The organism is Bosea sp. 29B (assembly GCF_902506165.1).
GTDB lineage: Bacteria > Pseudomonadota > Alphaproteobacteria > Rhizobiales > Beijerinckiaceae > Allobosea.
Genome location: NZ_LR733817.1, coordinates 441,011 through 551,490, shown reverse-complemented (window position 1 = coordinate 551,490; position 110,480 = coordinate 441,011). Strand labels below are relative to the sequence as shown.

General features: G+C 67.0%; 113 protein-coding genes (2 of these 113 running past the window's edge). 61 read left to right on the top strand and 52 right to left on the bottom strand.

Annotation, left to right across the window (positions count from 1 at the left end):
* Both lysA and GV161_RS02810 read left to right on the top strand, forming a co-directional pair.
* Window positions 1-994, top strand: the 3' portion of a protein-coding gene (lysA, locus tag GV161_RS02815) for a diaminopimelate decarboxylase (RefSeq protein WP_152011955.1). It extends 296 nt beyond the left edge of the window; the window shows 994 of its 1,290 coding nt (coding positions 297-1,290); its start codon lies off the left edge, out of view; it ends in the stop codon at window positions 992-994.
* Window positions 995-1,127: 133 nt separating this feature from the next.
* Entirely contained in the window at window positions 1,128-3,833 is a 2,706-nt protein-coding gene (locus tag GV161_RS02810) for a TIGR02302 family protein (protein WP_152011956.1), read from the top strand.
* Window positions 3,834-3,946: 113 nt separating this feature from the next.
* Here the strand turns inward: GV161_RS02810 and GV161_RS02805 are convergent, their stop codons facing one another.
* Entirely contained in the window at window positions 3,947-5,251 is a 1,305-nt protein-coding gene (locus GV161_RS02805) for an aminotransferase class V-fold PLP-dependent enzyme (RefSeq protein WP_152011957.1), read from the bottom strand.
* Window positions 5,252-5,385: 134 nt separating this feature from the next.
* Between GV161_RS02805 and GV161_RS02800 the strand changes: the two genes are divergently transcribed.
* Both GV161_RS02800 and GV161_RS02795 read left to right on the top strand, forming a co-directional pair.
* On the top strand, window positions 5,386-5,988 hold the full coding sequence (locus tag GV161_RS02800) for a glycoside hydrolase family 19 protein (RefSeq protein WP_201302980.1): 603 nt from the start codon (window positions 5,386-5,388) through the stop codon (window positions 5,986-5,988).
* Between the two features lie 145 nt (window positions 5,989-6,133).
* Window positions 6,134-7,351, top strand: a complete 1,218-nt coding sequence (locus GV161_RS02795) for a GGDEF domain-containing protein (RefSeq protein WP_152011958.1) — start codon at window positions 6,134-6,136, stop codon at window positions 7,349-7,351.
* A 64-nt stretch (window positions 7,352-7,415) separates the two neighbouring features.
* On the opposite strand, the gene GV161_RS02790 is transcribed toward GV161_RS02795, so the two are convergent.
* On the bottom strand, window positions 7,416-8,570 hold the full coding sequence (locus GV161_RS02790; RefSeq protein WP_152011959.1) for an aminotransferase class I/II-fold pyridoxal phosphate-dependent enzyme: 1,155 nt from the start codon (window positions 8,568-8,570) through the stop codon (window positions 7,416-7,418).
* A 106-nt stretch (window positions 8,571-8,676) separates the two neighbouring features.
* On the opposite strand from GV161_RS02790, the gene GV161_RS02785 reads away from it, so the two are divergent.
* Window positions 8,677-9,186, top strand: coding sequence for a TspO/MBR family protein (locus tag GV161_RS02785; protein WP_152011960.1), 510 nt, complete (start codon window positions 8,677-8,679; stop codon window positions 9,184-9,186).
* A 12-nt stretch (window positions 9,187-9,198) separates the two neighbouring features.
* On the opposite strand, the gene GV161_RS02780 is transcribed toward GV161_RS02785, so the two are convergent.
* From GV161_RS02780 to GV161_RS02770, 3 genes are all read right to left on the bottom strand, one after another.
* On the bottom strand, window positions 9,199-9,573 hold the full coding sequence (locus tag GV161_RS02780; protein WP_091836358.1) for a response regulator: 375 nt from the start codon (window positions 9,571-9,573) through the stop codon (window positions 9,199-9,201).
* Window positions 9,574-9,577: 4 nt separating this feature from the next.
* Window positions 9,578-10,138: a hypoxanthine phosphoribosyltransferase gene (hpt, locus tag GV161_RS02775; protein ID WP_152011961.1), complete on the bottom strand. Its 561-nt coding sequence runs from the start codon at window positions 10,136-10,138 to the stop codon at window positions 9,578-9,580.
* 143 nt (window positions 10,139-10,281) lie between these two features.
* Window positions 10,282-11,109, bottom strand: a complete 828-nt coding sequence (locus tag GV161_RS02770; RefSeq protein WP_159650114.1) for a zinc-ribbon domain-containing protein — start codon at window positions 11,107-11,109, stop codon at window positions 10,282-10,284.
* Window positions 11,110-11,379: 270 nt separating this feature from the next.
* Here GV161_RS02770 and ftsE point away from each other — a divergent pair, with 270 nt between their 5' ends.
* The 5 genes from ftsE (at window position 11,380) to GV161_RS02745 (ending at window position 15,248) form a co-directional block, all read left to right on the top strand.
* Window positions 11,380-12,039 (top strand): cell division ATP-binding protein FtsE, encoded by a 660-nt coding sequence (ftsE, locus tag GV161_RS02765; protein ID WP_091836354.1) that lies wholly within the window; start codon window positions 11,380-11,382, stop codon window positions 12,037-12,039.
* Window positions 12,026-13,003: an ABC transporter permease gene (locus tag GV161_RS02760; RefSeq protein WP_244623860.1), complete on the top strand. Its 978-nt coding sequence runs from the start codon at window positions 12,026-12,028 to the stop codon at window positions 13,001-13,003. The genes ftsE and GV161_RS02760 overlap by 14 nt, the downstream gene beginning before the upstream one ends.
* A gap of 137 nt (window positions 13,004-13,140) precedes the next feature.
* Window positions 13,141-13,875, top strand: coding sequence for a YdcF family protein (locus GV161_RS02755; RefSeq protein ID WP_152011963.1), 735 nt, complete (start codon window positions 13,141-13,143; stop codon window positions 13,873-13,875).
* Between the two features lie 51 nt (window positions 13,876-13,926).
* Window positions 13,927-14,709, top strand: coding sequence for a lysophospholipid acyltransferase family protein (locus GV161_RS02750; protein WP_152011964.1), 783 nt, complete (start codon window positions 13,927-13,929; stop codon window positions 14,707-14,709).
* Between the two features lie 59 nt (window positions 14,710-14,768).
* On the top strand, window positions 14,769-15,248 hold the full coding sequence (locus tag GV161_RS02745) for a hypothetical protein (RefSeq protein WP_152011965.1): 480 nt from the start codon (window positions 14,769-14,771) through the stop codon (window positions 15,246-15,248).
* Window positions 15,249-15,294: 46 nt separating this feature from the next.
* Here the strand turns inward: GV161_RS02745 and GV161_RS02740 are convergent, their stop codons facing one another.
* Entirely contained in the window at window positions 15,295-15,852 is a 558-nt protein-coding gene (locus GV161_RS02740) for a gamma-glutamylcyclotransferase (RefSeq protein WP_152011966.1), read from the bottom strand.
* A gap of 138 nt (window positions 15,853-15,990) precedes the next feature.
* Between GV161_RS02740 and GV161_RS02735 the strand changes: the two genes are divergently transcribed.
* A complete protein-coding gene (locus GV161_RS02735; RefSeq protein ID WP_159650113.1) occupies window positions 15,991-17,049 on the top strand; it encodes a DUF2125 domain-containing protein in 1,059 nt (352 codons plus the stop codon).
* A 110-nt stretch (window positions 17,050-17,159) separates the two neighbouring features.
* Here the strand turns inward: GV161_RS02735 and rpoH are convergent, their stop codons facing one another.
* The 5 genes from rpoH to GV161_RS02710 all read right to left on the bottom strand — a co-directional run bounded on the left by rpoH (window position 17,160) and on the right by GV161_RS02710 (window position 23,311).
* Window positions 17,160-18,056, bottom strand: a complete 897-nt coding sequence (gene rpoH, locus GV161_RS02730; protein ID WP_152011968.1) for an RNA polymerase sigma factor RpoH — start codon at window positions 18,054-18,056, stop codon at window positions 17,160-17,162.
* A gap of 208 nt (window positions 18,057-18,264) precedes the next feature.
* Entirely contained in the window at window positions 18,265-19,293 is a 1,029-nt protein-coding gene (locus tag GV161_RS02725) for an RluA family pseudouridine synthase (RefSeq protein ID WP_152012451.1), read from the bottom strand.
* Between the two features lie 184 nt (window positions 19,294-19,477).
* Entirely contained in the window at window positions 19,478-21,133 is a 1,656-nt protein-coding gene (locus GV161_RS02720; protein WP_152011969.1) for a heme biosynthesis HemY N-terminal domain-containing protein, read from the bottom strand.
* A gap of 14 nt (window positions 21,134-21,147) precedes the next feature.
* Window positions 21,148-23,079 carry a uroporphyrinogen-III synthase gene (locus tag GV161_RS02715; RefSeq protein WP_159650112.1) on the bottom strand — a complete coding sequence of 644 codons (1,932 nt, stop codon included), beginning with the start codon at window positions 23,077-23,079 and terminating at the stop codon, window positions 21,148-21,150.
* Between the two features lie 31 nt (window positions 23,080-23,110).
* Window positions 23,111-23,311: a hypothetical protein gene (locus GV161_RS02710; protein WP_152011971.1), complete on the bottom strand. Its 201-nt coding sequence runs from the start codon at window positions 23,309-23,311 to the stop codon at window positions 23,111-23,113.
* Window positions 23,312-23,405: 94 nt separating this feature from the next.
* Here GV161_RS02710 and tsaD point away from each other — a divergent pair, with 94 nt between their 5' ends.
* From tsaD to acs, 5 genes are all read left to right on the top strand, one after another.
* Window positions 23,406-24,449 (top strand): tRNA (adenosine(37)-N6)-threonylcarbamoyltransferase complex transferase subunit TsaD, encoded by a 1,044-nt coding sequence (gene tsaD / locus GV161_RS02705; RefSeq protein WP_152011972.1) that lies wholly within the window; start codon window positions 23,406-23,408, stop codon window positions 24,447-24,449.
* Complete coding sequence (locus GV161_RS02700; protein ID WP_152011973.1) at window positions 24,446-25,444, top strand: NAD(P)H-dependent glycerol-3-phosphate dehydrogenase; 999 nt, start codon at window positions 24,446-24,448, stop codon at window positions 25,442-25,444. Before tsaD ends, GV161_RS02700 begins: the two co-directional genes overlap by 4 nt.
* 13 nt (window positions 25,445-25,457) lie before the next feature.
* Complete coding sequence (locus GV161_RS02695; protein WP_152011974.1) at window positions 25,458-25,787, top strand: hypothetical protein; 330 nt, start codon at window positions 25,458-25,460, stop codon at window positions 25,785-25,787.
* The gene (locus GV161_RS02690; protein ID WP_152011975.1) at window positions 25,787-26,197 is read left to right on the top strand and encodes an EVE domain-containing protein; all 411 of its coding nucleotides are present in this window, start codon (window positions 25,787-25,789) and stop codon (window positions 26,195-26,197) included. The genes GV161_RS02695 and GV161_RS02690 overlap by 1 nt, the downstream gene beginning before the upstream one ends.
* 180 nt (window positions 26,198-26,377) lie before the next feature.
* A complete protein-coding gene (gene acs, locus GV161_RS02685; protein WP_152011976.1) occupies window positions 26,378-28,330 on the top strand; it encodes an acetate--CoA ligase in 1,953 nt (650 codons plus the stop codon).
* Between the two features lie 14 nt (window positions 28,331-28,344).
* On the opposite strand, the gene GV161_RS02680 is transcribed toward acs, so the two are convergent.
* Together GV161_RS02680 and GV161_RS02675 are read right to left on the bottom strand one after the other, a co-directional pair.
* Complete coding sequence (locus tag GV161_RS02680; RefSeq protein ID WP_159650111.1) at window positions 28,345-30,144, bottom strand: GGDEF domain-containing protein; 1,800 nt, start codon at window positions 30,142-30,144, stop codon at window positions 28,345-28,347.
* A 98-nt stretch (window positions 30,145-30,242) separates the two neighbouring features.
* A complete protein-coding gene (locus GV161_RS02675) occupies window positions 30,243-30,698 on the bottom strand; it encodes a Fur family transcriptional regulator (RefSeq protein ID WP_152011978.1) in 456 nt (151 codons plus the stop codon).
* Between the two features lie 130 nt (window positions 30,699-30,828).
* Here GV161_RS02675 and GV161_RS02670 point away from each other — a divergent pair, with 130 nt between their 5' ends.
* The 5 genes from GV161_RS02670 to GV161_RS30860 all read left to right on the top strand — a co-directional run bounded on the left by GV161_RS02670 (window position 30,829) and on the right by GV161_RS30860 (window position 34,718).
* The gene (locus GV161_RS02670; protein WP_152011979.1) at window positions 30,829-31,749 is read left to right on the top strand and encodes a metal ABC transporter substrate-binding protein; all 921 of its coding nucleotides are present in this window, start codon (window positions 30,829-30,831) and stop codon (window positions 31,747-31,749) included.
* A gap of 17 nt (window positions 31,750-31,766) precedes the next feature.
* Window positions 31,767-32,654, top strand: a complete 888-nt coding sequence (locus tag GV161_RS02665; protein WP_152012452.1) for a manganese/iron ABC transporter ATP-binding protein — start codon at window positions 31,767-31,769, stop codon at window positions 32,652-32,654.
* A complete protein-coding gene (locus GV161_RS02660) occupies window positions 32,654-33,505 on the top strand; it encodes a metal ABC transporter permease (protein WP_193219481.1) in 852 nt (283 codons plus the stop codon). The genes GV161_RS02665 and GV161_RS02660 overlap by 1 nt, the downstream gene beginning before the upstream one ends.
* A complete protein-coding gene (locus tag GV161_RS02655) occupies window positions 33,502-34,350 on the top strand; it encodes a metal ABC transporter permease (protein ID WP_152011981.1) in 849 nt (282 codons plus the stop codon). The genes GV161_RS02660 and GV161_RS02655 overlap by 4 nt, the downstream gene beginning before the upstream one ends.
* A 113-nt stretch (window positions 34,351-34,463) precedes the next feature.
* Complete coding sequence (locus tag GV161_RS30860; protein ID WP_193219469.1) at window positions 34,464-34,718, top strand: hypothetical protein; 255 nt, start codon at window positions 34,464-34,466, stop codon at window positions 34,716-34,718.
* Between the two features lie 21 nt (window positions 34,719-34,739).
* Here the strand turns inward: GV161_RS30860 and GV161_RS31060 are convergent, their stop codons facing one another.
* Window positions 34,740-35,546, bottom strand: a complete 807-nt coding sequence (locus tag GV161_RS31060; RefSeq protein WP_193219470.1) for a transglutaminase family protein — start codon at window positions 35,544-35,546, stop codon at window positions 34,740-34,742.
* Window positions 35,547-35,652: 106 nt separating this feature from the next.
* Complete coding sequence (locus GV161_RS02640) at window positions 35,653-36,405, bottom strand: enoyl-CoA hydratase-related protein (protein ID WP_152011982.1); 753 nt, start codon at window positions 36,403-36,405, stop codon at window positions 35,653-35,655.
* Window positions 36,406-36,578: 173 nt separating this feature from the next.
* On the opposite strand from GV161_RS02640, the gene GV161_RS02635 reads away from it, so the two are divergent.
* Window positions 36,579-38,639 carry a 3-hydroxyacyl-CoA dehydrogenase NAD-binding domain-containing protein gene (locus GV161_RS02635; RefSeq protein ID WP_152011983.1) on the top strand — a complete coding sequence of 687 codons (2,061 nt, stop codon included), beginning with the start codon at window positions 36,579-36,581 and terminating at the stop codon, window positions 38,637-38,639.
* A 9-nt stretch (window positions 38,640-38,648) separates the two neighbouring features.
* Here GV161_RS02635 and GV161_RS02630 read toward each other — a convergent pair whose 3' ends face one another.
* A complete protein-coding gene (locus GV161_RS02630) occupies window positions 38,649-39,125 on the bottom strand; it encodes an Lrp/AsnC family transcriptional regulator (protein ID WP_152011984.1) in 477 nt (158 codons plus the stop codon).
* A gap of 186 nt (window positions 39,126-39,311) precedes the next feature.
* Between GV161_RS02630 and GV161_RS02625 the strand changes: the two genes are divergently transcribed.
* Both GV161_RS02625 and GV161_RS02620 read left to right on the top strand, forming a co-directional pair.
* A complete protein-coding gene (locus GV161_RS02625; protein WP_159650110.1) occupies window positions 39,312-39,833 on the top strand; it encodes a cysteine dioxygenase family protein in 522 nt (173 codons plus the stop codon).
* Window positions 39,834-39,988: 155 nt separating this feature from the next.
* A complete protein-coding gene (locus tag GV161_RS02620) occupies window positions 39,989-40,849 on the top strand; it encodes a calcium-binding protein (RefSeq protein WP_152011986.1) in 861 nt (286 codons plus the stop codon).
* Between the two features lie 16 nt (window positions 40,850-40,865).
* On the opposite strand, the gene GV161_RS02615 is transcribed toward GV161_RS02620, so the two are convergent.
* Window positions 40,866-41,555, bottom strand: coding sequence for a nitroreductase (locus GV161_RS02615; RefSeq protein ID WP_152011987.1), 690 nt, complete (start codon window positions 41,553-41,555; stop codon window positions 40,866-40,868).
* Complete coding sequence (locus tag GV161_RS02610) at window positions 41,552-43,267, bottom strand: lysine--tRNA ligase (RefSeq protein ID WP_152011988.1); 1,716 nt, start codon at window positions 43,265-43,267, stop codon at window positions 41,552-41,554. Before GV161_RS02610 ends, GV161_RS02615 begins: the two co-directional genes overlap by 4 nt.
* Before the next feature lie 202 nt (window positions 43,268-43,469).
* On the opposite strand from GV161_RS02610, the gene GV161_RS02605 reads away from it, so the two are divergent.
* From GV161_RS02605 to GV161_RS02585, 5 genes are all read left to right on the top strand, one after another.
* On the top strand, window positions 43,470-44,549 hold the full coding sequence (locus GV161_RS02605; RefSeq protein WP_152011989.1) for an ABC transporter substrate-binding protein: 1,080 nt from the start codon (window positions 43,470-43,472) through the stop codon (window positions 44,547-44,549).
* Between the two features lie 217 nt (window positions 44,550-44,766).
* The gene (locus GV161_RS02600; RefSeq protein ID WP_152012454.1) at window positions 44,767-45,492 is read left to right on the top strand and encodes an ABC transporter ATP-binding protein; all 726 of its coding nucleotides are present in this window, start codon (window positions 44,767-44,769) and stop codon (window positions 45,490-45,492) included.
* Between the two features lie 243 nt (window positions 45,493-45,735).
* The gene (locus GV161_RS02595) at window positions 45,736-46,512 is read left to right on the top strand and encodes an ABC transporter permease (RefSeq protein ID WP_152011990.1); all 777 of its coding nucleotides are present in this window, start codon (window positions 45,736-45,738) and stop codon (window positions 46,510-46,512) included.
* An 88-nt stretch (window positions 46,513-46,600) separates the two neighbouring features.
* Window positions 46,601-47,980, top strand: a complete 1,380-nt coding sequence (locus GV161_RS02590; RefSeq protein ID WP_152011991.1) for a PLP-dependent aminotransferase family protein — start codon at window positions 46,601-46,603, stop codon at window positions 47,978-47,980.
* Window positions 47,981-48,123: 143 nt separating this feature from the next.
* Entirely contained in the window at window positions 48,124-48,564 is a 441-nt protein-coding gene (locus GV161_RS02585; protein WP_152011992.1) for a DUF983 domain-containing protein, read from the top strand.
* Here GV161_RS02585 and GV161_RS02580 read toward each other — a convergent pair.
* From GV161_RS02580 to uxaC, 9 genes are all read right to left on the bottom strand, one after another.
* On the bottom strand, window positions 48,519-49,379 hold the full coding sequence (locus tag GV161_RS02580) for a transporter substrate-binding domain-containing protein (protein ID WP_152011993.1): 861 nt from the start codon (window positions 49,377-49,379) through the stop codon (window positions 48,519-48,521). The two genes, GV161_RS02585 and GV161_RS02580, sit on opposite strands and share 46 nt — an antisense overlap.
* Window positions 49,380-49,544: 165 nt before the next feature.
* Entirely contained in the window at window positions 49,545-51,014 is a 1,470-nt protein-coding gene (locus GV161_RS02575) for a mannitol dehydrogenase family protein (protein ID WP_152011994.1), read from the bottom strand.
* Window positions 51,011-52,291: a TRAP transporter large permease gene (locus GV161_RS02570; protein WP_152011995.1), complete on the bottom strand. Its 1,281-nt coding sequence runs from the start codon at window positions 52,289-52,291 to the stop codon at window positions 51,011-51,013. The genes GV161_RS02575 and GV161_RS02570 overlap by 4 nt, the downstream gene beginning before the upstream one ends.
* Window positions 52,292-52,294: 3 nt before the next feature.
* Window positions 52,295-52,828, bottom strand: a complete 534-nt coding sequence (locus GV161_RS02565) for a TRAP transporter small permease (RefSeq protein WP_152011996.1) — start codon at window positions 52,826-52,828, stop codon at window positions 52,295-52,297.
* Window positions 52,829-53,019: 191 nt separating this feature from the next.
* Window positions 53,020-54,003, bottom strand: a complete 984-nt coding sequence (locus GV161_RS02560) for a TRAP transporter substrate-binding protein (RefSeq protein ID WP_152011997.1) — start codon at window positions 54,001-54,003, stop codon at window positions 53,020-53,022.
* A gap of 94 nt (window positions 54,004-54,097) precedes the next feature.
* Window positions 54,098-54,439, bottom strand: a complete 342-nt coding sequence (locus tag GV161_RS02555) for a cupin domain-containing protein (protein WP_152011998.1) — start codon at window positions 54,437-54,439, stop codon at window positions 54,098-54,100.
* Window positions 54,440-54,632: 193 nt separating this feature from the next.
* Complete coding sequence (gene kduD, locus GV161_RS02550; protein ID WP_152012455.1) at window positions 54,633-55,400, bottom strand: 2-dehydro-3-deoxy-D-gluconate 5-dehydrogenase KduD; 768 nt, start codon at window positions 55,398-55,400, stop codon at window positions 54,633-54,635.
* On the bottom strand, window positions 55,397-56,248 hold the full coding sequence (gene kduI / locus GV161_RS02545; RefSeq protein ID WP_244623861.1) for a 5-dehydro-4-deoxy-D-glucuronate isomerase: 852 nt from the start codon (window positions 56,246-56,248) through the stop codon (window positions 55,397-55,399). The genes kduD and kduI overlap by 4 nt, the downstream gene beginning before the upstream one ends.
* A complete protein-coding gene (gene uxaC / locus GV161_RS02540) occupies window positions 56,245-57,648 on the bottom strand; it encodes a glucuronate isomerase (RefSeq protein ID WP_152011999.1) in 1,404 nt (467 codons plus the stop codon). The genes kduI and uxaC overlap by 4 nt, the downstream gene beginning before the upstream one ends.
* A gap of 161 nt (window positions 57,649-57,809) precedes the next feature.
* Here uxaC and GV161_RS02535 point away from each other — a divergent pair, with 161 nt between their 5' ends.
* The 5 genes from GV161_RS02535 (at window position 57,810) to GV161_RS02515 (ending at window position 63,364) form a co-directional block, all read left to right on the top strand.
* Window positions 57,810-58,547 carry a GntR family transcriptional regulator gene (locus GV161_RS02535; protein ID WP_152012000.1) on the top strand — a complete coding sequence of 246 codons (738 nt, stop codon included), beginning with the start codon at window positions 57,810-57,812 and terminating at the stop codon, window positions 58,545-58,547.
* 182 nt (window positions 58,548-58,729) lie between these two features.
* Window positions 58,730-60,115, top strand: coding sequence for an ABC transporter substrate-binding protein (locus GV161_RS02530; RefSeq protein WP_244623906.1), 1,386 nt, complete (start codon window positions 58,730-58,732; stop codon window positions 60,113-60,115).
* Between the two features lie 10 nt (window positions 60,116-60,125).
* A complete protein-coding gene (locus GV161_RS02525; RefSeq protein WP_152012002.1) occupies window positions 60,126-61,073 on the top strand; it encodes an ABC transporter permease in 948 nt (315 codons plus the stop codon).
* Window positions 61,070-61,927, top strand: a complete 858-nt coding sequence (locus GV161_RS02520) for an ABC transporter permease (RefSeq protein ID WP_152012003.1) — start codon at window positions 61,070-61,072, stop codon at window positions 61,925-61,927. The genes GV161_RS02525 and GV161_RS02520 overlap by 4 nt, the downstream gene beginning before the upstream one ends.
* Before the next feature lie 27 nt (window positions 61,928-61,954).
* On the top strand, window positions 61,955-63,364 hold the full coding sequence (locus GV161_RS02515) for an amidase (RefSeq protein WP_152012004.1): 1,410 nt from the start codon (window positions 61,955-61,957) through the stop codon (window positions 63,362-63,364).
* A gap of 79 nt (window positions 63,365-63,443) precedes the next feature.
* On the opposite strand, the gene GV161_RS02510 is transcribed toward GV161_RS02515, so the two are convergent.
* From GV161_RS02510 to GV161_RS02490, 5 genes are read right to left on the bottom strand one after another with little or no spacing between them, the layout of a single operon-like run.
* Complete coding sequence (locus GV161_RS02510) at window positions 63,444-63,848, bottom strand: DUF1801 domain-containing protein (RefSeq protein WP_152012005.1); 405 nt, start codon at window positions 63,846-63,848, stop codon at window positions 63,444-63,446.
* A gap of 19 nt (window positions 63,849-63,867) precedes the next feature.
* Complete coding sequence (locus tag GV161_RS02505; RefSeq protein WP_152012006.1) at window positions 63,868-64,320, bottom strand: DUF1801 domain-containing protein; 453 nt, start codon at window positions 64,318-64,320, stop codon at window positions 63,868-63,870.
* Window positions 64,321-64,330: 10 nt separating this feature from the next.
* Window positions 64,331-64,552, bottom strand: coding sequence for a hypothetical protein (locus tag GV161_RS02500; protein ID WP_152012007.1), 222 nt, complete (start codon window positions 64,550-64,552; stop codon window positions 64,331-64,333).
* 38 nt (window positions 64,553-64,590) lie between these two features.
* A complete protein-coding gene (locus GV161_RS02495) occupies window positions 64,591-65,019 on the bottom strand; it encodes an SRPBCC domain-containing protein (RefSeq protein WP_152012008.1) in 429 nt (142 codons plus the stop codon).
* Window positions 65,016-65,339: a metalloregulator ArsR/SmtB family transcription factor gene (locus GV161_RS02490; RefSeq protein ID WP_110488509.1), complete on the bottom strand. Its 324-nt coding sequence runs from the start codon at window positions 65,337-65,339 to the stop codon at window positions 65,016-65,018. Before GV161_RS02490 ends, GV161_RS02495 begins: the two co-directional genes overlap by 4 nt.
* Window positions 65,340-65,539: 200 nt before the next feature.
* On the opposite strand from GV161_RS02490, the gene GV161_RS02485 reads away from it, so the two are divergent.
* Window positions 65,540-66,340: an SDR family oxidoreductase gene (locus GV161_RS02485; RefSeq protein ID WP_152012009.1), complete on the top strand. Its 801-nt coding sequence runs from the start codon at window positions 65,540-65,542 to the stop codon at window positions 66,338-66,340.
* Between the two features lie 19 nt (window positions 66,341-66,359).
* On the opposite strand, the gene GV161_RS02480 is transcribed toward GV161_RS02485, so the two are convergent.
* Both GV161_RS02480 and GV161_RS02475 read right to left on the bottom strand, forming a co-directional pair.
* On the bottom strand, window positions 66,360-66,941 hold the full coding sequence (locus tag GV161_RS02480) for a DUF4337 domain-containing protein (RefSeq protein ID WP_244623862.1): 582 nt from the start codon (window positions 66,939-66,941) through the stop codon (window positions 66,360-66,362).
* An 81-nt stretch (window positions 66,942-67,022) separates the two neighbouring features.
* Window positions 67,023-67,949, bottom strand: coding sequence for a tyrosine recombinase XerC (locus tag GV161_RS02475; protein WP_152012010.1), 927 nt, complete (start codon window positions 67,947-67,949; stop codon window positions 67,023-67,025).
* A gap of 93 nt (window positions 67,950-68,042) precedes the next feature.
* Between GV161_RS02475 and GV161_RS02470 the strand changes: the two genes are divergently transcribed.
* A complete protein-coding gene (locus GV161_RS02470) occupies window positions 68,043-69,089 on the top strand; it encodes an MBL fold metallo-hydrolase (protein WP_244623864.1) in 1,047 nt (348 codons plus the stop codon).
* 48 nt (window positions 69,090-69,137) lie between these two features.
* On the opposite strand, the gene rnk is transcribed toward GV161_RS02470, so the two are convergent.
* Together rnk and GV161_RS02460 are read right to left on the bottom strand one after the other, a co-directional pair.
* Window positions 69,138-69,548: a nucleoside diphosphate kinase regulator gene (rnk, locus tag GV161_RS02465; RefSeq protein WP_152012458.1), complete on the bottom strand. Its 411-nt coding sequence runs from the start codon at window positions 69,546-69,548 to the stop codon at window positions 69,138-69,140.
* A gap of 503 nt (window positions 69,549-70,051) precedes the next feature.
* Window positions 70,052-70,198 (bottom strand): hypothetical protein, encoded by a 147-nt coding sequence (locus GV161_RS02460; protein WP_159650109.1) that lies wholly within the window; start codon window positions 70,196-70,198, stop codon window positions 70,052-70,054.
* Window positions 70,199-70,441: 243 nt separating this feature from the next.
* Between GV161_RS02460 and GV161_RS02455 the strand changes: the two genes are divergently transcribed.
* Window positions 70,442-71,383 (top strand): pentapeptide repeat-containing protein, encoded by a 942-nt coding sequence (locus GV161_RS02455; protein WP_152012012.1) that lies wholly within the window; start codon window positions 70,442-70,444, stop codon window positions 71,381-71,383.
* 98 nt (window positions 71,384-71,481) lie between these two features.
* A complete protein-coding gene (gene cynS, locus GV161_RS02450; protein WP_152012013.1) occupies window positions 71,482-71,970 on the top strand; it encodes a cyanase in 489 nt (162 codons plus the stop codon).
* 21 nt (window positions 71,971-71,991) lie between these two features.
* On the opposite strand, the gene GV161_RS02445 is transcribed toward cynS, so the two are convergent.
* Window positions 71,992-72,609, bottom strand: coding sequence for a glutathione S-transferase (locus GV161_RS02445; protein WP_152012014.1), 618 nt, complete (start codon window positions 72,607-72,609; stop codon window positions 71,992-71,994).
* 145 nt (window positions 72,610-72,754) lie between these two features.
* Window positions 72,755-73,390, bottom strand: coding sequence for a class I SAM-dependent methyltransferase (locus GV161_RS02440; protein WP_152012015.1), 636 nt, complete (start codon window positions 73,388-73,390; stop codon window positions 72,755-72,757).
* Window positions 73,391-73,600: 210 nt separating this feature from the next.
* Here GV161_RS02440 and GV161_RS02435 point away from each other — a divergent pair, with 210 nt between their 5' ends.
* From GV161_RS02435 to GV161_RS02415, 5 genes are all read left to right on the top strand, one after another.
* On the top strand, window positions 73,601-75,340 hold the full coding sequence (locus GV161_RS02435) for an alkaline phosphatase (protein ID WP_152012016.1): 1,740 nt from the start codon (window positions 73,601-73,603) through the stop codon (window positions 75,338-75,340).
* 130 nt (window positions 75,341-75,470) lie between these two features.
* On the top strand, window positions 75,471-75,833 hold the full coding sequence (locus GV161_RS02430) for a hypothetical protein (protein WP_348521668.1): 363 nt from the start codon (window positions 75,471-75,473) through the stop codon (window positions 75,831-75,833).
* Between the two features lie 149 nt (window positions 75,834-75,982).
* Window positions 75,983-76,702: an ATP-binding cassette domain-containing protein gene (locus GV161_RS02425; RefSeq protein ID WP_201302977.1), complete on the top strand. Its 720-nt coding sequence runs from the start codon at window positions 75,983-75,985 to the stop codon at window positions 76,700-76,702.
* Window positions 76,699-77,934 carry an FtsX-like permease family protein gene (locus tag GV161_RS02420; protein ID WP_201302976.1) on the top strand — a complete coding sequence of 412 codons (1,236 nt, stop codon included), beginning with the start codon at window positions 76,699-76,701 and terminating at the stop codon, window positions 77,932-77,934. The genes GV161_RS02425 and GV161_RS02420 overlap by 4 nt, the downstream gene beginning before the upstream one ends.
* 54 nt (window positions 77,935-77,988) lie before the next feature.
* Complete coding sequence (locus tag GV161_RS02415; RefSeq protein WP_152012018.1) at window positions 77,989-78,546, top strand: L,D-transpeptidase; 558 nt, start codon at window positions 77,989-77,991, stop codon at window positions 78,544-78,546.
* 2 nt (window positions 78,547-78,548) lie between these two features.
* Here GV161_RS02415 and GV161_RS02410 read toward each other — a convergent pair whose 3' ends face one another.
* Window positions 78,549-79,844: a DUF3422 domain-containing protein gene (locus GV161_RS02410; protein WP_152012019.1), complete on the bottom strand. Its 1,296-nt coding sequence runs from the start codon at window positions 79,842-79,844 to the stop codon at window positions 78,549-78,551.
* Between the two features lie 147 nt (window positions 79,845-79,991).
* Between GV161_RS02410 and GV161_RS02405 the strand changes: the two genes are divergently transcribed.
* The 5 genes from GV161_RS02405 (at window position 79,992) to GV161_RS02385 (ending at window position 83,217) form a co-directional block, all read left to right on the top strand.
* Complete coding sequence (locus GV161_RS02405; protein WP_152012020.1) at window positions 79,992-80,618, top strand: hypothetical protein; 627 nt, start codon at window positions 79,992-79,994, stop codon at window positions 80,616-80,618.
* 111 nt (window positions 80,619-80,729) lie between these two features.
* Window positions 80,730-81,230 (top strand): hypothetical protein, encoded by a 501-nt coding sequence (locus GV161_RS02400; protein ID WP_152012021.1) that lies wholly within the window; start codon window positions 80,730-80,732, stop codon window positions 81,228-81,230.
* Window positions 81,227-81,391, top strand: coding sequence for a hypothetical protein (locus GV161_RS02395; RefSeq protein WP_159650108.1), 165 nt, complete (start codon window positions 81,227-81,229; stop codon window positions 81,389-81,391). The genes GV161_RS02400 and GV161_RS02395 overlap by 4 nt, the downstream gene beginning before the upstream one ends.
* 135 nt (window positions 81,392-81,526) lie before the next feature.
* A complete protein-coding gene (locus GV161_RS02390; protein WP_152012022.1) occupies window positions 81,527-82,453 on the top strand; it encodes an ABC transporter ATP-binding protein in 927 nt (308 codons plus the stop codon).
* Window positions 82,450-83,217 (top strand): ABC transporter permease, encoded by a 768-nt coding sequence (locus GV161_RS02385; protein WP_152012023.1) that lies wholly within the window; start codon window positions 82,450-82,452, stop codon window positions 83,215-83,217. The genes GV161_RS02390 and GV161_RS02385 overlap by 4 nt, the downstream gene beginning before the upstream one ends.
* Window positions 83,218-83,233: 16 nt before the next feature.
* Here GV161_RS02385 and GV161_RS02380 read toward each other — a convergent pair whose 3' ends face one another.
* Entirely contained in the window at window positions 83,234-84,916 is a 1,683-nt protein-coding gene (locus tag GV161_RS02380) for a HAMP domain-containing methyl-accepting chemotaxis protein (RefSeq protein WP_159650107.1), read from the bottom strand.
* Between the two features lie 182 nt (window positions 84,917-85,098).
* Between GV161_RS02380 and GV161_RS02375 the strand changes: the two genes are divergently transcribed.
* Together GV161_RS02375 and GV161_RS02370 are read left to right on the top strand one after the other, a co-directional pair.
* Complete coding sequence (locus GV161_RS02375) at window positions 85,099-86,721, top strand: peptide chain release factor 3 (RefSeq protein WP_152012025.1); 1,623 nt, start codon at window positions 85,099-85,101, stop codon at window positions 86,719-86,721.
* A 150-nt stretch (window positions 86,722-86,871) separates the two neighbouring features.
* On the top strand, window positions 86,872-88,242 hold the full coding sequence (locus GV161_RS02370; RefSeq protein ID WP_159741820.1) for a hypothetical protein: 1,371 nt from the start codon (window positions 86,872-86,874) through the stop codon (window positions 88,240-88,242).
* Window positions 88,243-88,263: 21 nt separating this feature from the next.
* Here GV161_RS02370 and GV161_RS02365 read toward each other — a convergent pair whose 3' ends face one another.
* A complete protein-coding gene (locus tag GV161_RS02365; protein ID WP_152012028.1) occupies window positions 88,264-89,487 on the bottom strand; it encodes a histidine kinase in 1,224 nt (407 codons plus the stop codon).
* 31 nt (window positions 89,488-89,518) lie between these two features.
* Window positions 89,519-90,811, bottom strand: coding sequence for an adenylosuccinate synthase (locus tag GV161_RS02360; protein WP_152012029.1), 1,293 nt, complete (start codon window positions 90,809-90,811; stop codon window positions 89,519-89,521).
* Window positions 90,812-91,057: 246 nt separating this feature from the next.
* Between GV161_RS02360 and GV161_RS02355 the strand changes: the two genes are divergently transcribed.
* The 3 genes from GV161_RS02355 to GV161_RS02345 all read left to right on the top strand — a co-directional run bounded on the left by GV161_RS02355 (window position 91,058) and on the right by GV161_RS02345 (window position 93,685).
* A complete protein-coding gene (locus GV161_RS02355) occupies window positions 91,058-91,624 on the top strand; it encodes a dihydrofolate reductase family protein (protein ID WP_152012030.1) in 567 nt (188 codons plus the stop codon).
* Window positions 91,625-91,711: 87 nt separating this feature from the next.
* Window positions 91,712-92,290 (top strand): dual specificity protein phosphatase family protein, encoded by a 579-nt coding sequence (locus GV161_RS02350; RefSeq protein ID WP_152012031.1) that lies wholly within the window; start codon window positions 91,712-91,714, stop codon window positions 92,288-92,290.
* Between the two features lie 174 nt (window positions 92,291-92,464).
* A complete protein-coding gene (locus GV161_RS02345; protein WP_201302975.1) occupies window positions 92,465-93,685 on the top strand; it encodes a M20 aminoacylase family protein in 1,221 nt (406 codons plus the stop codon).
* A gap of 23 nt (window positions 93,686-93,708) precedes the next feature.
* Here the strand turns inward: GV161_RS02345 and GV161_RS02340 are convergent, their stop codons facing one another.
* The 4 genes from GV161_RS02340 to GV161_RS02325 all read right to left on the bottom strand — a co-directional run bounded on the left by GV161_RS02340 (window position 93,709) and on the right by GV161_RS02325 (window position 99,009).
* Window positions 93,709-95,388 carry a mucoidy inhibitor MuiA family protein gene (locus GV161_RS02340; protein ID WP_159650106.1) on the bottom strand — a complete coding sequence of 560 codons (1,680 nt, stop codon included), beginning with the start codon at window positions 95,386-95,388 and terminating at the stop codon, window positions 93,709-93,711.
* 162 nt (window positions 95,389-95,550) lie between these two features.
* On the bottom strand, window positions 95,551-96,465 hold the full coding sequence (locus tag GV161_RS02335; protein WP_152012034.1) for a hypothetical protein: 915 nt from the start codon (window positions 96,463-96,465) through the stop codon (window positions 95,551-95,553).
* A 234-nt stretch (window positions 96,466-96,699) separates the two neighbouring features.
* A complete protein-coding gene (locus GV161_RS02330; RefSeq protein ID WP_152012035.1) occupies window positions 96,700-98,322 on the bottom strand; it encodes an ABC-F family ATP-binding cassette domain-containing protein in 1,623 nt (540 codons plus the stop codon).
* 78 nt (window positions 98,323-98,400) lie between these two features.
* Complete coding sequence (locus GV161_RS02325; protein ID WP_152012036.1) at window positions 98,401-99,009, bottom strand: TetR/AcrR family transcriptional regulator; 609 nt, start codon at window positions 99,007-99,009, stop codon at window positions 98,401-98,403.
* Between the two features lie 77 nt (window positions 99,010-99,086).
* On the opposite strand from GV161_RS02325, the gene GV161_RS02320 reads away from it, so the two are divergent.
* Window positions 99,087-99,689, top strand: a complete 603-nt coding sequence (locus GV161_RS02320) for an NAD(P)H-dependent oxidoreductase (protein ID WP_152012037.1) — start codon at window positions 99,087-99,089, stop codon at window positions 99,687-99,689.
* A gap of 1 nt (window position 99,690) precedes the next feature.
* On the opposite strand, the gene GV161_RS02315 is transcribed toward GV161_RS02320, so the two are convergent.
* Entirely contained in the window at window positions 99,691-100,572 is an 882-nt protein-coding gene (locus tag GV161_RS02315; RefSeq protein ID WP_152012038.1) for a type 1 glutamine amidotransferase, read from the bottom strand.
* Window positions 100,573-100,791: 219 nt separating this feature from the next.
* Here GV161_RS02315 and GV161_RS02310 point away from each other — a divergent pair, with 219 nt between their 5' ends.
* From GV161_RS02310 to GV161_RS02285, 6 genes are all read left to right on the top strand, one after another.
* Complete coding sequence (locus tag GV161_RS02310; protein WP_280179014.1) at window positions 100,792-101,700, top strand: DMT family transporter; 909 nt, start codon at window positions 100,792-100,794, stop codon at window positions 101,698-101,700.
* A gap of 180 nt (window positions 101,701-101,880) precedes the next feature.
* The gene (napE, locus tag GV161_RS02305; RefSeq protein WP_152012040.1) at window positions 101,881-102,075 is read left to right on the top strand and encodes a periplasmic nitrate reductase, NapE protein; all 195 of its coding nucleotides are present in this window, start codon (window positions 101,881-101,883) and stop codon (window positions 102,073-102,075) included.
* Window positions 102,076-102,084: 9 nt separating this feature from the next.
* Window positions 102,085-102,432, top strand: coding sequence for a chaperone NapD (locus GV161_RS02300; RefSeq protein WP_152012041.1), 348 nt, complete (start codon window positions 102,085-102,087; stop codon window positions 102,430-102,432).
* Complete coding sequence (napA, locus tag GV161_RS02295; protein ID WP_152012042.1) at window positions 102,429-104,930, top strand: periplasmic nitrate reductase subunit alpha; 2,502 nt, start codon at window positions 102,429-102,431, stop codon at window positions 104,928-104,930. Before GV161_RS02300 ends, napA begins: the two co-directional genes overlap by 4 nt.
* Window positions 104,897-105,400, top strand: coding sequence for a nitrate reductase cytochrome c-type subunit (locus GV161_RS02290; protein WP_152012043.1), 504 nt, complete (start codon window positions 104,897-104,899; stop codon window positions 105,398-105,400). The genes napA and GV161_RS02290 overlap by 34 nt, the downstream gene beginning before the upstream one ends.
* A 12-nt stretch (window positions 105,401-105,412) precedes the next feature.
* Window positions 105,413-106,129: a cytochrome c3 family protein gene (locus tag GV161_RS02285; RefSeq protein ID WP_152012044.1), complete on the top strand. Its 717-nt coding sequence runs from the start codon at window positions 105,413-105,415 to the stop codon at window positions 106,127-106,129.
* 57 nt (window positions 106,130-106,186) lie between these two features.
* Here GV161_RS02285 and GV161_RS02280 read toward each other — a convergent pair whose 3' ends face one another.
* The 3 genes from GV161_RS02280 to GV161_RS02270 all read right to left on the bottom strand — a co-directional run bounded on the left by GV161_RS02280 (window position 106,187) and on the right by GV161_RS02270 (window position 107,156).
* Window positions 106,187-106,465, bottom strand: coding sequence for a hypothetical protein (locus tag GV161_RS02280; protein WP_152012045.1), 279 nt, complete (start codon window positions 106,463-106,465; stop codon window positions 106,187-106,189).
* Between the two features lie 23 nt (window positions 106,466-106,488).
* Window positions 106,489-106,755 carry a 30S ribosomal protein S21 gene (gene rpsU, locus GV161_RS02275; protein WP_152012046.1) on the bottom strand — a complete coding sequence of 89 codons (267 nt, stop codon included), beginning with the start codon at window positions 106,753-106,755 and terminating at the stop codon, window positions 106,489-106,491.
* Between the two features lie 191 nt (window positions 106,756-106,946).
* Window positions 106,947-107,156, bottom strand: a complete 210-nt coding sequence (locus GV161_RS02270) for a cold-shock protein (RefSeq protein ID WP_091836184.1) — start codon at window positions 107,154-107,156, stop codon at window positions 106,947-106,949.
* Between the two features lie 329 nt (window positions 107,157-107,485).
* Between GV161_RS02270 and GV161_RS02265 the strand changes: the two genes are divergently transcribed.
* Window positions 107,486-108,325, top strand: coding sequence for an alpha/beta hydrolase (locus GV161_RS02265; RefSeq protein WP_201302974.1), 840 nt, complete (start codon window positions 107,486-107,488; stop codon window positions 108,323-108,325).
* Window positions 108,326-108,504: 179 nt separating this feature from the next.
* Here GV161_RS02265 and bla read toward each other — a convergent pair whose 3' ends face one another.
* Both bla and serA read right to left on the bottom strand, forming a co-directional pair.
* A complete protein-coding gene (bla, locus tag GV161_RS02260) occupies window positions 108,505-109,509 on the bottom strand; it encodes a class A beta-lactamase (protein ID WP_152012047.1) in 1,005 nt (334 codons plus the stop codon).
* Window positions 109,510-109,580: 71 nt separating this feature from the next.
* A protein-coding gene (gene serA / locus GV161_RS02255) for a phosphoglycerate dehydrogenase (RefSeq protein ID WP_152012048.1) crosses the window boundary here: on the bottom strand, window positions 109,581-110,480 show its 3' portion. The gene runs 690 nt beyond the window's last position; only the last 900 of its 1,590 coding nucleotides appear in the window; its start codon lies beyond the right edge, outside the window — the gene reads right to left on this strand; it ends in the stop codon at window positions 109,581-109,583.

The following is a 110,480-nucleotide window of genomic DNA, read 5'->3' as shown; positions in this document are numbered from 1 at the left end:
GGCCAGCAAGATCGTGTTCTCCGGCGTCGGCAAAGCTGAGAGCGAGCTTGCCTTCGCCGTCGAAGCCGGCATCTACCAGGTCAATATCGAGACCGAGGGCGAGCTCGACCTCTTGTCGAAGGTGGCGCAACGGTTCGGCAAGCGCCAGGAGGCGGTGTTCCGGGTCAATCCCGATATCGGCGCCGGCGGCCACGCCAAGATCACCACGGGGTCCTCGGCCAACAAGTTCGGCGTTTCCTTCGAGGAGGTGCACCGGCTCTATGCCCGCGCCGCCAACATGGCAGGCGTTCGCATCATGGGCCTCGCCGTGCATATCGGCAGCCAGATCCGCGAGACGGAAGCGTTCGAGGCTGCCTATGCCAAGATGCGCGATCTCGTGCTGGCGCTTCGGGCCGAAGGGCACCGCGTCGACCGGCTCGACCTCGGCGGCGGGCTCGGCATCCCCTACGAGGTCCCCAGGAATTTCGACCATGGCCCGGGGCTGATCGAAGCCTATGCCGGAATGGTCGCCAAGCTGATGCAAGGGCTCGATGCCGAGCTCGGCTTCGAGCCGGGGCGCCTGATCGTCGGCAATGCCGGCATCCTCCTGACGAAAGTGCTCCACCTCAATCCGCGCCCGACCAAGGAGTTCCTCGTCGTCGATGCGGCGATGAACGATCTGATGCGGCCGGCGATGTACGAGGCCTATCACGAGATCTGGCCGGTGGCCGAGCCGGCGGAGGGGGCGAAGACGATCGCCTATGATGTGGTCGGGCCGATCTGCGAATCAGGCGACACCTTCACCACCGGGCGCGAACTCGCGGCGTTGAAGCCCGGCGACCTCATCGCCTTCATGACGGCGGGTGCCTATGGCGCCAGCATGTCCTCAACCTACAATCAGCGCCCGCTGGTCGCCGAAGTGATGGTGAAGGGCGATAAATTCGCCGTGACGCGGCCGCGCCAGACCTATGAAGAGCTGATCGGCACGGATCGCGCGCCGCCCTGGCTGCCCTGAGTCTGCTTCACATTTCCCGGAGCACCTGTGGGGCGTAGCGCTTCGACGCTGGTCACGCCACATTCCCGTGTTAGCCTCTCCCTTCGATCGATGAAGCTAGGAGAGGCGCCGCGGGGGCGGCCCGGAGCAGCGGATGAGCGAAGCACCGCGCCGCACGGCGCTAGATCCGGTCGGTATGATCCGCAAGAGGCTGGAGCGCCTCACTGCGGCATCGCGGCTGTCTCTTGCCTGGGAGCGCCTCTGGCCGAAGCTGTGGGCGCCGCTCTGCGTCGTCCTCGCCTTCCTTGCCGTCTCCTGGTTCGGGCTGTGGCTGCACCTGCCTTGGTGGGGGCGAGCCGCCGGCTGCGCCTTCTTCGCTCTCCTCCTGCTCGGAAGTTTCTGGCCGGCCGTCACCGGCCGCTGGCCCAGCCGCCGCGAGGCGCTGGCTCGGCTCGACCAGTCGATGGACGGGGCGCATCGCCCGGCGACCGCGCTGGAGGATACGCTCGCGGTCGGCGGCAAGGACCCGGTCTCGCAGGCATTGTGGACGCTGCACCTGCAGCGCCAGAGCGCCCATGTCGCGGCGCTGAAGGTTGCACCGCCGCAGCCGCACATGGCCGGGCGCGACAGGCGGGCCCTGCGGGCCGCGCCGCTGGTCGCGGCCGTCGCCGGCTTCTTCGTCGCCGGGCATGAGGCCCTGCCGCGGCTGACCGCCGCCTTCGACTGGCGCGGGCCGGCGCTCGCTGCCGCCGCGGTCCGGATCGATGCCTGGATCGATCCGCCGTCCTATACGCGCATGCCGCCGATCCTGATCGATTTCGGCAAGCTCGCCGGCCCGAACTTCAACGTGCCCGAGAAGTCGACGGTAGTGGTCCGCATCGCCGGCAAGAGCGGCATGGATGTCGCGACCACCGGCCGCCTCGATGCCGTACCGGTCGAGGGCAAGCCCGGCGAAGCCAAATCCGGAGACGCCAAGCCGGTCGAGGCCAAGGCGGCGCCGCCGAATACGGTCGCGGTGACCGAGAAGCGCTATCTCGTCGCCGGCGACGGCACCTTGCGCATCACCGGCTCGGGCGCGCCGGCGCAGACGCTGAGCCTGCACGCGATCATCGACCAGAAGCCGGAGATCGCCTTTGTCGATGCGCCCAAGCCCGTCAGCGGCGTCCAGGGCGGGCTCGGCATCAGCTACCGCGCCAAGGACGACTACGGCATCGCTTCGGCGGAGGTGCTGGTCTCGCGCGTCGGGCCGATTACGGGTGGCCGCTCGCTGGTCGAGGCGCCCAAGCAAATCCTGCCGGTGCCGCCCTCCGGTTCCGGCGACGACGAGATGAAGAGCACGGTCGATTTCTCGGCCCATCCCTGGGCCGGCGCCAAGGTCAATATGAGCCTCCTGGCGCGCGACGAGACCGGGCAGGAAGGGCGCAGCGAGACCATCGAGGTCGTGCTGCCGCAGCGGACCTTCACCAAGCCGCTGGCCAAGGCACTGGTCGAGCAGCGGCGCAAGCTCGTCATGGACGTCGACAATCGCAAGAACGTCCAGCTCGCGCTCGATGCGCTGATGATCGAGCCCGACCGCTTCATGAAGGAGACTGGCGTCTACCTCGGCATGCGCATGATCGGCGAGCGACTGCGCCGCGCCGCCAGCGACGACCAGCTGCGCGACGCCGCCGAGATGATGTGGGCGCTCGCGCTGCAGCTCGAGGATGGCGACCTCTCGGATGCCGAAAAGGCACTGCGGGCCGCGCAGGAGAACCTGGCGCAGGCGCTGGAGCGCGGTGCCTCCGAAGAGGAGATGAAGAAGCTCACCGAGGACCTGCGCCGCGCCATGGACCAGTACATGCGCGAGCTTGCCCAGCAATGGCAGCGCCAGCAGCAGAACGGCGAGCAGAACCAGGCGCGTCTGCCGGAGAATTTCCGCACGGTGACGCCGCGCGACCTGCAGAACATGCTCAACCGCATCGAGGAGTTGACCAAGCGCGGCGACATGGCCGAGGCGCAGCGCCTGATGGAGGAGCTCAACAACCTCCTGAACAATCTCAAGACGGCGCGTCCCGGCCAGCAGGACCCGCGCCAGCGCGAGATGAACCAGGCGCTGGGCGATCTCGACCGGATGACGCGCGAGCAACAGCAATTGCGCGACGAGACCTATCAGCAGGACCAGCAGAACCAGAACCGCACCCAGCAGGGTCGCCGCCCGGGCCAGCAGCAGGCGCGTCCCGGTCAGCAGGGCCAGCGCCAGCAAGGGCAGCAGGGCCAGCGCGGGCAGCGTGGCCAGCAACCCGGGCAGCAGCCCGGCGAGGACGGCGAGGGCGAGGACGGCCAGAACGCCGAAGGCGGGCAGGGCCAGGGTCAGGGCTTGTCGCAGCGCCAGCAGGCCTTGCGGGAACGGCTGCAGGATCTGCAGCGGCGCATGCGCGGCATGGGCGCCGATCCCGGCGAACTCGGCGAGGCCGAGGATGCGATGCGCGAGGCCGAGGGCCAGCTCGGCCAGGGCCAGGAAGGGTCGGCAGTCGACTCGCAGGGTCGCGCGCTCGAGGCGCTGCGCAAAGGCGGCCAGAACCTCGCCCAGCAGATGCAGGGCGAGCCCGGCGAGGGCGAAGGCAACGACAATGCCTATGGCGATCCGGATGGGCGTCCGGCCGGCCGACCCTCGGCGCAGCAGCGCGACAACAACGATCCGCTCGGGCGGCCGCAGCGCCAGCGCGATTGGGCCGATGGCCGCGTGCGCGTTCCGGGTGCCGACGAGAGCGCGACCCAACGGGCGCGGCGCATCCTCGAAGAGCTGCGGCGGCGCCTCGGCGATCCGCTGCGGCCGACCGAGGAGCTCGATTATCTCGAGCGCCTGCTGCGGCGGAATTGAACGCGATGGTTTCGCGTCATGCTCGGGCTTGACCCGAGCATCTCGGAAACCAGTGCCTTCTTGCCGTCATTCTCGGGTCGGCGCTTTGCGCCGCCCGAGAATGACGGCAAGAGTTACCCCGCCCGGTTGCCCGAAACCACCGCGAGTGCCGCAATGAAGCGGTCGAGGTCGGCTTCCGTCAGATAGGGCGCTGGCGAGATGCGGATGGTGTTGCCCTTGGCGACGCCGCCACGGCGCACCGTCATCACCTTGTGCTGGTCGCGCAGCGCCGCGACGACGGCGTTGCAGTCGGCGGCCGAGCGCTTGCCGGTGAGTGCGAAGGACGTGATGCCGGCGACCATCTCGGGATCGTCCGGGGTCTGGATCTCGACGCCCTTGAGCTCGCGCGCCCTGGCGACCCAGTAATTGCGCAGATGGCGGTAGCGCGCCTCCTTGGCCTGCGGCCCGACTTCCTGGTGGAGGGCAAGGGCAGCGGGAACAGTGAGCTGCGCGGCGAAGTTCGGCGTGCCGGTGTGGATGCGCGAGCGGACATCGTCCGGCTTGAAATCCTCGTCGCCGTAATGGGTGTCGATATCGGCAAGGCGCTCACGGGCGATGTAGATGATGCCGACGCCGAGCGGCGCGCCGATCCATTTGTGCAGGTTGAAGCCGATGAAGTCGACGCCGAGATCCCTCGCCTTGAAGTCGACCTGGCCCCAGCTATGGGCGGCGTCGAGGATGACGTCGATGCCGCGCGCCCTGGCCATGGCAGCGAGCTCCCTGACCGGCAGCATCAGCCCGGTGCGGTGGCTGATATGGGTGAGCAGCAGCAGTTTGGTCTTCGGGTTGGCGTTAAGGGCAGCCTCATAGGCCACCAGCACATTGGCCTTGGTCGCCGGTTCGGGGATGTCGAATTTCGCGACCTCGACACCGCGCCGGCCTTTCAGCCAGTTCATCGCGTACTGCATCGAATCATAGTCGAGATCGGCATAGAGCACGCCGTCGCCGGGTTTCAGCTTGTTGTAGCCGGCGATCAGCGTCTGCAGCGCTTCGGTGGCGCCGCGGGTCAGCGCGATCTCCTCGCGGGCGACGCCGAGGAAATCGGCCAGCGGCGTGCGGACATTGTCGAGATCCTGGCCGATCTTGCTGCGGGCGTAGACGGTGTTCTCGAAATTCACGAAGTCGGTCAGGCGCTTGTATTCTGCCTTCACCGGCTCGGCCATGATCCCCCAATAGCCGTTCTCCAGGTTCACCATGTCAGGCGTGACGCTGTAGAGGCGCCGGACCGCATCCCAATAGCCGGTGTCGGTGCCAAGGTTGCTGGTCGGCAGCGCGGGCAGCGAGCGGGCGAGGGCGGGCGCTGCCGCGGCAGCAGCGAGAGCGGCGGTGCCGAGGCCGGCGAGCAATGCGCGGCGATTGAGAGTGGTGTCGTCGGTCATGGCGGGCGTTCCTTGGGGCGGGCGCCCTCGCTAAACGCCGGCTGTTTCAGGGCCATGACGGTCCTATTGGCGAACTTATCCCCGCACCGCGAAACCGATGCATACTCGCGCAAACGCGCAACAGGAGTGCTGCCATGTCGATGCAGGGATCACCAGCCGAGGACGTACCAGTCGAGGAGCCGCAGGCTCCGCGGCAGCCGGATCTCGCCGTCAGTTTCGAGCGGCTCTCGCGCCTCGCGCCGATCGGCAAGGCCGAGATCATGGGCAACGTCGCCCTGCATTTCACGCGGCTTGCCGCCGAGGCCGACCTGACGACGCCGCTGCGCGTCTGCCATTTCCTGGCGCAGGCCGCCTTCGAGACCGACCGCTTCCACACGCTGGAAGAGAAGGGCGGGAAGAAGCAGTTCGCCAAATATGAAGGCCGCGAGGATCTCGGCAACACCGAGCCCGGTGACGGGGCGCGCTATCATGGGCGCGGCATCTTCCAGCTCACCGGCCGCGCCAACTACAAGCGCATCGGCCGGATGCTGAACATCGATCTGGAGGGGCGGCCGGAGCTGGCGCTCGATCCGCGCATCTCGGTGCAGATCGCCTTCGCCTATTGGCGCGACCGCAAGATCAACGCCGCCGCCGACCGCGACGACGCGGCTCGCGTCACCCAGCTGATCAACGGCGGCTTGAACGGCCTCGCCGAGCGCCGGCAATTGCTGACGACGGCGAAGGGCATCTGGTTCTAGTGCCGAGGCAGGAGGCTCGGCTCAACGCCGATCCGGATCACTCCCTGCCGCAATAGCTCGGAATCCACGCGATCGGTTTAAATTTTCTGCAACCGCAGCTGGTCCATAACCCGCGCACCTCTCGCCAACTGCCGCAGAGTATGCCTTGCCGCTGGACTACCATTCGCTGTTGACGGCCTTTGCTCTTTCCGGCTGCGGATTGGCGATCACCTTTTTCGTCAGCTGGCTTGCCTCCCGGACGGAACGTTTCCTGATCGCCTGGACTTTCGGCGTGGGGTTCATGGCGCTCGGCGTGCTGATCTACAGCTGGTACGCTCAGATCATGTCGCCCGCCGTCGGCGCGGCCGGGTACACGATCCTGCTGACCGGCCTCGCCTTCGTGTTCGGCGCCGGCCGGGAGTTCCGCACCGGCGTTCTGCCCTGGCGCAGCATGGCGATTATGGCGATCGCATCGTCCATCGCCATGGCGGTCCCGATGCTGGCCGGCTACAACGGCGCCGCCATCGTCATGCTCAATGTGGCAGCGACGAGCATCCTTCTCATCACGGCCTGGGACTACTGGCTCGGGCGCGCCGAGGCCCGGCTGGCCATCCCGCTGCTGACGGCTCTCTATGTCGTGACGGGGCTCTCCTTTGTCCCCTGCGCCATCCTGCTGCTGCAGGACGGCGAGTGGCGCCTGTCGCAGGCTCCGTCGAATTGGGCCGAAGATCTCAATATCGTCGTCTGCCTGGCCACCCTTTCCGGTATCGGCGCGCTTTCCCTGGCGCTCAACCAGGCGCGGTTGGCACGCAGCCACAAGCGCGATGCCGAGACCGATCCGCTGACCGGCCTGCTCAACCGGCGAGCGCTGCTCAGCCGTATCGCGGAAGACATCAAAGGTCCCGCCGCGCTCATCGTTTTCGACATGGACCACTTCAAGGCGACCAACGATGTCCATGGTCATCCGGCAGGCGACGACGTGCTGCGGAGCTTCGGGAAGATCCTGGCGCTGTCTTGCCGATCGCAGGGTTTCGCCGCACGGCTTGGCGGCGAGGAATTCGCGCTGTTGTTGCCGGAGGCCTCGCGGATCACGGCTGCGAAACTCGCTGATCGTGTTCGCAGGCGTCTCGCAAAGCGTCATTTCAGCGGGGATGGTGGCTCGTTCACAAGCACGACAAGCGCCGGCGTCGCCTATTCCGAGGACGTCGCCATCGATTTCGACGCGCTCCTGCGCGACGCCGACAAGGCACTGTATGCAGCCAAGCGCGCCGGCCGCGACCAGGTTGCGGTCAGCGCGGACGACATGGAATTCCTGGCCCACAGCTGGTCGTCGCCGGATGGGCGGCGCGATGCTGCCGACCTCGTCCGACTCAAGGCTGGCTAGAGCATTCCCGCGATTCTCTGAATCGCGCCAATGCTCTAGCGCAGCGACGCGAAAGCCGAGCCGCTCAAGCGTGTCCGGCCTTCAGCGCCTGGTCGAGATCGGCAAAGAGGTCCTCGACATCCTCGATGCCGGTCGAGAGGCGCAGCAGATCGGGCGGACAGGGGGAGCCGGCGCCCTCGATCGAGGCGCGGTGCTCGATCAGGCTCTCGACGCCGCCGAGCGAGGTGGCGCGCTTATAGAGCTCGACATGGGCGGCCGACTTGACCGCCGCCGCCTCGCCGCCGCTGACCTGGACGGAGAGCATGAAGCCGAAGCCGCCTTCCATCTGCCTGGCGGCGATGTCGTGGCCGGGATGCTGCGGCAGGCCGGGATAGAGCACGCGCGAGACCAGCGGGTGAGCCGACAGCCTCGTGGCCAGCGCCATGGCCGAGGCCGACTGGCGCTCCTGCCGGACATGGAGCGTGCGCATGCCGCGCATCAGCAGGTAAGCCTCGAACGGCCCGAGGATGCCGCCCTGGCCCTTGCGCACCGTCTTGATCCGGGCCCAGAATTCGTCATCGACATTGGCGCAGAGCGCGCCGGCGACGACGTCGGAGTGGCCGTTCAGCACCTTGGTCGCGGCATGCATGACGATGTCGGCGCCGAGCGTGAGCGGGCGGGTGTGCACGGGGGAGGCGCAGGTCGAGTCGACCGCGAGCTTCGCCCCTGCCGCATGGGCGATCTCGGCCACGGCGGCGATGTCGGTGATGGTCCAGAGCGGGTTGGACGGGGTCTCGGCCCAGATGAGCTTGGTGACGCCCGGCTTCACCGCCTCTTTGAGCTTGGCGAGATCGTCGGTCTCGACGAAGTCGATCTTGAGGCCCCAGCGGGTCGCTTCGGTCAGCAGCCAGGCGCGCAGCGCCCAGTACATCACCTTGGAGGCGACGACATGGTCGCCGGGCGAGAGCGCCTGGAACACGGCGGTCGCCGCGGCCATCCCCGAGCCGAACAGCAGGGCGCCGGCCTTGGCCTCCTCCAGCATGGCGAGCACGGCCTGCGCCTCATGCACGGTCTCATTGTCCGGCCGGCCATAGATGAAGCCGGAGGAATAGGCGTTGTCCTCGTCGCGGATATAGGTGGTGGAGACATGGATCGGCGGCACCACCGCCTTGGTCAACGGGTCGATCTTGCCCATGGCCTGGGCGGCGAGCGAACGGGGATGCAGCAGGCGCTTGGTCATGGGGGTGATCCGATTTCCACTATGTGAGACAATTCATCTCATCTGAGTTGCTGCGGTGCAAGAGGCTCGTCTTGTGCGGCGCGCAGGCGCACCCCATTCTCGCCGCATGAGCATATCGTCAGGCAGCACCGATCGTCAGCTGAATGTATGGCTTGCCGCACTCCTCGCCATCCTGCCGGTCGTCGCGGCGTCGCTGATCGGCAGCGCCGTGACGGTACCGCAGATACCGGGCTGGTACGCCGGCCTCGCCAAGCCGCCGTTCAATCCGCCGAACTGGCTGTTCGCTCCGGTGTGGACGACGCTGTTCGCGCTGATGGCCCTGGCCGCGTTCCGCGTCCTGCGCCGGCCGGCCGATACGCCGGGCAGGGCGCAGACGCTGCTCGCCTACCATGTCCAGCTCGCGCTCAACATGCTCTGGTCCTGCGCCTTCTTTGGCGTGAACAGCCCGGCGGGCGGGCTGGTCGTGATCGCGCTGCTGTTGGCGGCGATGATCTGGACGATGCGACGTTTCGAAGGGCTGGGCGACCGAGTGTCTGTGGCCCTGTTCGTGCCCTATCTCGCCTGGGTCTCGTTCGCGAGCCTGCTCAACGCTTCGATCTGGTGGTTGAACGGTTAGCCTTGCGGCTGTTCACCCGATCGAGCGCTCGATCACGCGCAGCACCGTCTCGCGCAGTTCGGCGATGGTGAAGGGCTTGGTCATCACCTCCGAGACGATCGTCTCGAGGCTCTTGGCCCGCTCGCGCTGCTCGGCATAGCCGGTCATCAGCATGATGGTGAGGTCGGGGAAGTGCTGCTTGGCGGCGAGCGCCAGAGCGATGCCGTCCATCAGCGGCATGCGGATATCGGTGAGCAGCAGGTCGAAATGGCCCTGCTCGGCCATCAGGATGTCGAGCGCCTCGGCGCCGTCGCCGGCGGTCAGGCAATCGTGCCCGTCCATGGCGAGGCCGCGCGCGACCAGCGAGCGCAGGCTCTCCTCGTCATCGACCACGAGAATGCGCGACATTGCTTCAGATCCCCGGCAGGCCGGCCTGGTCGGCGGTCTCGATCACGCCGACATAGGGCAATTGGCGATAGGAATGGGCGACGTCCATGCCGTAGCCGACGACGAAATAATCGGGGCATTCGAAGCCGACATAATCCGCTTCGATGTTGACGGCGCGCTTGGCCGGCTTCTCCAGCAACACGGCGGTCGAGACGCGGGCGGCGCCACGCGCCGCGAGCAGGTCCTTGGCGAAGGCAAGCGTACGGCCGGATTCGAGGATGTCGTCGACGAGCAGGACATGGCGACCGCGGACGTCGCTCTGCACATCCCGCAGGATCTCGACCTGGCCGGATGATACGGTGGCGGCGCGATAGCTCGACAAATGCACGAACTCGACCTGCGGAGTCATGCCGGCGCGATGCATGGCGCGGATCAGGTCGGCGACGAACATGAAGCTGCCCTTCAGCACCGCGACGACGAGCAGGTCCTCGCCGGCATTGGCGGCGATCTCGGCGGCCATTTCGGCATTGCGCGCGGCGATCGCCGCCTCGTCGTAGAGAACGCGGATACGCTTGGGCTGGGACATCGACGACCGTTCCTTTCGGCGCGGGCCGATGCCCGCGCAGCCCCGTGATCGCGGGCTAATCTCTTCAGGCCCCAGTCATAGCGTCCATGCGCCGACAATTGAAGCGGCTGGGTCGTGGCGGTGTGGAAACCAGTCGGGAGAGATCAGTAGAGGCTGGCGATGCCGCCGGGGCTGCCGGCGCCGAAGCGAAGCTGCACGGAGCGTCCGTCATTGGGCGGCGAGGCGAGGCGGGCACGGAAATGCATCAGCTCCGCCGGCTCCAGCGACGGGCGCGGCGGCTCCGTCGTCCAGCTATAGAGCACCTTGCCGTCCTCGCTTTGCACCATCACCGTGATCGGCGGCACCCTGGTCGCGCCCTTGGCGACATTGGTGACATCGCCGGAGACGACGAGGAAACGACCCTGCTGATCCTGGACCAGTTCGCTCTCGACGGCGCTGAAGGCAAGCCCGCGCACATTGACCGGCAAGCCGATGCTCGCGTAGAGCCCGGCGAATTGCGGCACCATCCGGACGATGCGCTCGCGTTGCCAGAGGCCGAGGCCGAGCGCGGCGAGGCCGGTGGCGACGAAGATGCCGGCAGCTGCCGGCGACAGGCGTGCCGCCGGATTGCGGGGCGCGATCCAGCTGCGCTTGCGTCCGGGAGGCGGTGATCGTGCTGCGTCCGGCTGCGGAGGCTCGGTCTGCTCCGACGCGATCGCCGAAATGTTGGCGTCGATCTCGGCGGCGCGGCGCAGCTCCTCCTCCAGCTCGGCGGCGGTCTGCTCGGCGCTGGGGGGGCTGGGAAGCTCCGGGATCGCGGCATCCAGGTCAGATTGCAGGACTTCTTCCGCCGGCTGCGCGTCGGAGGCGCGCGGCGCCTCGATCTGCCAGGTCGTCTGGCAGCTGGCGCAACGCACCTTGCGGCCGCCGGTCCCGATCTTGGCCTCGGCGATCTCGTACCGGCTGGCGCAGTTGGGGCAGACGATCTGCATGGCCTTAAAAATGCTCGCTCCGCGCTGCATCCCAGAGATGTCGGTCCGGAGCCTGACCTTCTCGCCGCTGCGCGCAAGCGCAAGCGGGTGCGGTCAGCGGCTCCGCCTCCCATAGGGTCGATTTATGGTTAACGTCGCGTAAAGCCTGCGCCGTGCAGGGCTGAGGAAAACCTGCCGGCGCTTTCCGCCGGGGCGAGGTCTCGGTGTAAGGTCGTGTCGGCTCGGCGCTCGTCCGGCACGATTCGGAAAAGATCAGCGAGAGGAAGTGCGTTGGTTCGGTTCGAGAATGTCGGCTTGCGATACGGGATGGGGCCGGAGGTGCTGAAGGACATCAACTTCAGCATCGCGCCGCGCTCCTTCCAGTATCTGACCGGGCCGTCGGGCGCGGGCAAGACCACGTTGATCCGCCTGGTTCTGATGGCGCTCAAACCGACGCGCGGCCTGGTCAATCTCTTCGGCCAGGACGTCTCGCGCCTCGAAGCCGCCACGCTGACCGATTTCCGTCGGCGCATGGGTGTCGTCTTCCAGGATTTCCGTCTGCTCGATCACCTGACCGTCTACGAGAACGTCGCGCTGCCGCTGCGCGTCCTCGGCAAGGACGAGGCGAGCTATCGCGCCGAGGTCGTCGAGCTGCTGCGCTGGGTCGGGCTCGGCGAGCGCATGCATGCGGTGCCGGCGGTCCTGTCCGGCGGCGAAAAGCAGCGCGCCGCGATCGCGCGCGCCCTGATCAGCCGGCCGCAATTGCTGCTCGCCGACGAGCCGACCGGCAATGTCGATCCCGGCCTCGGCCGGCGGCTGCTCCGGCTTTTCATGGAATTGCAGTCGCTGGGAACGGCTGTGGTGATCGCGACCCACGACATCGCGCTGATGGAACTCTACGACGCGCCGCGTCTGGTGCTGGCGGATGGGCATCTGCATGTCGATGCCTGAGCCCCTCGACATGGACGAGGCCGAGGATGAGCGGCCGCGCGGTGGTCAGCGCCTGCCGGCGAGCCTGCGCCGCGACCAGCCGCTGGTGCCGGTGGATTCGGTCGCCGGGCGCGCGCTTGTCGTCGTCATCGCCATCCTGACCTTCCTGGCGGCGCTGAGTGCCGGCGCGGCGCTGCTCGCCGCCCGCGCTTCCGAGCAATGGCGGGGCGCGGTCGCCAACGAGATGACGATCCAGGTCAGGCCCGATCCGCGCCGCAACATCGAGCGGGACATCGCCCGCGCGGTCGAACTGGCGCGAGCCGTGCCGAGTGTCTCCGAGGCCAAACCGATGCCGAAGGCGGAGTCGGACAAGCTGCTCGAACCCTGGCTCGGAGCCGGGCTCGACCTCGTCGAGCTGCCGATCCCGCGATTGATCGTGCTGCGGCTGTCCTCGACCTCTGCCAGTGATCTTGTTGCCTTCGGCCAGACATTGCGGCGCGAGGTGCCGAGCGCGACGCTCGACGACCACCGGCTCTGGGTGCGCCGGCTCTCGACCATGGCCAGCACGATCATCCTCGCGGGCGTCGCGGTGGTGCTACTGGTGCTGGTGGCGGCCGGGCTCGCCGTCGCCTTCGCGACCCGCGGCGCCATGGCCGGCAGCCGCGACTCGGTCGAGGTGCTGCATTTCGTGGGAGCGACCGACGAGTTCATCGCCCGCGAATTCCAGACGCGCTTCGTCGCGCTCGGCCTGCGCGGCGGCGCGGCTGGGGGACTGGCGGCGATCATCGCGATCGCGCTGCTCGGCTTCCTGTCCTCGGCCTGGAGCGCGACGCCCGAGGCCGACCAGCTGCAGGCGCTGTTCGGCGCCTTCGAGATCGGCTGGTCCGGCTATGCGGTCGTCATCCTGGTCGCGGCTGTGGTCGCGACGATCGCGGGACTCGTCTCGCGGCTGACGGTACGCCATTATCTCAGGGCAATGGGCTGACTCGCTGCGCGGCGGGGTTGTGGGAATGCCGTCATTGTGCCCGATTGGGCGGTTAGTATCCTGATCTCATGGTGCTGCTTGGAACCCGGCAAGGTCATTTTCCCTGCGTTGAGGACAGCCCGGCTGCCCTGCGACCGATGACGACGCCTGCTTCCCCGCGGCGCCGCTGGTTTCGCCGTTTCCTGTTCTGGACCTTCCTTCTCGGCTCTTTCGTCGTGGCTGCCGGCTATGTCCGGTTCGCCACCGGCCTGTCGCTGGCCGAAGCCGGCTCGCCGCCGCGCACGGATGCGATCGTCGTCGTCACCGGGGGAGCGCAGCGCATCGGCGACGCCGTCAGCCTGCTCAATGCCGATCGCGGACGGCGGCTGCTGATCAGCGGCGTCAACGAGCGGACCGGCCGCGACGAACTGGCCAAGCTCAATCCGAGCGCGCGCGAGGCGCTCGCCTGCTGCGTCGATCTCGACTATCGCGCCCGAAACACCATCGGCAACGCCATCGAGACGCGCCGCTGGGTCCGCCGCCACGATTTCCGCTCGCTGCTGGTGGTGACGTCGAACTACCACATGCCGCGCACGCTACTCGAGCTTCGCCATGCCATGCCGGGCGTGCGCTTCGTGCCGCACCCGGTGGTGACCGATCAGGTCGACGTCGCCGGCTGGTGGCGCGACTGGCACGCGATCCGCCTGCTGGTGCCGGAATACCTCAAATACCTGGTCGCCGCGCTGCGCAGCAAGCTCGAGACCGACCCCGAGACCTCGCGGCTCTCCGTGATCATCGGCGGCCGCAAGCCGATCTCGCCCAAGCCGGGCGAGCTGATCGGCCCCGATTACGACAAGCGCTCGCGGGCGCCGGCACCGGCGCGCGGCGCCTGATCTTTCCGGCGGGCTCTTGACGCGCATCGGTGGCCGGGGTTCTTGCGGACCATGCTGCTGATCCGCTCGATCCTGTTCAACACCGCCTTTTACCTGAACCTCGCATTCTGGCTGCTCGCAGCCATGGTGACGATGGTGCTGCCGCCGCGCTTCCTGCTGAAGATCGCGCTGTGCTGGGCGCAGACGTCGCTCTGGTGGATGCGGGTGATCGTCGGCACGCGCTACGAGATCAAGGGCCTCGAGAACATTCCGCCCGGCGGCATCATCATGGCGGCGAAGCACCAGTCGACCTGGGAGACCTTCGCGCTGATCACGGTGTTCCGCAATCCCGTCTACATCCTCAAGCGCGAACTGACCTGGCTGCCGTTCTTCGGCTGGTGCCTGCTGAAGCTCAGGATGATCCCGGTCGATCGCGGCGCCCGCAGCCGGGCTCTGCAGGCCGTGACCCGGCGCGCCAAGATCGAGCTCGGCCAGAACGGGCGCCAATTGATGATTTTTCCGGAGGGCACGCGCCGGCCGGCCGGGGCCGAGCCGGCCTATAAATACGGCGTCACCCATCTCTACACCGAGCTGGGCGTGCCTTGCGTGCCGGTCGCGCTCAATGCCGGGCTGTTCTGGCCGCGGCGCAGCCTGATCAAGCGGCCGGGCACGGTCAAGGTCGAGATCATGCCGGCGATTCAGCCGGGCATGGGCAAGGCGGCGTTCCACGCTCTGTTGGAGGAGCAGATCGAGACTGCGAGCAACCGTCTTCTCGCGGACGGGCTGGCCGAACTCGACCGGCTCGGTGTGCCTGCTCCTGTCAGCATACGGCAGGAGCCGCAGGCCCGCGCCTGATCGGCCTTGACATTGGATCGTTCTGTTCCGATTTTGTTCTAGAACAAAGGAGGAACGACATGGCTGCTTTGGCCCGAGCCCGTTTCCCATTCGACCGCAACCGGTCACTCGACAAGATGCCGCGCCAGCTCAACCTGCTGGAGGCGCTGCAGCCCGCCAAGGCGGAGCGCGCGGCTCCGCTGTTCGACGATGCTTCAGCCTTGCCGGGGCAGGTCCGCGAGATGCCGCTGCGCGCCGCCGCGCAGATCGCAGAACGCCGCTTCACCGCCTGGCGCGGTCGCTCGGGGCGGCGCTATGTCGCCTCGGTCTTCGCCATCCAGGATGGGCATGCGCTCGGCTTCACCGACGCGGTGCTGCTGGCGGTGTCGCCGGACCGCAAGATTGTCGCGGCGCGCGACAGTGGCCCGTTCGGAATCGATGCGGCGCTGACGCGCTGGCGCGACGCCATGGCCGGCGCCAGCGAGATCCATGTCCATCTCCTGGCGGAAGACAGCGCCGGCCGCCGCGCCGCGCTCTGCGACCTGATGCCGGAGGCTTGAGCTTCGTGTCGCCCATTCCTCAGGATGAGGACTGGGAGGGAGATGCTCAGCGGACCGCTGGCCCGCCTGCTCTGTCCAGCTCCGCGACGAGATGGGCCAACAGCGGGTCGCGGATGCCCATCTCGTGCAGATGCTCATGGGTGCGCCGGACATAGTCGGGGTTCTCGCCCGAGACGCCCTTGCCCTGGCGTACCAGGGCGAGCACCGCCTCCTCGGGCAGGCGGCCGGCATATTGCTCGTGGTTGCGATCGGCGATGTAGGTCAGTGCGTTGAGCCGCCGTCCATCGTCGAGCCGAAGCGCCAGCCGCCGTTCGAGATAGACCGCAGTCGCCTGCTCGCGAGCGCGCAGATAGTCGATCGTCTCCTCCGCCTGGCCGGCTGGAATGCGGAAGGCGACGCCGCGGCAGATGCCGCCGCGATCGAGGCCCAGCACCAGTCCCGGTACCTCGGGCGTGCCGCGATGGACGTGCGAATAGATGCAGAGCGCGCGGTGATAGCCATGCAGGCGGGCGCCGGAGCGCTCGACGAAGGCGAAGCCGGGACGCCAGATCAGCGAACCGTAGCCGAACACCCAGAGATCTTCCGGCGGAAGCGGCACCGTCATCCGATCCTCACAATTTAGCCCGTTTGCCTCGCCAGAGAGGCTTCGCGACCGGTTGGCGGATAATCTGCGTCAGCGCTGGCGTGCTGCGGCCCCGGTCGCTATCAACCTGCCGAGATTTTCGCAATGGAGCGCCCGCGCATGTCCGATCCCACGCCCGTGCGCCGGCATGGCCGCTTCTGGCTCTACGCGCCCTTCGTGCTGCTGGCGCTCCTTGCCGCCGGCTGGTCGGGCATCTGGGGCTTCGCGCGCAGCAAGGTCGACCAGGAACTCGACGCCGGCATCGCCCGCGAGGCACGGGCCGGCCGCAACTGGACCTGCCGGGACCGCAGCGTCGGTGGCTATCCCTTCCGCATCGAGGTGCGCTGCGCCAGCCTGACGCTGACCTCCTCGCGCTGGGGCGACGAGGTCAAGCTCGATGCCGGACCGGCCGTCGCGGTGGCGCAGGTCTGGACGCCCGGCCACATCATCCTGCAGATGACCGGACCGATGTTGGCCAACCTGCCGCAAGGCCGCAAGGCCGCGCTCGACTGGAAGGAGCTGGCCGCGAGCCTGCATCTCAGCGGGCTCGCCTTCGAGCGCTTCTCGCTGGTGCTGGGCGAGCCGGTGCTGACCGTCACCGAGCCCGGGCAGGGCGCTGCCGAGACCTGGCGTGCGAGCGCCGCCGAAGCGCATCTGCGCCCCAATCCGCAACGCTTTGCCAGCGACGGCACGGTCGATCTCGCCGTCAACGCCAAGGGCGGCGTGCTGCCGGCGCTGGAGGTGCTGATCGGCAACGGCCAGCCCGCCGATCTCGATCTGCAGACCAGCCTGTCGCGCGCCCCGTCCTTCCGGCGTGGCTTCAACCCCGATGCGCTCGAAGCCTGGCGCACGGCCGGCGGCATCCTGGATGTGACCAAGCTCGTCCTGGTCAAGGGGCCGACGCGGCTGGAGGCGAGCGGCCAGCTGGCGCTCGACGAGGCGCATCGGCCGGCCGGCAAGGTCGTGGCGGCGGTTGCTGGCGTTGACCGCATCGCCGGCATCAAGGTCGGCGGGCTGACGGCGGGGCTGGGCGCCCTGCTCGGCGGGCGCACCGGCGATGGCGGGCAAAGCAATACGGCGGCAGGGCTTTCGCCGCTGCCGCCGCTGGTCCTGCGCGAAGGCAGGGTCTTTCTCGGGCCGCTCAGGCTGCCTCTGCAGCCCTTGCAACCTCTCTACTGACAAGAGCCGGCTTCAATCAGATTGGATCGATCTGATCGAAACCGGCTCTCGTTTTTATTTGGAGACCGTTTTGCCGATCAGCTCGCGGTGCAAGCTGATCGGAACGGGCTCTAGGCCGCGGGCAGGGCCGCCCGCGGCGCCTCGATCTTCGTAAGCGCCTTCTTGACCGCGTCCTGTACCTTCTCGAAGGCACGGACCTCGATCTGGCGGACGCGCTCGCGCGAGACGCCGAACTCCTCGGAGAGCTCCTCCAGGGTGATCGGGTCCTCGGCGAGGCGGCGCGCCTCGAAGATGCGGCGCTCGCGGTCGTTCAGAACGCCCAGCGCCTCGCGCAGCGCCAGATGGCGGTTGTCGCTCTCTTCCGAATCGGCGAGGCGGCGCTCCTGGCTCTCGCTGTCGTCGACGAGCCAGTCCTGCCACTCGCCTTCGCCATCCTCGCGCAGCGGCGTGTTCAGCGAAGCATCGCCGCCGAGGCGGCGATTCATGTCGATCACGTCCTGCTCGTTGACGCCGAGCTTGGTCGCGATGGTCTTGACCTGGTCGGGCTTGAGATCACCCTCGCCCAGTGCCGAGATCTTGCTCTTGGCCTTGCGCAGGTTGAAGAACAGCTTCTTCTGGTTGGCGGTGGTGCCCATCTTCACCAGCGACCAGGAGCGCAGGATGTACTCCTGGATCGAGGCCTTGATCCACCACATCGCATAGGTCGCGAGCCTGAAGCCCTTGTCGGGCTCGAAGCGCTTGACCGCCTGCATCAGGCCGACATTGCCTTCCGACACGACTTCGCCCATCGGCAGCCCGTAGCCGCGATAGCCCATGGCGATCTTGGCGACGAGGCGTAAGTGCGAGGTCACGAGCCTGTGCGCCGCGTTGCGGTCGCCATGCTCGCGCCAGCTCTTGGCCAGCATGAATTCCTCATTCGGTTCCAGCATCGGGAACCGACGGATCTCATCCAGATAACGTGAAAGTCCGCCCTCCGCGGACATGACGGGCAACGACGCAGTCGCCATGCTCGTACTCCTTTCCGGCTCCCGCTCTGCGGCGAGCCAACCACCCGATGTTCCATCGGGCAGGATCGTCCGGTGCTGTGCGTTGACGACGACCTTCGCCCTGTCGCCCGCGATGACACCCTAGCGGCGCCCCTTTAGCCATCCGCTTTCGCAACGCAGTATAGACGATGCAAGGGTGGCGGAAAGTGGGCAGCTCAGCAAAAATCGGTCACAGGATCGAGAGTTCTGCTTGCAAACGTGCAAAGTCCGCCGGCGGTTCCGACTCGAACCGCAATTCCTCGCCGGTGACTGGATGCTCGAAACCGAGCAGGCGCGCATGCAGCGCCTGACGGCCGAGATCGGCGAGCGCGGTGCGGGCTTTTTCGGGCAGGCGACTGGCCTTGGTCATGAAACCGGAGCCGTAGAGCTGGTCGCCGAGCAGCGGGTGGCCGATATGGCTCATATGGACACGAATCTGGTGGGTGCGGCCGGTCTCGAGCTGGCATTCGACCAGGCTCGCCAGCGCCTCGACCTCCTCATGGCCGCGCAGCAAGGGCGGATAGCGTTCGATCAGCTCGATATGGGTGATCGCTTCGCGGCCGCGGCCTTCGCCGACCACCATCATCTTTTCGCGATTGCGATTCGAGCGCTCGATCGGAGCGTCGATCGTGCCGGTCTGCCGGCGCGGCGCACCCCAGACCAAAGCCAGGTACGCCCTTTCTAGAGGGCCGGTCCGGCCATGATCGGCGAACTGCTTGGCAAGGCCGCGATGAGCCTTATCGTTCTTGGCGACCACGAGCAGGCCGCTGGTGTCCTTGTCGAGCCGGTGGACGATGCCCGGCCGGCGTACACCGCCGATGCCGGAAAGACTTTCGCCGCAATGGGCGATCAGCGCGTTGACCAGCGTGCCATCCTCATGGCCGCCGGCGGGGTGGACGACGAGCCCGGCCGGCTTGTCGATGACGATCAGGTGCTCGTCCTCGAAGACGACGGTGAGCGGGATGTCCTGGCCGATCGGCGCGGCGGGCTTGGCCTCGGGCATGACGAGGGAAAGCCGCTGGCCGGCGGTGACCTTGCGGCTGGCATCGGCGACCACCACCCCGTCGATGCTGACGCCGCCTTCCTTGATCACTTGCTGCAGGCGGGCACGCGAGACCTCGCCGCCGAGCAGAGCGAGCGCCTTGTCAAGGCGTAGGCCGGCCTGTTCCGGCTCGATGACGAGTTCGGTGGCGGGTGAGGAGGAGACGGTTTCGGGCATGGTCATGCGCCGTCTATAGGCGTGCGCGACCTAAACTGCACCTGAAGATGAGCGGAAGCCAGCGCGTCATGCTCGGGCTCGACCCGAGCAATTCAGTCCAGAAGGAACTCCGATCAACGCGTTCTCGTCACGTCATTCTCGGCTCTTCGCTGCGCCTGGGCCGAGAATGACGCGTGTTGAGGCGTCAGCTGAAGATCCGGAAGCGGCCCTTGGTCTCGCCCGGCGCCTGCTGCTCCGGGCCGGGATCGTCGGGCGCATGCGCGACCGGAAAGACGACCGGGGCGGGCTTGGCCTGCTGCGGTGCCGGCTTGGTCGTTGCCGGAGCGATCTCGACGACCGGCTCGGCCGGGGGAGGGGCGGCCGCAGCGACCGGCTCAGGCCTGGTCTCGACCTTGGGCTCCGGCTTCGGTGGCTCGGGCGCAGCAGGTGGGGCGAGCCCGGCGGCGGCGGGAACCGTCACTGCCTCCGCGACCTCCGCCTTGCCTTCGAGCAGCGGCGCAGAGGGGTCGTCGAGATCGGCGAGGACGTCGTCGTCGAGATGGGAGCCCTGGCTGCCGAGCGTCGCCGGCGGGACGGTCCAGACGAAGGCATCGAGCCGGCCCGAGATCGGCGAGACCGGCAGCCATTGGTCGGAGACCAGGCCGTCGGCGACCCAGGCGGCGTCGCGGGGGGCGCGGGTGGCGCGCGCCAGCCATTCGCGGACGCGGCCGGTGGCGCCGTGCTCGGCCTCCTCGAGTTCGGCCATCAGCAGGCAGGCGCGGACCGAAGCGCCGCCGGCAAGCAGCGGCTTCAGGGTCGAGCGGGCACGGGCGAAGTCCTGGGCATGGATGGCGGCGCCGGCGAGAGCCAGCACGCCCTCGGGATCGGCGGGCCTGAGCTTGGTCAGCGTTTCCGCCCGGGCGAGGCGGTCGCGGGCGCTGTCGCCGGGACGGACATCGAGATAGGCGCTGGCGATGTCGGGATGCGAGACCTGTTTCCAGGCGGCTTCCAGCAACCGAGCAGCCTTCTTGATGTCGCCGCGCTCCGACAGCATCCGGCCGGCGAGGGCGGCAGCGGGGGTGAGGCCGGGCGCGAGCTTGACCGCTTCGAGCGCGGCGGCGAGCGCTTTCTCGGGCTCGCGATCCTTCGCTTCGAGCGCCTCGGCGGCGAGCAAGACGGCGCGCTGGCGCTTGGCCTCGCCCTTGTCGGCGAGGCGCAAAGCGGCGCGGCGCTCGACCGCGGTGCGGGCTGCCTGCCAGTCGCCGGCGGCGGTGTGGAAGTCGAGCAGGGCGTCATTGGCCCAGGCGAGCGAGGGCGAGCGGCGCACTGCGTCATCGGCGAAGGCGCGGGCAGCGGCCATGTCGCCGCGCCGGCGGGCCTCGACGAAGAGGCCGCGCAGGCCGAGCACACGTGTCTCCGGCTTCTCGAGCATCGCCTTGAAGGCGGCCTCGGCCTGGCCACGATCGCCGGAGAGCTGGGCTGATTGCGCTTCGAGCAGCAAGGTCAGCGGCTCGTTGGCGACGAATTTGCGGGCATCGACGGCATGGCGTCCAGCGGCGATGGGATCGCCGGCGCCAATCGCGACCATGCCGCGCGAGATCGCCTCGAAGCCGCGAGCCCGGCGCCGGGCCCGCGAGGCGAAGCCGAAGGCCGAAGGCAGGCCGAAGACGAAGCGCATCACCGCCCAGGCGACCAGAGCGAGGAAGGCGAGCACGACGACGCCGATCGCCGCGATCGCGACGCTGGTTTCGATGCGATAGCCCTGCCAGAGGATCGAGACCTCGCCCGGCCGATCGGCGAGCCAGACGGCGCCGGCGGCGAGAGCGGCGATGACGAGGAGATAGACCAGTACGCGAACCATCGGGATCTATCCTCTCAGCCTGCCGTGCCCAGCGCCGCGACCGCATCCTGCGCGATGCGGTTGATCGTCGTCTCCGCGCTCGCGCGCTGCTTCAACGCCGCACCGAAGGCTTCGCTGCCGCGCCGCGCTGGCTCAGGCAATTGCGTCCAGAGCTCGGCCGCCTTGACGATGTCGTTCTGGGCGAGCGCACCCTCTAGCCGGATCGGCAGGGTCGCAGGATCGCTGGAGCCGGAATCACCCACGGGGCGGATGGTGACGATGCGGCTGGCGAGACCGAGCAGCTTGTCTTCCCAGCTGTTCGCGGCCGGCGTGGTCTCGCGCACGAACAAAGCGTGGTGGCTCTTGAACTGCGCCAGCAGCTTGTCGCGCGTCGGGACCCCGGTGCCGGCGACGGCGGCGAGCGCCGTCTTCTGATCGGCCGGGATATCGCCGAGCGCGGTAAGATCGGCCTGGAAGGGCCGGCCGGAGCCGATCGCGTCACGGATGCGTTCGGCAAGGACGACGCGGGCGGCGGCGAGCGCTTGGCGGCTCGGCTGGGCGGCATTCTTGGCTGCGGCCTCGACGCCGGTGAGGCGTTGGCCCAGCGTCGCGGCCGCATCGCGGGCGGCGGCGGCCGTGCTGTCGGCGCGGTCGAGCTTCTCGTTCAGCCCGGCGGGGATGGCTGCGCCGGCGGGGGCTGCCTTGGCCAGCTCGGCGAGCCGGGCGGCATTGGCCTGCGCCTCGCTGCCCGCCTTGGCGGCGCTTTCGGCCGCCGCCGCCGCCTTGCGGTCGATGGCGCCGATCGCGGCGCTCTGCGCCTGCAGGCTCTCGACGCGCCTGGTGAGCTCGGCCAGCCGCGCGCCCTCATCGGGGCCGGCGAGGCGTAAAGCCAGCAGCACCAGGCCGGCGCCGATCACCCCACCGGCGAGGCCGGCTAGCGCGACGGTCGGCAGGCTGTAGCGGCGCTGCTGCTCCGGCACCGGCGGCGGCGTGAACTCCTCAGGAAGCGCCTCGGTCGGCAAGACCGCTTCGGCGGCGGTCTCGATGCGTTCGGCTTCGGCTGCGGTCGTAGCCGAGGCGGCAGCCTCCACGGGAGGCGTCTCCACCGCCTCTGTGGCTGCGAGCTCGATGGTCGGCGGCGTCCGGCCGGAGCGATTGCGGCGCTTGCCGGTCTGGCCTTGGTCGCTGCTCGGTCCCGCCGTCATCTCGTCCTTGTCCGCCTTGTCGTCCGCCGCTGCCGGCTCCTTAGCATCGCCGGTCAGCAAAGTGCGAGCGGGAAGCTGATCGAGCGCGGCGAAGAGCGCGGCCTCCTCGGGATGCTCGGCGACGAGCACGGTGTCGGACCCGGCCGAGATCAGCGGTGCGGCGATCGCGGCCGAGAGCGCCAGCTGCGGCAGGGCCTGCGCCTGCTCGGTGAGCCCGGCCTTGCCGGCGAGGTCGAAAAAGACCTCGGCGCTGCGCGGCGAATAATGCAGCGCGGCATCGGCCGAGCCGTCGCGCAACACATCGGCGGCAGCAGCGGGCAGGGCCTCGACCGCCTTGGCTTCATAGGCGGTCCAGATCGTCACCTCGTGGCCGGCGTCGCCCAGTTGCTGCGGCAGGTCTTCATGCCGGTCGCGGCCGGCGACGAGGAGCAGCTTCCGGCCCTTCGGCACCTGTTCCAGAATCAGCGCCAGCAGCTCGGCGCGTCCACCCCTGGCGCTGTGGGCGGTGAAGCCGAGCTTGCCGGCGGCGTCCGCAGTGCGCGTGCCGACACAGAAGGCGGGCAGGGCGCCGCGCCAGCTCTTTGGCAGGCCCTCCAGCGCCGGCACGGCATTGGCGCTGGTCAGCACCAGCGCGTCGAACGGTCCCTTGGGCGGCTTCTCGCCTGTTGGCAGGACCTGAAACAGCGGCGCGACCACCGGGTCCTTGCCACGCTCGCGCAAGCTCTGAGCGCTGCGCTCGGCATCCTCAAGCGGTCTGAACACCAAAACGCGCATATCGTCTCCTCGGGCGGGCTCAGGCCGGATCGAAGCTGCCGGGCTGGATACGGACGCGAGATCCGCGCCCGATCCTCGCTCCCTGCGCGGCCTCCGTGACGGAACCAAGGCATTCGCCGACAAGGATGGCGTAACCGGCGATCGGCATGTCCGTCATGTGCTGCGAGGTCTCCGGTTCTGTGCGGATGGGCCGGCGCTGGGCATTGGCCTTCTCCTTCATGCAGCACTATACGGAGGAAATCCCCGCGCGAAACCGCGCACCTCGGCGGCAGCCCGGCGACCAGTGCCGATGCCCGCCCAACACCATGAAGAGCATGCGAGTTCTGGGCATAGAGACGACCTGCGACGAGACGGCCGCCGCGATCGTCTGCGTCGAACGCTCCGGCGAGGCCAAGATCCTGTCGAACGAGGTTCTCAGCCAGATCGCGGCCCATGCCGCCTATGGCGGTGTCGTGCCCGAGATCGCGGCGCGTGCCCATGTCGAGGCGATCGACCGGATCGTGGCACGCGCCTTCGAGAGCGCCGGCATGAAGCCGTTCGAGATCGACGGCGTTGCTGCAGCGGCCGGGCCGGGGCTGGTCGGCGGCGTCATGGTCGGCCTCACCACGGCGAAGGCGATCGCTTTGGTGACGGGCCGGCCCTTCATCGCGATCAACCATCTCGAAGGGCACGCGCTGACGGTGCGGCTGACCGACGACCTCGCCTTCCCCTATCTGTTGCTGCTGGTCTCCGGCGGGCATACGCAATTGCTCGCGGTGCGCGGTGTCGGTGATTATCTCCGGCTTGGCACGACCATCGACGATGCGGTCGGCGAAGCCTTCGACAAGATCGCCAAGATGCTCGGCCTGCCCTATCCGGGCGGCCCTTCGGTCGAGCGCGAGGCGCTGAAGGGCGATCCCGAGCGCTTCGAGTTCCCGCGGCCGATGAGCGGGCGGCCCAATCCGGATTTCTCGCTGTCGGGCCTGAAGACGGCGGTGCGGCTGGTCGCCGAGCGGATCGCGCCCTTGTCCGACCGCGATGTCGCCGACCTCTGCGCCTCCTTCCAGGCCGCGGTGGTCGACGTGCTGGTCGACCGGACGCGGGCCGGCTTGCGCGCCTGCCGTGAAGCCGGAATCAAGCCGACCTCCCTGGTCGTGGCCGGTGGCGTCGCTGCCAACCAGCAGATCCGCAACGGTTTGGTGCGGCTTGCGACCGAGGCCGGATTGCCGATGGTCGCGCCGCCGATGGCGCTGTGCGGCGACAATGGCGCGATGATCGCATGGGCCGGGCTGGAGCGCCTGCGTCTCGGCCTCGTCGACGATATGAGCGCGGTGGCGCGCCCGCGCTGGCCGCTTGACGAACTCAGGGCGCAGGCGTGAGCGCAAAAAGCCGCTACCGGACGGTGGGCGTCGCCGGCGCCGGCGCCTTCGGCACGGCGCTGGCGCTTGCGGCTGCGCGGGCCGGGCGGCGGGTCCTGCTCTGGGCCCGTGATGAGGAGACGGTGGCGAGCCTGCGCGAGCAGCGCGAGGCGCCGCGATTGCCCGGCGCGAGGCTGCCGGAGGCGATCGAGCCGATTTCCGATATCGCGGCACTGGGCTCGGTCGAGGCGCTGATCCTGGCGGTGCCGACGCAGGCTTTGCGGTCGGCCTCGACGCTGCTCGCTCCAGCGCTGCCGGAAGGGCTGCCGGTGATCTCGGCCGCCAAGGGCATCGAGCAGGGCAGCGGGCGCTTCACCACGCAGATCATCGCCGAGGCGCTGCCGCAGGCGGTTCCGGCGGTGCTGTCAGGGCCGAGCTTCGCCGCCGACATCGCGCGCGGCCTGCCGACGGCGCTGACGCTGGCCTCAACCGACGCGGCTTTGGCCAAGGCGCTGGCGGAGGCGCTGAATTCCTCGGCGCTGCGCATCTATCACAGCAATGATCCGCGTGGCGTCGAGATTGGCGGTGCCGCCAAGAACGTGCTCGCCATCGCCGCCGGCATCGCCATCGGCCTCGGCCTCGGCGAGAGCGCTCGCGCTGCTCTGGTGGCGCGCGGCTTTGCCGAGCTGCGCCGTTTCGGCGAAGCGCATGGCGCCCAGGCCGAGACGCTGATGGGGCTTTCGGGATTGGGCGACGTCGTGCTCTCCTGCGCCACGGCGCAATCGCGCAATTTCGCCTATGGCCAGGCGCTGGGGCAGGGCAAGGCGCCGACTGAAGCCGCCGGCGGCAAGCTCGCCGAGGGCGCTTTCACAGCCTCCGTGCTGGTCGAGATGGCGCGGGCGGAGAGGATCGATATGCCGATCGCGGAAGCGGTCGCTGCGGTTATAGCCGGCACGGTCGGCGTGCGTGAGGCTGTCGCGGAGCTGCTGGCGCGGCCGGTGCGGGCGGAAAACTGAGCGGAGAGGGCGCATGGCGAATGACTGGTCCGACCTGACGAAGCGCGTCGCGCGCGGTATCGCCGAGGTGCGCAAGACCACCGGTGCCGAACTGGTGGCCGAGAGCCAGCCGGTGCCGCTGGCCGGGCGCATCGCCGGGCGGGTGATCGAGCTGCGCCGCCGGCGCGCCGAGGACACCCATCGCTTCGTGCTGATCTTGCCCTTCGGCGAAGCCGAGGTCCGCGTCGAGCTCAGCCCGCAGGATTATGCCGGGTTGACGCGTGAGATGGTGCGATTCTGGAACGAGCAGGGCGAGGCGGCATCGCGGCCGCCGGTGCCCTTGAAGGAAGAGGACGAAGGCTGATGGCGCACTGGCTGATCAAATCGGAACCCTCGGTCTACTCCTGGGACGACCTGGTCAAGGCCGGCGCCAAGGGCACGCATTGGGACGGGGTGAAGAACCACACCGCCAAGCTCAACCTGATGGCGATGAAGACCGGCGACCAGGTCTTTTTCTATCATTCGAACGAGGGTCTCGAGGTCGTCGGCATCGCCGAGGTCATCAAGGAGCATTATCCCTGGGGCGAGGCCGGCCCGCCCTGGGTGCTGGTCGATTTCAAGGCGCTGAAGCCCTTGCCGAAGCCGGTCTCGCTCGCTGCGGTCAAGGCTGAGCCGAAGCTCGCCAAGATGTCGCTCGTCACCTCGTTCCGCCTCTCGGTGCAGCCGGTGACGGACGAGGAATGGGCCCTCGTCTGCAAGATGGGCGGGCTCTGACGGCTCCGATTTCCGCCGAAAGTCGCAGCAACGAAAGTGCGAGCCCGCGGCGCTTGTCGGCGAGACTTCGCGCCCTATGATGCGACCAACTTGAAAAAGGCCGGTCGGATCGCGGTGGCATCGCCGTCGCGATCTGCACGCCGGCCCTGATGACGGCCGAAGTCCGGGGAGACGCCTGTTATGACCGAGATGATCTACGATGTGCCCGCTTCCTGGGCCAAGAAGGCCTATCTGAACGACGCCAAGTACAAGAAGATGTATGCGGCTTCGATCAAGGACCCGGACAAGTTCTGGGGCGAGCAGGGCAAGCGGATCGACTGGTTCAAGCCCTATACGAAGGTCCGCAACACCAGCTACAAGCCGGGCAAAGTCTCGATCAAATGGTTCGAGGATGGCACGACCAACGTCGCCTATAACTGCATCGACCGGCACCTGGCGACGCGGGCCAAGCAGACCGCGATCATCTGGGAGGGCGACGACCCCAGCGAGTCGAAGAAGATCAGCTACGGGCAGCTCTATACCGAGGTCTGCAAGTTCGCGAACGTGCTGAAGGCCAAGGGCGTCAAGAAGGGCGACCGGGTCACGATCTACCTGCCGATGATCCCGGAAGCGGCCTATGCGATGCTGGCCTGCGCCCGGATCGGCGCGATGCATTCGGTGGTGTTCGGCGGCTTCTCGCCGGATTCGCTCGCGAGCCGGATCGAGGATTCCGATTCGAAGATCGTAATCACCGCCGATGAAGGCCTGCGCGGTGGCCGTTCCGTGCCGCTGAAGAAGAATGTCGATGCCGCCGACGACAAGGTGAAGGGCGGCATCGCGACGGTGATCGTGGTCAAGCGCACTGGTGGCAACGTCACCATGAAGGACGGCCGCGACGTCTGGTATCATGACGAGGTCGCCAAGGTTTCCGGCCATTGCCCGCCGGTCGAGGTCAAGGCGGAGGACCCGCTGTTCCTGCTCTATACCTCGGGCTCGACCGGTAAGCCGAAGGGCGTGCTGCACACGACCGCCGGCTATCTCGTCTACACCGCGATGACGCACCAATACGTCTTCGACTACCATGACGGTGATATCTACTGGTGCACCGCCGATGTCGGCTGGGTCACCGGCCACAGCTACATCCTCTACGGCCCGCTCGCCAATGGCGCGACGACGCTGATGTTCGAGGGCATCCCGACCTATCCGACGATCTCCCGTTTCTGGGAGGTGATCGACAAGCACAAGGTCAACATCTTCTACACCGCCCCGACCGCGATCCGCTCGCTGATGGGCGCCGGCGAGGAGCCGGTGAAGAAGACCAAGCGCAAGTCGCTGCGCCTGCTCGGCTCGGTCGGCGAGCCGATCAATCCGGAAGCCTGGGAGTGGTATCACCGTGTCGTCGGCGAGCGCCGCTGCCCGATCGTCGACACCTGGTGGCAGACCGAGACCGGCGGCATCCTGATCTCCCCGCTGCCGGGCGCGACCAAGCTGAAGCCCGGCTCGGCGACGCGGCCCTTCTTCGGGGTCAAGCCCGAGCTGGTCGATGCCGAGGGCAAGGTGCTGGAGGGCGCCGCCGAGGGCAACCTCGTCATCGCCGAGAGCTGGCCCGGCCAGATGCGCACGGTCTATGGCGACCATAAGCGCTTCGAGGAGACCTATTTCGCGACCTATCCGAACAAGTATTTCACCGGCGACGGCTGCCGGCGCGACGCCGACGGCTATTACTGGATCACCGGCCGTGTCGACGACGTGATCAACGTCTCCGGCCATCGGATGGGCACGGCCGAGGTCGAATCGGCGCTGGTGGCGCATCCCCAGGTCTCGGAGGCTGCGGTGGTCGGCTATCCGCACGACATCAAGGGGCAAGGCATCTACGCCTATGTCACGCTGATGGCGGGCGAGAAGCCCTCGGCGGACCTGAAGAAGGAACTGGTTTCCTACGTCCGCAACGAGATCGGCCCGATCGCCTCGCCGGACCTGATCCAGTTCGCGCCCGGCCTGCCCAAGACCCGTTCGGGCAAGATCATGCGCCGCATCCTGCGCAAGATCGCCGAGGACGAGTACGGCGCGCTCGGCGACACCTCGACCCTGGCCGATCCGGCCGTCGTCGACGACCTGATCGCCAACCGACAGAACAAGCGCAAGGCAGGCTGAAGGCTCAGGCGGCCTCAGGCTGCCCTGACCCGATCGGCCACGACCTTACCGGCGAGCATATGCTCGCCGGCGATTCCGACCCGGTTCCGTCCCTCGGCCTTGGCCGTGTAGAGCGCATGATCGGCTGCTTCGATCAATGTCTTCCAGCCAGGGCCATCGCGTCGGCCGGTCGCTACGCCGAAGCTCGCAGTGACGAGCAACTCGGTTCCGTCGTCGAGCATGATCGCCTGCTCGGCGATCGCCGCGCGCAGCGTTTCCGCGATCCGCGCCAGCGTGCGCAGGGAGGTGCTCGGCAGGACGATGGCGAACTCCTCGCCGCCATAGCGCATGACGAGGTCGTTCTTGCGAACCATTTCCGCCACCAGCCCCGCTGTGGTCCGCAGGACGTGATCGCCGGTGATATGGCCATAGGTGTCGTTGATCAGCTTGAAGCGATCGATGTCCATCAGGATCAGACCGGTTTCGATGGGCAGGTCGGCGAAGCCGGAGTCGTCCTGACCGAGACGATCGAAAGTGCGGCGATTCAGCAGGCCGGTCAGCGCATCGGTTTCGGCCTGCACCTTCAGGCGCTCGGTGAGGCGCAGGCGCTCACGCAGCTTGAGGCGCAGCGATTCAAGGGCAGCGAACAGCTCATGAATCTCGCCGCTATGCCTGTTGACACGCGTCGGCCGGTCGAGATTGCGTTCCTCGGCGAGTGCCACGATGTGATTGCGGGCCTGCAGCAGCGGGCGGAAGATGCGCCGGCGTGCGAGCACGAGCAGCAGCAGATTGGTGAGGACGATCAGACCTGTGAAGGCAACGACGAGCTGAAGCCAGCGAACGCTGCTCGCGCGGGTTGCCTGCGCGTGCGCCAGCATGTCGTCGAGGAAGCTCTCGCGCAGGCGTTCCAGCGGCGCCATCGTCGGAACGTACTGCAAGGTCATCTGCTCGGTGTTGACCGAATAGTAGCCCGTCTTTCCCTCGGCGCTCAGCCGCGCGATGAGGTCGAGCCCATCGCGGAAGTAGCGGGTTCTCGCCGCGCCGACGGCGGCGACCAGTTCGGGCGCGTCGGTGTGCAGGGCAAGCTGGTGTTCCAGCGATTGCCAGATCTGCAGGATACGCCCATGGGTCAGGATGAGTTCGTCGTAAGCCGTTACGGAGAGCGGTTCGCGCGCAGCGATCGACGGGGCGAGGAAGGATCCGAGCCGCCCGGCATATTCGCGCAGATCGCCAAGCATCAGCCCGGTCAGGGCATGCCCTGAAAGCGAGCTGTCATGCTCCGTCAGCTCGGCCATTGCGGCGACCACCACCGGCCGCATCGTCTCGACGACCCCGAACATGCCAGCGATCACGCCGCGGATCTCGTTGGTGTCGCGCTCGGCCAGTGGCCGTGCGCTCAGCCGATCCGCTGCGCGTCTTGCCGCGGCGAGGCTGGCATGGACGTTGCCCAATTTGTCGCGGGCGACGAGATGCCGGCTGACCTCGTTATCGTCATCGGGCGTGATCTCGGCCAGGGCCTGATCGCTCGATGTGCGGAATTCGGCAAGCTTGCGCGCGGCAGGACTGTCCGCCGCCGGTTCCTCGCCGAGCACGCTGTTCATCGGGCCGCGCTCGGCCGAGAGCCGGTTCGCCGCGGTCAGCACTTTCCTGTAAAGCGTCAGCGCCTCGAGATTGCGGCTGGCACGGACATAATCGCTGCCGAGAATGGTGATCAGGCCGAGCGCCAGTGCAAGCGAGAGCGCGAGCAGGACCATGCAGCCCAGAACGAGCTTGGTATCGAGGCTGGCGCCCCGCCGCGGGCGGGCGGTGACCATTATTTTGGAACGATCGCTCAACAGGGCCATGCTTCGCAAAAGGACGAGTTGCCGTTGCGTGAGCTATCGAAGGCGGGCCTTGAGATTCGGTAAACTCAATACCGTGAAAGGCTGAGGCTTCAGCCTTCGCCGGGCTTGCGGCGACCCTTCCGGCCGAGCTTCCTGCCATAGAGTTCGAGCTTGTGGCGGACGATCTCGTAGCCGAGCTTGGCGGCGATCTTCGCCTGCAGCTCTTCGATCTCCGGCGAGGAGAATTCGATCACCTCGCCGCTCTCGACATCGATCAGATGGTCGTGATGGGCCTGATCGGCATGCTCGTAGCGCGAGACGCCGTCCTCGAAGGCATGGCGCTCGATTGCGCCCTGCGTCTCCAGCAGTTTCATCGTGCGATAGACGGTCGAGAGCGACAACGTCGGGTCATGCACGAAGGCGCGGGTGAAGATGCCCTTCGCATCGGGATGATCGTCGGCCTCGGCCAGAACCCGCAGGATCAGCCGGCGCTGCTGGGTCATGCGCAGGCCCGCCTTGCGGAGCTGGTGCTCGAACTCCGTCACGCGCTGGTCGATTCCTTTCATGCGCGAGAGGTAGCAACCCTGAGACGCATTTGCAAAAATGCCTTGTCGCAATTGGGTTGCAATTGCGTTGACAGATGCAAATAGTTTGCAATAGCGTTGTGTCATTCCCTGTTTCGCTATCGGAGAGATCATGCCCTCGCGCCGTTGTTTCCTTGATCTCGTCGTAGCCACGACACTGGCGCTTGGCCTCGCCGTTTCCGCTGGAAGCGCCCTGGCACAGGCCGCGCCGGGCAAGCCGCTGCGCGTCGTCACGACCTTCACGGTTATCCAGGACATCGCCCAGAACGTCGCCGGCACGGCGGCGATCGTCGAGTCGATCACCAAGCCGGGGGCAGAGATCCACGATTACCAGCCGACGCCGCTTGATGTGGTGAAGGCGCAGTCGGCTGATCTCGTCCTGTGGAACGGCATGAACCTGGAGCGCTGGTTCGAGAAGTTCTTCGACAATGTGAAGAACGTCAGGAGCGCCGTGGTGACCGATGGCATCGTGCCGATGGGCATCAAGGACGGGCCTTATGAGGGCAAGCCCAACCCGCATGCCTGGATGTCGACGGCGAGCGCGCTGATCTATGTCGAGAACATCCGCAAGGCATTGGCCGAGGCCGATCCGGCCAATGCCGCGACCTATGCGAAAAACGCCGCGGACTACGGCGCTCAGATCAAGGCGATGGACGCGCCCTTGCGCGCCCGGCTCGACAAGGTGCCGGCCGACAAGCGCTGGCTCGTCTCCAGCGAGGGCGCCTTCAGCTATCTGACCCGCGACTATGGCTGGCGCGAAGCCTATCTCTGGCCGATCAATGCCGACGAGCAGGGCACGCCGCAGCAGGTGCGCCGCCTGATCGATCTCGTCCGCAAGAACAAGCTCCCGGCCGTGTTCAGCGAGAGCACGATCTCGGACCGTGCTGCCAGGCAGGTCGCGCGCGAGACCGGGGCCAAATATGGCGGCGTGCTCTATGTCGACTCGCTGTCGGATGCGCGCGGCGCAGTGCCGACCTATCTCAAGCTGCTCGAAGTCACCGTCGATACGATCGCGAAAGGGTTCGGCCAGTGAACCTGCAGAGCGCCGAGATCCGCCCGGGGCAGGGACCGACGCCGTCGATCGTGGTCAGCGGCGTCACCGTTCGCTACGCCAATGGCGTCACCGCGGTGAACGATGCCTCCTTCGCGCTCGGTCCGGGGACGATCTGCGCGCTGGTCGGCGTCAACGGCTCCGGCAAGTCGACGATCTTCAAGACGCTGATGGGCTTCCTCAAGCCGGCGCAGGGGCTGGTCAGCATCGCCGGCATGGAGGTTCGCGCGGCGCTGAAGCGCGGCCTCGTTGCCTATGTGCCGCAGGCGGAAGAGGTCGACTGGACCTTCCCGGTGCTGGTCGACGACGTCGTGATGATGGGGCGCTACGGCCATATGGGCTTCATGCGCCTGCCGCGGCGGGCGGACCGCGAGGCGGCCGAGCTGGCGCTCGAACGCGTCAACATGCTGGAGTTCCGCCGCCGCCAGATCGGCGAGCTCTCCGGCGGCCAGCGCAAGCGCGTCTTCCTGGCGCGCGCGCTGGCGCAGGGCGGGCAGGTGATCCTGCTCGACGAGCCCTTCACCGGTGTCGACGTCAAGACCGAGGACCAGATCGTCGGGCTGATGCGCGAACTCAGGGCGGAAGGCCGGCTGATGCTGGTCTCGACCCATAATCTCGGCTCGATCCCGGATTTCTGCGACCAGGTCGTGATCGTCAACAAGACGGTGCTCGCAGCAGGCCCGACCGAGACGACCTTCACTCAGGACAACCTGCAACGTGCTTTCGGCGGCGCGCTCCGGCATTTCCGCCTGGAAGGCGCGAGCCTGCATGCCGATGCCGACGACCGCCGCGTCACCGTGATCACCGACGATGAGCGCCCGCTCGTCTTCTATGGTGATCGCGATCATGAGAAGCCTGCCGCCGGCAGGAAGGACGGGCAGCCGTGATGGAGCTCCTGCTCGAACCCTTCGGCTACCAGTACATGGTCAAGGCGATCTGGGTCTCGGCCCTGGTCGGCGGCGTCTGCGCCTTCCTATCCTGCTATCTGATGCTGAAGGGCTGGTCGCTGATGGGCGATGCGCTGGCGCATGCGATCGTGCCCGGCGTCGCACTCGCCTATCTCTTGAAGGTTCCTTATGCCGCCGGTGCGTTCTTTTCAGGACTCCTCGCGGCTCTCGCCATGGCGCTGGTCCGGGTGCGCACCCAATTGCGCGAGGATGCCGTGATCGGCATCGTCTTCACAACGTTCTTCGCCGTCGGCCTGATGATCGTCTCGATCAACCCGACCTCGGTCAACGTCCAGTCGATCGTGCTCGGCAACATCCTCGGCATCTCCGATGAGGACGTCGTTCAGGTCGCGATCATCGCCTTCGTCTCGCTCGCCATCCTGCTGCTGCGCTGGAAGGATCTGATGCTGGTCTTCTTCGACGAGAACCAGGCGCGCGCCGTCGGCCTCTCGCCGACGCGGCTCAAGATCCTGTTCTTCGTGCTGCTCAGCGCCTGCACGGTCGCGGCACTGCAGACGGTCGGCGCCTGCCTCGTCATCGCCATGGTGGTCACGCCTGGCGCAACCGCCTACCTCCTGACCGACCGCTTCGGCCGGCTGATCGCGATCGCGGTGACGATGGGTGTGACGACCTCGGCTCTCGGAGCCTATGCCAGCTACTTCCTCGACGGCTCGACCGGCGGGCTGATCGTCGTGTTCCAGACACTGCTCTTCCTCGCCGCCTTCCTGTTTGCGCCCAAGCATGGCCGCCTCGGCGCGCGCCGCGCTGCCAGCACGGGAGCGGCGGCATGAGCCTGATCCAAACCTGGCTGCTCGCACCCTTCGCGCACGAGTTCATGCTGCGTGGCCTCGCCGTCGCGGTGATGGTCGGCCTCGTCTGCGCCGTGCTGTCCTGCTTCCTCGTGCTGAAGGGCTGGTCGCTGATGGGCGATGCGGTCTCGCATGCGGTGCTGCCCGGCATCGTGCTGGCCCATATCGCGAGCCTGCCGCTCGCCATCGGCGCCTTCGCCGCCGGCCTGACCTGCGCCTTCGGCATCGGCTATCTCAAGGAGAACAGCCGGGTGAAGGAGGATACGGTGATGGGCATCGTCTTCTCCGGCATGTTCGCGCTCGGGCTCGTGCTCTTCGTCAAGGTCGACAGCGACCAGCACCTGCTGCACATCCTGTTCGGCAACATGCTTGGCGTGACCTGGGGCGACATCGCCGAGACGGCGCTGATCGCCTTGCCGGTCGCCGGCTTCATGCTGGTCAAACGCCGCGACTTCCTGCTGCACGCCTTCGACCCGGCGCATGCGCGCGCGATTGGGCTGCCGGTCAAGGCGCTGCATTTCGGCCTGCTCGCCATGCTGGCGCTGACCATCGTCGCGGCGCTGAAAGCGGTCGGCATCATCCTGGTCGTCGCCATGCTGGTAGCGCCCGGCGCGATCGGCTTCCTGACCACACGGCGCTTCGACCTGATGCTCCTGACCGCGATCGCGGCGGCGGTGACGTCGAGCGTCTTCGGCACGATCCTGAGCTTCCATCTCGATGTCGCGACCGGGCCCTGTATCGTCGTTGTGCAGGCGGTGCTTTTCCTGACTGCGCTGACGAGCAGCCTCCTCAAGTCGCGGAGACTGGCCACGGTGCGTCAGGCCTGAATCGCGCTGGAGAAAAGCAAGCCTCCTCGGGAATATGGCTGTTCGCCACGCGTTCTTCCCAAATCCGCCCAGTTGTCCCACTGCGATGGGGCATGGTCGATATGGAGGAGACGATGACGAGCGAGACCGACGAAGGACGGCGGAAGCTGCTGCGGCTGGCGCTTTTTGCGTTGCCCATGGTGATCGCCGGCGCGTCGCTCACCGCGACGACCGCAAGGGCCGACGATGATGACGATGACGATGATCGCCGCCGCCGCTGGTATCGCCGCCGCTACTACGATGATGGCTATCGGCGGCGCTGGCACGATGATGATTACTATCGCTGGCGGCGCAGGCGCCGACGCGACCATGATGACGACGATGATTGATCGCCGTGAGCGCGCATCGGCTCAGGCCGCCTGAGCCGGCTCGCTGTCCTCGATGCGGCTGACCTCGACCCACTGGTTCTGGCATTGGCAGAAATTGCCGCTGGTCAGGAAGGCGATGTCAGCCGCGTCGCGTCCTGCCGCGATGCGGACCATGCCGTCGACCGGTGCCAGCCGCGTCGGATCGACCAGCCACCACTGGCCGTCGAGATAGACCTCGAAGACGGCGTGGAAGTCCGGCGGATCGAGGTCGGCTGCATAGACGCTGACGGCGCGGGCCGGCAGATTGAGCGCACGGCAGAGCGCGATTGCGAGATGGCTGAAGTCGCGGCAGACACCCGCCCGGTCGATGAAGGTCTGCTCCGCTGTGGTCTGCGCATTGCTGACGCCGTGGACGTAGTCGACATGCTCCTGCAGCCAATCGACGACGGCGAGGACCTTGGCGCCACCGGCTTCGATATCGCTGAACTCGCGCTGGGCGAAGCGCATCAGATTGTCGGAGGGGCAGAAGCGGCTCGGCAGCAAATAGGGCAAGACCTCGGACGGCAGTTCGGCCCAGGCGTGCTGGCGCGCATCGGCATGCAGGAGGCGGCGTGTGCCGTTGTCGATCGTGCCCTGATACTGGATCGAGACCTGGCCCGAGAGCACCGCGCGGAAGCGGCGTGCGCCGGTTTCGGCGTCGAGGTCACGGATCAGATTGACGGACTGATCCAGCAGTAGGCGATCGGACAGGATGCTCTGGTCCGAAGACCGCGCCGGCTCGATCGCGACGATCACCGGTGTTTCATGGTCGAAGCGATAGACCAGGGTGGCGACGACCTTCAGCTTCACATCCTGCTCCTTGCGATCGCCGACGCGCGTCAACGTGACGAGGAGCAGGAAGTTCCGCGATTCCCGCGACAACGGCGCGACAGATGGGCGCCGGCGTCGCGCGCCGTCAGCGCTTGGTCAGGAAGGCCATGAAGGCGGCCTGCGCCTCGGCCGATTTCAATCGCTCGCCGAAATGGCGCGCCTCGGTCCCGATCGTCTCGGCCACGGCGGCGGCGCTGCCGCGCTTGAGCAGCGACTTGGTCAGCGCGACCGATTGCGGCGGCAGGGCCGCCAGCGCCCTGGCCTTGTCGAGCGCGGCCGCGAGCGCACCGCCTTCGTCGGTGACGCCGTTGATCAGGCCGGCGTCCTGCGCGACCTCGGGGCCGAAGGCCTCGCCCAGCATCAGCAGCTCGGCGGCGCGTTTGCTGCCGGCGATCAGGGGCAGGAGATAGCTCGAGCCACCCTCCGGGCAGAGGCCGAGGCTGACGAAGGGCATGCGGAAGCTGGCACCGCGCGCAGCGAAGGCGAGATCGCAATGCAGCAGCATGGTGGTGCCGATGCCGACGGCGAAACCCTCCGCCGCCGCGACGATCGGCTTCTTCGCCGTGGAGATCGCGATCAGGAAGTCGATGGCGATCTCGGCGCCGACGCCGGTCGCAGCAGCCGCAGCAAAATCCTTGATGTCGTTGCCGCTGGTAAAGCAGCCGCCGGCGCCTGTGAGCACGACGGCCCGCACCGAGGCGTCGGCATCAGCGGCGGCGAGCGCGTCGATCAGCCCCTGATAGGTGACGCGGTCGAGCGCGTTGCGCCGGTCGGGCCGGTTCATGGTGATCTGCCTGACGCCCTCGGCCGGGGTCTCGCTCAGAACGGTCTCGGTCATGCAAGCCTTCTCATTGTCCTTCCGCCGGAAGCGGGCGGCAGACGATGGGGGAGCCGCTTGCGCCGGTCAAGGAAGCCCTTAGGCTCAGGCGTTGCGGGGTCTCCGTCATTATTTTAAGCTTCAACTAATTCAGCGACGCGATTGCGTCGCCGCCAGGACAGGGTGGAGATCGCATGCCTACCGTCACATTGACCCGCCAGGGCGAGATCGCCATCGCGACGCTCGACAACCCGCCGGTGAATGCGCTTTCGGCCGCGCTCCGGGCCGATCTCGCCGCCGTGCTGGCGCAGGCGATGGCCGATCAGGCCGTGACGGCGCTGGTCATCGCCGCCAAGGGCCGCGCCTTCATTGCGGGGGCCGATATCAGCGAGTTCGGCAAGCCTCCGGCCCCGCCGATCCTGCCGGATCTGCTGGCCATGATCGAGAATGCCCCGAAACCGGTCATCGCCGCGACCGAGGGCGTCGCATTGGGTGGTGGGCTCGAGGTCGCGCTCGCCTGCCATGGCCGCGTCGCCAGCCCGGCCGCGAAGCTCGGCCTGCCGGAGATCAAGCTCGGCCTGATCCCCGGTGCCGGCGGCACGCAGCGCCTGCCGCGCCTGATCGGTGCTACCGCGGCCTTCCCGATGATGCTCTCGGGCGAGCCGATCCCGGCGCAGAAGGCGCTGGCGCTCGGGCTGGTCGACAAGCTCGTCGACAGCGATGCCGTCGGCGCAGCGGTCGCGCTGGCACAGGAATTGGCGGGCAAGGGCGCGCCCGCGAAGACGAGCGCGCGCAGCGACAAGCTGACGGCCGCCGAGCGCGAGGCCTTCGAGGCTCTGGCCAAGGATGCGCTGGCAAAGTCAGGCGAGATGCCGAACGTTGCGGCGCTGGTCGAGGCGGTGCGTGCGGCGTTGACGCTGCCGCTGGCGGAGGGCTTCGCGACAGAGCGGGCGCTGTTCGTGAAGCTGCTCGGCGACGAGCGCTCCAAGGCGCTGCGCTATGTCTTCTTCGCCGAGCGCGAGGCGGCAAAGGTGCCCGGCATCGACGAGAGCGTGAAGCCGCGCCCGATCGCGCGTGCCGCGGTGATCGGTGCCGGCACCATGGGCGGCGGCATCGCCATGTGCTTCGCCAATGCTGGCATCCCGGTGACGCTGATCGAAACCACGCAGGAGCAGATCGACAAGGGCCATGCCCGGGTGCGCGACACCTATGGTTTCTCGGTCAAGCGCGGCTCGATGACGGAGGCGGTGCGCGAGCAGCGCATGGCCCTGATCACGCCGGCGGTTGGGCTCGCCGCTGCCGCCGAGGCCGACATCGTGATCGAGGCGGCCTTCGAGGAGATGGGCGTCAAGCGCGATATCTTCGGCGCGCTCGATACGATCGCCAAGCCCGGCGCGATCCTCGCCAGCAACACCTCCTATCTCGACCTTGCCGAGATCGCCGCGGTGACGAGCCGCCCGGCCGATGTGCTCGGCCTGCACTTCTTCAGCCCAGCCAATGTGATGAAGCTGCTCGAGATCGTTCGCCCGGCCGGCGTCGCCAACGATGTGGTCGCGACCGCACTCGCGCTCGGGCGCAAGCTCGGCAAGGTGCCGGTCGTGGTCGGCAACTGCTTCGGCTTCGTCGGCAACCGCATTTTGGAGGCGCGCACCCGTGCCGCCGAACGTCTGCTCGTCGCCGGTGCCTTGCCACATGAGGTCGATGCGGCGCTGACCGACTTCGGCTTCAAGATGGGCCCCTTCGCCATGTCGGACCTCGCCGGCAACGACATCAGCTGGCGCAGCCGCAAGGCGCGCGGCAAGAGCGCGGCGGTGGCGGATGCGATCTGCGAGCGCGGCTGGTTCGGCCAGAAGACCGGGCGCGGCTATTACCGCTATCCGGAGGGCGCGCGTGCCGGCGAGCGCGATCCGGAGGTCGAGGCGCTGATCGCCGAGGTCTCGGCCAGCAAGGGCGTGACGCGGCGCAGCTTTACGGCAGACGAGATCCTGGCGCGGCTGCTCGACCCGATGGTGAACGAGGGCGCGCGCATCCTCGATGAAGGCATCGCCACGCGCGCCGGTGACATCGATACGGTCTGGCTCAATGGTTACAACTGGCCGGCCTGGCGCGGCGGGCCGATGCATTGGGCCGAGAGCGTCGGGTTTGACGTCATCGTCAAGCGGCTGGAGCAGCAAGCAGTGGAGAGCGGCGATGCCTCGCTCGAACCGGCGCCGATGCTGCGCAAGCTCGCAGCCGAGGGCAAGGGCTTCGGCTGAGGGCCGTCATCACCCCTCGGCAGCGAAGCCGAGGGGGATCGCCGTGGTCGATTTCAGCTCCTCCATGGCGAACATGGAGGTGACGTCGTTGAGCTCGATGCGCGCGATCAGCTTCTTGTAGAGCGCGTCATAGGCGGTGATGTCGGAGACATAGGCCTTGAGCAGGTAGTCGATCTCGCCGCTCATCCGGTAGAAATCGACGATCTCGGGCAGGTCCTGTACGGCGGCGTGGAAGCGCTCCAGCCAGTCCATCGAATGATGCGCCGTCTTGACCGCGATGAAGACGGTGACGCCGGCCTTCAGCTTGGTGCGGTCGAGCAGCGCGACACGCCGCCTGATATGACCGGCCTCTTCCAGTTTCTGGATGCGCCGCCAGCACGGCGTCGGCGACAGTCCGACCGCCTCCGCGATCTCCGCCAGCGGCTTGCTCGCATCCTGCTGCAGCAGGGCGAGAATGCGCAGATCGAAGGCATCGAGCCTGGCCACGGCGATGGATCTCCTCGGAACAGAATATCACTCGCTATATGCAAGCAGAAATTCATTTCTCATAATGAGATCGATATTGGTATCAGTTTCTAAGTTCGTCGTGTTTTGAGCGGCGGATCGCAAACCGTTCCCTTCGGTCCCGGCCTATCATCCTCCTGTCATTCGATGGGACGGGAGATCAGGGACATGCAGGGCTTTCTCGGCGAGGAGCGGAGCGGCGCGGTGCTGAATGCCCTGCGGACCCATGAGGGCACCTGCTCGCGCGACTATCTCGCCGCGGCCCGCGCCGTCCTCAACGAGCTCGTCGCTATCCCCGATCTGATCCAGGCCTTGCCGCTGCAGCGCAAGCAAGGCAGCTATGCCCGCAACCTGCTCGCCGGCAACGACGCCGTCAGCGTCTGGGCGATGGTCTGGGGCGAGGGCTCCACGACCTGCATCCACGATCATCACTGCTCCTGCTGCTTCGGCATGGTCACGGGCGCCCTGACGGAAACCTGGTATCGTGCCATCGATGCCAGCCGCGCGGTGGCGACGCAGGAATATGAGCGCCAGGCCGGCTATGTCGCCTGCATGCTGCCGACGGGGCCTAACATCCATCGTATGCAGAACCGCGGCGTGGGCGATGCGATCTCGATCCATATCTATGGCTACGACCACCATCTCCACGATTCCTCGGTCGAAACCGAATACACGGCGGTGGCGGGCTGAAGCAGGCGATACGACTTATTGCCGGCAAGATATGTGAGCGCGATCGGGAGCTCTCCGGCCGCGCTCTTTTGCCATCATGATGTCGCAAGCCGCATCGACGCTGCGGGCGGGGAGATCAAAAAGCGGGTGGGCCAGCTGTCAAGGAGACTTGAGGCATGAGCCTGAACGTTCTGCAGAATCGTTGGGATGGCACCGACGGTAACGATACTTGGTTGGCCGAGATCAGCCCCACCGGTTGGACCGCCTATGGGCGCGGCGGTGACGACCATATGACGGGCGGCGCGCTCGCCGACATGCTGTCCGGCGGCGACGGTTTCGACGTCATTCACGGCGGCGGCGGGAATGACCGTCTCTATGGCGGTGAAGGCGTCGATCAGCTTTATGGCGGCGATGGCAACGATCTCATCGACGGTGGCGGCCAGTACGACCTGATCTATGCCGGCAATGGCAACGACGTGGTGATTGGCGGCGGCATCGCCTATGGCGAGGCCGGAAACGATATGCTCTCCGGCAGCGAGGAACGCGACATCCTCATCGGGGGCGACGGCAACGATACGATCCAAGGCGGCAATGGCGCGGATTTCCTCCGCGGCGGCAACGGCACGGACACGATTTATGGCGGCGGCGACGACACCGCCAATTTCGACTACACCGACGAGCTCTGGGGCGACGCCGGCAAGGATTTCCTCCATGGCGGCGCGGGCCGGGACGTCTTCGTCTACTGGACCGAAAGTGAGAGCGCTCCCGGAGCCGCCGCGCGCGACGTCATCTACAATTTCACGCAAGGCGCAGACGACATCAGCCTGCCGGTGGATGCCGATACCGAAACGCCCGACTTCCAGGATTTCGTCTTCATCGACACGGACGGCTTCAGCGGCGGCGCCGGCGAGGTGCGATACGACATTGTCGACGGCAACACCTTCGTCACGGCCGATATGAATGGCGACAAGGTCGCTGATTTCGAGGTCGAGCTCGTCGGAGAGATCAACCTGACGGCTTCCGACTTCCTGCTTTGAGCGGAACGGCCTCGGGCTAATCCAGCCAACTGGTGAAGCCCTCGACCGGCTCGCGCTCCGGCACGAGCCGGTTTGCCGGCGCATCCGGATCGGCCTTGCCGAGCGCGATGCCGCAGACCACGACCTCGCTCGGCGGGATTGCAAGCTCGCGCCGCACGATCTGATGGAAGCTGGCGAAGATCGCCTGCGGGCAGGAGTCGAGGCCGTGGCCTTGCGCCGCGATCAACAGGGTCTGGACGAAGGCGCCGAGATCGAGCCAGGAGCCGATCTCGAGATCGCGGTCGACCGTCAGCATCAGCGCCACCGGCGCGCCGAAAAAGCGCAGATTGGCCTCGGTCTGGCGGCGCATGCCGGCATGGTCGCCCTTGGCGACGCCGAGCAGGCCGTAGAGGTCCCAGCCGACCTTGCGGCGGCGCGAGAGATAGGGCTCGCGGAAGGTCACCGGATAATAGCGATACTCCTCCTCGCGCGGGGAGGGATCGTCGAGCGCGGCGACCAGTGCCGTCTCCAGCTTTGCGCGGGTCCTGGGGCCGAGCACGCGCAGGCGCCAGGGCTGCATGTTGGTGCCGCTCGGGGCCTGCGCCGCCAGTTCGATCAGACGGCGCACCAGCGCCGGATCAACCGGATCGGGCAGAAAGGCGCGCACGGCGCGGCGGCTGGCGATGGCCGTCTCGACCGCCTCAGCCGCCAGCGCCGCTGCGCTCATGCGCTATTCGCCATGTCTATGAAACGGAAGGCGTTGTGCTGGCGGATCAACTCGCCGGCAAGCGCGTCCGCAATCAGCTTGCGAGTGTTGTCGAGCCCGTAGATCGCGGCGAAGGAGCCGAAGCGCGGGCCCTGATCCTCGCCGAACATCACCTGGTAGATCGCCTTCCACCAGTCGCCGGAAACGCCGGGGCGTTCCGGCGTCGCGTTCTTGGCAGTCAGGTTCTGGTAGCGCGGGATAGCGCGGGCGACATCGAGAGCGGCGTCCTGCACGGTCTCGGCGCTCGCATCCGTCGGCAGGGCAGCGAGGGCGGTGTCGAGAGCGCTGAAGGCGGCGCGCTCGGTCTCGTCGGCCGGGCGATAGCGCTTCGCCGGCTTCAAGCGCTCGCGGAAATAGGTGAGGGCGTAGCCGACGAGCGCATCGAGCCGCGGATGCGTCTGCGGAGAGATGCCAGGCGCATAGCGCTGCAGGAAGCCCCAGAGCACATCCTTGTCTTCGGTGTTCGCGACGGCGACGAGGTTCATCAGCAGCGCGAACGAGATCTGGGTGCGCACCGCATTGTCACCCTCGCCGGTGGCGATCACCTCCGGCTGCGGCGGCGTGCCGGCATGGATGTGCCAGACCGGATTGCCAAGCCGATTCTTCCAGTCCTGGCGCTCATAACCACCGAGGAACTGCAGATAGTCGTCGACCGCGCGCGGGATCACGTCGAAATGCAGCTTCTTGGCCTCGCGCGGACGCGAGTACATGAACAGCGCCAGCGATTCCGGCGGGCCGTAACTCAACCAGTCCTCGATGGTGAGGCCGTTGCCCTTCGACTTCGAGATCTTCTGGCCCTGCTCGTCGAGGAAGAGCTCGTAGTTGAAGCCCTCGGGCGGTGTGCCGTCGATGGCGCGGGCGATCTGCGAGGAGACCTTGACCGAGTCGATCAGGTCCTTGCCGGCCATCTCGTAGTCGACGCCGAGTGCGACCCAGCGCATCGCCCAGTCCGGCTTCCATTGCAGCTTGGCATGGCCGCCGGTGACCGGCGTGGTGAAGCGCTCGCCGGTCTGCGGATCGGACCAGGTGATGGTACCGGCCTCGACATCGCGCGCCTCGATCGGCACCTGCATGACGATTCTTGTCTTGGGATGGATCGGCAGGAAGGGCGAATAGGTCGCGGCGCGCTCCTCGCGCAGGGTCGCCAGCATGATCGACATGATCTTGTCGAAGCGGGCCAGCATCTTGAGCAGGGTCGCGTCGAACTCGCCGGCGCGATAGGCGTCGGTCGAGGACTTGAACTCGTAGTCGAAGCCGAACTGATCGAGAAAGGCGCAGAGCCGGGCATTGTTGTGCCGGCCGAACGAGTCATGCGTGCCGAATGGGTCCGGCACCTCGGTCAGCGGCTTGCCGAGATGCTCTCTGAGCAAAGCCTGATTAGGGACGTTGTCCGGCACCTTGCGCAGCCCGTCGAGATCGTCCGAGAAGGCGATCAATCGTGTCGGGATGGCGCCATCGGTCAGCACCTGAAAGGCGTGGCGCACCATCGAGGTGCGCGCGACCTCGCCGAAAGTGCCGATATGCGGCAGGCCCGACGGGCCGTAGCCGGTCTCGAACACCGCCTCCTGCTTGCCCGATTTCTGCAGCCGCGCCACGAGCTTCTTGGCTTCCTCGAACGGCCAGGCGGCCGAGACGCGGGCGGCTTCGATGAGCGCGGGGTCGAAAGCGGGCATTTTGGCTTCAGGTCTCGCTGGATAGGACAGGGAAGGGCGCGGTTTCGCAGATATGCGCGTGCGGTGCAACAACCGGGACGTCATCTGCCGGCAAGATGGAAAACGCCTGCCTTAAAAAGCGGCAGACAACCCCGGCCGCTCGATTGACTCCCAATAAGTGCCGGTTAGCGTCGTCGTACAACATAAGCAGGGGTCGGCTTTGATGGTTCGTGAGGTGAAGTGGGGGCAGTCCGGCTCGCAGCCGGCCGGCAAGGGTTTGGCATGGGCGCTCAGCCGCCGCGTCGCATTGGCGGGTGCCGCGGCGCTGGCTCTCGGGGCGATGTCCCCGGCACAAGCGCAGACCGCGGTGAAGTTCACGCTCGACTGGGTGTTCCAGGGGCCGACCTCGCCGTTCCTGGTGGCGCTGGAGAAGGGCTACTACAAGGCCGAGGGGCTCGACGTGACCATGGATCCCGGCCAGGGCTCGGCCGGCGCGGTCCAGCGCGTCGCCACCGGCGCCTATGATATCGGCTTCGCCGACGTGAACTCGCTGATCGAGTACAACGCCAAGAATGTCGGCAAGGAGATCCTCTGTGTCTTCATGGCCTATGACTTCCCGCCCTTCGGCGTGCACACGCTGAAGAAGACCGGGATCTCGAAGCCCGCCGATCTCGCCGGCAAGAAGCTCGGAGCGCCGGTGTTCGACGCCTCGTTCCGGCTCTTCCCCGCCTTCGCCAAGAAGGTCGGCATCGACGCCAAGACCGTCAATCACGTCAACCTGACGCCGCAATTGCGCGAGCAGTCGATGGTGCAGGGCACAGTCGATTTCATCAGCGGCCACTTCTTCTCGTCGGTGCTCGACCTGAAGGCGCGCGGCGTGAAGCAGGAGGACATCGTCTCCTTCAACTACTCAGACTACAAGATGGACGTGTACGGCAACGGCATCATCGTCTCGCCGGCCTTCGCCGAGAAGCCTGAGGTGGTGAAGGGCTTCCTGCGCGCCACCGCCAAGGCCTGGAAGGAGGTCGCCGCCAACCCGGCCGTTGGCCTCGCCGCCGTGAAGAAGCGCGATCCGCTGATCGACGAGAAGCTCGAGACCGAGCGCCTCGACCTGTCGCTCAAGATGAACGTGCTGACGCCCTATGTGAAGGAGAACGGCATGGGCGATGTCGACCCGGCCCGCTTCGCCCGTTCGGTCGTCGACGTCGCCGACGCCTTCGGCCTGCCCGCCGCGCCGGCGCCCGACAAGGTGTTCTCGAATAAATACCTGCCGCCCAAGGCGGAGCGCATGGTCGCGCCGTAACGGACGTGGCGATCCACTCAAGCCCTCATCCTGAGGAGCCGTCCCGTCAGGGACGGCGTCTCGAAGGATGCTTCAGGAGGCTCCCGTGACATCTGGACCATCCTTCGAGACGCAGCCTTCGGCTGCTCCTCAGGATGAGGGCTCGCGGGCGCGGGCCGGAACTCCTCTCGTCGAACTGCGCAAGGTCAGCCTCGCCTATGGCAGCGGCCCCTCGCGCATGCTGGCGCTGGAGGATGCGACGCTCGACATCGCCAAGGGCGAGTTCATCGCCGTGGTCGGCCCGTCCGGTTGCGGCAAGTCCACGCTGATGAAGCTGGTCACCGGCCTGCTGCCGCCGACGGGCGGTGAGGTCCGCGTCCATGGCCAGCCGGTCAAGGGCCCGATCCGCGGCGTCGGCATGGCCTTCCAGGCGCCGACGCTGATGCCCTGGCGCACGACGCGCGACAATATCCTCTTGCCGCTCGAAGTGGTCGAGCCGCACAAGCGCCGCTTCCGCAGGAACAAGGCTGAATACGTCGAGCGGGTCGAGAAGCTGCTCACCTCGGTCGGCCTCGGCGGCTTCGGCGACAAGTTCCCCTGGCAGCTCTCGGGCGGCATGCAGCAGCGCTCGAGCCTGTGCCGGGCGCTGGTGCACGAGCCCGAGATCCTGATGCTCGACGAGCCCTTCGGCGCCCTCGACGCCTTCACGCGCGAGGAACTCTGGGGCGTGATGCAGGCGCTGTGGCTGGAGCGGCGCTTCACGGCCGTTCTGGTGACGCACGACCTGCGCGAAGCCGTCTATCTCGCCGATACCGTCTATGTGATGAGCCGGCGTCCCGGGCGGATCGTCAAGGTCAGCAAGATCGAGCTGCCGCGGCCGCGCACGCTGGAGACGACCTTCACCGCCGAGTTCGTCGACATCGTCCACGATCTGCGTGAGCGCATCCATATGGAGCATGCGTGATGCCAGGGCGATCGGATGCAGGTGTCGCGCATCCCCTTCCCCCCGCTTGCGGTGGGGAAGGGTTAGGGATGGGGGGCCGGAAAGCAGGGCGCTTCATTCGTTTGTCGGAATGCCGAGCGGCTCTGCCCCCCACCCAACCCTCCCCACCGCAAGCGGGGGGAGGGCTCGAGTACTCCACGAGCCGCAAAAAAACTTCCGCCCCGCCGCCCTGGCCTCGATGCGCGCCCCGGCAGGATCGAGATCATGACTGACCGTCAGAGACAGGTCCTGCTCATCGCCATGCCCTGGCTCGCCATGGCCGGGCTGCTTCTCCTCTGGGAACTCGCCTGTATCGTCTTCGACGTGCCGGAGATCCTGGCGCCGAAGCCGACGCGCATCTTCGAGGTGATGGTCCAGCGCTGGGACATCCTGCTGCGATACTGCTTGGAGACCTTGTGGACGACGGCGATCGGCTTCGTGCTGGCGATCGGCTTCGGCGTGCTGCTCGGCCTTGCCGTAGGCGCCTCGCCCTTCGTCTATTCCGGGCTCTACCCGCTGCTGATTGCCTTCAATGCGGTGCCCAAGGTCGCGATCGTGCCGATCCTGATGATCTGGCTCGGCGTCGGCGCGCTGCCGGCGATCATCACCGCCTTCGTCATCTCCTTCTTCCCGATCGTGGTGAACGTCGCGACCGGCCTCGCCACGATCGAGCCGGAGATGCGCGACGTGATGCGCTCGCTCGGGGCGAGCCAATGGGAGATCCTGACCAAGGTCGGCGTGCCGCGCGCCATGCCCTATCTCTTCGCCAGCCTGAAGGTCGCGGTGACGCTCGCCTTCATCGGCTCGGTGATCTCCGAGACGGTCGGCGGCAATCGCGGCATCGGCTTCCTGATGCTCTCGGCCGGCGCGCGCAATGATTCCGCCACAACCTTCGCCGGCCTCTTCGCCATCGCGATTATGGGCGTGCTGATGTACGCCGCCTGCGCTCTGGTCGAGCGCCGGATGACGCGCTGGGCGTTCCGGGGCGAGATCGTCGGCTGAGGCGATGCTCAGCCGCTAGTGACAGAGCGGCTGCGCAACAATATACAGTCAATCCATTCAGTGCTTCGCCTCATGACGGATCGCACCCATGGATTGGCTCCCTGACCTGACCCAAAGCGACAAGCCGCGTTATCTCGCCATCGCCGACCGCATCGCCGCGGACATCGCCGCGGGGACGCTGGCTGCCGGTGAGCGGCTGCCGCCGCAACGGCGGCTCGCCGAGGCGCTCGCCGTCGACTTCACCACCGTGGCGCGCGGCTATGTCGAGGCACAGCGGCGCGGCCTGGTCGAGTCGCGGGTCGGGCAGGGCACCTTCGTCAAGGCCGCGCCGGCCAAGGTCGCGGCGCCAATGGCGTCCGTGCCGGAGCTGGTCGATCTCTCGATGACTTTGCCGCCGGAGCCCGACGATCCCGTGCTGATCGCTCGGCTGCGGCAGGGCATGGTCGAGGTCAGCGAGCGACTGGTCAGCCTGCTGCGCTATCAGCCGCTTGGTGGCGCGCCCGCTGACAAGGCGGCGGCTGCGCTCTGGCTCGGCCGGCGCGGGCTTGCGCCGGCGTTCGAGCGCCTGTTCGTCGTGCCGGGTGCGAACGCGGCGCTGCTGGCGATCCTGAGCAGTCTCGCCAAGCCGGGCGACGCAGTGTTCTGCGAGGCACTGACCTATCCCGGCATCCGCTCGATCTGCGCGCAGCTCGGCCTGCCCCTGACCGGTCTCGCGACGGATGGCGACGGCCTCGATCCGGAGGCTTTCGCCGAAGTCTGTATGCGCTTGAAGCCGAAGGTGCTCTATCTCAACCCAGTCCTGCAGAACCCGACGACGGCCACGATGCCGTTGCGGCGACGCGAGGCGATCGTCGCGGTCGCCCAGCGGCATGGCGTGGCGATCATCGAGGACGATGCCTATGGTTTCGTGCCCTCCGATGCGCCGACGCCCTTCGCCGTGCTCGCGCCTGAGTTGACCTGGCACATTGCCGGCCTGTCGAAATGCCTCGGGGCCGGCTTGCGGCTCGCCTATGTCGTGGCACCGGATCTCCGCTCCGGCTGGCCCTTCGCCGCTGCGCTGCGGGCCAGCAGTATCATGGCCTCGCCCCTGACCGCGGCGCTGGCAACGCGCTGGATCGAGGATGGCAGCGCCGATGCGCTGCTCGCCTTCGTCAGGGCGGAGACGGCTGCGCGGCAGCGGCTCGCCGCTGAGATCCTGCCGGCGGGCTTAAGCCGCGCCGATCCGTTCAGCTTCAATCTCTGGCTGGAATTGCCGCCGCCCTGGACCCGCGCCGCCTTCGTCGGACAGATGCAGGCGACCGGGATCGGCATCGTCGCCAGCGACGCCTTCGCGGCCAAAGGACCGGCGCCGGAGGCGGCCCGAATCTGCCTGGGCGGGCCGATCGGCCGCAAGGCGCTCGGCGACGTGCTCGCCTTCATGGCGCATGCACTGGAGCAGGCGCCGGAAGTTGGCGCTCGCGCACTCTAGTCGGATTTGGCCTGTGCCGAATGCATGGCCTGCGACAGTGTTGCGTGTCTGTGAATATTGACTGCAATCAATATCGACGTTATGTAGCCGTCAATCTCTGGTGAATGCAGTCAATCATGGTGCGTCACCATCAGGAGGACGACATGGCACATCAGCATTGGCCGGCGCTGTCTCCGCTCAAGACCGGCCTGCGTGGCCGCTGCCCGCGCTGCGGCGAGGGGCGGCTCTTCGACGGCTTCCTGACGCTGAAGCCGCGCTGTGAGGCCTGCGGGCTCGATTACTCCTTTGCCGATCCGGCGGATGGCCCGGCCTTCTTCGTGATGATGTTCGTCTGCGTGCCGGCGGTCGCCTTCCCGCTCTGGCTGGAGCTGACTTATAGCCCACCGACCTGGGTGCATCTGGTGACGACGCTGCCGCTGGTGCTGCTGACCTGCATCCCGCCCTTGCGGCCGCTCAAGGGTTGGCTTGTCGCCTCGCAGTATTTCTACAAGGCCGAGGAAGGGCGCCTCGCCAAGCCGAGCCAGCCCGCCAGGAGTGATCAGAACGGGCTGACCGGGAAGAACCGGATGAACAGCCTGGCATAGGTGCCATCGTCCCAGAGGCCCTGCAGGGCGTAGTCGATCGCCCGCTTCAAGGCGAGATCGTCCTTGCGCAGCAGGAAGCCGACGCCCTCGCCGAAATAGCGCGCTTCGAGATAGGGGCCGCCGGCGAAGGCGAATTCGCTGCCGCCACGGCCGGCAATGCTCAGCGCCAGTGAGACCCCGTCTCCGAAGACATATTCGGCGTCGCCGCTGCGTAGCAGAGCAAGGGCCGCCTGCAGGTCGGGCGCTGTGCGGCGCTGGATGAACGGGGCGAGGCGCTCGAGGAAGGCCTCATGCGCGGTGCCTGCTGCCACGGCGACGCGGGTGCCGCGCAAGCTCCCCAGTTCGAGGTCCGCACGGGCATTGCCCCGCGTCGTCAGCAGCCTTGCGGGCGAGCGGTGGTAGATCTGGCTGGCGGCGAAGCGGATGCGCAGTTCGCTCGTGACCGGGATGGCGGCGGCGAGCACGTCGCCGCGTCCCTCGGCGAGGGAATCCAGCAAGGTGTCGAAGCGGCGCGCCTGGATGGTGCAGCTCAAAGCGAGCTTCTCGCAGACCGCACGCGCGAGCTCGACCGAAAAGCCGGTGATGCCGCCTTCGGGCGTGGCGAAATGCATCGGCGGGAAATCATCGTCGGTCAGGAAGCGGATCACCCGCGGCGGGCCGAGATCGGGCCGCTCGACGCGCACGTTCGGATCCCAATAATTCGGCACGACATAGGTCGAGGCCGGCTGCGCCTGGGCCTTTGCGCCTGCGTAGGGCAGGAGCAGCAGGGCGGCGAGGGCGCTCGTGGCCAGGGCGTCGGCGAAGCGGGCGAACATCGCCTGTATCTGGCGTCAGGGTGGGGCCGGGATCAAGGGGGAGCGAACGCGTCATTCTCGGGCGGAGCGAAGCGCAGACCCGAGAATCTCATGACGAGAAGGCACTGATCAGAGCCTCTTTAGGCCTGAGATGCTCGGGTCAAGCTCGAGCATGACGCGCGTCTTTCACCCCAGCGCCGCAGCCGTCGCCTTCGCGCCCTTCTGGAACAGGCTGCCGAGATGCCCGGCCACGGCCTGCGTGAAGCGTTGCTCGCGCGGCAGGTCGTCGCCGAAGATCGCGCCGATGCCGAAAAGCGCTTCGCTCAGCGCCGCCGCATTGCGGCCGGCTGTCTTGGCGCGGGTCGCGAATTCGGCGGCGAGCGGATCGCGCACGTCGATCGCGGCGCCCGTCTCGTCGGTGCCGGTGACGTAGGACATCCAGGCGGCGACGCCGAGCGCGAGATGGTCGATCGGTGCGCCAGCCTTCAGGCGCTCGCGGATGGTGCCGAGCAGGCGCTGCGGCAGTTTCTGCGAGCCGTCCATGGCGATCTGCCAGGTGCGGTGCCTGATCGCCGGATTCTGGAAACGGGCGAGCAGGTCGCCGGCATAGGTCCTGAGGTCGACGCCCTGCGGGGCCGGCACGGCCGGGATGATCTCGGACCAGAGGCCTTGCAGGAAGCGCGCGAAGACCGGATCACGGCTGGCGTCGGCGACCGTCTCATGACCGGCGAGATAGCCGAGATAGGCCAGGCTCGAATGCGCACCGTTGAGCATGCGCAGCTTCATGAACTCGAAGGGCGCGACCTCCGAGACCATCTGCGCGCCGACCGCGTCCCAGCGCGGCCGGCCGGCGGCGAAGACGTCCTCGACCGCCCATTGCCGGAAGGGCTCGCCGATCACCGGGGCTGCGTCGTCGAGGCCGAGGAGCCCTGCGACCTCGGCGATATCCGCTTCGGTGGTTGCAGGCACGATGCGGTCGACCATGGTCGAGGGGAAGGCGCCGTTGACTTCGATCCAGGCGGCGAGCTTGTCATCGCGCAGCGCGGCGAAATCGCGGACGAGGCCGGCCAGGACATGGCCGTTCGACGGGAGGTTGTCGCAGCAGAGCGCAGTGAACGGGCCGAGGCCCGCAGCCTTGCGGGCGGCGAGACCAGCGACGATCAGGCCGACGGCCGAGCGCGGCGCAGCCGGATTGGCGAGGTCGTGGACGATGTCGGGGTGATCCGCCTTGAGCCTGCCGGTCGCCGGATCGTGGCAATAGCCCTTCTCGGTGACCGTGAGCGAGACGATCTTCGTCTCGGGCGCAGCGAGCCTCGCCACCAGCGCCTGCGGGCTCTCGGGCGCGACGAGGACATCGAGCACCGAGCCGATCACGCGCAGCTCCGGGCCGGCGGGAGCGCGCTTCAGGAAGGTGTAGAGCCCGTCCTGCGGTTTCAGCCGGTCGCGCTGGTCGGGCCGCTGCAGGCTGGCGCCGACGATGCCCCAGGCGCCGAATTCCTTTTCCAGCGCATCGTCGGTGAACTCGCATAGATGGGCGCGGGTGAAGGCGCCGAGGCCGAGATGGACGATGCCGGGCCGGAGCTTGCTGCGGTCATAGCCCGGCCGCCTGACGGCGGCCGGGGGCGAAGCAAGGGTGGCGGAGGACAGACGGGTCAATGGAACAGCCTCGGCAGCCAGAGAGAGATGCCGGGGACATAGGTCACGAGCAAGAGCACGGCAACAGAGGCGCCGTAGAACGGCCAGATCGTGCGCATGGATTCGCCGATCGAGATGCGCCCGATGGCGCAGGCGACGAACTGCACCGAACCGACCGGCGGGGTGTTGAGGCCGATGCCGGCGTTGAGGATCAGGATCACGCCGAAATGCACGGGGTCGACGCTGAAGGCTTTCACCACCGGCAGGAAGATCGGAGTGCAGATGATGATCATCGGCGCCATGTCCATGAAGGTGCCGAGGACCAGCAGGATGATGTTGATCATCAGCAGGATGACGAGCGGGTTGTCGGAGACCGCCTTCATCGCTGCGATCGTCGCCTGCGGCACCTCGAGGAAGGCCATCAGCCAGCCGAACGAGCCGGCCGTGCCGATCACCAGCAGCACCATGGCGGTGGTGCGCACCGCACCGAGCGTCGCCTCGACGAAAGCCCTCCAGGTGAGTTGGCGATAGACCAGGATGGTGACGAGGATGGCATAGACCACCGCGACGCAGGAGGATTCCGTCGCGGTGAAAACGCCGGAGCGGACGCCGCCGAAGATGATGCCGATCAGCAGGATGCCGGGTGTGGCGACGACGACATAGCGGCCGACGGCGGCAAAGCCCGGAAAGGCCTCGCGCGGATAGCCGCGCTTCACGGCCACCGCCCAGGCGGCGAACATCAGCGAGCCGCAGAGCAGCAGGCCGGGAACGACGCCGGCGGTGAACAAGTCGGCGATCGAAATATTGCCGCCCGCCGAGAGCGAATAGATGATCATGTTGTGCGAGGGTGGGATCAGCAGCGCGATGATCGCCGCATTCGCCGTGACGTTGACGGCGTAGTCGGCGTCGTAGCCACGCTTCTTCATCTGCGGGATCATCAGGCCGCCGACGGCGGAGGCATCGGCCACGGCCGAGCCGGAAATGCCACCGAACAGCGTGCAGGTCACGACATTGACCTGGCCGAGACCGCCGCGCAGATGGCCGACCAGGCTTGACGCCATCTGGATCAGCCGCTCGGCGATGCCGCCGCGGATCATGAGGTCGCCGGCATAGATGAAGAACGGGATCGCCATCATGGCGAAGGCGTTCATGCCGGAATTCATCTGCTGGAAGACGACGACCGGCGGCAGGCCCATATAGGCGACGGTCGCGACCGAGGCGATGCCGAGGCAGAAGGCGACGGGAACGCCGATCAGCAGGAGCAGCGAAAAGACGCCGAAGAGAACCCAGAGTTCCATGTCTCAGACCTCCTGCTCAGAGCCGAAATGGCCGAAGCCGAGCGGGGCCTGCGTCTCGCCGGTGACAAAGAGCAGCATCTTCTCGAGCGCGAACAGGGCGATCAGCGCGCCACCGGCAGCGATCGGGACATAGTCCCAGCCGCGCGAGATGCCGATGATAGGCATGCGGTCGCTCCAGGTCCCGGCGGCGAGCTGGCTGCCATAGCCGAGCATCGCCAGGCCGAAGAGGCAGACCAGCCCTTCGCCAATGAGAACGAGCGCGGCGCGCAGGGGCGGCGGCGACATCGCAAGCCCGACCTCGAAGCCGAGATGGTCGCTCTCGCGCACGCCGACGGCAGCGCCGAGCAGGATGAACCAGGACATCAGGAAGAGCGAGCCGGCCTCGACCCAGATCGGCGTGTCGTTGAGGACATAGCGGCCGAACACGCCCCAAGCGACCATGATCGTCATCAGAACGAGGCCGGCGCCGGCGGTGAACAGGGCGAAGAGGCTGAGCTTGGCGCCGAGGCGCGTCAGAAGCGCGGTGAAGGCGTGCATGAGGATGTCCGAGAATGGATGTCGGTTGCTTATGCTCAGCCCTCATCCTGAGGAGCCGCGCAGCAGCGTCTCGAAGGATGGTTCCAGTGGTCTCTGGAGCATCCTGCGAGACGCGATCTGCGATCGCTCCTCAGGATGAGGGCTTCGAGAGAGTGGGACGGGGCGGCCCTAAAGCCGCCCCGCAGTTCGACTCACTTCACCGCCTGGATGGCGGCGACCATGTCCTTGAGCTTCGCGTCGGTGACGAACTTGTCGTAGACCGGCTTCATCGCGTCGATGAAGGGCTGCTTCTCGACCATGTTGACCTGGGCGCCGCCGGCTTTGACCTTGGCTTCCGAGGCCTTCTCGCGGGCGTCCCAGAGCTCGCGCATCTTGGCGACCGATTCCTTGGCGGCAGCCTTGATCAGCGCCTGGTCGGCGGCGTTGAACTTGTCGAAGCTCCTCTTCGACATCACCAGCACCTCCGGCGAGAGCGAGTGCTCGGTCACCGAATAGAACTTCGAGACCTCGAAATGCCGGGTCGATTCATAGGACGGCCAGTTGTTCTCGGCGCCGTCGATGACGCCGGTCTGCAGGGCTGAATAGACCTCGCCGAACGGCATCGGCGTGGCGTTGGCGCCGAGCGCCGAGACCAGCGCGACGAACATGTCGGACTGCTGCACGCGGATCTTCATGCCCTTCATGTCGGCCGGACTGTTGATGGCGCGCTTGGAATTATAGAACGAGCGCGAGCCGGAATCGTAGAAGGCGAGGCCGATCAGGTCGTGCTTCTCGAACTCCTTGAGCAGGTCGTCGCCGATCTTGCCGTCCATGACCTTCCGCATGTGCTCGACCGAGCGGAAGATGAAGGGCAAGGACGGCACGTTGGTCGCCGGGATCAGGTTGTTGAACGGCGCCATGTTGATGCGGTTGATGTCGATGACGCCGAAGCGCGTCTGGTCGATCGTGTCCTTCTCCTGGCCGAGCTGGGCCGAGTGGAAGACGTTGATCTTGATCCGCCCCTGGGTGCGCTCATCGAGCAGCTTGCTCATATGGCGGACGGCCTCGACCGTCGGATAGTCGGTCGGGTGGATGTCGGTCGAGCGCAGGGTGACGTTCTGCGCCTGTGCCGAAGTCGAAAGCAGCGCGGCGAAAGCGACGCCGGCGAGCGCGGAAAAACTCCGTCGATTGAGCATGGTGTTGTCCTCTCCCCAATAAAGTCGCCGGCTTATTCCGGTCGTTCTTGTCCCCTGACGGGAGCCGCGCCGGCACGGCCGGCGCGGCGATCTCTCACAAAAATTCCGTCCGCATCGGCGTGAAGGAATCGATCAACTGCCCGGCCTCGATGTTGACGACGCCATGGACGAGGTTCTCGGGCACGAAGAAGGTATCGCCGGCGACAAGCCGGCTGGTCTTGCCGTCGATGGTGACGTCGAAGACGCCACTCTCGACGTAAGAAGCCTGGCGGTGCGGATGCTGGTGCGCCTTGCCGATCGCGCCCTGTTCGAAGGCGACGCGCACCACCATCAGGTCCGGCCCATAGGCCATGATCTTGCGTTTCACGCCGGGCTCGGTCGGCTCCCAGGCGATCTCGGCGTCATGCTGGAAGAAGGAATTGAGACGGTCGGTCATGGTTGGCACGACCTTCTCCTTCCCCCCGCTTGCGGTGGGGAGGGCTGGGGTGGGGGGCAGTGCCGCTCGGCGCGACGATGACGGATGGCGCTTCGGCTTTCCGGCCCCCCATCCCTAACCCTTCCCCACCGCAAGCGGGGGGAAGAGGACAGGTTGCCGCTTCCTGCGATCGCTGGATTGCCCAGAAACATGCTCATCGCGCCAGCCAGCCTCCGTCGACGGGAATGATCGCGCCGTGGATATAGGCCGCGGCGTCGCTCGCCAGGAACACGGCCGCGCCGCCGATATCCGAGGGCTTGCCCCAGCGCCCAGCGGGAATCCGGGCGAGGATCGCGGCGTTGCGGTCACGGTCGGCGCGCAAGGCTTCCGTGTTGTTGCTCTCGACATAGCCGGGCGCGATCGCGTTGACGTTGATGCCCTTGGCCGCCCATTCGCAGGCGAGCAGCCGGGTCAGCCCGGCGAGCCCGCTCTTGCTCGCGGTGTAGGAGGCGACGCGGATGCCACCCTGGAAGGAGAGCAGCGAGGCGATGTTGACGATGCGCCCTGTCCGGCCGGCTGTGAGCGCCGCCTTGGCGAAGGCCTGGGCCAGGAAGAAATTGGCCTTGAGGTTGAGGTTCATCACCTCGTCCCAGTCGCTCTCGCTGAAATCGAGTGCATCGGCGCGGCGGATGATGCCGGCATTGTTGACGAGGATGTCGAGCGGGCCGGCCAGCGCCTGGGCCTGCTCGACGACGCGCGCGGCGATGCCCTCCTGCTGGAGGTCGGCCAGGAGCGGAAAGCAGATTCCGCTGGCCTCGGCGATCAGCTTCTCCGTCTCGGCCATGCTCGAGCGCCCGGCCGCGACGACCCTGGCGCCGGCCTGAGCCAACGCCAGCGCGATGCCCTGGCCGATGCCGGTATTGGCGCCGGTGACCAGTGCCGTGCGGCCGTCCAGCGAGAAGGGCGAGGCCGTCGCCATCAGCGCAGCGTCTCCACCGGCGCTGCGTCCATGTCGGTGAACTCGACATTGTCGCCGGCCATGGCCCAGACGAAGGAGTAGTTCGAGGTGCCACAGCCGCAATGGATCGACCAGTTCGGCGAGATCACCGCCTGCTCGTTGGCGACGAGGAGATGCCGGGTCTGCTGCGGCTCGCCCATGAAGTGGAAGACGCGGTGGGCCGGGTCGAGGTTGAAGTAGAGATAGGCCTCCATTCGCCGCGTATGGGTGTGGCAGGGCATGGAGTTCCAGACTGAGCCCGGTTCCAGCGCCGTCATGCCCATCACCAGCTGGTTGGTGCCGGTGCTGTTCGGCATGATGTATTGCCGGATGGTCCGCTTGTTCGAGGTCTCGGCCGAGCCGAGATGGATGGTGTTGGCGTCGTCCTTGCGGATGAGCTGGTGCTTGGCTTCGCGATGGGCCGGGGCGCTGGTCAAATAGAACTTGGCCGGGTTGGCCGGGTCGGCGCTGGCGAAGGACACCTCCTTCGCGCCGAGCCCGACATAGAGCGCATCGAGGCTGGGCAGCTCGAAGCGCTCGCCGTCGATGGTTACCGAGCCAGCGCCGCCGAGATTGATCACGCCGAGCTCGCGCCGCGCCAGGAAGAAGGGCGTGCCGGTCGGCGCGAACGGATCGAGCGTGAGGGGCTTGGCCGCCGGCGTCGCACCGCCGACGATCATGCGGTCGTAATGGCTATAGGTCAGCGCGATCTCGCCGGGCACGAAGATGCGCTCGATCAGGAAGTCCTGGCGCAGCGTCTCGGTGTCGTAGCCGCGGACATCACGCGGATGGGCGGCCTGGCGTTCGTCGATGGTCTTGGTGGCGCTGGTCACAGCCGGTAGGCCTCCTTGGCCAGGCGGTAGGCGAGATCGTGGGCGACTTCTGCGGCCTCGTCCTCGTCGAGACGGTGCTCGGCGACGAGCCTGGCGAGGTAGTGGCAGTCCATCCGGCGGGCGACGTCGTGGCGCGCCGGGATCGAGAGATAGGCGCGCGTGTCGTCGTTGAAGCCGACGGTGTTGTAGAAGCCGGCGGTCTCGGTGGTGAGCTCGCGGAAGCGCAGCATCGCCTCGGGCGCATCGAGGAACCACCAGCCCGGTCCGAGCTTCAACGCCGGATAATGGCCGGCGAGTGGGGCGAGCTCGCGCGAATAGCTGGTCTCGTCGAGGGTGAAGGCGATGACGGTGAGGTTCCGTTCGTTGCCGACCGCGTCGAGCAGTGGCTTAAGCGCCGAGACATAGTCCATGCCGCGCGGGATGTCGGAGCCCATGTCGCGGCCGAACTGCTCGAACAGATGCGGGTTGTGGTTGCGGTAGGAGCCGGGGTGGATCTGCAGGACGAGCCCGTCATCGAGGCTCATCTTGGCCATCTCGGTCAGCATCTGGCCGCGGAAGACATCCGCATCCTCGGCCGAGAACTTGCCCTTCAGGATTTTTGCGAACAGCTTTTCGCACTCGGCGGGTGTCAGGTTGGCGGTGCGGGCCGTGGCATGGCCATGGTCGGAGGAGGTCGCGCCACGCTCGATGAAATAGCCGCGGCGCTTGCGATGGGCTTCGAGATAGCCGTTCCAGCTCCCGACATCCTCGCCGGTCAGTTCGCCGAACTGCTCGAGGTTGTCCTTGAAGCCCTCGAATTCGGGATCGACGACGCTGTCGGGACGATAGGCGGTGACGACCTTGCCGCCCCAGCCGGACTCCCTGATCATGTCATGCCATTTCAGCGGATCGAGCGCGCCTTCGGTCGTCGCGATCGCCTCGATCTTGAAGCGCTCGAACAGCGCGCGCGGACGCATCGCGTCCTGCTCCAGTTGCTCGGCGATGCGATCATAAATGCGGTCGGCGCTCTCCGCGGAAAGGCGCTCGGTGATGCCGAATATCGAGAAGGCGGCGTGCTCGAACCAGAGTCTGGTCGGCGTGCCCCGGAACAGGTGCCAGTTGCTGGCGAAGAGCTGCCAGATCTTGCGCGGATCGCTCTCGACCTCGCCGCCATCCTTGCGGGCGATGCCGAGCTGCTCGAGCCTGATGCCCTGGGAATAGAGCATGCGGAAGATGTAGTGATCCGGCTTGACGAGCAGGGTCGCCGGATCGGGAAAGGGCTTGTTCTCGGCGAACCAGCGCGGATCGGTGTGGCCGTGCGGCGAGATGATCGGCAGGTCGCGGACGCCGGCATAGAGGCGGCGCGCAATGCCGCGCGTCACCGGTTCGGCAGGCAAAAGACGATCATCGTGCAGCAGCATTGCTGGCGTTTCCTCTGTCGGGCCGGACCATAGGGCCGGTGCTGGTGAGACGTCAATATACTAATATACTAGTATGCGCCGCCCGGCCGTGTTACGCCCTGATTGGCCGCGGAGCACGCAACGTGGTCCAATAAGGCAGTGATCATGGCCGGGATAGGACGATGTCGCAGGCGCTAGGGATAGGCGAGGCTGGCGGGACGCGCCGCGAGCGCAAGCCGCAGCGCCTCGCCGCGGCATCCGCAGGCCGCGCCACGGCCGCCTCCGTCGTGCAGGACGAGCTTCGGCGCGAGATCCTCGACATGGTGCTGCGGCCCGGCGTGGCGCTGTCAGAGAAGGATCTCACCACCCGCTTCGGCATCAGCCGCACGCCGGTGCGCGAGGCGCTGATTCGGCTGAAGGAAGAGGGGCTCGTCGAGATATTTCCACAGGCCGGCACCTTCGTCGCCCGTATCCCGGCGGGAGCGATCCCCGAGGCGGTGTTCATTCGCCAGGCGCTGGAATGCGCCACGGTCGAGGTGCTGGCACGGATGGCGAGCGCCGACGACATCGCCCGGCTCGATGCGACGATCGCCGTGCTGCACGAATCGCATGAGGCGAACGATCAGGAGCGCTTCCATCTCGCCGACGAGGAGTTCCACGAGGCGCTCGCCGACATCGCCGGCTATCCCGGCGTCTGGAAGCTGGCCCAAGCCGCGAAAAGTCAGATCGATCGCTGCCGGCGGATGACGCTGCCGGTGCCGGGGCGGATGGCGATGGTGATCCGCGAGCATCTCGCCATCGTCGACGAGATCAGGCGGCACGACGCCTCGGCCGCGGTCGTCGCGATGCGCCAGCATTTGGGCACGCTGTTGCCCGATCTCGTGCATCTCAAGGCGAGCTATCCGGACTATTTCGTCTGACAGGGCTGCGCGCTGGCGCTCTTGCCTCCTGCTTCGTTCCCGCGCCATCTTGCGCCGCCACATCAGGGAGGCGGACGATGACGACGCGGCGCGATCTTCTGGCGGGAGCGGGCCTCGCCGCGCTCGCAACCCAGCTTCCGCTTGCCGCGCTCGCGCAGGCGAAGGACGGCGTCACCATCGGGATGACGCTGGAGCCACCGACGCTCGATCCGACTTCGGGCGCAGCCCAGGCGATCCGCGAAGTCACGTTGCAGAACATCTTCGAAGGGCTGGTGGCGATGGACCGCACCGGCAAGCTCGGGCCGGCGCTGGCCGAGAGCTGGACGCTCGCGCCCGACGACCTCACCTACACCTTCAAGCTTCGGCCGGATGCGCGCTTCCATGACGGCACGCCGTTCTCTTCGCGCGACGTCAAATTCTCTTTCGAGCGCGCAGTGGCGCCCGATTCGACCAATGCCCAGCGTTGGATCTTCACGCCGATCGAGAGCATCGAGGCGCCCGATCCGGTCAGGCTGATCATCAAGCTGAAGCAGCCGACGGCGAACTTCGTCTACGGGCTCTCATGGGGCGATGCGGTCATCGTCTCGCCGGCAACCGCCGCCAACAACAAGACCGATCCGGTCGGCACTGGTCCGTTCAAATTCGCGCGCTGGAACCGCGGCGACCGGCTCGAACTGGCGCGCAACGACGAGTACTGGGGAGCCAAGCCCGCGCTCGCCAAGGCGACCTTCCGCTTCATCTCCGACCCGCAGGCGCAGGTCGCGGCGCTGCGCGCCGGCGACATCGACGCCTTCACCAATCTCTCGGCGCCTGAAGCAATCCCGCAGCTCAAGGCCGATCCCAAGCTCAAGGTCACGCTCGGCAAGACCGAGGGCGAGACCATCCTCGCCATCAACAACGCCAAGGCGCCGTTCAGCGATATCCGGGTGCGCCAGGCGATCTCGCATGTGCTCGACCGCAAGACGATCGCGCTCGGCATCTACGGCTTCGATCTCGACTATATCGGCAGCCATTTCTCGCCGCTGCATCCGGCCTATGTCGACCTGACCGGGACCTATCCGGTCGACCTCGCCAAGGCGAAGGCCCTGCTCGCGGCAGCCGGCTTCCCGAAGGGCTTCGAATGCACGTTGCGTTTGCCGCCGCCGGCCTATGCCAGGCGCGGCGGCGAGATCGTCGCGGCGCTGCTGGCGCAGATCGGGATCACCGCCAAGATCGAACCGCTGGAATTCCCGCAATGGCTGGAGCGGGTGTTCAAGGCGCGGGATTTCGACCTGACGATCATCTCGCACACCGAGCCGCTCGATATCGCCAACTACGCCCGTGACGACTACTACTTCCAGTACCGGAATCCCGAGTTCAAGGCGCTGATCGAAAAGATCGACCGCACCGTCGACGAGACCGAGCGCAACAAGCTCTATGGCGACGCCCAGCGCATGCTGGCGCGCGATGCGGTCAACGGCTTCCTGTTCATCCTGCCGAAGATCACGGTGACCAGGGCCAATCTGGAGGGCATGTGGACCGACTGGCCACTGCCGCTGACGCCGCTGGCGGAGGTACGCTGGCGCTGAGGCTCCCGCAATGACGGGCTATCTCCTGCGCCGGTTGCTGTCATTCGCCGCGACGCTGCTCGGCGCGGCGATCGTCATCTTTCTCGTGCTGGAGATCCTGCCGGGCGACCCGGCGGCGGTGACGCTCGGCCTCAATGCAGCGCCCGAAGCGCTAGCGGCGCTGCGGGCCGAGATGGGCCTCGACCAGCCGGCGCTGCTGCGCTTCTTCAATTGGATCGGCGGCCTCGTCACCGGCGATCTCGGCCTCAGCTACACCTATCGCGTGCCGGTGACGCAATTGATCGGTGAGCGCATGGTGGTGACACTGCCACTGGCCTCGATGGCGATCCTGCTGGCGTCCGCCATCGGCATCCCGCTCGGGGCGCTCGCTGCCGCCAATCACAACCGGGCCGGCGATGCCGCGGTGATGGTCTTCGCCCAGGCCGGACTCGCTATCCCGAATTTCTGGTTCGGCCTGCTGCTCGTGCTGGTCTTCGCGGTTGGCGCCGGCTGGCTGCCGGCCGGCGGCTTTCCGGGCTGGCAAGCCGGCTTCTGGCCGGCGCTCAAATCGCTCTTGCTGCCGGCCATCGCGCTTGCTCTGCCGCAGGCGGCGATCCTCGCCCGCGTCACCCGCTCGGCCATGCTGGAGACGATGCAGGAGGATTATGTCCGCACCGCCCGCGCCAAGGGGGTGAGCCGGCGGCGCACCATGCTGCGCCATGTGCTGCGCAATGCGCTGATCCCGGTCGTCACCGTGCTGGGCCTGCAATTCTCGGTGCTGCTGGCTGGTGCGATCATCATCGAGAACGTCTTCGCCTTGCCGGGGCTGGGGCGGCTCGTCTTCCAGTCGATCGCCCAGCATGACCTGATCGTGGTCAAGGATCTGGTGATGCTGTTCTCGGCGCTGGTCGTCTTCATCAACTTCGCGATCGAGCTGCTCTACGGGCTGATCGATCCGCGCCTGCGGCAGGCGACATGAGCGCCGTCGCGCCCCGTTCGCGTCCGCGGCGCTGGTGGGCCGGGCCGTCCTTCCTGGCCGGCCTGCTGCTGGGCGGGCTCGTCGTCGCGATGGCGCTGATCTCCTATGTCTGGACGCCCTACGAGCCGACCCAGATGGCGATCCTGAAACGCTTGCGCCCGCCCTCGGCCGAGCACTGGTTCGGCACCGACCAGTTCGGCCGCGACGTGTTCTCGATGATCATGGTCGGCGCCCGCAATTCGCTGGCAGTGGGCTTAGGGGCGGTCGGGCTCGGCCTGACCGTCGGCAGCGCGCTCGGGCTGATCGCCGCGATCAGGCGTGACGGGCTGCTCGACAATCTGATCATGCGCATGGCCGATTTCAGCCATGCCTTCCCGGCCGTGCTCTCGGCGATCATGATCAGCGCGGTCTGGGGCCCCGGCATGATGAATGCCGTGATCGCGATCGCGCTCTTCAGCCTGCCCTATTTTGCCAGGCTCGCACGGGGAGCGGCGCTGCAATGCTGGGCGCTCGACTATGTGCTGGCGGCGCGCGCAGCCGGGCTGACCGAGATGGCGATCACCCGCCAGCACGTCCTACCCAATATCGCCGGCGTGCTGGTGGTGCAGGCGACGATCCAGTTCGCGCTTGCCATCCTCGCTGAAGCAGGACTGTCCTATCTCGGGCTGGGCACGCAGCCGCCGGCTCCCTCCTGGGGCAGGATGCTCAACGAGGCGCAGACCTTCATGGCGGCGCAGCCCTGGCTCGCGATCTTCCCGGGCGCGGCGATCGCGCTTTCGGTGCTGGCCTTCAATTTGCTGGGCGATGGCCTGCGCGATGCGGTCGATCCGCGCATGCGCCGTTCGCGCGATTGATCTCACCATGCTTGCGGAGTCCTAGTCATGATCGAATTCGCCGATCTCAGCGCCGTCGACATGCTCCGAGCCTTCCGCTCGCGCGAGCTCTCGCCGGTCGAGGTCACCGCTGCCGTGATCCAGCGCATCGAGCTCTGGGAGCCGTCGCTCAAGGCGCTCTATGCCTATGACCCGCAGGGCGCCCGCGTCGCCGCCAAGGAAAGCGAGGGCCGCTGGCGTCGCGGCGAGGCGCTGCCGCTCGACGGCGTGCCCTGCACGATCAAGGAGAACATCGCGACCAGGGGCACGCCTGTACCGCTTGGCACGGCGGCGATGGAGCTTTCCCCCGCCGCAGCCGATGCGCCGCCGGCGCAGCGATTGCGCGAGGCCGGCTGCGTCATCCTCGCCAAGACGACGATGCCCGATTACGGCATGCTCTCGTCGGGCCTGTCGAGCTTCCACGAACTGGCGCGCAACCCTTTCGACCTCTCGAAGAACCCGGGCGGATCATCGGCCGGGGCAGGAGCTGCCGGTGCGGCCGGCTACGGTCCTTTTCATGTCGGCACCGATATCGGCGGCTCGATCCGCCTGCCGGCTGGCTGGTGCGGGCTCGTCGGCCTGAAGCCGAGCTTCGGCCGCGTGCCGATCGACCCGACCTATTACGGCCGCGTCGCCGGGCCGATGACGCGCACCGTCGCCGACGCAGCTTTGATGATGCGCGAGCTCTCCAAGCCGGACGAGCGCGATCCGATGAGCCTGCCGCCGCAGGAGATCGCCTGGAACGAGCTCGAGCGCGAGCCGCGCGGGCTCAGGATCGGATTGCAGCTGGAAGCTGGCATCGGCCTGCCGGTCGAGCCTGAGGTGAGGGCGGCGATCGCCAAGGCGGCCGATGCCTTCCGCAAAGTCGGCGCGATCGTTGAATTGGCTCCGCCCTTCCTGACGCAGGACATGCTCGACGGTCTCGACGATTTCTGGCGCCAGCGCGCCTGGGCCGAGATCGGCGCGCTGCCGCGCGAACGCCAGGACAAGGTGCTGCCTTATATCTACGCCTGGGCCGAGCGCGGCCGTTCGCTCTCCGGCGCGCAGGTGCATCGCGGCATGAGCCAGATGCTGGCGATCCGGCATGCGGCGCTGAAAGCGGCACAGCCCTTCGACTATGTGCTCTCGCCGGTCTCACCGGTGCCGAGCTTTGCCGCCGAACTGGCCTCGCCGATACACGATCCCGAGCGGCCGTTCGAGCACATCGTCTTCACGGTAGCGGCCAACATGTCGGACCAGCCGGCGGTCTCGGTGCATGCCGGCATGACCGCATCCGGCCTGCCGATCGGCCTGCAGATCACCGGCAAGCGCTTCGATGATCTCGGCGTGTTGCAGATGGCGCGGGCGTGGGAGCGGCTGCGCGGGCAGGGGCCGGAGTGGCCGCGTGTGCCGCGGGCTGAAGCGTCATTGCGAGCGTAGCGAAGCAATCCAGGAGCGGCCGAGCGCCAAGTCCTTCTGGATTGCTTCGTCGCTGCGCTCCTCGCAATGACGGCTTGCGCTACTTCTTCTTCCCGGCTGTGTTCAGCGCCATGGCAGCGTGGATCAGCGCTGCCAGCGCCGCTTCGTCGATCGCAGCGCCCTCGTGGATGTCGATTGCGCGCCTCGTGTTGCCTTCGAGGCTGGAATTGAACAGGCCAGTGGGATCGGGCAGCGAAGCGCCCTTGGCGAAGGTCAGCTTGACCGCGCCCTTATAGGTCTCGCCGGTGCAGATGATGCCGGCATGCTCCCAGACCGGGACGCCGCGCCATTTCCAGGTTTCCTCAACCTCGGGATCGGCTTGCTTGATGATGGCGCGGACCTTGGCGAGCGCGGCTCCGCGCCAGTCGGTCAGTTCCGCGATCCGGGCGTCGATCTGCTCGGAGGCCGAGATTGCATCCCCGGCCTTGTCGTTCGTCTGCTTCATGGGGCCGATATCCTCGTCGTCACATCTTTTCGCCGGGCAAGGCGGCGGCCTGCGTCACCCAAGCGGTGAACTGCGCCTCGTCGAGCTCGTCATTCTCGCGGATGTCGAGATAGCGCACCTCCTTCTGCTTGGAGGGGCCGGGCGGGACGGGATCGAGCCCGGCGCCGCGGAAGAAGGCGACCTTCACATATCTGGCGAAGACATGGATGCCGAGGAACCAGTAATCGTCCTCCATGCCGTAGAGCGGCGAGTTCCACTTCACCGCCTTCCTGACGCCGGGGACAGCGGCGCTGATCAGCGCGTCGAGCCGGGCGCCGAGCGAACTCTTCCAGCCCGGCATGGCAGCGATGTAGGCCTGTACCGGTGCTTCGCCATAACCCTTGGCGATCTGCGGATTGCCGCCCGAGAGCAGGACGGGTTGCCCATCTTCGGCTTTCGGCCTCGCTGCCGCCTTCGAGGTCTTTCCGGCCATTATACTTCTCCTAGCCGCCAGCTCGCCGTGCGCCGCGCGCGCCAGCGAGGTAGGGCAGAGCGAACATGTAGAGGCCGGAGAACATCAGCAGGAACAGCGGCGGCAGCGGGGAGTAGACGATCCAGGCCGGCGGCTGCCCCAGCGCCATGGCGGCGAAATTGGCGATGACGGTCGCGGTGAAAATGAGGGCGAGCCAGCGATGGCCCTGCCGGATAACGTCGTTCCAGGTCAACGAAACCTCCTTACTGAGATGAAAGCCGGAGCGAGTGTTCACGCTTCGCGTGCGAGCAGTTCTTCCAGTTTGCCCAGGAACTCCTGCCAGCCGGCCCTGGCGCCGCCGAAGGCCTGCTTCTGCTCGGGCCGGAAGCCGGCCTGCTCCATGCGCAGCAATGTGCCTTTGGGCGTCGGGGTCAGGGTGAAGGTCACCGTGCTCTTCAGGTTGAAGGCCGGATCGTCATGGGCGAAGTCCCATGTGTAGGACAGTGTCCGGTTCGGCTCGATGTCGAGGACCTCGCAGTCGAGCACGCCGCCCCATTCGCCGCGCAGGTTGAAGCGATGGCCGACGACCGGGGCGAAATCGTTCATCATCAGCCATTCCGCGATCAAATGCGGCTGGGTCAGGGCACGCCAGAGCTTCTCCGGCGGATGGGCGATCTCGCGTTCGACAGTGACGGAGCGGGTCTGCGTGGCGGTGGTCATTGATCCATCCTTGCGAGCAAATTTTCGAGGTCGTCGAACCGCGCCTCCCAGAACCCGGCCATCTGGCTGGTCCAGTCGATCAGCGGACTGAGGGCGCCGAGCTGGGCGCTGTAATGGGTCTGACGGCCTGCCTGCCTGTCACGCACCAGGCCGGCCTGCTTCAAGACGCCGAGATGCTTGGAGACGGCGGGCTGGGAGACGCCGGCCTGCGCGGTCAGCGCCCCGACCGTCAGCTCGCCGTCGCGGCACAGGCGCTCGAAGATGGCGCGCCGGGTCGGGTCGGCGAGCGTCCTGAACAGCATGTCGTGGGCGTCTGACATCACAATCGATAACCCGTTGGCTATGAGTTAATTCATAACCACAGAGATATGAGTTGGTCAAGCACCCTTCGCAAACGAACCGGGGGAGGGGTTTTACAGGCGCGCTGGACCGGGGCGGATGGCTCGCGCAGGATGCCTTACGAAAGCGCAGGGAATGTCGCTGTCGGCGCCCCTGCGACCCTGCCTTCGAGGAACTCACCATGGATTTGATGCTGAACGGCAAGCGCGCTCTGGTCACGGGCGGCAGCAAGGGGATCGGCCGTGCCATTGCCCGGCAATTGGCGCTGGAGGGCGTCGACGTCGTGATTGCTGCGCGCAATCAGGCGGAGCTCGACGCTGCCGCGGCCGAGCTGGCGCAGGAGACCGGCCGCAAGATCGTCGGCCTCGCCGTCGACACCCAGGACGATGTCTCGGTGAAGGCCGTCGTCGCCGGCACCATCGCGGCGCTGGGCGGGCTCGATATCCTCGTCAATGCTGCGGCCAAGCCCGGTGGCCAGGCGACGCCGCCCAAGCTCGCCGAGATCACCGACGCGCTGTTCTTCGACGACGTCAACGTCAAGGTGATGGGCTATCTCAGGATGGCCCGCGAGGCGGCGCCGGTGATGGCGGCGGGTGGCTGGGGCCGGATCATCAATATCAGCGGGCTGGCGGTGCGCCTGACCGGTTCGACCATCGGCTCGATCCGCAATGTCGCGGTGGCGGCGCTGACCAAGAACCTCGCCGACGAGCTCGGCCCGCAGGGCATCAACGTCACTGTGGTGCATCCCGGCACGACGCGCACGGAGAAGACGCCGGGCGTGGTCGCGGCACGGGTGGCGGCGTCAGGGTTGGCGCCCGAAGAGGTCGAGCGCCGCATGGCCGCCAATGTCACGATCGGCCGGCTGGTCGACATGGCCGAGGTCGCCGACATCGTCGCCTTCCTGGCCTCGCCGCGCAGCGTCGCGATCAATGGCGACGCGATCGCTTGCGGCGGCGGCTCGAAGGGCGCGATCCACTACTGAGCGGTCGCGCTTCGCCTGGCTAGAACAGCGCGGTCGGCGCGACCTCGGCGATGATCATCAGCGCGAGCCCGAGCGCGCCGAGGCCGACGCCGGTCCAGGCGAGCAGGGCGACGCCGGTGATGATCGCTGCGGAGGAGACGACGATCGCGATCTGCAGCAGACCCGAGACGATGTCGTATTTGTCGTCGCGGGCGCTGGAGATGTCACGCTTGGCTTCGGCCGCCTTGGCGCGGGCGATCAGCTCCTTGCGGCCCTCATTGGTCTCCGGCTCGGATTCGTAGCGGGCGATCGTTGCCTTCCAGCCATCGATGCGTTTCTGCAGGCGCTCGCGCACGGCGGGGTCGCTCGCCCCAGCAAGTTCCACCTCCATCGCGTCGGCGGCAGTGCGCAGCGTCGTGCCGCGGATCGTCTTGGCCTGGAAGAAGGCCCAGAGATTGGAGGCTTCGATGTTCTTCGCCAGCGCGTCCTGCTCAGCGTTCTTGCCGCCGATCTCGGAGAAGGCGAGCAAGAGCGCGAGAATGCCGATCAAGAGCGCGATGCGCTTGTTGATCTTGCTGGTCGGCTGGTTTTCTTCGGTGACGTCTGGTGCAGCTGAGGCCACGAACTGATTCCCCCGGAAAGGCCCTGCGTGATGGCCGGGCCGGGTGACGGAATCAAGACGATTTTACGGAAGGTAAGCGGGCTATCCCCGAGCGCGTGGGTGGGCGGAATCATAAGCCGCCAGCAGGCGGACTGAATCGATGCGGGTGTAGATCTGCGTCGTCGAGAGCGAGGCGTGGCCGAGCAGCTCCTGGATGGCACGTAGGTCCCCGCCGCGTCCGAGCAGATGGGTGGCGAAGGAATGGCGTAGTGCGTGCGGTGTCGCGCTGCCCGGCAGTCCGAGCGAGCCGCGCAGCCCCTCCACCGCGAGCTGGATGATCCGCGGCGAGAGCGGCCCGCCTTTCACGCCGACGAAGAGCGGCCCCTCCGGCGCCAGTCGCCACGGGCATTGCGCGAGATAACCGGCGATCGACTCGACCACCACCGGCAGCACCGGCACCATCCGGGTCTTGCCGCCCTTGCCGAGCACGGTCAGCGCGTCGGCGGTGCTCACGGGAGCTTGCGATCGCTTGAGACCGAGTGCCTCGGAAATGCGCAGGCCGCTGCCATAGAGCAGTGACAACACGGCGGCATCGCGAGCGAGCACCCAGTCGGGCCGCTCCTCGCCGGCGCGGCTGTCGGCCTTGGTCACCGCGGCGGCGGCCTTGGCGTCGAGCGGGCGCGGCAGGCCCTTGCCTAGGCGCGGTCCTCGCGTCGCGGCGAAGGCGGCGGCGGTCAGCCGGCCGCTGCGCTCGCCGAAGCGGGCAAGCGAGCGCAGCGCCGCGAGCTGGCGCATCAAGGTACGGTTGCCGACGCCGTCGCGGCGGCGATAGCCGAGGAAGGCGCGCAGATCCGCTGGTTTCAGGGCCGCGACCGCCTTCAGCGACGGCGGCGCATCGAGATGGTGGGTGAGGAAGGTCGCGAACTGGTCGATGTCGCGGCCATAGGCCTCGAGCGTCTTCGGCGAGAGCCGGCGCTCATGGCCAAGATGGGCGAGCCAGTCGCGCCGCAGGGTGTCGAAATCGCTCATCATGCGATCTTGCCGCGCGAGGCTTAACAACCGTTGTCCGGCGCGATCATGGCCTGCTATGAACCCTGCAGACATTGTTCAGGGCTGACCAAATTGCACGCACCCGATCCGCACGGCCTGACCTTCCCCTTTCCCGAGCCGCCGGCGCCTGGCCAGCTGATCGAGGTCGCCCCCGGCATCTTCTGGGTGAGGATCGCGCTGCCGTTCCGGCTCGATCACGTCAATATCTACCTGATCGAGGATGGCGACGGCTTCGCGGTGATCGACACCGGCATCGGCGACGAGGCGACCAAGCAGGCCTGGCTCGCGCTGATGGCGGGCGCGCTCGCCGGCAAGCGGCTGACCCGGCTCTTCGTCACGCATTTCCATCCCGACCATATCGGTCTCGCCGGCTGGCTCTGCGAGCGCTTCGGCACACCGCTCCTGACCAGCCAGACCGGCTATCTCGGCTGCCTCAACATCTCGCTCAGCCCGGGTGCGTCCGAGGCGCCGGTCTACAAGCAGTTCTATCAGCGCCACGGCCTTTCGGCCGAGGTGACGCAGGTCGTCTCGACTTTGGGCCATGGCTATCTCCGGCAGGTCACGCCGCTGCCGCCGACCTTCACCCGCGTCGTCGCCGGCGACGTCCTGCGCATCGGTGGGCGTGACTTCTTCGTGCTGGCGGGGGATGGCCATGCGCCGGAGCAATTGATGTTCCATTGCCCGGAGGCGAACGTCTTCCTGGCGGCCGACCAGGTCCTCGCCAAGATCACGCCGAACATCAGCGTCTGGGCGGTGGATGCGGAAGGTGATCCGCTCGGCCTCTATCTGCGTTCGCTACGCGCGCTGCCGCAGGCGATCCCGCCGGGGACGCTGGTCCTGCCCGGGCACCAATTGCCGTTCTATGGATTGCAGGAGCGCTGCGCCGCGCTCAGCGCCCATCACGCCGAGCGCTGCCGGCTGATCGCGGGCGCAGTCGCCAAGGGGCCGCATTCGGTCGCAGAGCTGGTGCCGGTGATGTTCACGCGGCCGCTCGACCCGCACCAGCTCTCCTTCGCCTTCAGCGAGGTCTTCGCGCATGTGAACGCGATGCTGCGGCTCGGCGAACTGCGCTGGGCCGAGCCGCAGGGCGAGACCATGAAGGTGATGGCGGCCGGCTGAGGGCGGCTTCCTCCCCATCGCAGGCGAGGGGAGGAGGCCCTCATTCGCTCAGGCCGCCGCCATGGCGGGCTGCTCGACCGCCGTCACCGTCAGCACATGCTTCTTGCCGTCGCGAGCGGTCCAGGCGATCGACTGGCCGGCGGCAAGGCCGATCAGCGCCGCGCCGATCGGCGTCAGTACCGAGATGCGGCCCTGCTCGATATCGGCCTCGCCGGGATAGACGAGCTGGACGCGGCGATGCTGGGCGCTGTCCGAATCGAAGGTGACGAAGGAACCCATGCGCACGACGTCGGCCGGGAGCTTGGCCGGCGGGACGACCTTGGCGCGGTCCATTTCGGCGAGCAATTCCTCGGCGACCTCCGGGATACGCTCGAGCGCGGTGGTCGCGAGGCCAGTCAGGCGCTCATGATCGATCTCGCCGACGATGATCTTCGGCTTGCGATGGGTCTTCTGGTTCAGCTGGGTCATGGGTCTGGTGTCCTGCGATGACGCGCGCGACGGCGGCGCCAGGGCGCGACCGGCAAGGTCTAAGAGGTTCTGTTTTGGGGGAGACGCCTTGGAAGATCGGGCTGCCATGACGGCGGACAGCATCGACGGCACCCCTGGACTCGGGGCGCGCTCGGGCCGAGTCCGGGGCTAGGATTCCGCGATCGGGGCGACCCGGAATACGAGGCGATGCTTCGTCGTCATACCCATAGAGTTGGGGGCGGCCGGCCTGCTGTCAAGGCCGGACAGCCCGCCACCGGCCGATGACGATGTGGCGGCAAGTTTGCCTGCGAGCATGCCATCGAGAAGGGCGATGGCCTGGTCGGATGGTTTGTGGGGAGAGGCTTGCGGGGCGGCTCAGCGCCGCGCTTGCGGATGGCGCACCGGAACCGGGATTGGCTTCAGCTGTGGCTGGGCCGGAGCGAGGAGGGCGCCGAGGCGGAGAATGAAGCGGGCGATCAGGTCCATGGCGTCCCTCAGCTCTGGGCGATGAAGATCGTGGGAATCAGCTCAGCGCCACCGACCTTCACTGCATCGTCTTCACCAATATGGTGCTTCGATGGCGACGCCGCCACTGCCTCGGTCGGAACCGTGAACAGGATCGTCGGCAGGATGGCATTCATCGGCGCTGGCATTCCGCGTGGCAGATACAGCTCAGGATCACCCTGAAAATACTTCGAATGCCTTACGCTACAGAGGGTTATCGATCCGTAGCCTTAACGATGTGCTGCGCCGGGCGATGAAACCCGCGGGTGGACGGCCCATCGAAGAGAGGGCTCGGAGCCTGCTGCGAGCAAAGCAGCGATTGAACCCGGTCGGCGGCTCGCATATGGCTAATGAATCGTTAACCGGGGCGTCATTCGAATATGGCCAGCCTGTTCCGGCTCGTGCCCGATGCACGCGCCGAACTCCTGCAGCTGAATTCCTGGGCGCGGCCGCATCAGGCCGGCTTTGCCGCTGCGCAGCGCGCGGCGCGCTTCGGCGCGGCCGGGCCGGAGGCTTCTGCCTTCATGGCGGCGCGGCGCGAGGCGATTTTGGCGCGGCTCGGCGAGGGCGCTGCGGCCTGGAATGGCTGGGCCGGTGAGATGACCCGCCTGCGCGGCCGAATCGGTGCCGATGGCGCGCTGCTGGCGCTCTGGCGCCTCTTCGCCGATGTCGAGCTGGTCGACGAAATCTTCGAGGGCGATTTCAATGTCGCCGGCATCATCTTTCCGGCGGCGGCGCGCTTCGCCGGTAGCGCCTTCTGCGGCGATGCCTGGTTCTCCGAGGCGCATTTCCATGGGCCGGCCAGCTTCCGCGATGCCAGCTTCCGCGCCGACGCCTTCTTCGACCGGGCGCATTTCGCCGGGGATGCCGATTTCGGCGCGGCGACCCTGCATGGTACGGCTGAGTTCCGCGACATGCGCTGCGAGGGCGTAGCGTGCTTCGTCGAGGCGGAATTCGTCGGCGATGCCTGGTTCCGGGGCTCGCGCTTCGATGGGGTGACGCAGTTCCGCGGCGTGCGCCATGCCGGCGAGGCGGGCTTCGGCGATTGCCGCTTCGCGGGCGCGGCCGATTTCGGCGAGGCTGAGTTCGCCGGCAATGCCGGCTTCGAGGAGGCGCGGTTCGGGCAGATGGCGAACTTCGCTGCGGCCCGTTTCGACCGCGGCGCCTGGTTCAGCAACGCCGCCTTCGACGGTCGCTCGAATTTCGAGCGGGCCCGCTTCCGCGGCCGCCGGCATTTCGAGGGGATCTCGCTGGCGGCGCAGGTCTCCCCGGTCGCGCAGCAGATCGCGGCGCTGGAGCAGTTCCGGTTCGGCCGACGCTGAGCGAACGCCCGCAGCATCTCTCCCAGCCCTTCTGGCCCACAGCTTGCTAGCCGTCCTGCCGACCGCCGCGATCGGCGGCTGCGATTGGCGAGGACGAGATGAAGCGCGAAGAGCTCACCGAGAAGATTCTCGACATCAAGCGCGAGAAGGGCTGGAGCTGGAAACATATCACCGAGGAGATCGGCGGCATGTCGGAGGTGCTGGTGATCGGCGCCCTGCTCGGCCAGATGAAGCTGGTGAAGCCGCTCGCCGAGAAGGCCGCGGCGCTGTTCGGTTTGTCGGAGACCGAGAAGCGCATGCTGAACGAGGTGCCCTATCGCGGCACCGGCACGCCGATGCCGCCGACCGACCCGCTGATCTATCGCTTCTACGAGATGGTGATGGTCAACGGACCCGCCTGGAAGGCGCTGATCGAGGAGGAGTTCGGCGACGGCATCATGTCGGCGATCGACTTCAACATCGCCTTCGAGCGCGAGCCGAATCCCAAAGGCGACCGAGTCAGGATCGCCATGTCCGGCAAGTTCCTGCCGTATAAATATTACGGCAACGAGCAGGGCATCCCGGACTATGGCTTCAAGGAGGAGTGACGTCGCTCAAGCCAGCTTGTCTCAGGGGACTTGGCCCGGCTCCAGCGTGCCGTCCTTCTGCATGGTCCGTTGCAAAGCAGGGCGTTCGATCATCCGGCCCATATAGGCCTCGAACACCGGCAGGCGCGGCAGCACGCCGACGATGTTCATGCCGAAATGGATGCCGGCGCCGAGCTGGGTGTCGGCGGCTGTGAAGCGCTCGCCGGCGGCATAGGGGTGCTCGCCGAGCTTCTTCGCGAGATTGGCGACGGTGTCGGCATGCGAGCCGAAGGAGAAGCCGCGCGCCTCGTACTGATATTTGTGGACGGAGGTCGCGATGATCGGGTCGAGCACGGCGTCGGTATAGACCAGCGAGGTCAGGAAGGTCGGGCGGTCGGCATCGCCGATCGCCGGCGCCAGCCCGGCTTCCGGGAACTGCTCGGTGAGATAGAGGCAAATCGCGGCGCGCTCGGTGACGGTGGTGCCGTCATGCACGATCGCCGGCACCTTCTTGTGCGGCTGGATGGCGCGATAGCTTTCCGGCGGACCGCCCTGCGCGCGGATGTCGACGATCTTCATCTCATAGGGCTGGCCGAGCTCCTCGAGCAGCCAGAGGATCGAGAAGGAGCGCGACTGCGGCGCGTGATAGAAGGTCAGCATGGCGATGTCCCTTTGACGTTTTCCTGAGCGGTCGGCGAGGCTGATAGCGGCGATGGATGTCAGGAGTTGTCAGGATGCGCGTGACCTCGTCGGAACGAAACGCGGGCCGGCGCGAGTTGCTCCCTGCGACCGTCCTGCGCCGTGGCTACCGCTTCCGCGCGACGATGAAGGGGCGAGAATCCTTGCCCCGGCTCGCATGATGTTCCGTACCCAGGACATCGAAGCCGGTGGCGGCGATGAGCTCACTCAATTCACGCGCTCGGAAGACGCCGACATGGGGCGCTTTCCCGATCGCGCGCATCAGCGGCAGGGCGAGCCGGATCAGCGGGTTCATGTCACCAAGGCAGGGCGTCTTGGAGATGAACAGGCCGCCTGGCTCGAGCAAGGTGTGGATGTCGCGCAGCGTGCCGGCGAGGTCGCGGACCAGGTGGAGATAGTTGAAGGCGAGGGCGGCCTCGAACCGGATCGCCTCGGCGGCGAGCGTCTCCGCCGTCGCTGTGTGGAAGGCGAGCGCAGGGACCGGGCTCGCGGCGTGCTTTTCCTCGGCGATCGCGATCATCCCCGCGGAGATGTCCGTCGCGAGATAGCTGCCCGCGTTGCCCGCAAGCCGCAGCGCCGTGGTTCCGGTGCCGCAGCCCAGTTCCAGCACCTTGTCCGTGGGCTTCAGCAGGAGGCGGGTCCGCTCCAGGGTGCGCTCGTATCCGGCCTGGTCGGAGATCGGGCTCCTGGCATAGCGCCGCGATGACCTGTCCCAGAAGCTGGCATCGCTCGCCGCGCTCATGTCGCATCCTCAATTTGCTGGTGGCTTGGCGCGGGCCCCGGCGCCTGCGTCGGGAGATGACCTCATCGATGACGTGCGTTCAAGCTGCAGGCCCGCGGCCGATTCAATTGTTATATTGTTACAAATACTGGCCGGCGCATAGTAATCATAGTGTCATCTCGCCCGCCTAACGGACCGGCGACCGGGCTTTCACTGGGGCGGAGAGGTATCATGCAGAAGCGAACTTGGCTGATGGCGGCGGCGATGCTCGCCAGCGTGGCGCCGGCGACGGCGCAGACCATCTATCCGCTCAACCGCGCCGAGATCCTCGAGGGCTCGCGCTTCGATTTCAAGGTCGAGTTCCCGAACGCCCCGGCCTCGGCCGACGTCAAGGTCACGATCAACGGCAAGCCGGTGAACGAGGCCTTCGGCCGCGAGGCCCAGTTCGTCCAGAACGAGGAAGGCCAGAAGCATTCGGCGCTGTGGCTGCGCGGCGCGCAGCTGCCGGCCGGCCAGTACGTCATCGAGGCGACGCAGGGCAGCGAGAAGGCGACCGTCAACTGGACCATCTATGCGACGCCCGAACGCAAGGCCAAGAACGTCATCCTCTTCGTCGGTGACGGCATGTCGGTCGCGCATCGCACCGCTGCCCGCATCCTGTCGAAGGGCTGGGAGCAAGGCCTCTATGGCGGCGAGCTCGCCATCGACGACATGCCGAACATGGCGCTGATCTCGACCTCGGGCACCGACTCGATCGTCACCGACAGCGCCAACTCCGCCAGCGCCTACACCACCGGCCACAAGTCCTGCGTCAACGCGCTCGGCATCTACTGCGCCAAGAACGCGCTGACGCTCGACCATCCCAAGGTCGAGACCATCTCCGAGGTGATCAAGCGCAAGCGCTCGGGCATGGCGATCGGCGTCGTCACCAATTCCGAGATCGAGGATGCCACTCCGGCCTCGATGGTCGCCCATACCCGCCGCCGTTCGGACTTCAACGACATCGTCAAGATGTTCTTCGACGTGCAGCCCGACGTGATCATGGGCGGCGGCTCGCCGAACTTCCTGCCGAAGTCGACCCCGGGCACCAAGCGCACCGACGATCTCGACTTCATCGCCAAGTTCAAGGAGGCGGGCTACGCCCTCGCCACCACCAAGACCGAGATGAACGCCGCGGTCGCCGGCGGTTCCAAGAAGCTGCTCGGCCTCTACAACACCTCGAACATCGACGGCGCCTTCGACCTGCGCCTCGCCAAGAAGGGCTCGATCTTGAAATTCCCCGATCAGCCGGACGTGGTCGAGCAGACCAAGGCCGCGATCGAGATGCTGAAGGGCGCCCAGGACGGCTTCTTCCTGATGGTGGAATCGGCCCGTATCGACAAGTACAGCCACTCGCTCGACTGGGAGCGCGCGGTGTTCGACACGATCATGCTCGACAACGCCGTTAAGGCCGCCAAGGACTTCGCCGGCGATCGCAACGACACGCTGATCATCGTCGTGCCCGACCACGCCCATCCGATCTCGATCATCGGCACCTATGACGACGATCGCCCGGGGCAGTTGCTGCGCGACAAGCTCGGCACCTACAACGAGTCGCTGCCGCCGAACTACGGCCCGCGCGATGCCGACGGCTACCCGACCAAGGTCGACACCTCGCGCCGTCTCGCCGTCGCCTTCGGTAGCTATCCCGACACCTGCGACACCGGCCGGCCCTATCTCGACGGCGAGCGCGTCCCGGCCGTGAAGGGCCCGGACGGCAAGACCAACGTCGCCAACGAGAAGGACTGCACCGGTCCGCTCGCCACCCGCAAGCAGGGCAACCTGCCCTTCGATGCCAACTCCGGCGTCCATGCGGCCGACGACGTGCTGCTCACCGCCATGGGCCCGGGCGCCGAGCGCTTCCGCGGCCACAAGCCGAACGTCTTCGTCTTCCGCGTCATGGCGGAAGCGCTGGCCCTCGGCGGCAAGTGAGCTAGAGTTGGGGCAGGAACGCATGATCTCGCATCGGCCGCACCTGCTCCCGACGCTTTCCCGCCGCGGGCTCCTCACGGGGCTCGCGGCGCTACCCATCTCGCTGCCTGCGTTTGCCGCCGATGCGGATATGCTGACCTTCGACGGGCTCTACAAATCCTTTGGCGTGCTCGGCTTCCAGTTCTCCGACCGGGCGACCTCGCTGCGCGGCAAGCCGGTCAGGATGGTCGGCTACATGGCGCCGCCGCTGAAGCCGGAAAGCCATTTCTTCGTGCTGACGCGTGAGCCGCTGGCGATCTGCCCGTTCTGCCAGTCGGACGCCGATTGGCCGGTCGACATCGTCGTCGTGTTCATGCGCGCGGCGACGCCGATGGTCAGCGCCGGCCAGAAGGTCGCGGTCAGCGGCCGGCTCGAGATCGGCTCCTCGACCGATGCCGAGACCGGCTTCGTCAGCCAGATCAGGCTGGTCGATGCCGGCTTCCACAGTGTCTGAGCGCCAGCTTGAACACTCACAGCCCTCATCCTGAGGAGCCGCGTAGCGGCGTCTCGAAGGATGCTCCAGATGGTTCGGGAGCCTCCTGGAGCATCCTTCGAGACGCCACGCCTGACGGCATGGCTCCTCAGGATGAGGGCTGTGGGAATTTGCGATCGAAGACGGAGGAGGTCGTAACCAGAGCCAAGCCCCTGCGATTCTCCGACATCCAGGTCGACCATCGCGATGGCGACGGACGGCCTTTCCGGGTGCTCGATATCCCCGAATTCGTGGTGCCGCCCGGTGCGCTGATCGGTCTGCGCGGTCCGTCCGGCTCCGGCAAGACCTCGCTGCTGCACCTCGCCGCCGGGTTCTTCCAGCCTGATGCCGGGAGCATCGGCTGGGGCGATGTCGTGGTATCCGCGCTGCCGGGGGCGGCGCGTGATCGCTGGCGGCGTGAGACGGTCGGCTTTGTCTTCCAGGATTTCCACCTCGTGCCTGAGCTCGATGTGCTCGCCAACATCACCTTGCCGGCGAGCTTTTCGGGCTGGCGGCAGACGGGCGAGCAGGTCTCGCGCGCGACTGCGCTCGCCGGGCGCATGGGCCTCACCGATCTGCGCCGGGGCGCCGCCGTGCTCTCGCGCGGCGAGCAGCAGCGCGTCGCGATCGCGCGGGCTTTGTTCAACGCACCGGCGCTGATCCTCGCCGACGAGCCGACGGCAAGCCTCGATCCGGCGCATGCGGCGGAGGTCGGATCCCTGCTGGTCGAGGTCGCCAACGAGAGCGGCGCAACGCTGCTCTGTGCCTCGCATGATCCGGCGTTACTGACACGGATGCAGCAGGTCGCCTCGATCGGTGACGGCCTGTTCCAGCTGAAGGCGGCAGCGTGAACCCGCTGCCGATGGTCATCGCCGATTTGCGGGCGCTGCGCTGGACGGCGGCGGCGATCGTGACGCTGGTCGCGCTGGCGGTGGCGATCGGTGTCGCGATCGGTGCGCAGGAACGGGCGCTGCGCCAGGCCTCGGCCCGGGCAGCCGATGATTTCGATCTGCTGATCGGCGCGCCCGGCAGCCAGACGCAGCTCGTGATGTCGGCGATCTATCTGCAGCCCGAAGCGCTGCCGCTGATCGACGGGCGCCTGCTCAACGAACTCGCCCGCGATCCACGCGTCGCTGCGGTGGCGCCGCTGGCCTTCGGCGACATCGCCCGTGGCCATCCGGTGATCGGCACCACGCTCGCCTTCGCCGGCCGCTGGGGGCGTCTGCAGCCAAGCGAAGGCCGGCTGTTCGCGCGCGAGGGCGAGGCCGTGCTTGGCGCCGACGTCACCTACAGGCTCGGCGACCAGATCGAGCCGTCGCATGCGATTGCCGGGCATTGGCCGAAGCGCGGCGTCGCGGATGCCGAAGAGGCGAGCCATCGCCATGAGGGCCATGCCTATGTCGCGGTCGGCCGCCTGCCGCGGCTGGGCTCGCCTTTCGACCGGGCGATCCTCGTGCCGGTCGAGAGCGTCTGGGAGGTGCACGGGCTCGGCAATGGTCATGCCGGCGAGGATGCCGCGCTCGGCCCGCCCTTCGACGGCCAGCGCATTCCCGGCGTGCCGGCATTGGTGGTGAAGCCGAGGGCGGTCGCCGATGCCTATGCGCTGCGGGCGCGCTACCGGCAGGGCGGCACCATGGCCTTCTTCCCGGCCGAGGTGCTGGTCGGGCTCTATCGCACGCTCGGCGATGTCGGCCAGGTCCTCAGCGTCGCCTCGATGCTCAATGCCGTGCTGATCCTGGCGGCGATCTTCCTGCTGCTTGTCGCGGTCACGGGGTTGAGGCGTCGGCGCTATGCCGTGCTGCGCGCGCTCGGAGCGCCGCCGAGTTACGTGCTGCTGGTGGTCTGGCTCGGCATGGCCGGACTGGTCGCCGCCGGTTGCCTCGCCGGCCTCGGCCTTGGTGCTGCCGCGACACTCGCGGTCTCCGGCCTGTTCGAAGCGCAGACGGGCTTGAGGCTCTCTTTTGCGCTGGGGTCGGCGGAGCTCGCCCATGTCGGGCTGATCCTGCTGCTCGGCTCGCTGGCTGCGCTCATTCCTGCAGCGCTGTCCTATCGCCGCTCGATCACCGCCGGTTTGCGGGGTTGACCCTGCTTTGCCTCTTCCGGTTAAATCGCGGCGGGGGGCGTTGCAGGGATGATCATGCTGCGCGCCATTGTTCTTATCGTCACCAGTCTCGCTTTCTGCGCACCCGCTTTCGCCTACTCGAACGCGCTCAGTCGCGGGGTCGCGGATTTCCTCAACATCTTCAGCGAACAGCCGGTGCCGCGCCAGACCGTGCCCTGGAGCGGCAAGCAGGCGCCCGGCACCGTCGTGGTCTCGACCAGCCAGAGGCGGCTCTACTATATCCTCGGGCGGGGGCAGGCGATCCGTTATGGCGTCGGCGTCGGCCGGCAGGGCTTCAGCTGGTCCGGCACCAAGATCGTCTCGCGCAAGCGCGAATGGCCGGATTGGCGCCCGCCCGCGGCGATGCTGAAGCGCCGGCCGGACCTGCCGCGCCATATGGAAGGCGGGATGGAGAATCCGCTCGGGGCGCGGGCGATCTATCTGGGCTCGAGCCTCTACCGAATCCATGGCTCGAACGAGCCCGACACGATCGGCGCTGCGGTCTCGTCCGGCTGCATCAGGATGACCAATCGCGACGTGACGGATCTCTATGATCGCGTCAGGACGGGGACCAAGGTCATCGTTCAACGCTAGCGTCAGCCATCGCTATGGCCGTGCCGGATGCGCCGGACCATCAGCCAGACGCCGAGGATCGCGACAGGCACGAACAGCGCGGTCGCGATGCCGACATCGACCGGCAGGAAGCCGGCATCCTTGGCGCCTTTGGCGAGATAGCCGAACAGGCTGACGACATAGTAGCCGATCGCCGCGACCGAGAGCCCCTCGACAGTTTGTTGCAGCCGCAATTGCAGCCGGGTGCGGTCGTTCATCGCCGAGAGCAGGTCGCGGTTCTGCTGTTCGAGTGCGACATCGACGCGGGTGCGCAGCAGGTTGGCGGCGCGGGCGAGCCGGCGCGACAGGTCGAGCTGGCGCTGCTGCAGCATCTGGCAGGTGCGCATCGCCGGGGCCATGCGCCGCGACAGGAAGGCGGCGATGGTCGGCCAGCCGCCATAGGGTGCCTCGTCGATCGCTTCAAGCCGCTGGCCGACGATGCTGTCATAGGCGCGGCTGGCGCCGAAACGGTAATTCGAGGACGCGGCTTCCGATTCCATCGTCGCGGCGATCGCGGTCATCTCGTCGAGCAGGGCATTGTCGGCGGCGAGCCCGTCGGTTTGCATCATCGTTCCGGCGATGCGGACCAGCACCTCCTCGGTGCGGCGCACGGAGGGGGCGAGGCGGTGGGCTTCCGGCAGGCCGAGCAAGGCGAGCACGCGATAGGTCTCGACTTCGAGCAGCCGCTGCGCCAGTGCGCCGGCCTTGGCCGGGGTCAATGCCCGGTCGAGCACGAGGATACGCACGAAGCCGTCGGCGCCGGCGCGGAAATCGGTCGCGGCGATCGCAGCTTCGCCATCGACCAGCGATGCGGCGAGGCTGGCCGCATCGAACACCGTGTCGAGCTCCGGTGCCGCCCGTTCCGGCAGCAGATGCAGGTCGATCGACGCCAGATGCGGCCCCGGTTGCGGCAGGGCGTGCATGCCGTGGGGCAGGATGGTCGTCGCCGGCAGGAAGGGCGCCGAGCCGGGGGAGGACAACTCCCAGGTATAGGTGGTGAACTCGCTGTGCTGCTCCCAGCGCAGGCTGGTCTCGCCGAGCCTGGTGCGATGGTGCTTGGCCCCCTCTGCCGGGCCGGCCACGCCACGCTCGGCGCAGAAGCGGGCAAGTGCCTCGCGGTCGGTGGCGGCCTGTGCCTGGTCGGTCATGAAGGCGAAGTGCAGGAGCCGCTGCGGGGTCGTGAGCGGCGCGAAGGGGCGGGCGTGGATCTCGCCGAGGATAGTGCCGCGCGACGGATGTGCGGCCAGCGGCGGCGCGCCGTTTTCGGTGGTCCCGTCCATGCTGTCCTGCCCCTTTGCGTGCGCCTTTCGGCTTCTTCCGCTCAGGGAGCTTGCCGGAAAGCGGGATGAGCTGCGAGTCCGGCAAGGTGTCGCAAGGCCAGTGGGTTGGTGACATGATCGGGTGTCGCCTTTGCCTAGGCTCGCCCCATGCCGCTGCCCAATCGCATCCGCCCCGATGGCTCGCTCTTCGCCGATCCGGCGCGCGGCCTGCTGTTCGGCAATCGCGGCGGCAAGTTCCATGATCCGGCGACGAAGGCATTGCCGACACGGCTGTTCGCGACGAAGCAGTGGATTTGCTGCGTGCTCTCCTTCAAGGGGCGCCAGCGCGATGTCTGGGGCCGCTACTACACCGAGCTGTTTTTCTGCGACGAGGTGACGGCGCTCGCCGCGGGGCACCGCCCCTGCGTCGAATGTCGGCGCGCCGATGCGCATTCCTACCGCGCGGCGCTGGTCGCAGGGCTCGGGCTTGCCGACCTGCCGCTCTTTCCCGCGATCGACGAGCGGCTCGATCGTGAGCGGCGCGACGGCAAGCGCAAGCGCCTGCACCGGCTGCCGGCGGAAAGCCTGCCGGATGGCGCGATGATCGCTACGCCCGAGGGCGAGTTCCTGGCCTTGCGAGGGGACAAGGCCCTGCTCTGGTCGCCCTCTGCTTACGTCGCGCGCCGGCCGCGCCCGTCCGGTCCGGTCGCCGTCGTCACGCCGCCGACATCTCTGGCCGCGCTTGTGAACGGCTATCAACTTCTCTGGCATCCAAGCGCCGTCGAACTGGCCTGAATCGCGGCTACCCCGCCTTGTCATCGCCGCGGGCTGTGGCACACCTCGCGTCTGGCGGATCACGGTGCGCGCAGGGGCGCGGGACCCGGCCGATCCCGGGGGAGAACACTCATGTTGCGGAAGATCGTCTGTGCGCTGGCCTTCGTGATCGCCGGTTTCAGCGGCTCGCCGGCCTTTGCCGGGGCACTGCAGATCACCGATGCCGATCCGATCGCGGTCGTGACCGTGCCGGACGCCTGGACCACCGCGAAGATCAAGCGCGGCGTCGAGATCAGGACACCGGACGAGGAGATCTATCTCTGGTTCGAGCTGATCGCGCCTGCCGAGCTCGACACGCTGCAGAAGGAGCACAACGTCTATTTCGAGAAGGAAGGCGTGACGATCACCGGCGCCTCCGAAACGGTGAAGCAGGAGGTCAAGGGCAAGGCCTGGTCGTTCACCGAGCTCAAGGCCAAGAGCAAGGACGGCGAGTCGCTGATCCGCTACATCGCGATCAATCCGAACGTGGCGAGCGGCAAGATCATCATGATGACCTATTGGGCCTCGCTCGACGGCCACAAGACGCATGATGCGGCGATGTCGGCGATCATCGACAGCATCGCCTACAAATGAGATCGACGGCGGGCGGTGGAACCGCCAGCCTGTCCGCGACGTTGTCCCGTCATCTTCATCCGATGGCAATCAAGGGGTTAGCGTCGATGCGTTCGATCATTCTGTGGCTGGTGGGCATTCCGATCCCGATCATCATCCTGCTCTGGTTCTTTATGCGCTGACAGGATCTGGTAGAAGGACTTGCTATGGCCGGGCTTGCCCGGCCATTCTTGTTCCGCGGGATGTCGTGCCGGCAGGGCGAAACGGCACCATCCCGCCTTCACCCATCTGCCGCGCTGCGAGTATAGCCTTCGCCCATGCAACCGATCATCCAGATATCCGGCCTGTCGAAGACCTATGCTTCGGGCTTCCAGGCGCTGAAAACCGTCGATCTCGACATCAGGCGCGGCGAGATCTTCGCCCTGCTCGGGCCGAACGGCGCCGGCAAGACGACGCTGATCAGCATCGTCTGCGGCATCGTCCGGCCGAGCACCGGCACGGTCCTCGCCGACGGCCACGACATCATCCGCGACTATCGCGCCGCGCGCAGCCGGATCGGCCTCGTGCCGCAGGAACTCACCACCGACGCCTTCGAGACGGTCTGGGCGACGGTCTCGTTCAGCCGCGGCCTGTTCGGCAAGCCGAAGAACCCGGCCATCGTCGAGCAGGTGCTGCGCGACCTCTCGCTCTGGGACAAGCGCGACAGCAAGATCATGACGCTGTCGGGCGGCATGAAGCGGCGCGTGCTGATCGCCAAGGCGCTGGCGCACGAGCCGCAGATCCTCTTCCTGGACGAGCCGACCGCGGGCGTCGATGTCGAGCTGCGCCAGGACATGTGGAAGCTGGTCCGCCGCCTGCGCGACGACGGCGTCACCATCATCCTGACCACGCATTACATCGAGGAGGCCGAGGAGATGGCCGACCGGGTCGGCGTGATCAGCAAGGGCGAGATCATCCTGGTCGAGGACAAGGCCGAGCTGATGCGCAAGCTCGGCCAGAAGCAGCTCACCTTGCATCTCCAGACCCGACTCGACGCGGTTCCCGAGGTGCTGTCCGGCTACGGCCTGACGCTGCAGGCCGAGGGCGAGGAACTCGTCTACACCTACGACACCAAGGCTGAGCGCACCGGCATCACCGCGCTGATGAAGGACCTGGCCGAGGCCGGCATCCGCTTCAGCGATCTGCGCACCAGCCAGTCCTCGCTCGAGGACATCTTCGTCGGCCTTTTGAGGGCGAACGCATGAGCGTCAATCTCCACGCGATCAAGGCGATCTACCGCTTCGAGATGGCCCGCACCTGGCGCACGCCCTTGCAGAGCGTGCTCTCGCCGGTGATTTCGACCTCGCTCTACTTCGTCGTCTTCGGCGCGGCGATCGGCTCGCATATGCAGGCGATCGACGGCGTGCCCTATGGCGCCTTCATCGTGCCGGGCCTGATCATGCTCTCGCTCCTGACGCAGAGCATCGCCAACGCCTCCTTCGCGATCTATTTCCCGAAATTCGTCGGCACCATCTTCGAACTGCTCTCTGCGCCGATCGCCTGGTGGGAGGCTGTCTTCGCCTATGTCGCGGCGGCGGCGACGAAGTCGGTATTGCTCGGCCTGCTCATCCTCGCCACGGCCTTCCTCTTCGTGCCGCTGAAGATCGCCCATCCCGTCTGGATGCTGCTCTTCCTGATCCTGACGGCTACGACCTTCAGCCTGTTCGGCTTCATCATCGGCGTCTGGGCGGATGGCTTCGAGAAGCTGCAGGCGATCCCGCTGCTGGTGATCACGCCGCTGACCTTCCTCGGCGGCTCGTTCTACTCGATCGACATGCTGCCGCCGTTCTGGCGGGCGGTGACGCTGGTCAATCCGGTCGTCTACCTGATCAGCGGCTTCCGCTGGAGCTTCAACGGCACGGCCGATGTCGGGATCGCGGTCAGCCTCGCCATGACGCTGGTCTTCCTCGGCGCCTGCATCGCGGTGACCGCCTGGATCTTCAAGACCGGCTACCGGCTGAAGAACTGAGGATCGAGCGGCCGCTTCAGGCTGCCTTGATCTGGCTGAAGAAGGTCGCGACGGCGCCGCGCAGCGCCTCGGCTTCGCGTGCCAGGTTCTCGGCAGTGCGCAGCGTGTCCGAGGCGGCGCTGGTCGCCTCGCCAGAGGCGGCGGCAAGGCTCACCAGCGCAAAGGCCGCGGTCGCGGCGCCATCGGCGGTCGCCTGGGCGTTGCGGGCGATTTCCGAGGTCGTGCTCTTCTGCTGCTCGGTCGCGGCGGCGATGGCGCCGGTGTGCTGCGAGACGTCCGTGATCGTCGCGGCGATCGCGCCGATCGCTGCGACGGCATCCCTGGCCTCGCCGCGGAAGGCCTCGATCTGGCTGGTGATGCCGTTCGTCGCCTCGGCGGTCCGGCTCGCCAGGGTCTTGACCTCGGCGGCGACGACGGCAAAGCCGCGCCCGGTCTCACCGGCGCGGGCAGCCTCGATCGTCGCGTTGAGCGCGAGCAGATTGGTCTGCTCGGCGATGTCGCGGATCAGGTCGATGACGCTGACGATGCGCTCGGAGGCCTGAGCGAGACCATCGACGCGCCGACTTACCCCCTGGGCGTCCCGCGCGGCGCTGCTGACCATGGTGCTCGCACGCGTCACGCGGTCGGCAATCTCGGCGATCGAGTTGGACAGTTCCTCGGCCGCGACGGCGACGTGCTGGACCCTGTCGGAGGCGTCCTGCGAGGCGTTCTGTGCCCCGTCGATCTGAACGGTACGGGCGCTGGCGATCTCGCTCACCGCCCGCGCTGCGCCCTCCAGCGTGTGCGCGCCGGTCTCGACTGTCTCCAGCGCGTCGGCGAGGCGCGCGTCGAAGGCGGCGACGACCTCGGCGATCCGCTGCTGGCGCGCCGTGCGCCCGGCGTCCTCTTGAGCGGCTGCAGCCTCGAGAGCTTCTCGAGCCTGAGCATTTTCGCGGAAGACCTCGACCGAGCGAGCCATGGCGCCGATCTCGTCCTGACGGTGCACGAGCGGGATATTCGGGACGAGTTCGGCTGCCGCCAAGCTATGCATCGTCGTCGCAAGCCTGCGCAGCGGATGCGAAACACGGCGATGCACGACGAGGAGCGCGAGGCCGAGGCCGACCACGATCGAAAGAACGCCGACGCCGATCTGCAGGTTGACGCTGTCGCGCTGCATCGCTTCGAGCCTGGCGTCGAGCGCGGTGCTACGACCGTCATAGCTACCTGCGATCCGCTTCAACGTCTCGTTGAGCGCTTTGCGATTGTCGCGATTGGCGTCGTCGTTTCCGGCTACGCGCGCCGCCATCGTGGCGCCCTGGCGCCCGAGCCGAACGATCTCACGCCGGAACTGGATGAATTCCCGGACACGCGCTTCGAGGAGTTCGAAGTCGGCCCGTTCCTGCGTCTCGATCAGCGGCTGCCATTCGGCCATCAGCAGTTCGATCTCGGCGAGGTTTTGCAGGAGCGGTGGGGCGAAACGCTCCGCTCCTATGGCGCCCTCGCTCATGTAAATGCCGCGCGATTCCATGACGACGGCGTTCACCAGCCCATTGATCCGCTCGGCGATGGCGGAGCGATGCGTGACCGACTGCATCTCGTTGGTCATCGTGGCATAGCGGCTGAGGCTGTGCACGCCGAGGCCGATGGCGAGGGCAGCGGCGACGACGAGAAGCGCTATCGCGGCAAGGATCTGGCTCGAGATGGTGCGCAGCGTGGCCATCTGTGTCGCGAAACAGCAGGCCGCGGCTTTGTCTCGGTGCGCAGCGGGGGACCCATCGCCCATAAGGGCATGGTTTGGTTAAATTTGCGTTGGGAGCGCCTGCGCTGCGCCGGCAGACCAAGGCGTCGCGATGACGCCTCGCCCGATTGACAGGAGGGGCGGCATCCTGTCTTGACCACGCCATGACCGATCTTTCGACCATCGACAGCGCGGCGGCTGCCGCGGCGCCCCATGTGCGCCGGCGGACCTTCGCCATCATCTCGCACCCGGACGCGGGCAAGACCACGCTGACCGAGAAGCTGCTCTATTTCGGCGGCGCCATCCAGCTCGCAGGCGAGGTGAGGGCCAAGGCCGGCCGGCGCCAGACCTCCTCCGACTGGATGAAGATCGAGCGCCAGCGCGGCATCTCGGTCGTCACCTCGGTGATGACCTTCGAATATGACGGGCACGTCTTCAATCTGCTCGACACGCCCGGCCACGAGGACTTCTCGGAGGACACCTATCGAACCCTCACGGCGGTCGACAGTGCCGTGATGGTGATCGACGCCGCCAAGGGCATCGAGGCGCGCACCAAGAAGCTGTTCGAGGTCTGCCGTCTCAGAGACATCCCGATCGTCACCTTCATCAACAAGGTCGACCGCGAGACGCGCGATCCCTTCGACCTGCTCAACGAGATCGAGACGACGCTGGCGCTCGACGTCGCGCCGATGACCTGGCCGGTCGGGCGCGGGCGCGAGTTCGTCGGCACGCTCGACCTCGCCAGCAATACGCTGCGCCGCAACCAGAAGGGCGACGAGAGCGATGCCGGCCAGAAGGTCGACGGCGAGGACGACAAGCTCTTCGACGAGCTCCTGCCCCATAGCGCTGCCGACACCTTCCGCGAGGAGGTCTTCCTGGCGCGCGAGGGCTGCAAGCCCTTCGACCTCGAGGCCTTCCGCGAGGGGCACCTGACGCCGGTCTATTTCGGCGCGGCGCTGCGCGACTACGGCGTGCGCGACCTGATCGACGCGCTCGGCAAGCTCGCACCGAGCCCGCGCGCGCAATCGGCCGACAAGCGGCTGATCGAGGCGGGCGAGCCGAAGATGACCGGCTTCGTCTTCAAGATCCAGGCGAACATGGACCCGAACCATCGCGACCGCATCGCCTTCATGCGGGTGTGCTCGGGCAAGCTCTCGCGTGGCATGAAGGCGAAGCTGGTGCGCACCGGCAAGCCGTTGCCGCTGAACGCGCCGCAATTCTTCTTCGCGCGCGACCGCTCGATCGCCGAGGAGGCCTTCGCCGGCGACATCGTCGGCCTGCCGAACCACGGCACGCTGCGTATCGGCGACACGCTGACCGAGGGCGAGGAGATCGTCTTCCGTGGCGTGCCGAGCTTCGCCCCGGAAATCCTGCGCCGCGTCAAGCTCAAGGACGCGATGAAGGCGAAGAAGCTGCGCGAGGCGCTGCAGCAGATGGCCGAGGAGGGCGTGGTCCAGCTCTTCCTGCCGCATGACGGCGCGCCCGCCATCGTCGGCGTCGTCGGCGCGCTGCAGCTCGACGTGCTCAAGGAGCGCATGGAGGCGGAGTATTCGCTTCCCGTGGATTTCGAGCCCTGCCAGTTCGCGATCGCGCGCTGGGTTTCCAGCGAGGACAAGGTCGCGCTGCAGAAATTCACGGCGGCCAAGCCGTCCTCGATGGCGGATGATCTCGACGGCGACCCGGTCTTCATGGCCTCGTCGCAGTTCACCCTGAAATACGACGCCGAGCGCGCACCGGAGATCAGCTTCTCCGATGTGAAGGACTACCAGAAGGTGTCGGGGGGCTGAGGCTGAGGCGGCAGCGCTGTGCTGCCGCTATCTGTCGCGGTCGATGGTAAAGCGTGGCGCCATTCGGCGGAGACCGGTCAGGCCATGCGACGAGACGGTGAGATTCCGAGGCGCTCATGGTGCCAACGTGGGCTCAGGCTCCTGGCTGGCATGGCGGCTTTGCTCGCCGTCGCCGCAATACCGCTCGTTATCATCCTCTATCCGACACTGAAGCCTTATCCGAAGGCGGATGTCCCCGCGGCTGCCTCGCAACGCGACAGGAATCTCCAGGACCTCACCCATCTGCGCCGCCTGCCGGAGGTCGAGCGCAGCTTCACGGCGCAGAGCCGTGCGGCGTTCGATCAGGCCATCGCCGCGATCGAGCCGCGCGCCGGCGAACTCGACCGGGCGGGCCTGGCGATGGCCGCGGCGAAGGCCGTGGCTCTGGCCGATAACGGCCATACCAATGTGCTGGGTCTCGTCGGCGGCCACGGCTTCAATGCCGTGCCGATCCGGCTCGGCTGGTTTGCCGACGGGCTGTTCGTGATCGCGACAGATGAAGAGCGACGGCATCTGCTCGGCGGACAGGTGCTCGGCGTGAACGGGCGCGCGACTGCCGCACTGGTCGAGGCGCTGCGCCCCTATGTCGGTGGTCCCGTCAATCTCGCCCGGGAGTTCGTGCCGAATTTTCTGATTTCGCCGGAACTGCTCCATGCGGCCGGCCTGGCCGCGACGGCCAATGGCAGCACCTTCGAGATTCGCCTAGCCGGTGGAGGCACTGGCTCGGTGGTCATCGCGGCCAACACGGCTACGCGGGCACCGCACAATCGCTTTTTATGGCCGAAGGGCAATTTGAGTCCTCCTGGCCAAGCAAGCGGATGGCGACATGTGCTGGATGGCGTCGCGTTGCCGACCTATCTCACGCGCCTCGACGCGAACTACTGGCACAATTTTCCGGTAGATGATCTGCTCTATGTCCAGGTCAACCGGGTTGGTGATCAGGCACCGGTCGGTCTATCCGCCTATCTGTCCGGAATGCTCGACGAAGCGGCGAAGAAGTCCATTCGCAAGGCTATTGTCGACCTGCGTTTCAACTCCGGCGGCGACTACACCCTGGCCGCGGATTTCACGCGCCGGCTGCCGGAGATTCTCCCTGCGTCCGGCAGGCTCTTCATCCTGACCAGTGCGAACACGTTCTCGGCCGCGATCAGCACCGCGGCGAGGCTGAAGCATTTCGCCGGAGAGCGCGCCATCGTCATCGGGGAGGCGATGGGCGATCGCTCGCAGTTCTGGGGGGAGGGCGGGCTCACGCAACTGCCGAACGCGAAGATCACGGTGCGCTACACCACCGCCTTCCACGATTGGGAGCATGGCTGCAGCCTGTCGCAGATCACGACCTGCTTCCTGCTGAACTACATCTACGGCGTGCCGGCCGGTGATCTCCAGCCGACCGTGACCATTGCGCCTGGTTTCGCCGACTATGCCGCCGGCAAGGACCCCGTGATGGTCGAGGTCATGCGGCAGCTCGCAACGCAGCGGTAACGCTGAGGCGTCCTGTTCGCCTCAGCCCTGCCAGCGGTTCAGCGCATCGCCGATCGTCTGGTTGCCGGCGCCGCCCTTCTCGAAGGTGATGATGCCGCGCCGGCCGGAGTTGAAGCGGACCGGCAGGTCGATCCAGTTGCGGTTGCGCAGCAAATCGAGATTGCGCTCGGACTCGACCGGAACGTTCGAGAGGGCCGCCACGAACAGGTTCTCGCCAAGCGCCGAGGAGATCGCCGAGAGCGGCGCGCCGCGCTCACCCTCTTCGAGCTTGAACTGCGGCACGCCGACTTCGCGGATCGCGTCGTTCGCTGCTTCGCCCGAGGTGGTGAAGCGCATGCCGATGATGTGCGAGGCCGGGAAGGCGCTATCGGTGTTGCGCCGGATGGTGAAGTCGAGCGAGAGCCCGGCATCGGCCATCTCGATGGTGGCGCGCACGATCGTCTCGACCGGTCGGCCAGGGCCGGCGGTGTCGCTGTCGAGCCGCCAGAGTACGCGGCCCTGCACGGTGCGGGGCTGCTGCGGGGTCTCGGGGACCTCGATATAGAGGATGGCGCGCTGGGCGACGGCGATGTCGCTGCCGGGCTGGGTGCCGGCCTGCTGGTTCGGGCGCTGGCCGGAAGGTTGGCTCGGCGTCGGGGCGGTTTCGCTGCCGGCGCGCTCGCTGATCTTGCCGGCCTGGTCCTGCGGAGCTGGCGTAGCCTGGGTTTCGACGCGCGGGCGGACCTGCTGGTCCTGCGGAGCGACCTTGTTGACGTAATAGGCCGCGCCGGCGATCACCGCGACGGCGAGCGCAACACCGCCGCCGACGATGGCCGTGCGGACATGGCCAGGGTTGACGCTGCGCTTGCGCGGCGGCGCGACGCGTGGGCGGATCGGCTGGGCTTCGTCGCGAGCGGCCGCCTGCTCCTCGAAGCGCGGCGGTTCCTGCGATACCGCAGGGCGTGGTTTCGGTTCCGGCCGCGCGGGCGGTGTCGCGGAAGCAGCCGGCGGTTCGTCCAGCAGGAGCGGTGGCAGGCTCGGCTCGATCGCGTCGGCGAGTGCGATCTCGGCCTCGATGCGCGACACCGCCTCATCGAGCGAGAGTCGCTCGCGGGTGATGTCGGCTTCGGAAAGCGGCGGGTCGAGGCTGCGCAATTGCGCGAGCAACGCCGTGCGCGCGCGATCGTAGACGGCGCGACGTGCTTCCGGAGACTTGTCGGTCAGTCCGGCGATCGCACGCGCCAGAATGGGGTGGAAATCGGCCATTGGCCTCACATGTCCGGGTTGGCTTGGCCCGTCAACCCTCGAACGGGTTCTGGACCAGGATCGTATCGTCGCGCTCAGGGCTGGTCGACAGCACCGAGACGGAGGCGCCGATCAGTTCCTCGATACGGCGTACATATTTGATTGCCTGCGCCGGCAGCTCGGCCCAGGAGCGAGCGCCGGCGGTCGAGCCCTCCCAGCCCTCGATCACCTCGTAGATCGGCTCGACCCTTGCCTGGTCGCGCTGGCCGGCCGGCAGGTGCTCGAGGATCTCGCCGTCGAGCTTGTAGCCGGTGCAGACCTTGATCTCCTTGAAGCCGTCGAGGATGTCGAGCTTGGTCAGCGCGATGCCGTCGATGCCGGAGGTCTTGACCGTCTGGCGCACCAGGCAGGCGTCGAACCAGCCGCAGCGGCGCTTGCGGCCGGTGACGACGCCGAACTCCTTGCCCTTCTGGCCGATCAATTCGCCGATCTCGTCGAAGAGCTCGGTCGGGAACGGGCCTTCGCCGACGCGGGTGGTGTAGGCCTTGGCGATGCCCAGCACATAGCCGACGGCGGAAGGGCCGAGACCCGAGCCGGTCGCGGCCTGGCCGGCGACGATGTTGGAGGACGTCACGAACGGGTAGGTGCCGTGGTCGACGTCGAGCAGGGCGCCCTGTGCGCCCTCGAACAGGATGCGCTTGCCGGCGCGGCGCTGGGCGTCGAGCAAAGCCCAGACCGTGTCGGCGTAAGGCAGCACCTGCGGCGCGATCTCGGTCAGCTGCTTCAGCAGCTCGACGCCGTCGACTTCGGCGATGCCGAGGCCACGGCGCAGCGCGTTGTGGTGGGCGAGCAGGCGCTCGATCTTGGCCTTCAGGACCGTCTCGTCCTTGAGGTCGATGACCCGGATGGCGCGGCGGCCGACCTTGTCCTCATAGGCCGGGCCGATGCCGCGCTTGGTGGTGCCGATCTTCAGCGCCGAGTTCGAGGTCTCACGGAAATGGTCGAGCTCGCGGTGCAGCGGCAAAATCAGCGTGGCGTTGTCGGCGACGCGCAGGTTCTCAGAGGAAATGGCGACGCCCTGCGTGCGCAGCCGGGCGATTTCCTCGACGAGGTGCCAAGGGTCGACGACGACGCCGTTGCCGATCACCGAGAGCTTGCCGGGGCGCACGATGCCCGAGGGCAGCAGCGAGAGCTTGTAGACGGTGCCGTCGATGACGAGGGTATGGCCGGCATTATGGCCGCCCTGGAAGCGAACCACCACATCGGCCTGGCTCGACAGCCAGTCGACGATCTTGCCCTTGCCCTCGTCGCCCCACTGAGCGCCGACCACGACCACGTTCGCCATGGAGGAAATTCCCTCTTTGCTGTTGGCGCAAGCGCCCGCACGAACAAAAACCCCGGCGCAAGGCCGGGGTTTCGGGTGAGGTCCTTGCAAGCTCTCTTCGTCCAAGAGAATGGCAAGGTCAAGGCTGACGCGCGCAAAGCCGGGGAAAGAATTTTTGAAAGGCGCTGTCGATTCCGCCGCTCCTGCTTCGACGACAGGGCAGAAGGGGCAGCGCAGCGCTGCTCGGCGGATCGCAGGAGAAGCAGCATGCGCAAGCTCGTCGTCACCCAGTACATCTCGCTCGACGGCGTCATCGAGGACCCGGTCGGCATGGAGAATTCCGGCCTCGGCGACTGGACCGGACCGTTCACGCGCGGGCCGGAAGGCGAGCGGTTGAAGCAGGCCGAGCTCGACGCCGCCGGTTCGCTGCTGCTCGGCCGCAAGACCTACGAGGCCTTCGCCGCGGTCTGGCCGCATGTGACAAACAGTCCGTTCGCCGAGCAGATCAACGCCTTGCCGAAGCATGTCGCCTCGGCGACGCTGACGCGCGCCGAGTGGCAGGGCACCGCGATCCTCGCGGGCGATGCGCTCGCCGCCATCGCAGCTCTGAAGCAAAAGCCCGGCGGCGACATCCTGGTCTATGGCAGCCTGAAGCTCGTCCATGGCCTGCAGCGCGCCGGGCTCGTCGATGCCTACAACCTGATGGTCTATCCGGTCGCGCTCGGCGCAGGCGGGCGGCTCTTCGCCGACGGCGTGCGCAGCAACCTCACGCTCGCCGCGGCGACGACGCTTGGCGAGGGCATCCAGTGGCTGCGCTACGAGGCCAGGCCCTGACGGGCAGGGCAGCCTTGCGGCGATCGCGGTTGCGGAGGTCGCGGGGGAGGATTAACCCGGCGCCTTCTGGATCAGGGATCGACGCCGATGCTGCCCATCGCCATTTCGACGCTCACCGTCTGCGGGATCGAGGAGCTGCCGGCGCAGAGCACGCGCAAGGTCAGCCATGTGCTGTCACTGCTCGATCCCGACCTCCCGGAACTGCAATCCTTCGTGGCCTATGAGGCGCATGAGCGCACGACGTTGCGTTTCCACGACATCATCACGCCGCAGGACGGCCGCGTGCATCCGACCGAGGCTCACGTCGCCGAGATCCTCGATTTCGGCGCGAAGCTGCGCGAGTCGGCGATTCAGCGGCAGGAGGGACACCTGCTGGTGCATTGCCATATGGGCATTTCGCGCTCGACCGCGGCGATGCTGTCGCTGATGACGCAGGTGAATCCCGAGGAAGGCGAGGACGCCCTGTTCGCTCGCCTGCGCACGATCCGGCCGCAGGCCTGGCCGAATTCGGTGATGGTCGGTTTCGCCGATGCGCAGCTGAAGCGCGGCGGAAAGCTCACCGACGCACTTCGTCGGCACTATGCCCATCAGCTCGAGGCGCAGCCGCGCTATCGCCAGTGGATGGCCGATCTCGGCCGCGGCGCCGAAGTCGCGATGGCGGGCTGAACGCTTTTCCCCAGTCTCCGCGTAGCCTGTCCTGCCCTTCGTCAGTCTCTGGGAGCATGGCGGTTTTGCCGTGTTCGCAGAATGAGTTGGCGGCGATCGGCCTTATGAGAAGGAGGGGGCGGCGACGGGCAATGGCATGAGCCATGCCTGCAAAAGAACGCCGCAGGCTGGGGAATGACAATCATGACGAAGCTCGACGACTGGCTCGGCGAACATCACGCCGAGTTCACGGCGATCCGCCGCGACATCCACGCGAATCCCGAGCTCGGTCTGGAAGAATATCGCACCGCAAGGCTCGTCGCCGACAGGCTGCGTGAATGGGGTGTCGAGGTCACCGAGACTGTCGGCAAGACCGGCGTCGTCGGCGTTATCCGCGGCACCCAGCCGGGACAGCGCGCCATCGGCCTGCGCGCCGACATGGACTGCCTTGCGCTGGAGGAGCTGACCGGGCTGCCGCATGCCTCGAAAGTCCCCGGCCGGATGCATGCCTGCGGCCATGACGGCCACACCACCATGCTGCTCGCGGCGGCGCGCTACCTCGCCGAGAACCGGGATTTCGGCGGCACGGTCAACCTGATCTTCCAGCCGGCCGAAGAAGGCCGCGGCGGCGCCAACGCCATGCTCGCCGACGGGCTGTTCGAGCGCTTCCCCTGCGATGCGATCTACGGTCTGCACAATACACCCGGTCAGCCTGCGTCGAGCTTCGGCACGGCGGTCGGGCCGTTCCTCGCCGCGGCAGATTCCTGGCGGGTGACCTTCCGCGGCGTCGGTGGCCATGGCGGCTCGCAGCCGCATCGCTCGACCGACATTACCTATGCGCAGGCGCATTTCGTGCTCGGGCTGCAGGGCATCATCGGCCGCAATGTCGCGCCGCTCGACACCGCCGTGATCAGCGTCGGCTTCATCCATGGCGGCGACGAGAACGCCTCGAACGTCATCCCGTCCGAACTCGTCATCGGCGGCACGGCGCGGACCTATTCTCAGGCGGTGCGCGATCTGGTGGAGCGCCGTATTTCCGAGCTGGCGTCGGCGACCGCCCAGGCTTGGGGCTGTGAGGCGCAAGCCCACTACCATCGCGGCACCAGCCCGCTGGTGAACGCGGCCGAGCAGGTCCAGGTCGCGGTCGCAGCGGCTTCGGCGGCTGTCGGGGCCGAGCATGTCAACGGCCAGATGCTGCGCGGCACGGGCGGCGAGGATTTCGCCGAGATGATGCTGGTCTGCCCCGGCGCGTTCATGCGCATCGGCAACGGCGTCGCAGCCGACGGCTCCTTCGCCGGCCTGCACACCCCGCTTTATGACTTCAACGACGAGATCATCCCGGCCGGCGTGCGCTACTGGGTCGGCCTGGTCGAGCAGGAGCTCGGCCAGGGCTGGCAGGCGATCGCGGCGGAGTAGCTCGCGATCGCAGGGCGTTTCGCCTACCGCCGTGTCTGGTCGAAGATGACCTCGCGGTCGCCGGGATACTTGATCCGGTAGGCGAGGCGGATCTCCTTCTGCGCGCCCGGGGCGAGCTCGAAGCTCCAGGCCGAGACGCCGCGCTTGTCGCCGACCTGCTTCTCGGTCGGCGGCGTGCTCTGTGACAGCAATTCGACAGTGATCGCGCTGTTCTCGGAGAACGGCACGCGCTCGGTCACGGTCAATTTGACCGGCTGGGCGTGCAGGCTCTTCACCACCGTCTTGAACTCGCGCTGGTCGGTGCGGGTCGAGCCGAGCCAGCCGGAATCGTTCTCGCGCCGGCGCACCGGCACACGCGTCACCTTGAGGCGATCGTCGGCGCCGAAGCCGAGCTCGACCTTGTCGCCGGGCGCGACCTGTCCGAGCCGGCCCTTGCCGATATAGGCGCCGTCGCGATGGAGATAGACCTCGCCGGCGAGCAACGGCGCCTCGTCCTCATGGCTGAAGCTGGCTTCGAGATAGGCCTTCTCCTCGAGCTCCGGCGTGGCGCGGGCCGAGAGCTCCGGCTTGACCTTGCCCTGCGTCAGCACCACGGCCTTGCTGGAGCCGTCCTGCGGGACGGTGACCCGGCCGGGCACTTTGAAGCTGGCCTGATAGGCGCCGGCGCTGATGCTGGCGGTCTGGATCTCGGCCTTTTTCGGCTCGGCGGCGCCGAGCGCCTGGTCGGGCGCGGCGGGCGCCGGCGCAATCGCAAGGGCAGGAGCCCTTGCTGCACGCTCAGAGTCCTGTCTTTGCAGACGTGCCCGCTCCTCATAGACCACCGGCGGCTCGTAGAAGGCGATGCGCAGCGGATTGAGCTCCGGCGCGCGCGTGCCCTGGGCCGAGCGCGTGGTCGAGAGCTCGACTGCGACCTCGTTCCAGTCCTCACCGGTGCGCTGGCGCAATTCGGCGCGGCGGGTGAAGGCGATCTCGGCCGCATTGGCGCTGCCCGTGGTCAGCCTGGCTTCATAGACCGGCAGCCAGCTCGCCCCGGCGACGCGATAGCTGACGGAGATGTCGGCGGCGACGGGCGCCTTCGCCTCGACGGCGATGGCGACGTCGCGCTTGGGCTGGCCGGCCCGCGGCGCCAAGGGCCTTGCCTTCTCCAGCGCAGCGATCTCGGCATCGAGATCGGAAATGCGGTTGCGCAGGGTGAGCAATTCGCCCTGGACCTTGACCAGCGCCGTACCGATCGCGTCGAACACCGCCGGCCAGTCGGCGACAGGCAGGGCCTTGCCATCCGGCCCGAGCTTGTCGGGGCCGATCTTGCCGAAATTCTCGATGGTCGCGCGCTTGGCTTCGATCGCGCTGATCTCGCCGGCGAGCTTCGCCTTCTCGCCTTGCAACGCTCGGATCTTGCCTTCCAGCGCCTGATCGAGGGCGGGGCGGGCCTCGCCCGGAACCTGGCGGACATCGACCGCGCCGATCGCGAAGGAGCCGTCGCCCTGCGCCTCGACCCGGATCGACGCGGGATCGACGCTGGCGGGCAGGCCGCGCAGCACGATCTGCGAGACGCCCTCCAGCAGCGAGGCCTTGCCGAGCCGGGTCACGACCGCACCGTCGGGGTAGACGGTGACGCTGTCGATCTTCGAGGCAAGTTCGATCTCGGCGGCGCCTGCGAGGCTCGGTGCGAAAATCAAGGCTGCGGCCAGTCCGGTCTTCATCATTTCTGTCCCCCGACAAATCAAGCAGCCGCGATTTGCCCAGTGGATTTCGGCGCGGCGAGGGCGGAATTGGGCCGGAACGCGGGACAGCGCCGCAGGGGCGCCATCACCGCCCGGCGACGATGGCTGGCCCTTGCCGGCGCCAGCGCGGTTTTCGCTGCGTCAGGGAGTTGGCAGCGGCGGGACCATCTGCCCGTGACCGTCGGAATATTGTTGCCGGGCCCGGTCATGCAGGAAGGCGACGAGCTGCGCCATGGTGTTGGCGTTACGGAACGCTTCGGCTGTCGTGTTCACCTCGATGTCGGCGCAGCCGATCGTGTGGAAGTATTCATGGGTGATGACGTCGCGCTTGAGCTCGGCATTGGCACTGAACCAGGGATTGCACAGATCGGTGTCCGGCGGCTTGCGGCCCGGAGTGGTCCAGGCGAAGGCCGATCTGGGATCGGCGCATTTGCCGCCGGCATGCGCCGCGTTGAGCGCCTTCGGCAAGGCAAGGTTCTGGTCGAGCATCGAGATAGACTTCGCCAGCGCATCACGGAAAGCGTCATCCATCGGATTGGCAGGCACGATGAGCAGGCGTGCGATGACCGCGATATCGCGCCGATAGGTCACCCACAGCGCGTCGAAAGCGGCCTGGTCGCCGAGCGAGTCGATGAGAAAGTCGATCTGTCGCTGCAGCAGCCTCAGCCGGGTCAGTGCAAAGCGCAGCGAACTGCGGCTCGCATTCCAGGCGGTCTCGATAATATCCGCCTCAGTCGGTGCGGATGGCGTCGGGCTAGGCGTCGGCGCGATCGCGCCGTTCTTCTCGATCCGGTATTTGCCGCGATAATAGGACGACTCGTACCAGGTGTGGTCGTTGCTGTTCGACAACGGTCTTTGCCAGCTCTCGCGGGTCGACGAGCCTTTCCACCACATGTTGACCAGCGTGGAACTGGCGGCCCAGTTGCCCGTGCCGCCTTCCGCGCTGCCGAGGTCTCGCCAGCTCACGACGCCGCCGGCGCGAAAATCGTACTGCCACGTCCAGCTCTTGACCCGGACCGTCCAGGTTCCGATCAGCAAATCGAGATCGCCGGCCATCTGCCATCTCCATCCGTAGCCAAGTCGAGGCCGCCCGGTCGGGCCACCTGTCCTTGCGAAAGGCAGGCATACGCGTCGTCGGAGAAGCAGGAGATAGACTTGCACGACATGCCGGCGCCAACAAGATCGCCGCGCGCAATTCGCGTCCTGGTAGTTTAGCCGTCGAATTCAGGGCAATTGTCGCTAAGGTACACAGATCGTCGGCGTGTTGCGGGCAGGAGGCGTTCGCCGCCCTTAACTCCGCAGGCCGGGCGCCTCCTGGCCGGTGCTGGCGACGTATTCGGTGTAGCCGCCGCCATAATTGTGCACGCCGTCCGGCGTCAGCTCGAGCACCCGATTGGAGAGCGCCGCCAGGAAATGGCGATCGTGGCTGACGAACAGCATCGTGCCCTCGTATTGCGCGAGCGCCGTGATCAGCATCTCCTTGGTGGCGATGTCCAAATGGTTGGTAGGCTCGTCGAGTACGAGGAAATTCGGCGGATCATAGAGCATCTTGGCCATGACGAGGCGGGCCTTCTCGCCGCCGGAGAGGAAGCGGCAGCGCTTCTCGACATCGTCGCCGGAGAAGCCGAAGCAGCCGGCGAGCGCGCGCAGCGAGCCTTGCCCGGCCTGCGGGAACGAGCCTTCGAGCGATTCGAAGATGGTTTCGTCGCCGTCGAGCAGCTCCATGGCATGCTGGGCGAAATAGCCCATCTTGACGGTGCCGCCGACAACGACCGTGCCTTCGTTCGGCTGCGTGGCGCCGGCGACCAGCTTCAGCAGCGTCGACTTGCCGGCGCCGTTCACCCCCATCACGCACCAGCGCTCCTTGCGCCGGACCTGGAAGTCGAGCCCCTCATAGATCGTCTTGCTGCCATAGCGGACATGCACGTTCTTGAGGGTTGCGACATCCTCTCCGGAACGCGGCGCCGGCTGGAACTCGAACTGCACGGTCTGGCGGCGCTTGGGCGGCTCGACGCGCTCGATCTTGTCGAGCTTCTTGACGCGGCTCTGCACCTGGGCCGCATGCGACGCGCGGGCCTTGAAGCGCTCGATGAAGGCGACCTCCTTGGCGAGCATCGCCTGCTGGCGCTCGAACTGCGCCTGCTGCTGCTTCTCGGCCAGCGCGCGCTGCTGCTGGTAGAACTCGTAGTCGCCGGAATAGCTGGTCAGCGTGCCGCCATCGATCTCGACGATCTTGCCGACGATGCGGTTCATGAATTCGCGATCGTGCGAGGTCATCAGGAGGGCGCCGTCATAGCCCTTGAGGAAGCTTTCCAGCCAGATCAGGCTTTCGATATCGAGATGGTTGCTCGGCTCGTCGAGCAGCATCGCGTCGGGCCGCATCAGCAGGATGCGGGCGAGCGCCACGCGCATCTTCCAGCCGCCGGAGAGTGCGCCGACATCGCCCTCCATCATCTCCTGGCTGAAGCCGAGGCCGTCGAGCACTTCGCGGGCGCGTCCGTCAAGCGCATAGCCGTCGAGTTCCTCGAAGCGCCCCTGCACCTCGCCATAGCGGGTGATCAGTTCTTCCATCTCGTTGGCGCGGTCGGGATCGCCGAGCGCCGCCTCCAGCTCCTTCAGCTCAGCGGCGATGGCGCTGACGGGACCTGCGCCGTCCATCACCTCGGAGACGGCGCTGCGGCCCTTCATGTCGCCGACATCCTGGCTGAAATAGCCGATGGTGGTGCCGCGATCGACGCTGACCTGGCCCTCGTCGGGCAGGTCCTCGCCGGTGATCAGCCGGAACAGAGTGGTCTTGCCGGCGCCGTTGGGGCCGACGAGGCCGACCTTCTCGCCCTTCTGCAGCGCCGCCGAGGCCTCGATGAAGATGATCTGCTGGCCGTTCTGCTTGCCGATGCTTTCGAGGCGAATCATGATGTCCGGGACGCTGAGAAACTGGAGTTGCCGCGCACTTACAGGGCTAGCGGCGTGGGCGGAAGCCCGAAGCGTGGGTTATGTTCTCGCGCTGCGCGCAACCATGGCGGTGATCGTCTCGAACAATTCCCGCTTGGCCTCGTCGGCGCCGATCTCGTCGGTTGCAGCGGCATGTGACAGCCCTTCGGCGGCGCCGAGCATGGCGCGCAAGCCGGCGGTCGGGATCGTCCGGCCGTTCGCGAAGGGGGCGAGCAGGGCTCGGCAACGTTCCAGGAAGATCAGATCGCAGTCGCGTTTGACAGCGGCGAGCTCGGGCGAGCCAGCCAGGGCCGCGACGACGCCAGGGATCTCGCGCCCCTGGGTCAACACGCAATCGACATAGGAGGAGGCGATCGCTCCGGCCTTGCCGGCGAGGGTCGCTTCGCTGCCGTCGAGCGCCGCCTCCATGATCGCATATTCCCTGATGTCGAAGTCGCGATAGAGCGCGATCAACAGCCCGTTGCGGGTGGCGAAGTGGCTGTAGGCCACCGGCTTGGCAACGCCGGCCCGCTCGGCGAGATGGCCGAGCGTCAAGGCGTCGGTGCCTTCCTCGCCGACGATCCGCCAGGCGGTTTCGATCAGCTGGCGTTGGCGGTCCTCGCGCGTCAGGCGCTGGCGGCGCGGTCGTTCGGTATCGAGGCTTGACATCTATTATGTACCAAAAGTAACTTACTAAAAGTATATAACGATCGCGAGCCGATCGCAATCAACCCAGGAGACATTCCATGCATGCCCTCGTCGTCGTCGCCCATCCCGATCCTGTTTCGCTCAGCCATGCCGTCGCGCAGGCGCTGGCCGACGGCGTCTCCGGCGCCGGCCACAGCGTCGAGATCGCCGATCTCGTCAAGGAGGGCTTCGACCCGCGCTTCTCGCTGAACGACCTCGCGGTGCACCGTCGCGAGATCGCACAGCCTGCCGACATCGCGTTCGAGCAGGGGCGCGTCGACCGGGCCGATGCGCTGGTGCTGGTCTATCCGATCTACTGGTGGTCGATGCCGGCACTGATGAAGGGCTGGATCGACCGGGTCTTCGCCAATGGCTGGGCCTATGAAGAGCTAGAAGACATGAAGACGGTCAAGAAGCTCCAGCATCTGCCGGTCCATCTCGTCGCGCTCGCCGGCGCCGACATGCGCACCTTCGCCCGCCACGGCTATTACGGGGCGATGAAGACGCAGATCGATCATGGCATCTTCGGCTATTGCGGCGCGCCGGTCGTGACCTCGGAGTTCCTGGTGCCGGTACCGGACATGTCGGAGCATCTCGACACGGCGCGGGCACTCGGCGGCAAGGTGTTCACGCCGGCGAACAGGACCGCCGAAGCGGCGTAGGTCACGCCCGCCCGCGGACGCTCGCCTGCGGCTTGACCCGCATCTCCAGGAAATTGCGCAATTCCGTCACGCGCTTGACCGGATCGAGCACCTCCTCGTCCAGCCCAAGGCCCCAGGCGAGGTCGTGGCGGGTGGGATCGGCGTCGAGCGCGTCGAGATCGGCGATCCAGGCGGCTGCGGCGGCCTCGTCCTTGCGCAGGCCGCGCTCGATCAGGGTCTTGCTGTGCCGTCGCAGGATCGTGGCGATCAGGCGCAGCGAGAATTCCGGGTGGTACTGCACGCCCCAGAAGGTGCCGCCGTCCTGGCGGAACTCGGCGGCCTGGATCGGGCTCATCGCATTCGAGGCCAGGATGGTCGCGTCGCTGGGTGGGGCGACGATGCTGTCGAAATGGATCGCCGGGGCATCGAACGCGGCAGGCCGGCCGGCGAGCAGCGGGTGCCTTGCCCCGGCCGGGTTGACGGCGATGCGGCGGGCAAAGCCGATCTCGAGGCCGTTCGGATTGAACGCGACCGTTCCGCCCGCGGCGACAGCACCGATCTGGATGCCCCAGCAGGAGCCGAAGCAGGGCGTGCCGCTCTTGTAGATCGCCCGCATCAGCTCGATCTGCCGGGTCACCGCCGGCTCGGGGCTGTGGATGTGCAGCGAGGAGCCGGTCAGGGCGATACCGTCATAGGAGGCGAGGCCGGCGCCGTCGGGCAGGTTGGCGCCCTCGTCGGCTGGCAGGCAGATATCGGTGATCAGCGAAGGCTCGATCCGGCGTAGCTCTGCGGCATAGGCCTCCGACGGGGTCGCGCCGGCGTCGCGGATGTATTCCTCGCGCCCTTCGCGCTTGTAGCCGTCGACGACGAGGACGCGGAGTGGCTTGCGGCTGAACACGTTCATCGGATCCTCGGCACGTTTGCGTGCGGCGACGGTCTGCTTTGCGCCTCCTCATAGCGCGCTTTCCGTTCGATCGACATCGATCGAACGAAAAGAATTCGCGCCAGATCAAAGGCGATGCAGGGCCTTATCGCAAAAGTGGTGCCCACTTTTGCGGGCCATGCATAGGACAAGCAGTGCGTGCAAGGCTATGCAGGTCTTCGCGCCATCGGGACATCCGTCTTGCAGCAGCCGGCCTCTTTTCCTCAGCGGGTTTGGGCCAATGCCTATCTGCTGCTCGTCATGACGACGCTCTTGTGGGCGGGCAACGCCGTGGCCAGCCGGCTCGCCGTCGGCGAGATCGCGCCGATGACGCTGACGGCACTGCGCTGGGTCTTCGTCTGCGCCGTCATGCCCTATCTGTTCCGCCGGGGTCTGCGCGAGCATTGGCCGGCGCTGAAGGCGAACTGGCTCAAGGTGGTGCTGCTCGGCGCCTTCGGCTTCACCGCCTTCAACACGCTGATGTACATCGCGGCGTATTCGACCACGGCGATCAACATCGGCATTCTGCAGGGCTCGATCCCGGTCTTCGTGCTGCTCGGTGCCTTCTTCGCCTTCCGCACGCCGATCGGCGTGCTGCAGGGGCTCGGCGTCGCCGTCACCATCATCGGTGTCCTGGTCACGGCGAGCCGCGGAGACTGGCACGTCCTCTCGCAGCTCAGCTTCGTGCCAGGCGACCTCTGGATGATGATCGCCTGCATATTCTATGCGGGATATACCGTCGGTATCCGCACGCGCCCGCCCATGCCTGGGCTGATCTTCTTCACCGCCATGGCGATCGTCGCCTGCCTGGTCTCGCTGCCGCTGCTCTGCGTCGAGATCGCCGCCGGCAAGGCCTATTGGCCGACGCCGAAGGGCTGGCTGATCCTGGCCTTTGTGGTGATCGGCCCTTCGATCCTGTCGCAGCTCTTCTTCATGCGCGCGATCGAGCTGATCGGCCCCGGCCGGGCCGGCGTCTTCGTCAATCTCGTGCCGGTGTTTGCGCCATTGCTCGCCGTCGCGATCCTCGGCGAGCAGCTCGCGCTCTATCACGGCCTCGCGCTGGCGCTGGTGCTCGGCGGCATCTGGATCGCCGAACGCAGGCTGCGCTGAAATCGCCTCTCGGCCTCCCTGGAATTGATCCATGTCAAAGCAGTCCGGCTGTGTCCCGCTAACCTTGCGGGGTGCGCCGGGCTGGACAACTTATGGGCGAGGACTAACCTCCTTCGACAAGCTCCAATCTGGCTGACGGCGATATGTGATCGCCGGCGACGACGACGATGGAGACTGGCGATGGGGCCTGACCCTGCGAGCACCGAGGTGCATCCAGCGCAGCCGACCAGGAAGGCCGAGCTCCTGGCCTTCTTCACGCTGGCGGTCCTGATCTGGCCGATCGTCGCCGTCGGCATCGTCGGCGGCTATGGCTTCCTGATCTGGATGTCCCAGATCGTCCTCGGACCGCCCGGGCCTCCCGGGTCGGCGCACTGAGGCCGCGCCATGCTGACCGGCAAGCGCGAGATCGACCGCCGCAAATTCCTCACCGGCGACATCATGCCCGAGCGTGTCCCTACGTCCGCTCGCCCGCAACGCTTCTTCCATATCTCCAGCGCGGTCGTCACCGCCCGCCCGGAGCAGTGCGCCGAGATCGCGCGCCTGATCGCCGCGATGTCGGACACCGAGGTGCGCGCGGTCGAGGGCAGCAAGATCGTCGTGGTGATGGAAGGGCAGAGCAGCGGCGAGATCGGCAGCCGCCTCACCACCATGGCGCTGATGGACGGGGTGTTCTCGGCCAACATGGTGTTCGAGCAGATCGAACCCATCGACGACAGCGGAGATGACAGATGAGCCTGTCCCGTCGCGAACTGCTCAAGGCCCAGGCCGCGGGGATCGCCGCCATGGCGGCCAATATAGGCAGCGAGGCCGTCGCACAGCCTGTTTCAGGCGGCGTCGATGCGCTGAAGATCTCCTGGTCGAAAGCGCCCTGCCGCTTCTGCGGCACCGGCTGCGGCGTGATGGTCGGCGTCAAGGAGGGCCGGGTCATCGCCACCCATGGCGACATGAAGGCCGAGGTCAATCGTGGCCTCAACTGCGTCAAGGGCTATTTCCTCTCCAAGATCATGTACGGCAACGACCGGCTGACCCAGCCGCTGCTGCGCAAGAAGAACGGTGCCTACGCCAAGGATGGCGAATTCACCCCGGTGTCATGGACCGAGGCCTTCGACACCATGGCGGCGCAGGCCAAGCGCGTGCTGAAGGAGAAGGGGCCGACCGCGCTCGGCATGTTCGGCTCGGGCCAGTGGACGATCTTCGAGGGCTATGCTGCGACCAAGCTGATGCGGGCCGGCTTCCGCTCGAACAATCTCGACCCGAACGCCCGCCACTGCATGGCCTCGGCCGCCTACGCCTTCATGCGCACCTTTGGCATGGACGAGCCGATGGGCTGCTATGACGATTTCGAGCATGCCGACGCCTTCGTGCTCTGGGGCTCGAACATGGCGGAGATGCACCCGATCCTGTGGACGAGGGTGACCGACCGCCGGCTCGGCCATCCGCATGTGAAGGTCGCGGTGCTCTCGACCTTCACCCATCGCAGCTCCGACCTCGCCGACATCCCGATCGTGTTCAAGCCGGGCACGGACCTGGCGATCCTGAACTACATCGCCAACCACATCATCACGACCGGGCGGGTGAACAAGGACTTCGTCGACAAGCACACCACCTTCGTGAAGGGCGCGACCGATATCGGTTATGGCCTGCGGCCGGACGATCCGCGCGAGGTCAAGGCCCGGAAAGCCGAGGACGTCACCGCGACGACGCCGATCGATTTTGCAGCCTTCGCCGCCTTCGTGAAGGACTACACGCTGGAGAAGGTCGCAGGCCTCACCGGCGTCGAGCCCGGTTTCCTGCAGCAGCTCGCCGAGCTCTATGCCGATCCCAAGCGCAAGGTCACGTCGTTCTGGACGATGGGCTTCAACCAGCATGTGCGCGGCGTCTGGGCCAACCAGATGGTCTACAACCTGCATTTGCTCACCGGGAAAATCTCCGAGCCCGGCAACAGCCCGTTCTCGCTGACCGGGCAGCCTTCGGCCTGCGGGACTGCGCGCGAGGTCGGCACCTTCGCCCATCGCCTGCCGGCCGACATGACTGTGGTCAACCCCGAGCATCGCAAGCATGCCGAGGAGATCTGGCGTGTCCCGCACGGCATCATCCCGGAAAAGCCGGGCTATCACGCGGTCGAGCAGGACCGGATGCTCAAGGACGGCAAGCTCAATTTCTACTGGATCCAGGTCAACAACAACCTGCAGGCCTCGCCGAACAACAGCAACGAGGCTTATCCGGGCTATCGCAACCCCGACAATTTCATCGTCGTCTCCGACGCCTATCCGACGGTGACCGCGATGGCGGCCGACCTGATCCTGCCGGCGGCGATGTGGGTCGAGAAGGAGGGTGCCTACGGCAATGCCGAGCGGCGCACCCATGTCTGGCACCAGCTCGTCAATGCGCCGGGCGAGGCCCGCTCCGATCTCTGGCAGCTGATGGAGTTCTCGAAGCGTTTCACCACCGACGAGGTCTGGCCGGCCGAGATTCTCAGCGCCAATCCGAACTACAAGGGCAAGACCCTGTTCGACGTGCTCTATCGCAACGGCAATGTCGACAGGTTCGATATCTCCGAGATCGACCCCGGCTATGAGAACCGGGAGGCGAAGGCCTTCGGCTTCTATGTGCAGAAGGGGCTGTTCGAGGAATACGCCTCCTTCGGCCGCGGCCATGGCCACGATCTAGCGCCCTACGACACCTACCACCAGGTGCGCGGCCTGCGCTGGCCGGTGGTCGACGGCAAGGAGACGCTCTGGCGCTATCGCGAGGGGCTCGACCCCTATGTGAAACCCGGCAAGGGTGTCGAGTTCTACGGCAACAAGGATGGCAAGGCGCGGATCATCGCCGTGCCCTACGAGCCGCCGGCCGAGATGCCGGACAACGAGTATGATTTCTGGCTGGTCACCGGCCGTGTGCTCGAGCACTGGCATTCCGGCTCGATGACCATGCGCGTGCCGGAGCTCTACAAGGCCTTTCCGGGCGCGCGCTGCTTCATGCATCCGGAGGACGCCCGCAGCCGCGGGCTGAACCAGGGCGCCGAAGTCCGCATCATCTCCCGGCGCGGCGAGATGCGCACCCGTGTCGAGACCCGCGGGCGCAACCGCATGCCGCCCGGCGTGGTGTTCGTGCCGTGGTTCGATGCGAGCCAGCTGATCAACAAGACGACGCTGGACGCGACCGATCCGATCTCCAAACAGACGGATTTCAAGAAATGCGCGGTCAAGATCCTGCCGGTCACCGCCTGATGCGCGTACCGACCCTCCTCGGGGCCGCGCTGGCGGCCTGCCTCGTCCTCGCCTTTGGCGCCGCTCTCTCGCAGGACGGCGCGCCGGTGAAGACCGTGCCGCGGCTCACCGGGACGCCGCAACCCATGGCGCTGGAGCGGGTTCCGGCGCTCGGTCGGCCGGTGGTCGACGACGTCAGGCGCATGCGCAACTACCCGGAGCAGCCGCCGGTCATCCCGCATGCGATCGACGGCTACCAGCTGACGCTCAATACCAATCGCTGCATGGATTGCCACAAGCGCGAGTTCACCGAAGGTTCGGGCGCGCCGATGATCAGCGTCACCCATTTCCAGGACCGCGACGGGCAGGTGCTCTCCGACGTGACGCCGCGGCGCTATTTCTGCACCGCCTGCCATGTCCAGCAGACCGATGTGCCGCCACTGGTGCCGAACCTGTTCCAGGACGCCCAAGATGTCGGCCGGAAGCCATAACGAGGCGCTGTGATGAGCAAACTCAAGGCGCTCTTCTGGCGGCTCTGGGGCCTGGCGGTCGCCTTCTGGCGGATCATCAGCCGGCCGAGCGCGTATCTGCCGCTCGGCTTCCTGACGCTGGGCGGCTTCGTCTGCGGCGTGATCTTCTGGGGCGGCTTCAACACGGCGCTGGAGATCACCAACACCGAGAAGTTCTGCACGTCCTGTCACGAGATGCGCGACAACGTCTATCAGGAGCTGCAGTCGACGGTGCACTTCTCCAATCGCTCTGGCGTGCGCGCGACCTGCCCGGACTGCCATGTGCCGCACAACTGGACCGACAAGATCGCCCGCAAGATGCAGGCGTCCAAGGAAGTCTGGGGCAAGATCTTCGGCACGATCTCGACGCGCGAGAAGTTCCTGGACATGCGGCTCGAGCTCGCCAAGCACGAATGGTCGCGGCTGAAGGCGAACGACTCGCTCGAATGCCGCAACTGCCATTCATCCGTGGCGATGGATTTCACCAAGCAGACGCGCCGCGCCGCCGACATCCATGGCCGTTTCCTGACCACGGGCGAGAAGACCTGCATCGACTGCCACAAGGGCATCGCGCATCTGCTGCCGAACATGACCGGGATCGAGCCGGGCTGGAAGGAGGCGCCGGAGCTGCAGGGGAAGGGCGCCTCCTGGCATGGGCCGGAGCGGGCCTTGAGCAGCTATCTTGCCGGGCTTGAAAGCCAGCCGAAATAAGACCGGGATAGCGACTGCTGCGGTATTCTGCGGCGCCAAGGCTGCGCCGCCTGCGGGTCAGCGCGCGGCGCTGGATTTCCCGACCGTGCGACGGGCGGCAGGTTTCTTCGTTGCCGCTGGTTTCGCCGCCAATTGCTCGGCGGCGATCTGTGCGTCCGCCGCCTCCTTGGCCAGACGCAATGCGCGCAGCCTCGCGGTCTTCTCCGCGATGGCCCGCCGCTCGGCCTGAACCGCCTCCATGGCGTTCTCGGCTTCCTGTCGCCGCTGCTCGGTCTTGGCGAAGTTCCGTTCCGCGCGAAGCTTGGCCTGCTCGGCGGTCAGTCCTTTCGTTGCCATGGCAGCGGCTCCTTTGATGAGGATCAGGACGCGACGGCTGCCGGACGCGGCGGCCGGGCCGGACGTGGCTTCGGCTTGGGAGCAGGGAGCAGGCCTTCGCGCTGCGCCTGCTTGCGAGCGAGCTTGCGGGCGCGGCGGATCGCGTCGGCCTTCTCGCGAACGCGCTTCTCCGACGGCTTCTCATAAGCCGAGCGCCGCTTCATCTCGCGAAACACGCCTTCGCGCTGCATCTTCTTTTTCAGGACGCGCAACGCCTGGTCGACATTGTTGTCGCGGACGAGAACCTGCATTCGGACTTCCTTCTCGTGAAAGCACTTGGTCGAGGCGTCTGGTCGAAACGCCTTGGCCGGACATCTCTTGAAAACAAAAAAGGGCCGGGTAGATCCCGACCCTTCCTGAGCTACCCCACGTGGAGCGGGCCTGGCGCCAGTACATCCATGGTCGCCTGCCGCTGATCTCTCACGCTGGACAGCGCGTCAGCTCACTCGGCGCGCAGGTTGTCGGCCGACATCTTGCCCGAACGCTTGTCCTGGACGAGCTCGTACGAGATCTTCTGGCCGTCACGCAGATCGCGCAGGCCGGCGCGCTCGACGGCGCTGATGTGGACGAACACGTCCTGGCCGCCATCATCCGGCTGGATGAAGCCGAAACCCTTGGTGCCGTTGAACCATTTCACTGTACCGTTGGCCATAGTCATATTCCTTCTTGCGGTTGGTAACTCACACGCAGCCGCATGCCACGCATGTTTTCGATTTGAGCAGGAAGGTCGTCAGCGGTGCGCAAAAATAGCGCGGGCCAATTCGTTCGGCCTAGATCGAACCCTACAAATGGGGGTTTGTCCTTCATTTGTCAATGCAACTTTACCGTGCGTAGCTGGCGAGCGGAGCCGACAAGGTATCGGCGCTGGGTGGCGGAGGCGACCACGCGTTCCCTTCGCCATGTTGTCGCCAGCCTGCTCGATAGTCCTGCGTCCACCACTTACGTCCTCCGTAGGTTCGGCGGCGAGCTCGGAGAGACGTCGTGATCAAATGGGCCATGGATCATGCCGTCTCGCGTGATGGCACGACCATCGGCTACCGGCAGGTTGGCGCGGGCCCCAGCCTCGTGCTGCTGCCGGGCGGCATGCAGAGCAGCCGCAACTTCACCCAGCTGGCGGAATTGCTGGCCGATCGCTTCACACTGCATGTGCCTGACCGGCGCGGGCGTGGCCTCAGCGGACCGCCGGGGCCGGACTACGGCATCGGCACCGAGGTTGATGATCTGTCGGCGGTGCTGGTGCAGACAGGCGCTCGTGACGTGTTCGCCCTGAGCTCTGGGGCCATCGCCACGTTGTGGACGGCGCTGCGCCGGCCGCAGATGCTAAGCAGAGTTGCGCTGTACGAGCCGCCGGTGCCCGTCGGCGCGCCATCACCGCTGGACTTTGTGCCGCGCTACGAGCGCGAGCTTGCCGCGGGCAATCTGGCGGCCGCCATGGTCACGGTGATGAAGGGGACGAGCGACCGACGCGACTGGTTCACCGGCCTACCCCGGCTGCTGCTGATCCCGATGATGAGCGTGGCGCTGCGCGGCAGCGGCGAGGAGGCGGTAGCCATCCGCGAACTGGTGCCGACCTTCCACTACGATGCGCAGCTGATCGCCGCCACGGCCGGGCAGGTCCGGAGCTTCGGCGCCATCCGCATGCCGGTCCTGCTCATGGGCGGCGACAACTCCAATCCCTACCTGCCAATGGCGCTCGACGCGTTGCAGCACGAGTTGCCGCAAGCGGAGCGGGTCGAGCTCAAGGGCGTCGGCCACATCGCGGCCGACAATGTCGGCGAGCCAAGGTTGGTCGCCAGTGAGCTGCGGCGGTTCTTCGCCTAGCCTGTCGAGAGCCTGACCCGGACCGATATCTTGATTAGTCGCCGATCGCGTGTGCGGCGAGCATGCGCGCGTGACGTCCGTTTTGGGCGCTCCAGCTTCGCGCCAGTACGCATGCATTAGACCTGCATGCGCCGACCAGGGAGAATCCCAATCAGGACCTTTCCGCCAAGGGGGCGCCGCTAGCGCAAACTCTCCACCGCCAGACGCGCCACCGCGGCATGCGCCGCCTCGCGCTCCTTCTCGCCGACCTGCGCGCCGGCGAGATAGGCCGCGATGGCGAAGCGGCGCCCATCTGGCAGGGTGACGATGCCGATATCGTTGGTGGCGTGGTTGAGTCCGTCGGCGCTCGGCCCAAGGCCGGTCTTGTGGGCGAAGCGCGCGCCTTCCGGCAGGCCGGCCTTGATCCGGTTCGGGCCGGTCTTGGCCTCCAGCATGATCTTGTCGAGCAGCGCGGCGTGTGCCGGTTCGCGCAACCAGTTGCCCTTGGCGAGGCCTTCGAGGAAGGCGATCGAGGCCTCGGGCGAGGCGGCGTCGCGCTTGTCGGTCAGCGTTGCCGCGAGGCGCTTCTTGCGCTCGGCCGCGGGGATCGCGCTGATCGCGGCGTAGAATTTGGCGGTGTCGATCTGCTGGTCCCAAGCGTAGCCGGGCAGGCCCAGGATTTCCGGCTGGAAGACGCGCTCGTAGCGGTCGACCGAGATGCCGGTGACGCCGCCGTCCTTGAGGATGGCGGTCAACGCCTGCGGGCCGCCGATCAGCCGCAGCAAGAGGTCGGCGGCGGTGTTGTCGCTCTCGGCGGTCGAACGGGTCAGGAGCTCGCGCAAAGGATAGTCGTTGCGCTCGCCCTTGAAGGCCTTGGCGAGCGGGCTGTGATAGAGCGAGAGATCGTTGCGGGTGACGGTAATCTTCTGGTCGAGCTTCAGCTTGCCGGCCTCGACAGCCTGCAGCACGCCGATCGCCAGCGGCAGCTTGAACACGCTCTGCAGCGGGAAGGGCTCGGCCCCGCGATAGGACCAGCTCTTGCGATCCTTGAGGTCGATCAGGCCGACGCCGATGCGGCCCTTCGTGCTCTGTTCGATCGTCTTGATGCCGGCATCGAGCCTGGCCTTGTCCCAGTCGGCGAAGGCGGGGGAGGCGGCAAGTCCGGCGAGAGTGAAGGCGAGGGCGCAGGCAAGGCGGGTCGGCATGAAAAATCCCCTGTGGTGGCGCCACAGGGGAGGGAGATTGCGGCGCCGGTTGGGCGCGATCCGGGCGACCGTCAGAACTTCAGCCGGCGCGCCCGCTTCACCATCGGGATCTCGTGGATCTTGGCCAGCAACTCGTCCGAGATCGCCTCGTCGACGGCGACATAGCAGATCGCGTCGCCGCCCGGCTTGTCGCGGCCGAGATTGAAGGTCGCGACGTTGACGCCGGCCGCGCCGAGCAGCGAGCCGAAGGCGCCGATGAAGCCCGGCTTGTCGGCATTGCGGACATAGAGCATATGCGGCGCGAACTCGGCGTCGACCTGGATGTCGCGGATTTCGATGATGCGCGGCTTGCCGTCATGGAAGACGGTGCCCGAGGCATGGCGCGGCATGTCCTCGGCCTCGACGACGATGCGGATGACGCTTTCGAGATTGCCGGCGACCTCGCGGGTCAGCTCCTCGACGACGATGCCCTTCTCCTTCGCCACCATGGCCGAGTTGACCATGTTGATCTCGGGCAGGAAGGGCCGCAGCACGCCGGTGATCGCGGCGGCCGAGATCGCCTTGAGGTTGAGCGCCGCAACCGCGCCTTCGTATTCGATCCGGATGCCCTTGACCGGCGCCTCGGTCAGCTGGCCGAGGAAGGAGCCGAGTTTTTCGGCGAGGTCGACGAATGGCTTGATCCGCGGCGCTTCCTCGGCCGAGATCGACGGGAAGTTCACCGCATTGGTGATCGCGCCCTTCAAGAGGTAGTCGCTCATCTGCTCGGCGACCTGCAGCGCGACATTCTCCTGCGCCTCATTGGTCGAGGCGCCGAGATGCGGCGTGCAGACGACGTTGTCGAGGCCGAACAGCGGGTTCGCCTCCGCCGGCTCGACCGAGAACACGTCGAAGGCGGCGCCGGCGACATGGCCGGACTTGATCAGTTCGGCCAGCGCGGCCTCATCCACCAGGCCGCCGCGGGCGCAGTTGAC

What these genes read in the sequence shown, in the direction of transcription:
- GV161_RS02810 (WP_152011956.1), top strand. Translation starts at nt 1,128, where the DNA reads ATGAGCGAAGCACCGCGCCGCACGGCGCTAGATCCGGTCGGTATGATC.
- GV161_RS02805 (WP_152011957.1), bottom strand. Translation starts at nt 5,251, where the DNA reads ATGACCGACGACACCACTCTCAATCGCCGCGCATTGCTCGCCGGCCTC.
- GV161_RS02800 (WP_201302980.1), top strand. Translation starts at nt 5,386, where the DNA reads ATGTCGATGCAGGGATCACCAGCCGAGGACGTACCAGTCGAGGAGCCG.
- GV161_RS02790 (WP_152011959.1), bottom strand. Translation starts at nt 8,570, where the DNA reads ATGACCAAGCGCCTGCTGCATCCCCGTTCGCTCGCCGCCCAGGCCATG.
- GV161_RS02785 (WP_152011960.1), top strand. Translation starts at nt 8,677, where the DNA reads ATGAGCATATCGTCAGGCAGCACCGATCGTCAGCTGAATGTATGGCTT.
- GV161_RS02780 (WP_091836358.1), bottom strand. Translation starts at nt 9,573, where the DNA reads ATGTCGCGCATTCTCGTGGTCGATGACGAGGAGAGCCTGCGCTCGCTG.
- hpt (WP_152011961.1), bottom strand. Translation starts at nt 10,138, where the DNA reads ATGTCCCAGCCCAAGCGTATCCGCGTTCTCTACGACGAGGCGGCGATC.
- GV161_RS02770 (WP_159650114.1), bottom strand. Translation starts at nt 11,109, where the DNA reads ATGCAGATCGTCTGCCCCAACTGCGCCAGCCGGTACGAGATCGCCGAG.
- GV161_RS02760 (WP_244623860.1), top strand. Translation starts at nt 12,026, where the DNA reads ATGTCGATGCCTGAGCCCCTCGACATGGACGAGGCCGAGGATGAGCGG.
- GV161_RS02755 (WP_152011963.1), top strand. Translation starts at nt 13,141, where the DNA reads ATGACGACGCCTGCTTCCCCGCGGCGCCGCTGGTTTCGCCGTTTCCTG.
- GV161_RS02750 (WP_152011964.1), top strand. Translation starts at nt 13,927, where the DNA reads ATGCTGCTGATCCGCTCGATCCTGTTCAACACCGCCTTTTACCTGAAC.
- GV161_RS02745 (WP_152011965.1), top strand. Translation starts at nt 14,769, where the DNA reads ATGGCTGCTTTGGCCCGAGCCCGTTTCCCATTCGACCGCAACCGGTCA.
- GV161_RS02740 (WP_152011966.1), bottom strand. Translation starts at nt 15,852, where the DNA reads ATGACGGTGCCGCTTCCGCCGGAAGATCTCTGGGTGTTCGGCTACGGT.
- GV161_RS02735 (WP_159650113.1), top strand. Translation starts at nt 15,991, where the DNA reads ATGTCCGATCCCACGCCCGTGCGCCGGCATGGCCGCTTCTGGCTCTAC.
- rpoH (WP_152011968.1), bottom strand. Translation starts at nt 18,056, where the DNA reads ATGGCGACTGCGTCGTTGCCCGTCATGTCCGCGGAGGGCGGACTTTCA.
- GV161_RS02725 (WP_152012451.1), bottom strand. Translation starts at nt 19,293, where the DNA reads ATGCCCGAAACCGTCTCCTCCTCACCCGCCACCGAACTCGTCATCGAG.
- GV161_RS02720 (WP_152011969.1), bottom strand. Translation starts at nt 21,133, where the DNA reads ATGGTTCGCGTACTGGTCTATCTCCTCGTCATCGCCGCTCTCGCCGCC.
- GV161_RS02710 (WP_152011971.1), bottom strand. Translation starts at nt 23,311, where the DNA reads ATGAAGGAGAAGGCCAATGCCCAGCGCCGGCCCATCCGCACAGAACCG.
- tsaD (WP_152011972.1), top strand. Translation starts at nt 23,406, where the DNA reads ATGCGAGTTCTGGGCATAGAGACGACCTGCGACGAGACGGCCGCCGCG.
- GV161_RS02695 (WP_152011974.1), top strand. Translation starts at nt 25,458, where the DNA reads ATGGCGAATGACTGGTCCGACCTGACGAAGCGCGTCGCGCGCGGTATC.
- GV161_RS02690 (WP_152011975.1), top strand. Translation starts at nt 25,787, where the DNA reads ATGGCGCACTGGCTGATCAAATCGGAACCCTCGGTCTACTCCTGGGAC.
- acs (WP_152011976.1), top strand. Translation starts at nt 26,378, where the DNA reads ATGACCGAGATGATCTACGATGTGCCCGCTTCCTGGGCCAAGAAGGCC.
- GV161_RS02675 (WP_152011978.1), bottom strand. Translation starts at nt 30,698, where the DNA reads ATGAAAGGAATCGACCAGCGCGTGACGGAGTTCGAGCACCAGCTCCGC.
- GV161_RS02670 (WP_152011979.1), top strand. Translation starts at nt 30,829, where the DNA reads ATGCCCTCGCGCCGTTGTTTCCTTGATCTCGTCGTAGCCACGACACTG.
- GV161_RS02660 (WP_193219481.1), top strand. Translation starts at nt 32,654, where the DNA reads ATGGAGCTCCTGCTCGAACCCTTCGGCTACCAGTACATGGTCAAGGCG.
- GV161_RS02655 (WP_152011981.1), top strand. Translation starts at nt 33,502, where the DNA reads ATGAGCCTGATCCAAACCTGGCTGCTCGCACCCTTCGCGCACGAGTTC.
- GV161_RS30860 (WP_193219469.1), top strand. Translation starts at nt 34,464, where the DNA reads ATGACGAGCGAGACCGACGAAGGACGGCGGAAGCTGCTGCGGCTGGCG.
- GV161_RS02640 (WP_152011982.1), bottom strand. Translation starts at nt 36,405, where the DNA reads ATGACCGAGACCGTTCTGAGCGAGACCCCGGCCGAGGGCGTCAGGCAG.
- GV161_RS02635 (WP_152011983.1), top strand. Translation starts at nt 36,579, where the DNA reads ATGCCTACCGTCACATTGACCCGCCAGGGCGAGATCGCCATCGCGACG.
- GV161_RS02625 (WP_159650110.1), top strand. Translation starts at nt 39,312, where the DNA reads ATGCAGGGCTTTCTCGGCGAGGAGCGGAGCGGCGCGGTGCTGAATGCC.
- GV161_RS02620 (WP_152011986.1), top strand. Translation starts at nt 39,989, where the DNA reads ATGAGCCTGAACGTTCTGCAGAATCGTTGGGATGGCACCGACGGTAAC.
- GV161_RS02615 (WP_152011987.1), bottom strand. Translation starts at nt 41,555, where the DNA reads ATGAGCGCAGCGGCGCTGGCGGCTGAGGCGGTCGAGACGGCCATCGCC.
- GV161_RS02610 (WP_152011988.1), bottom strand. Translation starts at nt 43,267, where the DNA reads ATGCCCGCTTTCGACCCCGCGCTCATCGAAGCCGCCCGCGTCTCGGCC.
- GV161_RS02605 (WP_152011989.1), top strand. Translation starts at nt 43,470, where the DNA reads ATGGTTCGTGAGGTGAAGTGGGGGCAGTCCGGCTCGCAGCCGGCCGGC.
- GV161_RS02600 (WP_152012454.1), top strand. Translation starts at nt 44,767, where the DNA reads ATGCTGGCGCTGGAGGATGCGACGCTCGACATCGCCAAGGGCGAGTTC.
- GV161_RS02595 (WP_152011990.1), top strand. Translation starts at nt 45,736, where the DNA reads ATGACTGACCGTCAGAGACAGGTCCTGCTCATCGCCATGCCCTGGCTC.
- GV161_RS02590 (WP_152011991.1), top strand. Translation starts at nt 46,601, where the DNA reads ATGGATTGGCTCCCTGACCTGACCCAAAGCGACAAGCCGCGTTATCTC.
- GV161_RS02585 (WP_152011992.1), top strand. Translation starts at nt 48,124, where the DNA reads ATGGCACATCAGCATTGGCCGGCGCTGTCTCCGCTCAAGACCGGCCTG.
- GV161_RS02580 (WP_152011993.1), bottom strand. Translation starts at nt 49,379, where the DNA reads ATGTTCGCCCGCTTCGCCGACGCCCTGGCCACGAGCGCCCTCGCCGCC.
- GV161_RS02570 (WP_152011995.1), bottom strand. Translation starts at nt 52,291, where the DNA reads ATGGAACTCTGGGTTCTCTTCGGCGTCTTTTCGCTGCTCCTGCTGATC.
- GV161_RS02565 (WP_152011996.1), bottom strand. Translation starts at nt 52,828, where the DNA reads ATGCACGCCTTCACCGCGCTTCTGACGCGCCTCGGCGCCAAGCTCAGC.
- GV161_RS02560 (WP_152011997.1), bottom strand. Translation starts at nt 54,003, where the DNA reads ATGCTCAATCGACGGAGTTTTTCCGCGCTCGCCGGCGTCGCTTTCGCC.
- GV161_RS02555 (WP_152011998.1), bottom strand. Translation starts at nt 54,439, where the DNA reads ATGACCGACCGTCTCAATTCCTTCTTCCAGCATGACGCCGAGATCGCC.
- uxaC (WP_152011999.1), bottom strand. Translation starts at nt 57,648, where the DNA reads ATGCTGCTGCACGATGATCGTCTTTTGCCTGCCGAACCGGTGACGCGC.
- GV161_RS02535 (WP_152012000.1), top strand. Translation starts at nt 57,810, where the DNA reads ATGTCGCAGGCGCTAGGGATAGGCGAGGCTGGCGGGACGCGCCGCGAG.
- GV161_RS02530 (WP_244623906.1), top strand. Translation starts at nt 58,730, where the DNA reads ATGACGCTGGAGCCACCGACGCTCGATCCGACTTCGGGCGCAGCCCAG.
- GV161_RS02525 (WP_152012002.1), top strand. Translation starts at nt 60,126, where the DNA reads ATGACGGGCTATCTCCTGCGCCGGTTGCTGTCATTCGCCGCGACGCTG.
- GV161_RS02520 (WP_152012003.1), top strand. Translation starts at nt 61,070, where the DNA reads ATGAGCGCCGTCGCGCCCCGTTCGCGTCCGCGGCGCTGGTGGGCCGGG.
- GV161_RS02515 (WP_152012004.1), top strand. Translation starts at nt 61,955, where the DNA reads ATGATCGAATTCGCCGATCTCAGCGCCGTCGACATGCTCCGAGCCTTC.
- GV161_RS02510 (WP_152012005.1), bottom strand. Translation starts at nt 63,848, where the DNA reads ATGAAGCAGACGAACGACAAGGCCGGGGATGCAATCTCGGCCTCCGAG.
- GV161_RS02505 (WP_152012006.1), bottom strand. Translation starts at nt 64,320, where the DNA reads ATGGCCGGAAAGACCTCGAAGGCGGCAGCGAGGCCGAAAGCCGAAGAT.
- GV161_RS02495 (WP_152012008.1), bottom strand. Translation starts at nt 65,019, where the DNA reads ATGACCACCGCCACGCAGACCCGCTCCGTCACTGTCGAACGCGAGATC.
- GV161_RS02490 (WP_110488509.1), bottom strand. Translation starts at nt 65,339, where the DNA reads ATGTCAGACGCCCACGACATGCTGTTCAGGACGCTCGCCGACCCGACC.
- GV161_RS02485 (WP_152012009.1), top strand. Translation starts at nt 65,540, where the DNA reads ATGGATTTGATGCTGAACGGCAAGCGCGCTCTGGTCACGGGCGGCAGC.
- GV161_RS02475 (WP_152012010.1), bottom strand. Translation starts at nt 67,949, where the DNA reads ATGAGCGATTTCGACACCCTGCGGCGCGACTGGCTCGCCCATCTTGGC.
- GV161_RS02460 (WP_159650109.1), bottom strand. Translation starts at nt 70,198, where the DNA reads ATGAATGCCATCCTGCCGACGATCCTGTTCACGGTTCCGACCGAGGCA.
- GV161_RS02455 (WP_152012012.1), top strand. Translation starts at nt 70,442, where the DNA reads ATGGCCAGCCTGTTCCGGCTCGTGCCCGATGCACGCGCCGAACTCCTG.
- cynS (WP_152012013.1), top strand. Translation starts at nt 71,482, where the DNA reads ATGAAGCGCGAAGAGCTCACCGAGAAGATTCTCGACATCAAGCGCGAG.
- GV161_RS02445 (WP_152012014.1), bottom strand. Translation starts at nt 72,609, where the DNA reads ATGCTGACCTTCTATCACGCGCCGCAGTCGCGCTCCTTCTCGATCCTC.
- GV161_RS02440 (WP_152012015.1), bottom strand. Translation starts at nt 73,390, where the DNA reads ATGAGCGCGGCGAGCGATGCCAGCTTCTGGGACAGGTCATCGCGGCGC.
- GV161_RS02435 (WP_152012016.1), top strand. Translation starts at nt 73,601, where the DNA reads ATGCAGAAGCGAACTTGGCTGATGGCGGCGGCGATGCTCGCCAGCGTG.
- GV161_RS02430 (WP_348521668.1), top strand. Translation starts at nt 75,471, where the DNA reads ATGCTGACCTTCGACGGGCTCTACAAATCCTTTGGCGTGCTCGGCTTC.
- GV161_RS02415 (WP_152012018.1), top strand. Translation starts at nt 77,989, where the DNA reads ATGCTGCGCGCCATTGTTCTTATCGTCACCAGTCTCGCTTTCTGCGCA.
- GV161_RS02410 (WP_152012019.1), bottom strand. Translation starts at nt 79,844, where the DNA reads ATGGACGGGACCACCGAAAACGGCGCGCCGCCGCTGGCCGCACATCCG.
- GV161_RS02405 (WP_152012020.1), top strand. Translation starts at nt 79,992, where the DNA reads ATGCCGCTGCCCAATCGCATCCGCCCCGATGGCTCGCTCTTCGCCGAT.
- GV161_RS02400 (WP_152012021.1), top strand. Translation starts at nt 80,730, where the DNA reads ATGTTGCGGAAGATCGTCTGTGCGCTGGCCTTCGTGATCGCCGGTTTC.
- GV161_RS02395 (WP_159650108.1), top strand. Translation starts at nt 81,227, where the DNA reads ATGAGATCGACGGCGGGCGGTGGAACCGCCAGCCTGTCCGCGACGTTG.
- GV161_RS02390 (WP_152012022.1), top strand. Translation starts at nt 81,527, where the DNA reads ATGCAACCGATCATCCAGATATCCGGCCTGTCGAAGACCTATGCTTCG.
- GV161_RS02385 (WP_152012023.1), top strand. Translation starts at nt 82,450, where the DNA reads ATGAGCGTCAATCTCCACGCGATCAAGGCGATCTACCGCTTCGAGATG.
- GV161_RS02380 (WP_159650107.1), bottom strand. Translation starts at nt 84,916, where the DNA reads ATGGCCACGCTGCGCACCATCTCGAGCCAGATCCTTGCCGCGATAGCG.
- GV161_RS02375 (WP_152012025.1), top strand. Translation starts at nt 85,099, where the DNA reads ATGACCGATCTTTCGACCATCGACAGCGCGGCGGCTGCCGCGGCGCCC.
- GV161_RS02370 (WP_159741820.1), top strand. Translation starts at nt 86,872, where the DNA reads ATGGCGGCTTTGCTCGCCGTCGCCGCAATACCGCTCGTTATCATCCTC.
- GV161_RS02365 (WP_152012028.1), bottom strand. Translation starts at nt 89,487, where the DNA reads ATGGCCGATTTCCACCCCATTCTGGCGCGTGCGATCGCCGGACTGACC.
- GV161_RS02360 (WP_152012029.1), bottom strand. Translation starts at nt 90,811, where the DNA reads ATGGCGAACGTGGTCGTGGTCGGCGCTCAGTGGGGCGACGAGGGCAAG.
- GV161_RS02355 (WP_152012030.1), top strand. Translation starts at nt 91,058, where the DNA reads ATGCGCAAGCTCGTCGTCACCCAGTACATCTCGCTCGACGGCGTCATC.
- GV161_RS02350 (WP_152012031.1), top strand. Translation starts at nt 91,712, where the DNA reads ATGCTGCCCATCGCCATTTCGACGCTCACCGTCTGCGGGATCGAGGAG.
- GV161_RS02345 (WP_201302975.1), top strand. Translation starts at nt 92,465, where the DNA reads ATGACAATCATGACGAAGCTCGACGACTGGCTCGGCGAACATCACGCC.
- GV161_RS02340 (WP_159650106.1), bottom strand. Translation starts at nt 95,388, where the DNA reads ATGAAGACCGGACTGGCCGCAGCCTTGATTTTCGCACCGAGCCTCGCA.
- GV161_RS02335 (WP_152012034.1), bottom strand. Translation starts at nt 96,465, where the DNA reads ATGGCCGGCGATCTCGATTTGCTGATCGGAACCTGGACGGTCCGGGTC.
- GV161_RS02330 (WP_152012035.1), bottom strand. Translation starts at nt 98,322, where the DNA reads ATGATTCGCCTCGAAAGCATCGGCAAGCAGAACGGCCAGCAGATCATC.
- GV161_RS02325 (WP_152012036.1), bottom strand. Translation starts at nt 99,009, where the DNA reads ATGTCAAGCCTCGATACCGAACGACCGCGCCGCCAGCGCCTGACGCGC.
- GV161_RS02320 (WP_152012037.1), top strand. Translation starts at nt 99,087, where the DNA reads ATGCATGCCCTCGTCGTCGTCGCCCATCCCGATCCTGTTTCGCTCAGC.
- GV161_RS02315 (WP_152012038.1), bottom strand. Translation starts at nt 100,572, where the DNA reads ATGAACGTGTTCAGCCGCAAGCCACTCCGCGTCCTCGTCGTCGACGGC.
- napE (WP_152012040.1), top strand. Translation starts at nt 101,881, where the DNA reads ATGGGGCCTGACCCTGCGAGCACCGAGGTGCATCCAGCGCAGCCGACC.
- GV161_RS02300 (WP_152012041.1), top strand. Translation starts at nt 102,085, where the DNA reads ATGCTGACCGGCAAGCGCGAGATCGACCGCCGCAAATTCCTCACCGGC.
- napA (WP_152012042.1), top strand. Translation starts at nt 102,429, where the DNA reads ATGAGCCTGTCCCGTCGCGAACTGCTCAAGGCCCAGGCCGCGGGGATC.
- GV161_RS02290 (WP_152012043.1), top strand. Translation starts at nt 104,897, where the DNA reads ATGCGCGGTCAAGATCCTGCCGGTCACCGCCTGATGCGCGTACCGACC.
- GV161_RS02285 (WP_152012044.1), top strand. Translation starts at nt 105,413, where the DNA reads ATGAGCAAACTCAAGGCGCTCTTCTGGCGGCTCTGGGGCCTGGCGGTC.
- GV161_RS02280 (WP_152012045.1), bottom strand. Translation starts at nt 106,465, where the DNA reads ATGGCAACGAAAGGACTGACCGCCGAGCAGGCCAAGCTTCGCGCGGAA.
- rpsU (WP_152012046.1), bottom strand. Translation starts at nt 106,755, where the DNA reads ATGCAGGTTCTCGTCCGCGACAACAATGTCGACCAGGCGTTGCGCGTC.
- GV161_RS02270 (WP_091836184.1), bottom strand. Translation starts at nt 107,156, where the DNA reads ATGGCCAACGGTACAGTGAAATGGTTCAACGGCACCAAGGGTTTCGGC.
- bla (WP_152012047.1), bottom strand. Translation starts at nt 109,509, where the DNA reads ATGCCGACCCGCCTTGCCTGCGCCCTCGCCTTCACTCTCGCCGGACTT.